Source organism: Amycolatopsis ponsaeliensis, assembly GCF_030182635.1.
In the GTDB taxonomy this organism is placed as follows: Bacteria; Actinomycetota; Actinomycetes; order Mycobacteriales; family Pseudonocardiaceae; genus Amycolatopsis; species Amycolatopsis ponsaeliensis.
Genome location: NZ_JAPZLD010000054.1, coordinates 1 through 81,047, shown reverse-complemented (window position 1 = coordinate 81,047; position 81,047 = coordinate 1). Strand labels below are relative to the sequence as shown.

Here is an 81,047-nt window from a genome sequence, read left to right as displayed (position 1 = left end):
AGAAACAGGGTTCTAACCCTGTTTCTCACTCACGACCGGCCGTGCGCTCCAGCAGGGGGCGGACCCGCGGCGGCACCGGCGTCGACAAAGCGATCGACGTCGACGTCCGCTGGACGTCCGGGACCCCCACCACCTCGTCGATCACCCGCTGCAGGTCGTCGTTGCCCCGCGCCACCATGCGGACGAACAGGTCGCCCTGGCCGGTCGTCGCGTGGACCTCGCACACCTCGTCGATCGCGGCCAGGGCCTCCGCCACCTCTGCTCGACGACCCTGAGCGATCTCCAGCACCGCGAACGCCGTCAGGCCGTAGCCCATCGCCGCCAGGTCGAGCTCCGGCGGGAAGCCGCCGAGGATGCCGCGTTCGGTCAGGCGGTCCAGCCGCGCCTGGACCGTCCCGCGCGCGACGCCCAGCCGGCGGGCGCTCTCCAGCACCCCCAGCCGCGGGGAGTCCGTCAGCAACAACAGGAGCCGTGCGTCCAATGCGTCGAGGTTCTCCGACATTGCTCTCTCCCCTGCACAAGTTGTCCACGATGACAGCCGATGTCCGGCAGTCGCTGATCATATTGTCCAGCAAAAACTGAGTCCATTGCGCATCTTGCCTCACGGGGCGGATCCTTCGGGGTATGACCCAGACTGCCGAACCTCAGGGCGCGCTCGACGACGTCAGCTATGACCAGCTGCGTCAGCTCGTCGGGCTCGTCGACCACGACGCCTCGACCGACCCGTTCCCGGTCAAGGCCATGGACGCGGTGGTGTTCATCGCCGGCAACGCCACCCAGACCGCCTGGTACTACCAGATCGCGTTCGGGATGCAGCTCGTCGCGTACTCGGGACCCGAGACCGGCGACTTCGAGCGCAAGTCCTACGTCCTCAAGTCCGGCTCGGCCCGGTTCGTCATCACCGGCGGCGTGCGGCCGGACTCCCCGCTGCTCGACCACCACCGCAAGCACGGCGACGGCGTCATCGACCTGGCGCTCGAGACCACCGACGTCGACAAGTGCGTCGAGCACGCCCGCGCGCAGGGCGCGACCATCCTCGAGGAGCCGCACGACGTCTCCGACGAGCACGGCACCGTGCGCGTGGCCGCGATCGCGACTTACGGCGAAACCCGCCACTCGCTGGTCGACCGGTCGCGCTACACCGGCGTCTACCTGCCCGGTTACGAGCCGCGCGAGAGCACGATCAAGCGGCCGGAAGGCGCGCCGAAGCGGCTGTTCCAGGCCGTCGACCACTGCGTCGGCAACGTCGAGCTCGGCAAGATGGACTACTGGGTCGACTGGTACCACCGCGTCATGGGCTTCGTGAACATGGCGGAGTTCGTCGGCGACGACATCGCGACCGAGTACTCGGCGCTGATGAGCAAGGTCGTCTCGAACGGCAACCACCGGGTGAAGTTCCCGCTGAACGAGCCCGCCGTCGCGAAGAAGAAGTCGCAGATCGACGAGTACCTCGAGTTCTACGGCGGCGCCGGCTGCCAGCACATCGCGCTGGCCACCAACGACATCATCGCCACGGTCACCGCGATGCGCGCCGCCGGCGTCGAGTTCCTCGACACCCCGGACTCCTACTACGACGACCCCGAGCTGCGCGCCCGCATCGGCAACGTCCGCGTGTCGATCGAGACGCTCAAGGAGCACAGCATCCTGGTCGACCGCGACGAGGACGGCTACCTGCTGCAGATCTTCACGAAGCCGATCGGCGACCGCCCGACCGTCTTCTACGAGCTGATCGAGCGGCACGGCTCGCTGGGCTTCGGCAAGGGCAACTTCAAGGCCCTGTTCGAAGCGATCGAGCGTGAGCAGGAGCGCCGCGGCAACCTGTAGTTTCACGAAACGGCGAAGGCCACCATCGGGCACCTCCGGGTCCCCTATGGTGGCCTTTGGCGTGTTCCGGGAACCGACGGCTCCCCGGATCCGTCAGTGTGGAGAAGCAGAGAGAAGGGGCCGGGATGCCGGACAGCATCGACGCCAGCGACGCGATGATCGACAACTGGACCAAGCGGCTCGAGGAGAACGCCGCCCGGTACCAGGCGCTGGCCGATCGCATGCAGGGCCAGTCGGTCACCGAGCGGTCGAAGGACGGCACGGTCCAGGTGACCGTCGATTCGCGCGGCCTGCTGAAGAACCTCGTCATCGCCGAGACGGCGGCGGGCAAGCGGATGGCCGAGGTGTCGGCGCAGGTGATGCAGCTGGTTCAGCGCGCGCAGGCCCGGATCCCGGAGCTGCTGCAGCAGGCCATGACCGAGACCACCGGCACCGGCGACCAGGCCGCGGTGGAGATCGTCCGCGAGGCGCAGAGCACCTTCCCGGAACCGCCGCCGGAGCCCGAGCCCGCGTTCCCGGAGCCCGACCGCGTCCGCCGGTTCCTGCCGGAGGACAACGAGGAGCAGCCGCCACGGACTCCGCCGCCCGCGCCGCCGCAGCAGCCGCAACCGCCGCGGCGTCGTCGCCCGGTCGACGACGATGACGACGACTTCGGCGGGCCGATTCTTTCCTGAGGGGGAAACCGATGACGGATGTGGAACTCAGCACCGACCTGACGGCGCACGCGAAGCAGCTCGACGCCATCGGTGACGGGCTGCAGCAGGCCGTCGACGCGGCGAACCAGGTCAGCATGCCGACCGACGCGTACGGCATCCTCTGCCAGCCGTTCCGGATGCTGCTCGACCCGGTCGAGCAGTACGGGATCGACGCGCTCAAGGACGCCGTGCAGGCGATGACCGCCGTCTCCGGCAAGGTCCGCGAAGCCGCGGCGGCGTACCACAAGTACGAGGCCGGGGTGGCCGACGACCTGAACAAGTCCGCGGGCGGTGCGTGATGCCCGAGGGCAACCCGCTCGTCGTCGACGCCAAGCAGGACCCGGACGGGCCGGGCGCGTTCACCGCGGGCAACGGTGACTACGGCTGGGCCGGCGGCATCGGCCTCGCCGAGTCGTCGATGGACGCGTTCAACGGGATCAAGGACGGCGACTGGGTTTCCGGCGGGCTGGGCGTGCTCAGCCTGGCCGGGGAGATCGCGGGCGCCGCGATCGACCCGTTCGGCTACCTGATGTCGTCGGTGGCGTCGTTCCTGATGGAGCACATCCAGCCGCTGAAGGACATGCTCGACTCCGTCGCGGGCAACCCGCCGGTGATCCAGTCCTACGCCGACACCTGGGGCAACGTCTCGAAGACGCTGGGCGAGCGCAAGACCGACTTCGACAACGCGGTCAAGAACGGCACGGCCGGCTGGACCGGCCAGGGCGCCGACGCGTACCGCAAGTTCGCCGCCGAGCACAGCGACGCGCTGTCCGGCGCGGCGACGGTGGCCGGCGCGATCAGCACGGTCACGATGATCATGGGCCAGGTCGTCTCGTTCGTGCGCGAGACCGTGCGGCAGCTGATCGCGGATCTCGTCGGCAAGCTGATCGCCTGGGTGATGGAGGAGGTCTTCTCCCTCGGCTTCGGCACGCCGGTCGTGGTGGCGCAGGCGTCGGCCGCGATCGCCAAGTGGGGCAAGAAGATCGGCGAGCTGCTCAAGAAGCTCACCGACACGATCCGCAGGGTGTCGCCGCTGCTGTCGAAGCTGGTCGACATCTTCGAGAAGATCGCCAAGGTCTTCGGCAAGGTGCTGGGCAAGGTCAGCGGCCTGGACGGGTTGAAGGTCAAGGAAGGCGGCTTCGTCCACAAGGTCCCCAAGGGGGAGGGTGGCGGGGTCCACGCGCGCGGCCACGGTGGCGACGGCGAGGGTTCTTCCGGTGGCGACGGCGAAAGCTCGCACTCCGGCGACGGCGACAGTTCCCCGGACGGCGAGACGTCGTCGACCGACTCGGGCGATCCCGGTCACGCGGACGGGGATTCGCCGAGTTCCGACCCGATGAACACCGACTCGTCGGCGGATCCGGCCTCGCGGCGAAGTTCGAGCGGGGACGGTTCCCGTTCGCCGGACGGCTCACCGTCGCACGCCGGGGACGATTCCCCGTCGGCGAGTGGTGACGGCTCGCCGGACGGCAGCCCGTCTTCGGTGCGTTCGGACGGTTCGCCCTCGCACGCCGGGGACTCGAGCCCGTCGCACGCCGGCGACAGCACGCCTTCGCACGCGGGTGACGGCAGCCCCTCGTCGACTCGATCTCCTTCGCACGCAAGCGATTCGAGCCCGTCGCCGACTCGCGCCGGGGACAGCTCGCCGTCGCACGCGGGCGACAGCAGCCCCTCGCCCACCCGCGGCGCCGACAGCACTCCGTGCCATGCGGGCGACAGCAGCCCGTCGCCGACGCGTGGCGCGGACAGCACTCCGTCCCACGCCGGCGACGGCAGCCCGTCACCCACCCGCGCAGGCGACAACGCGCCTTCGCACGCAGGCGACAGCTCTCCGTCGCCCACTCGCGGCAGCGACAGCACGCCGTCCCACGCCGGCGACAGCAACCCCTCGCCGACCCGTGCGGGCGACAGCAGTCCCGCACCCACGCACTCCGGCTCGCCGAGCCATGCCGACGGGGGCAGCCCGGCGCACTCCGGCTCCTCGCCCGCCGCGCGGTCCGACGCGCCCGGCTCGCACGCCGGCACCGACACCCCGAGCAGCGCCGCACCTCCCCGAGCCGACGGCACCACCTCCGCCAGCGGCACCGCGCCGACCGCTCCGCGCACCGGCGACCCGGGCACGGTCCCGACGCCGCGCGGTGGGGACGGCGCCGCGTCCGGTGCCCCGGCTCAGGGTGGCGCGCCGATGATGGGCGGCGGCGGGATGCCGCCCGGTGGCGCACCCGGGGGCGGCGGTCTCGGCGGCGGCTCCCCGCGCACCGGTGGTGGCCCCGGCTGGACCGGCACCCCGGGCAGCCCGGGCGCGCACATCCCGCACGTCGACGCACCCGGGCGGCCACGCACCGGCGGCGACCTCCCCGAAGGGCGGCCGCGCCCCGGTGGCGACACCCCGCGCCCGCGCACGCCGGATGCGCCCGCACCCGCGGCTCGCGGCTACGGGCCCGGCACGCACGGCCCGGACACCCGTCCCGGCGGAACCGCCCCCGGCACCCGGCCCGGCGGTCCCGGGCACACCGGCCCCGGCGGCACGCACGGTCCCGACGGCCACGGCCCGCACGAGAACGCACCCCACGAAAACGGCCCGCACGACCCGGACGGCGGCGCCCCGCACCACGGCGACTCCGAGCCGCTGACCCCGGACGAGGTCAACGCGCGGCACTCGGAAAGCACGCCGTCGGGCAGCTCGTACCACGCCGGCGACCCCGACATGGGCGACCTGCCGCACCGCGTGCAACCCGACCCGGACGGCCGCTACACCGTCGACGTGCACGTCACGCCGGACGGCCACGCCCGCATCGGCGACCGGCTCTACACCCCCGAAGAGTTCGCGGACGTCCTGCGCCGCAACGCCGACTACGACGGCCGCCCGGTCCGCCTGATCGGCTGCGACGCGAGCTCGAACGACTTCGCGCACCGGCTTTCGCGCGAGCTCGACACCGAGGTCATGGCCCCGACGAAGCCGGCGTGGACCGACTCGCACGGCCGCGTCTTCTCGTCCGACTACGAAATCGGCCCGGACGGCCGGATGCGCCCGCGCATCCCGCCGGACGGCGAGTGGAACACCCACCACCCCGACGGCTCGACGCACGCGGCCGGCGACGACGGGTTCGCGCCGGACACCCGGCACCACGATCCGCACGACGTCGACGCGGACAGCGCGCGCCACCGCGGTGACGACGACAACCCCCGGCAGCGTGACGCCGCCGGGGCCGACGCCGACCCGGACAACCCCCGGCAACGCCAAGCGCCGCCGCCCGGCACCGACCCGGACGTCCCCGCCGACCGCAATCCCCTTTCGCGGCAACAGGAACACGACCTCACCGATCCGCACCGGCAGGCCGAGGTCCGGGCGAACCCGCAGCACGGCGCGGAATTCGACCCACCCGGGGGCGAGCACGTGCCGGTCGGGCCGGGCAGCACCCACCCGGACGCGCCCCGCGCGCCGCACGCCGGCGAGCGGTTCCCGAGCGACCAGCGGCTCGAGCCCCACCGCTCGTACCAGGTCGTCGACGCCGACGGGACGCCCCGCGGCACGTACCACACCGACGGCTCGGGCCGGGTCACGCACATCGAGACGTCGCACCCGAACGTGCCGCCGCGGCTGGCCGACGGCACCCCGAACCCGGCGTACCACCCGAACCCCGACGTCACCCACCCGCACCCGAACACCACCTACAAGGTCGACATCGACGGGCAGCACCAGACGTTCCACACCGACGCCGACGGCGTGCCGCACCCGTCGGTGCAGTTCCACCGCCCGGACTTCGAGGGCGATCCGGTCCGGATCGGCCCGGGTGACCCGCACTCGCCCGGCGCGCGGCAGTCGTTCGCGCAAGGCGGGCCGTACGAGCCGCACACCCGGTACGAGGTCGTCGACCAGAAGGGCGTCCCGCGCGGCACGTTCTACACCGACGCCGACGGCCACGTCCGCTGGGCGGAGGTCGAGTCCGGCCGGATCGCGCGGTCGAACCCGGACCTGAGGGGCATCGACAACCCGCGGCTCGTCCCGCCGGACGCCGAGGTCCACTTCCGGCAGCGGGTCGACCCGAACGCCGAGGTGCCGGAAGGCGTCGCGAACCCGGAACGGTTCCGCGGGGCGCAGCAGCACGACGTCCACGACCTGCCGAACAACCGGTCGTTCCTGGACTCGCAGCCGAAGAACCCGGACGGGTCCCCGAAGCTGGAGCCGAACTCCAAGTACGTCGTGCACGGCGAGTACAAGGTGGGCGAGGCGAAGATCGACCAGCCGCGGTCGGTGTACTGGACCGACGAGCACGGCCGGGTCGCGGTGGCCGAGACCTTCCGGCCGCACAGCCCGGACATGAACAACCCCGGGCCCAACATGGTCTACGACGTCGACAACGGCCGGTTCACCTACCAGACCGGCGCCGACGTCAACGGCAGGCCCGACACGGTGCACGGCAACTCGGACGTCCCGAAGACGGCCGACGAGTACGAGCTCCAGCGCCGCGACGGCACCGCGCAGGGCGTGTCGGGGCAGCAGGGCCCGGGCGGCGTCTACGACGGCGGGCACATCGCGGGCAACCAGTTCCGCGGGCCGGGCGAGCTGCTGAACATGATGTCCCAGTGGCGGCCGCAGAACCAGGGCTGGCCGGGCCAGGCCGGGCCCGATCACTGGTACGCGTTCGAGACCGACCTGGCCAACCACCTCAAGGCGGGCGGCAAGATCGACAGCATCGACGTGTTCCCCCTGCGCAACGCCGGTGATCATGTGCCGCACACGATCCAAGTACGGTGGGTCGAAGTGGGCCCGGACGGCGGGCCGATCGTCCACATGCGCAGTTTCCCCAACACGCCGGCCGCTCCGGGAGCGTCCTGATGCGCCCGGCCGCTGCACCAGAAAGGACCCGCGCTCATGCCTCGTGACGCCTCGCAGTGGCGGGAGCAGTCGCACGAAGTGGGCAACGCTCTCATCGACGTCGTGCCCCCGGGATGGCGGCGGATCGAACTGGTGAGCCGCCTCAACGTCGACGTCGAGGATTTCGTCCTGACGGTCCTGATGGAAGACGGCAGCCGGCCCGCGATCGCGGTGCCGGACGGGGTCGCGCCCGCGATCCGCGGCATGCGGAAGGCGTTCCACCAGCCGGAGGACGGCACCTGGTTCTCGATGCGGTACCTGCTGGACGCGCCGGGGCGCGTCCAGACACTGTTCAACCTCGACTGGGACCCGCGCTGGTCGCCCGCGATCGACCCGGCGGGCTGGGTGCGCGACCTCGACGCCTTCCCGCGGGAACCCGAGAACATCCAGCCGTGGCTGCGCACGCTGCTCGCCGGCGCCGGCCGCCCGGTGCCCGAGGACATCCCGGTCGCGCGGCCGGACGCGCCGCTGGATCCCGAGGGCCAGAACTGGTACTGGCAGCAGATCGGGAACATCGTCGCGATGTCCGTGCCGCCGGACTGGGCGCAGGTGATGCTGACCTACCGGGCGATCGGCGACCACGTCGAGCTGCCGGTGATGGTCCGGCGCGTCACCGACGGCGGGCTGTACCTCTGGGAGCCGCCGGCCGAAGTCGGCGAGCTGCTCGCCGAGCTGCGCGCCGGGATGTTCCGCGAAGGCCGCGGGACGTGGTTCCAGGTCGTCGCGCACATCGCGCTCAACTCGAGCGCCGAGTACACCTACACGTGGGACGACGAACCCTCCTGGGACGAGCCGCGCCCGGTCGACGAGTTCCCCCGTGAGCTCGCGCGGTTCCCGCGGACCGGCGAGGCGCTGCCGGGCTGGCTCGCCGAGGCAGTCGGCACGGCGGGCGCGGCGACGCTCGCCGGCGCGGCGGACCCCGAGGCCGCGGCCAAGGACGCCCTGCGCGCGGCCGAAGACGCCGCCGCCGAGCTCGAGATCGCCCCGGCCCGCTACCGCATCGGCGAGATCGCCGACGGCGCCTGGTGCCTGGTCCCCGAAGGCGACGGCTGGGCGGTGTTCTGGGCCCAGGGCGAAGACCGGCTGGAGCTCGCCACCTTCCCGAGCGCGGTGGCGGCCGTCCGCTACTTCACCGGGCACCTGTACCTGAACCGCGCCGCCTTCCGCGACGAGCTCCCACCGGACGCCAAGCGCGCCACGGCGGAGTGGCCCATCCAGCCCCTCGGCGGCGACGTCGGGTTGCAGATGTACGGCGGGAAGCGGCTGGTGACGCTGCCGCCGGGCACCGAGCTGGACCGCTACGGCGAACCGGCGGGCAACACGCTGTACGCGGCGCGGACCGAGTGGGAGAACCGGTCCGAACCCGCGGAGATCCGGGACTGGGCCTTCCACGTCTACCGCCTGCGGCGGCCGGTGCGGGCGCTGACCGGCACCGTCATCGCCTGGTACGACCAGCCCGGCGGCGGAACGGCCTACGTGCTCGAACGGTCCGTGGCCGACCTGCTGGCCGACGGCGCCCTCGAGGAGATCCCGCAGGCGACCACCCGGCCGCCCGAGCCGGGGCAGGGACGATGAGCACGCCACCGGGGCCGGACCAGCAGCACCAGCTCGTCGCGCAGATCGGCCAGGGACTGGCGTCGATGGCGCCGCCGGGCACGTGGCGGCAGGTCCGGACCGAGTACCGGGCGGTCGGCAGGCATATCGAGGCCGACGTCGTCGTCACCGGGCACGACGGCACGCCCCGCGCGGTGCAGCCCCCTCCCGACCTCCTCCAGCTGCTGGGCACGCTCCGCACGGGCATGTACCGGCCGGGCCTCGGGACCTGGGTGAGCGCGGTGGTGCTCGTCGACGCAGTCCAGGGCGTCAGCGCGGACTTCGTCGCCGACCGGGAGCCGCAGTGGCGGCGCACCCCGCCGCCGATCGGCTTCCAGGACGAGCTGCGGTTCTTCCCGCGCGCCGACGAGCACGTCCCGCCGTGGCTGCGTGAGCGTGCCGGGCTGACCCCGCCGGTTCCCGACGGCGAGGTCCGGACGCCGCGGATCCACGACGGCCTCGACGAGGCGGGCCGCCCGCTCATCCGCCGTCAGCAGCTCGCCCCGGCCGAAGCCGAACGCGTGCTCGCGTACCTCGACGCGGCGCCGGTCATCCTGGCTTCGCGCAGCAACGGCCCGGACGCGTTCGCGCCGGACCGCACGGACGCGGTGCCGATGAACTTCCGCACCGACGGCGCCTGGGCCTGGCCCGGCGCGGTGGCGTACTACCTGCGCGAGCACGGGGTGCCGCCGGACCCGGACCTGGTCGCCCACATCCGGGCCCGCCGCTTCACGGCACCACCGGAGGTCCCCGAGCCGGCGAAGGACCTGGCCCTCGCGGCGATCACCGGAGAAGCGCCTCAGACCACGGTGTAACCCGCGTTCGTCAGCGCGATCTCGAGGTCTTTGCAGTGCTCGGGACCGCGGGTTTCGAGCGCCAGGACGACGTCGGCCTCGCCGAGGTCGAGGCTGCCGGAGATCCGGGAGTGCTCGACGTCGAGGACGTTCGCGCCCAGTTCGCTCACACACGACAGCACGCCCACCAGCGACCCCGGGCGGTCCGGGACCCGCAGGTGCAGGCGCAGGTAGCGGCCACCCGCCGTCATGCCGTGCTGGATGATCTGCAGGAGCAGCACCGGGTCGACGTTGCCGCCCGAGAGGATCGCGACCACCGGCGGCTCGAAGATCCCCGGGTGCTGCAGCAGCGCCGCGACCGTCGCCGCGCCCGCCGGCTCCACCACCAGCTTGCGGCGTTCCAGGCAGAGCAGCACCGCGCGGGAAAGGGACTCCTCGGAGACCGTCACGACGTCGTCCACCAGCGACGCGACGTGCGCGAAGCTGACCGGGCCCGGCTCGCCGACCGCGATCCCGTCGGCCATCGTCGACGTCGAGCTCAGCCGGACCGGCGCGCCCTTGGCCAGCGACGGCGGGTACGCGGCCGCCTCTTCGGCCTGCACGCCGACGACGCGCACGTCCGGGCGCACCGCCTTCACCGCCGACGCGACCCCGCCGGCCAGCCCGCCGCCGCCGGTCGCGACCAGGATCGTCTTCACGCCCGGCACCTGCTCGAGGATCTCGAGGCCGACGGTGCCCTGGCCGGCGATGACGTCCGCGTGGTCGAAGGGGTGGATGAACACCGCGCCGGTCCGCTCACCGAACTCGATCGCCGCGGCGAGGGTCTCCTCCAGCAGCGCGCCGTGGAGGTGGACCTCGGCGCCGTACCCGCGGGTGGCGGCGAGCTTCGGCAGCGGCGCCCGCAGCGGCATGAAGACGGTGGACTTGGCCCCGAGCAGCGACGACGCGAGCGCGACGCCCTGCGCGTGGTTGCCGGCACTGGCCGCGACGACGCCGCGGTCGCGTTCGGCCTGGCTGAGGCCGTGGATGCGGGTGTAGGCGCCGCGGATCTTGAACGACCCCGTGCGCTGCAGGTTTTCGCACTTCAGGTGCACCGGACCGCCGTGGAGCCGGCGCAGGTCGCGCGCGTGCTCCATCGGCGTCACCCGGGTCACTCCGCGTAGGAGGTCCCGGGCGGCCTGGATCCGCTCGATGGTCACGAGTTCCATGGCCGGAGGTTATGCCACTCAGGAACTCCACAGGTTGACCGGACCGGGAGCCGGGTACCCTGGGCGTGTCAACACACGGTAAACAGGGAGCAACACATGGCACGGGGGAACGACTCGCACCGGGCGCGCGCCACCCGGTCCGCCGGGCTGGTTCCGCTCGTGATCGGGCTGGCCTCGGCCGCGGCGCTGACCGGAGCCGCGTACTTCACGGTGGACAGTGCTTCGTGCGGGTCCCCGGCCCAGTACATCCGCCACGACAGTCACGTCGAGCTGGTGGGCGGCTGCGTGGACGGCGCGAACCTACCGGTGACGGGCACCCCGAAGTCGGGTGGCGTCGTGCACGGCAACTACAACCCCTGATCTTCGGCACACGAAAACGGCGCCGGAGCTGCTCCGGCGCCGTTTTGCTGTGTCCGGGGGTCAGCCCAGGGCGGTCAGCAGGTCCGCGACCAGGTCACGGCCGTCCTCGATGCCGACCGACAGGCGCAGCAGGTCGGCCGGGACCTGCAGGGTCGAGCCCGCGGTGCTCGCGTGGGTCATCTTGCCCGGGTGCTCGATCAGCGACTCGATGCCGCCGAGCGACTCCGCCAGGATGAACAGCTTCGTGCGGGACGCGACCTCCAGCGCCGCCTGCTCGCCGTCCGCGTGGCTGAACGAGACCATCCCGCCGAAGCGGCGCATCTGCTTCGCCGCCGTCTCGTGGCCGGGGTGCTCCGGCAGGCCCGGGTAGTAGACCTTCGCGACCTTCGGGTGCTTGACCAGCGCCTGCACGACCAGCTCGGCGTTGTCGCTGTGGCGCTCCATGCGCAGGGCCAGCGTCTTGATGCCGCGCAGGGTCAGCCACGCGTCGAACGGCCCGGGCACCGCGCCCGCGGCGTTGCGCAGGTAGAACAGCTGCTCGCGCAGCTCGTCCTCGTTCGTGATCACCGCGCCGCCGACGACGTCGGAGTGGCCGCCGAGGTACTTCGTCGTCGAGTGCAGGACGATGTCCGCGCCCAGCGAGAGCGGGTTCTGCAGGTACGGCGTCGCGAAGGTGTTGTCGACCACCAGGCGGGCGCCGGCGTCGTGCGCGACCCCGGCCAGCGCCGCGATGTCGGCGATGCCGAGCATCGGGTTGGTCGGCGACTCGCACCAGATCAGCTTCGTCTCGGGCCGGATCGCGGCGCGGACCTCGTCGAGGTTCGCCAGGTCGGCGACGGTGTGCTCGACGCCCCACAGGCTGAGCACCTTGTCGATCAGGCGGAACGTGCCGCCGTACGCGTCGTTGCCGAGCACCAGGTGGTCACCGGGGCGCAGGGTACTGCGCAGCACCACGTCGGAGGCCGCCATGCCGGACGCGTAGGCCAGCGCGTGCCGGCCGCCTTCCAGCGAGGCCAGCGCCTCCTCCAGCGCCGAGCGGGTCGGGTTCGCGGTGCGCGAGTACTCGTAGTCGCCCTCGCGGGTCCCGCCCACGCCGTCCTGCGCGTAGGTCGAAGTCTGGTAGATCGGCACGATCACCGCGCCGGTGCGGGGGTCTGGCTTCTGACCGGCGTGGATCGCGCGAGTCTCGAATCCCAGTACGGAGTAGTCGTCCACCATGGGCTAAGCGTACGGCGAGGCCCTGACATTCCCGTCAGGTGGGACAGATCTCAATGCCGCACCACCGGGCGGCGGGCGCGGACACCGCGAGCAGCAGCGTGGCCAGGGCCGGCGGCGCCACCAGGGCCAGCGCGGTCAGCCCGCCCATCGCCAGGTCGCCGGGACCGCCGAAGTCGGCGAAGGTGAGCCCCGCGGCCGCGAGGATGGCCGACGTCAGCGTCGCGAGCAACGCCGCCGAACTCCCGGCGATGCAGCCGATCCGGCCGATCGGCTGCCGGCGCAGCAGCAGGACGCCGCCGGGCAGCAGCGTCGAGGCGAGCACGACGTCGACCGCGGCGTGGACGCCGACACGGCCGGCATCATCGGGGAACCGCGCGAGCGCGACGACGTCCAGGACGAGCCCGGCCAGGTAGAGCAGCCCGCCGAGCAGAGCGAGCACCGCGGCGGCGAGCGCCGTCCGGCCTTCGGTTCGGGTCACGGCTGCCGAGGATACGGTCGATCACCGCCGGTGACCGGCGCGGGTCACCAGCCCCGGGACGAGTAGGCCTCCTGGCCGGCCCACATCGGCACGGACGGGGTGCGGTAGCGCAGGTAGCGGAAGGTCGGCGGCAGCAGCGCCAGGATCAGCACCAGCACCGCCAGGCCGGCCAGGCCCACCCGGTCCACCATCGCGAACCCGCCGTGGGTGAACATCGCGTCCGCGAACCGGGCCAGCGGCACGCCCACCGACAGCGGCTCCATCAGCAGCGCGCCGATGGCCAGCAGGGCACCCAGGCCGAGCAGGATCGCGCCCGCCGTCGCGCGGAACAGCGTCGTCAGCGCGCCCAGCAGGAGCACGAGCCCGGCACCGAGGTAGGCGGCGAGGTCCACGAGCACCCAGCCCGGCAGGGCACCGAGGCTGAATTCGGCGGGCATGTCGAGAAAGATCCGGACCGGCACATATCCCGCGGCGACGGCGGCGGCCAGTCCGAGCAAGCCGGCGAGGATAGCCGTTACTCCGGACGGCCGAGTCGATGAATACGAATGCGAACGCGACACCGGATATCCGCGTGGACCGGTCACAACTCCCCCATCAGCAGAGCACGGGACTACGGCGTTCACCCTAGTCGGGAAAGGGGGAAGTGACTCCGAAAGAGAACGGAATTCGGCCGGACGGCGGAACCCAAGATCATTTTCCTGCGGTAGCGGCAGAAATGCTGTCACGAGATCCGGATGACCTACGATACCGCGCATTTGTCCATTTGAGACAATTGCTGATCAGGTCGTAAATGCACCGTGCCCCGGAGCCGAATGGGCTCCGGGGCACGATTTGGTGTACTAGTTCACCACTGCTGTTGCTGCGGCGGCTGGCCGGGCTGGCCGAACCCGCCGCTCGGCGGGCCCTGCTGGCCCGGGGGCTGGCCCCAGCCCTGCGGCGGCTGGCCCGGCTGCTGCGGGTAGCCCTGCGGCTGGCCGTACCCGCCCTGCTGCGGCGGCTGGCCCGGCTGCGGGAAGCCCCCGCTCGACGGCTGCGGGAACCCGCCACTGGACGGGTTGGGTCCGCCCGGCTGGCCGTAGCCCGGAGGCTGGCCGTAACCCTGGCCCGGCTGCCCCGGCTGGCCGAAGCCACCCTGCTGCTGGCCGAACCCGCCCGGCTGACCGGGCTGCCCCGGCTGACCGAACCCGCCCGGCTGCTGCGGGCCACCGAAACCGCCCTGCGGCGGTCCGCCGAAGCCCTGCGGCCCGCCCGGCGCGGCACTGCCGGCACCGAGGCCGACGAACTGCTGCGTCGCCGGGATGAACCCGAGCACACCCACGATCAGGATCAGCACGCCGAGGATCAGCGGCGGGAGCCCGAGGCCGAAGGTGCTCCGCTCGGAAGCGGAGGCCTGCGCGAGCGTCGCGGCGTTCGGCGTCATCCCGATCTTGAGCAGCAACGCGAAGACCGTGAGCAGCGCGCCGCCCGCGACGATCGCGATCGGGACGAACTTCTTGAGCCCGCCCAGCTTGCCCGCGAGCGCCAGCCCGACGCCACCGGCGAGGGAGACCAGCGCGCCCACCAGGATCATGACCACGTAGAACCAGACCAGGCCCGGGCCGATGATCCCGGCCTCGTCGAGCACCTTGTCGATCGCCGCCTGGTCCGGCGCGAGGTCGAAGATCTTCGAGTAGTCGCTCGCGTCGCCCATGTAGTTGAAGGCGATGATCAGCGCGACCAGGCCCAGGAGGGCGACGACGCCGCCGGCGATGTAGCCGAACAGGCCGCCGTTGCCCCCGGCCGACGGTCCGCCGAACTGCGGCGGCTGACCGCCGAAGCCGGGCTGCTGGGGGCCGCCGAACCCGGGACCGCCGAAGCCCTGCGGCGGCTGGCCGGGCTGCCCCGGCTGGCCGAAGCCCGGCTGCTGGCCGTACCCGCCCGACTGACCGGGCTGACCCGGCTGGCCGAAGCCACCCTGCTGGCCGTAACCGCCCGGCTGCTGGCCGAACGCCGCGGCCGGGTTGTCGGCCGCGCTCGGCGGCGGGGTGTACGGGATCGCCGGCGGCTGGGAACCCGGCGGGACCAGCTGCGTGGAGTCCGCGATCGGGGCGTCGCCGCCGCCGACCGGGTTCACCATCTGCGTCGCGTTCGCGTCGACCGGCGGCATCGCCTGGGTCGCGCCCGCCCCGCCGTCACCCGGGTAGCCCGGCTGGACGACCTGCGTCGGTTCGGGCGTCTCCCCGAACGGGGAACCGCCCTGGGGCTGGGCGGGCTGCACGACCTGGGTCGGTTCCGGGCTGCCGAACGGGTTGTCCTGCTGCGGCTGGGGGCCACTCGGCGGGCCCTGAGGTGGCTGGCCGCCACCCCACGGCTGGTTCGGTGGCTGCGGTGCACTCATGTGGGTCTTGAACCCCCTTGACGAGGACGCGAAAGTGTTCTATTTGCCGCTCACGCTATCGGATCACCCGGCAGGGCGCTCGTAACGCCCCGGCCGGGTGCGCCGATTAGGTATTTTCACAGCTCCTGTTCAGCGGCCGGCGAGGAAGCCCAGGAGGTCGTGGCGGGTGACGACCCCGGCCGGCTTGCCGTCGACCAGCACGAGCGCACCGTCGGCGCCCTCGAGCGCCGTCATCGCGGCACTCACCTGCTCACCACCGCCGATGGTCGGCAGCGGCGGGGACATGTGCCGGTCGAGCCGGTCGGCCAGCTGGGCCTTGCCGGTGAACAGCGCCTCGAGCAGGTCACGCTCGTTGACCGCGCCGACGACCTCGGCGGCCATCACCGGCGGCTCCGCGCTGACCACGGGCATCTGGCTGACGCCGAACTCGGCCAGGATCGCGATGGCCTCGGCGACCGTCTCGTTGGGGTGCGAGTGCACGAGGTTGGGCAGCGAGCCGCTCTTCTTCGTGAGCACGTCGGCGACCGTCGCGCCCGAGGAGTCGGGCGGCAGGAAGCCGTAGGAGGACATCCAGGTGTCGTTGAACACCTTCGTCAGGTAGCCGCGGCCACCGTCGGGCAGCAGCACGACCACGACGTCGTCCTCGGTGAGCCGCTCGGCGAGCTTCAGCGCGGCGGCGACGGCCATCCCGCAGGAGCCGCCGACCAGCAGGCCCTCCTCCAGCGCGAGCCGGCGGGTGACCTGGAAGGAGTCGGCGTCGGAGACCGGGATGATCTCGTCGGCGATGTTCCGGTCGTAGGTCTCCGGCCAGAAGTCCTCGCCGACGCCCTCGACCAGGTACGGGCGGCCGCTGCCGCCGGAGTAGACCGAGCCCTCCGGGTCGGCGCCGACCACGAGCACGCGGCCGTCGCTGACCTCCTTGAGGTACTTGCCGGTGCCGGAGATCGTGCCGCCGGTGCCGACGCCCGCGACGAAGTGGGTGATCTTCCCGTCGGTCTGCTTCCACAGCTCGGGGCCGGTGGAGAGGTAGTGGCTCTCCGGGTTCTGCGCGTTGGCGTACTGGTTGGGCTTCCAGGCGCCGTCGATCTCGCGGACCAGGCGGTCGGAGACGTTGTAGTAGGAGTCCGGGTGCTCGGGCGCCACCGCGGTCGGGCACACCACGACGCGGGCGCCGTAGGCCTTCAGGACGTTGCGCTTGTCTTCGCTGACCTTGTCCGGGCAGACGAAGACGCACTGGTAGCCCTTGCGCTGCGCGACCATGGCCAGCCCGACACCGGTGTTGCCGGACGTCGGTTCCACGATCGTGCCGCCGGGGCGCAGCTCGCCGGAGCGTTCGGCCGCCTCGATCATGCGCAGCGCGATCCGGTCCTTGACCGAGCCACCCGGGTTCAGGTACTCGACCTTGGCCAGCACGAGCGGCTTGAGCCCCTTGGTCAACGAGTTCAGCTTGACCAGCGGGGTGTTGCCCACGAGGTCTGCGATGTGCTCTGCGTACTCCACGACCGCCAGCCTAAACGGCCGACCGGTGGCGTTGTCCACTCGTGGCGGACCAGGCCCCGGGGGCCTCCGGGTGCGCGTCGGTGATCACGGGCCGCGAGCGCGAGGTCGGACCGCCCGGGGGAGACCGCCGGCAGCCACCAAGCTGCTCGTCTACCCCGGTACCGGCCCGAGGGCCGCCGCACGCTGAGCCGTCATCCCGTCCCGGAGGTTCGGCCCGGCGCCGATCGCGGTAGGGCACCCCATCCGAAGAGCCAAGGAAGCGGCCCACCCAAGTACCATCGCCAGTTCACCTCCTGCGTCAGGAATGGCGACCTTGTATTGCTGCGACGATCCTATCGGCCTTCCGGTTGCCCCGGATCGGCCTTTCGTGTCAATTGTGATCGCCCCGTCCGGTCGGCGATCGGGCGTTCTTCCCAGTCTTGTGGCCAGGTCCGCCGGAAGCCGCCCTGCGCCTCGGCGCCGGCGAGCCGGGCGGCGGACTTCGTGCCGAAATCGGCCGGACCTGCGAAAACGGCGCCGTTGAAGCTGTCGCGATCGCCACCGAAGACGGTTCCGCGAAAATCGACGCGGCCGGCGAAGTGCGCTTGGTTGAAATCCGCTTTGGTGCGGAATTCGGTGCCGCGGAAGGAAGCGAGTTCGAGAAACCGGGTTTCGAAGCACACGATCGACCGGATCGAACAGTGGGTGAGGTTCAGCCCGACGAGCGTCGCCCCGGAGAAGTCGAGGTCGACGTCCGGCCAGAAGTCCCCGCTCGGCTGTTCCCCGGAGCCGGGGCGCAGGTGCAGCATCAGGATGCGCTGCGCGGTCTTGCGGACCTGCAGCTCCTCGGCGTTCTTCGCGGAGTGCTTGAAGGGCATCCGCAGGTAGGCGCAGAGGACGTTGACGATGGTCTGCCGGTGCTCGGCGTACCCGCCGGCCAGCCGCTCCAGGGAGTACAGCCCGGCGAGGCGGACCGGGGCCTTGTCGCTGCCGAGCTGGTCGGCGGCCTTGCCGTAGATCTCGGTGATCCGGCGCTCGGTGGCGTCGTGGTCCTTCTGCGCGAGGTCCAGCTCGGCCGACCGCTGCCGGCGCGCGGCGAGCAGCAGCGCGGCGGCGCCCCCGGTGCCGACGACGATGGTGGCGGCCGTCCGCAGCGCGTCGAGCCGGGCGACGTCCTGCGGCCGTCCGCCGCCCAGGAGCGTCAGCAGCAGCGCGGCGGCGACCCCGGCCACGACCAGCAGCCCGGCGCCCCACAGCAGGATGGTCCTGGTCCGCAGCACTCGCTCCAGCCGGTTCACCACCGGAGTGATCCTGCCAGTCCCCGGAGAAGCTCACACCGTCTTCGGCTTTCTCCCCGGCGCGGTACACGGCACTATGGTGAGCAACCGCTTAGCCGCTTAGCTCGCGATACGAGGATGTGTCACGTCATGCCTGAAGCCGTCATCGTCTCCACCGCTCGCTCGCCGATCGGCCGCGCCGGGAAGGGCTCGCTGGTCAGCATGCGGCCCGACGACCTGACCGTGCAGATGATCCAGGCGGCACTGGCCAAGGTGCCGCAGCTCGACCCCGCCGACATCGACGACCTGATGCTGGGCTGCGGCCTGCCGGGCGGCGAGTCCGGGTTCAACATGGGCCGTGCGGTCGCCGTCGAGCTCGGCTACGACCACCTGCCCGGCTGCACCATCACCCGCTACTGCTCGTCCAGCTTGCAGACCACCCGGATGGCGTTCCACGCGATCAAGGCCGGCGAGGGCGACGTCTTCATCTCGGCCGGCGTCGAGACCGTCTCGCGGTTCGCCAAGGGCAGCTCGGACTCGTGGCCGGACACGCACAACCCGCTGTTCGCCGACGCCGAGAAGCGGACGGCGGCGACCGCCGAGTCCGGCACCGACAGCTGGAGCGACCCGCGGTCCGCCGGGGACGTCCCGGACGTCTACATCGCGATGGGCCAGACGGCCGAGAACCTGGCGCGGCTGAAGGGCGTCACGCGCGAGGACATGGACGAGTTCGGCGTCCGCTCGCAGAACCTGGCCGAGAAGGCCATCGCCGACGGTTTCTGGGCCAAGGACATCACCCCGGTGACCCTCCCGGACGGCACGGTCGTCTCGAAGGACGACGGCCCCCGCGCCGGAGTGACGGTCGAGGGCGTCGCGGGGCTCAAGCCGGTGTTCCGCCCGGACGGCCGCGTGACAGCGGGCAACTGCTGCGCGCTCAACGACGGCGCGGCGGCGCTGGTCATCATGTCCGACGTGAAGGCGCGTGAGCTGGGCCTGACGCCGCTGGCCCGGATCGTGTCGACGGGCGTGACGGGTCTTTCGCCGGAGATCATGGGCTACGGGCCGGTGGAGGCGTCCAAGCAGGCGCTGTCCCGCGCGGGCCTGTCGATCGGCGACATCGACCTGGTCGAGATCAACGAGGCGTTCGCGGCGCAGGTGATCCCGTCGTACCGCGACCTGGGCATCGACCTGGACCGCCTGAACGTCAACGGCGGCGCGATCGCGGTGGGCCACCCGTTCGGCATGACGGGCGCGCGCATCACGTCGACGCTGATCAACTCGCTGCAGCACCACGACAAGCAGTTCGGCCTGGAGACGATGTGCGTCGGCGGCGGCCAGGGCATGGCGCTGATCATCGAGCGCCTTTCCTGATCGCCTGACGACGAGGGCCGCCACCGGCATCCGGTGGCGGCCTTCGCTGTGTTCAGAGAGTCGACACGCGTGATTCGGAGGTCGACACGCGTGATTGAAGGGTCGACACGGCGAATCCCGGCCGGCCGAGCCGTGTCGACTCCCTGATCACGCGTGTCGACCCTCCAGTCACGCGTGTCGACCCTTCGATCACACCGCGGAGGGTCGGCTCGCGTGCCTGGAGGGTCGGCTTGCGTGCCTGGGCGGTCGGTTAGTGGACCATCACCGGGGGTGTGATCTCGTCGCCGTCTTCCGAGACCGCCGGGGTTGCCGGGCGGGACTTCGGCAGGAACAACGCCGGGATCACGCACAGCACCACCAGGACCAGCGACCACACGAACGTCGTCGAGAACGCGTCGGCCGCCAAGCCTGTCGCGGCGGAATGCGTAGCCGGGTTCAGGATCGCCGCCGTCGCCGCCAGCTGGCCCTGGGCCGTCGGGACGCCGAACTTGCCCGCCAGCAGGGCCGCCAGGATCGTCGCCATCACCGCCGAGCCGATCGCGCCCGCCGTCTGCTGGACGATGTTCGTCGCCGTCGATGCGCGAGCCATGTCCTTCGGCTGCAGCGTCTGCAACGCCGACGTCGTGATCGGCATCATCGTGCAGCCCATGCCCAGGCCCATCACGAACAGCGCAGACAGCAGGACCCAGTACGGCGTGGTCGCGGTGACCTGGGTCAGCATCGCCATCGAACCGACCAGCAGCACCATGCCCGGCAGCACGATCTTGCGCGCGCCCACCTTGTCGGCAAGGCGGCCGGTGATCGGCATCATGATCATCGCGCCGAAGCCCTGCGGGGCCAGCAGCAGCCCCGCGTGCAGCGTCGTTTCGCCGCGCACCAGCAGGAAGTACGTCGGCAGCAGCATCATCCCGCCGAGGAACGCGACGAAGAACAACGACATCGTCACCATCGCGATCGTGAACGACCGGTTCTTGAACAGCCGCAGGTCCACCAGCGGGTTCGGCACGCGCAGCGCGCGCACCACGAACGCGACCAGCAGCACCACGCCGGCCAGCACCGGCAGCCACACCTCGACCGCGCCGAACCCGCCCGCCGACGGGACCTTCGAGACGCCGAAGATCAGCGCCGCCAGCCCCGGCGACACCATCAGCATGCCCACGAAGTCGAAGCGCCCGGTGGCTTCCGGCTCGTCCTTCGGCAGCAGCCGCCACGACAGCAGCAGCGTGACGACGCCGATCGGCACGTTGATGAAGAAGATCCAGCGCCAGCTCACCGCGTCGACCAGCCAGCCGCCCAGGATCGGGCCGCCGATCGGGCCGAGCAGCATCGGCACGCCCAGCACCGCCATCACGCGCCCGATCCGCTGCGGGCCGGCCGCGCGGGTCAGGATCGTCATGCCGCACGGCATCAGCATGCCGCCGCCGAAGCCCTGCAGGACGCGGAAGACGATCAGCGTTTCGATGTTCCAGGCCGCCCCCGCGAGCATCGAGCCCGCCAGGAACAACACGATCGCGAGCATGTAGAGCCGCTTGGTGCCGAAGCGGTCGGACGCCCAGCCGGTGACCGGGATCACGGTCGCCAGCGCCAGCAGGTAGCCCGTGGCGACCCACTGGATGACGTCGAACGACGTCGAGAACTCGATCGTCAGCTTCTGCAGCGCGACGTTGACGACCGTGGTGTCCAGGATCGCCATGATGGCGCCCAGGACGACCACGGAGGCCACCTTCAGGACACCGGCGTCGAGCGCGTCACCGTTCGGCGCCGAGCCGGTTCTTTGCGTAGTCATAAGGAAGAGGTCCCCCAGGTTCGTGGATTCGTCCGCGAGAGTACCGGGGGACCCCGACAAAAAGCTCAGCAGATGCTGTCCGTCGGCACCGGGTTGGCCAGCCCGAACAGCGGCCGCAGCTTCAGCCCGATCCACGTGCCGCCGAGCGCGAACACGCCCCACAGCCAGCCGTGCAGGCTGCCGGTGGAGATGCCGCCGAGGTACGCGCCGATGTTGCAGCCACCCGCCATGCGCGCGCCGACGCCCATCATGATCCCGCCGAGGATCGCGGCGACGGCCGTGCGCCACGGGATCGAGCTGTGGATCTTCCACGCGCCCGCGGCCGCGGCGGCCACCGCCGCGCCGATCATGATCCCGATGTCGGTGAGGCTGTTCTTGTCCTTCCAGATCGGGTTGGCCAGCGACGTCGCGTTGGACTTCTGCTGCCAGAACTCCCACGACTCCGGGTGCAGCCCGAACACCTGCAGGATCTTGGCTCCCCACAAGGAGAACGCGCTCGTGACGCCCCAGATCCCGCCGGACACCAGGAACACCGCGCCGGCCAGCACACCCAGTACGACGGCGCCGGCGAGCACCGGCCACGAACCGCGGAAGATCCGCGCGAAGCCGTGCGCGGTCGGGACGGCGTCCACCGGCGGCGGCGTGCGGCGGCGCTGCACCACGCGGGTGACCAGCACGATCCCGGCGAGCACGGCGATCGTGATCGCCCACGAGCCGAACCAGCCGACGTGGTCGGCCAGCAGCACGCCCTTGAGCTCGGGCCAGCCGCTCAGCGCCGGGTACGCCCACGTGTAGAGCACGGACCCGGTGATGAACCCGCCCAGCGTCAGGACGATCGTCGACTGGCCCGACCCGACCGCGAACAGCGTGCCGGACGCGCACGCGCCGCCGAGCTGCATGCCGATCGCGAAGAGCGTCGCGCCGACGAAGAGGGCGAGCCCGAGCGGGCTGGCCGTCGGCGCCGGCTTGCTCCCGAAGAGCCCGACACCGGTGCCGGCGATGAGCGCGATCAGCGTCGCGGCCGTGCCGAGCAGGAGGGTGTGGGCGCGCAGGCCCTGGCCGTTGCCGACGGCGATCAGCTGCCGCCACGCCGACGTGAAGCCGAACCGCGAGTGGAACAGTGCCAGCCCGAGGCCCAGGCCGAGCAGCAGCAGGACGCCGAACTTGACGCCGTAGCTCGCCCAGACGTACCAGGTCAGGCCGGCCGCGAGGACGCCCGCGACGGCCAGCGGGACCGCGCGGACGGGTTCCTCCGGCTGCGGGACGGGCGCGGCGCAGGAGGTGGGGAAGTCGAGGAACTTCTTTTCACCGGCAGGGGATTCGGTCGTCGCCACCAGTACTCCAGGCTCGGGCGGGAAGGACGACCCAAGTTAGGTCCGATGATCGCTTTTCCGCAGCTCGTCGCACAGTGTGGGACGAACGGAGCAATCCGGGTGCCCCTGAACGCGCCGAAGGCCTCCTCGCGAGACTCACGAGAAGGCCTTCGACGGGCTGGGTGCCGCTAGTTCGTCTTGACGCACATCGTCGTCGGCGGCTGCGGGTAGATCGCGACGCGCGTGGCGTCGGTGCCCTCGCAGACGCTGTCGCTCGCCTGGCCCTCGACGACCTTCACGAGCTCGGCGTCCTTCGTCGGGTCGCTGCAGGGAACCTTCTGGTAGCCCTTGGTCTGCGACGAGAAGTTCGCCAGGCAGTCGCCCTGCTTCGCGTTGATCATCAGGCACAGCTTGTACGAGCTGCGGCCGCTGACCGAGTAGGTGTCGTAGCCGGAGTCGGAACCACCGGGGCAGTCGTCGCTCGAGCTGTCGAGCTTGGCGGCGATCTTGACGTTGGCCTTCGGGTCGTTGCAGTCGGCCTTCGCCGGGTCGTCCCCGCCCCGGGTGAACTCGGTGATCGAGAGGCAGTCACCGACGTTGGAGCTGGCCGGCGAGTTGCCGAAGGCCACGATCCCGGCGATCACGACGCCGATGAGCACGACGAGGCCGATGCCGAGGCCGATGAACCGGCCGGCCTTCGACTTCTTCGGCGGGGCCGGCGGCGCGGGCGGGAAGCCGGGCTGGCCGGGCGGCGGCGGGTACTGGCCCGGCGGCGGGCCGTACTGGCCGGGCTGGCCCTGCGGCGGAGTGCCGGGAGGCGGGCCGTACTGACCCGGCTGGCCGTACTGCTGCTGGCCGCCCGGAGGCGGCCCGTAGGGATCGGGCTGACCCACCGGCTGCTGGCCCCCGGGGGCCGGAGGGGGAACGCTCACTGTGAACCTCACACATGTGAAATTGAGAACCGACCCGGACATCAAACACGCAGGGTGAGCACGATCGACACCGGGGTCCCCGTATGCACGAATTACCCACAGAAAAGGCGCCCCGTTGATTACGGAGCGCCTTCACTGGGAAACTGTGAGCCAGGTTACTCGCGGAGGTAGGACAGCAGCCGCAGGATCTCCAGGTACAGCCAGACGAGCGTCGTCATCAGGCCGAACGCGGTGTACCAGGCCCACTTCGACGGCATGCCCTCGCGGATCATCCGGTCGGCCTGGTCGAAGTCGAGCAGGAAGCTGAAGGCCGCGATGCCGATGCAGAGGATGCTGAAGGCGATGGCGAGCGGGCCGCCGTCGCGCAGCGGGTTGAAGCCGAAGGCGAACGTGCTGATCAGGTTGAACAGCATCAGGATCGCGACGCCGACGACGGCCCCGACGATCCACTTGGTCAGCTTCGGCGTCACCTTGACCGCGCCGGTCTTGTAGACGACCAGCATGCCGATGAAGACACCGACGGTGCCGATGATCGCCTGCAGCGCGATGCCCGGGTAGATCACCTCGAACACGCCGCTCACCGCGCCGAGGAAGAGACCTTCGGCGGCCGAATAGACGAGCGTCAGCGGACCGCTCGGCTTCCGGCGGAAGATGATCACCAGCGAGATGACGAGCCCGACGATCAGGCCGCCGAGCATCGCGCCGATCAGGGCCGGCGAGAGCCGGCCGGTCCCCTCCAGCTCGCTCTGGGCCCAGATCGCGGTCACGATCCCGACGAGCAGCGCGACGCCGAGGCTCATGCCGGTCTTGACGACGACGTCGTCGACGGTCATCGGCCGGTCGTCGTCGCCGGAGGTGACCTGCCCGGGTCCGTACCCGGGCACGCCGCCCTGGGTCTGGTTGAAGCCCACCGGGGGCCCGTACTGCCCGTGAGTCTGGGTTCCGCCGCGGGGCAGGTTGCGGAACGCCGGGTTGCTACTGGAACGCACCTGATCCTCCTGGATCTGCTGCTTCGTGGATCGACGCTGCATCGGGTTCAACGACCGCCGGGTACGTGCGGTTCCCGTCGAGTAAAGGCGACTTTACTCGACGGCAGGCCCGTGGCCACGGCAGACACGGTATGCGACCGAGATCACGACCGTTCGGCGACCGCCACCCGAAGGGCGGTAGACAGTCCAGCCCCTCCGGCGCGACGCTCACCTGGCGTGCCCGGTCGTTCACCGTACGCGCGTCGGGGAGTTGATCAATCGTGTGACCTGCGGCGACGCCGTTGTCGTCGCCGCGCGTCCGACGAAGGAGCCTACACACCATGAGGTGGTCGACACGCCCGCGCGCGGGCGTCCGCGCGCTCACCGGCCTGGTCGCCGCGGCCTTGCTCGGCGCGCTTTCCGTGACCGTCGGCGCCCCCGCCGCGTCCGCCGCGAGCCAGGAAGGCATCGGCCACGCGGTCGAGCCCGGCCAGGCGGGCACCGGCGGCCGCAACTGGCTGGGGTCCTACGTCGTCGGCGGGCAGCAGGTCTTCTGCGTGAGCTTCCAGCTGAAGGCGCCGGACACCGACGAGGTGTACAAGCCGGGCGACGAACTGCTGACGAAGTGGGGCACGAAGCTCCCCGCCGACCAGGCGGCGAACATCTCGTACCTGCTGCTGCGCTACGGCGACACGAAGAAGCCGGACGAGGCCGCGGCGCTGGCGCACCTGCTGCACTCCTGGACGTCGGCGCCGCGCACCCCCGCGGACCTCGACGCGTCGCTGCCCGCCGCGAAGCTCGGCTACGACGCGCCGTTCCACCTGAAGGGCCTGCCCGCGGGCGCCCAGGCCGCCGTCGAAAAGCTGAAGACCGAGGCCGAGGCCAACCGCGGACCGTGGACGGCGTCGGTGACCACCCCCGAAGGCGACCAGCACCTCGGCGAGCCCGCCGAGTGGACGGTCACCGTGAAGAACGCCAAGGGCAAGGGCGTCCCGGACGTCCCGGTGAAGCTGACGGCGACCGCCGCGACGGTCGGCGAGGACGCCGCCGCCACCGCGGGGAACGCGAGCCCGCAGGCCGCCGCGAAGGACGTCACGCTCAAGACGGCCGCCGACGGCACGGTGCGGGTGAAGCTGACCCCGGCCGGCGAGCAGCCGAAACTGCTGGCGTCGCTGGCCGCGCCGGCCGACCGCCCGTACGTGCGGGCGCCGGTCGACACCGCGAAGCAGCGCGTCGTCTCCACCGGCGGCGAGAAGGAGCTGACGGCACAGGGCGTCGTCGCGCTCACCAAGCCGGGGCAGGTGAAGGTGACGAAGACCGACGCGAACACGGGCAAGGGCGTCGGCGGCGCGGTCCTGCGGATCACGGGCAAGGACAAGACGTCGGCGGCGCTGGGCCAGGACGGCAAGCCGCTCACCGGCGCCGACGGGAAGCCCACGGTCGTCACCACCGACGGCGCGACCGGCGGCGTGACGGTCGAGAACCTCCGCGCGCCACAGGAGATCTGCGTCGTGGAGGCCGGCCCGCCGCCGGGGTACACGAACGCGTACGACCCGAGGAACCCGCCGTCGGCGTGCGGCACGGTGAAGCCGGGCGAGACGCTCGCGTTGACGGTGGTGAACAAGCCGAACGAGGTCCCGCGCGCGATCCCGGCGGGCGACGCACCGGTCGTCCAGGCGCGGGGCACGGTCGAGACGAGCTATTCGGTGCCGGGGCTGGCCGGGCTCGGCCTGCTGGTGCTGCTGGGCTCCGGTCTGGTCGGCTTCGCCGCGCGGCGGGCCACGCGCAGGTAGTCCGGGATGGCAGGCAACGACTGGCAGGACGACAGCTGGTTCGTCGACGAGTGGCGAGGCGGCGACCGGCAGAGCGGTGACGACGGGCAGCTGGGCGCCACCCGGCGGGCCGGCGATCACCGGTGGGCCGGCGACGACGCGCAGCCCGGCGGCAACCGGCGGGGCACCGACTGGCAGCGCGGCACTGACTGGCAAGCCGCCGAAGCCTGGCCGAGCGGCGACGACCGGCAACCCGGTGATCACCGGCAGCCCGGCACCGACTGGCAAACCGCCGACCCCTGGCAGAGCAGCCGCCGAAACCGAACTGCGTCGAAGGCGGGCCGCACCCGCTTGATCGCCGGCTTCGCGCTCGGTGCGGCCACGGTGCTCGCGGTCCAGTTCGGCAGCACCGTGGTCACCTCACCGCCGGTCGCCGTCGTGGCCGGCACCGCGCTGCCCGCCGCGGGTGCCGCCGCTCCGGCGGCCCGGCCGTCCACTCCCGCGCCACCACCGCCGGTCACGACGAGCGCCGCGCCGGCCGCGCGGACCTCGACCGCGCCGCCGCCACCTCCGCCACCGCAGAAACCCGGGACCGTCCGGCTGCCCGCCGGCGGCACCGCCGCACTGGTGCGCAAGGACCTCGGCCCCGGCGGCGAGCTGCCGATCCCGAACGACCTCGGCCAGGCGACGTGGTGGGGCGCCGGGCTCGACGCCGCCGGCGGGGCGAGCGTCTTCGCCGGGCACGTGAACTGGCGGGGCGCCACCGGGCCGTTCGCCGAGCTCTGGAACGCCGAGATCGGCGCTGCCGTGACCATTGTGGACAGTGCGGGCAAGACCTGGCGCTACCGGATCTCCCAGCTGGTCACGGTGCACAAGGACGACCTGCCCGCGCGGGCCGACGACCTCTTCGGCCAGTCCGGCCCGCACCGCGTCGTCCTGGTCACCTGCGGGGGCCGCTGGGTCGGCGGTTCGGACGGCTACGAGGAGAACCGCGTCGTCGTCGCGGACCCCGCATAAGTTACCCGTGAGTAACTTCACTTCGCCGCAAGGTGGTCACTGACGGCCCTATGCAGCAGAATGCCCAGGGTCAGGGATGCGGGCGAGAGGTGTGAAGACGATGGCGACGTTCTTGGTGACCGGGGCGACCGGACTGATCGGGCGCCAGTTCACCCGCTTGCTGCTCTCCCGCCCCGACGACGACCGCGTCGCGCTCATCGTGCGCGCGTCGAGCAAGGCGAAGCTGGCCGCGCTGGTCGACCAGTGGCCGCACTCCGACCGCGTCACGCTGGTCACCGGCGATCTCGGCGAGCCGCTGCTCGGCGTGTCCGAAGCGGACCGCGACGAGCTGCGCGGCAGCGTCGACCACGTCGTGCACCTGGCCGCGCTCTACGACCTCACCGCCGACGACGAAGAAAGCATCAAGGCCAATGTGGACGGCACGCGCGCGGTCGTCGGCCTCGCCGCCGACCTGCGCGCCGGGTGCCTGCACCACGTGTCTTCGGTGGCCGTCGCGGGCGACCACGAAGGCGTTTTCACGGAGGAGATGTTCGACGCCGGGCAGCGGCTGGTCACGCCGTACCACCGGACCAAGTTCGAGGCCGAGAAGATCGTCCGCGAGCAGGACGAGGTGCCGTGGCGGGTGTACCGCCCCGCGGTCGTCGTCGGGCACTCCGAGACCGGCGAGATGGACAAGATCGACGGCCCGTACTACCTCTTCCCCGCGATCAACCGGCTCGCCGGCCTGCCGGACGTCCTGCCGATCGTCGGCCCCGACCTCGGCGACACCAACATCGTGCCGGTCGACTACGTCGCCAAGGCGCTGCTGGAGCTGGTCGTCAAGCCCGGCCTCGACGGCCACGCCTTCCACCTGGTCAACCCCGAGCCGCAGCCGGTCGTGTCCGTGTACAACGCCTTCGCGAAGGCCGCGGGCGCGCCGACGATCAGCGTGCAGCTCGGCGAAGGCCTCTCCAAGCGGATCGTCGGGCTGGTCAAGCTGACCGAGCACATCCCCGGCGTCACCATCGCCCGCGACGCAGTCATGGAGCGGTTCGGCATCCCGCCGGTGCTACTGGAGACCATGGCGTTCCCGTCGGTGTTCTCCTCGGCCGAGACGCGCAAGGCGCTGGCCGGCAACGTCGAGGTCCCCCGGCTGGAGGAGTACGCGCCGACGCTGTGGCGCTACTGGCGCGAGCACCTCGACCCGTTCCGCGCGCGCAAGCACGGCCCGCGCGGCGAGCTGGACGGCCGCCGCGTGATCATCACCGGCGCGTCTTCCGGCATCGGGCGGGCGACGGCTTTGAAGGTGGCGGCCGCGGGCGGCGTCCCGCTGCTCGTCGCGCGCCGGCAGCACGAGCTGGAAGAGGTCCGCGACGAGATCGTCGCCGCCGGCGGCACGGCGTCGGTGTACCCGGCCGACCTGACCGACGAGGACTCGGTGCACAAGGCCGTCGACGCGATGCTGGCCGAGCACGGCCGGATCGACATGCTGGTCAACAACGCCGGCCGGTCGATCCGCCGGTCGATCAAGCTGTCGTACGACCGGATGCACGACTACGAGCGCGCGATGGCGATCAACTACTTCGGCGCGGTCCGGCTGATCCTCGCGGTGCTGCCGCACATGTCGGAGCGGAAGTTCGGGCACATCGTGAACGTGTCGTCGATCGGCGTCCAGGGCATCGCGCCGCGCTTCTCGGCGTACGCGGCGTCGAAGGCGGCGCTGGACTACTTCTCGCGGATCGCGGCGACCGAGACGCACGGCGACGGGATCACGTTCACCACCATCCACATGCCGCTCGTGCGCACGCCGATGATCCGCCCGACGAAGATCTACGACGCCTTCCCGACGAAGTCGCCGGAACAGGCCGCCGACATGGTGCTCAAGGCTTTGGTCGAACGGCCGAAGCACATCGGCACCCCGGCCGGGCAGGCGATCGGGCTGGCGTACACGCTCACGCCGGGCCTCACCGACGCCGTCGCGTACCAGGGTTTCCGGATCTTCCCGGATTCGACCGCGGCGGGCGGTTCGGGCGAGCTCAAGATCGGGCGTGGCGAGAAACACCTCTCACGTGCGGCGATGGCGCTCGCCCGGCTTTCGCGTGGCTTTCACTGGTGACGCTGCGTTTCCGGGGTGCGTCCATTCCGGCGACGCGCCGCCAGGACGGCGACACGTGTTGGTGATTTGTTAAGCCGACCGGCGTAAGCGCACTGTGCCCGGGTACGGTCGGGCGCATGGTTCCTGAGCGCGACCCCGCCGCAACCGCCCTCAACGGCCTTCTCCCCCTTCGTCGTGAATACACGCAGGCCTGGCACGGCTTCGACCGCAACGAAGTCCGGCAGTACCTCGACCACGTCGAGGCCCAGCTGCGCCGCGTGCTCAGCGACCGCGACGCCGCCGTGGCGCAGGCCACCGCCGCGACCCGCGAGGCCGAGTCGATCAGGTCGCAGGTGGCTTCGCTGGAAGCGCGCATCGAGGAGCTGAAGAAACCGCCGGAGCGGCTCGAGGACCTCGACGAGCGGATGCAGCGGACGGTCACGCTCGCGCAGGCCCGCGCGGACGAGATCATCAAGCGCGCCGAGGCCGCCGCGGAGAAGACGTGGGCGGGCTCGACCGAGGCGTCGACGAAGCTGCGCGAGCGGTACACGAAGCTCGTCGCGGAGCTGGACAAGCAGGCCGACCTGCTGCACTCGGAGCACGAAAACGCGCTTTCCGAGACGCGCGCGGAGGTGCAGCGGCTGACCGTCGAGGCGGGCCAGCGGCGCGAGCTGCTGGACAACGAGGCCGAGCGGAAGCGCCGGAAGCTCGAGCGCGAGTTCGAGTCGTCCCAGGCGGCCCAGAAGGCGGCGCTGGAGAAGCACGTCGCCGACCAGCGCACGGCGAGCAAGAACCAGGCCGAGCGCCGGCTCGCGGAGGCGACGGCGGAGGCCAAGCGCCGGCTCGACGAGGCCACGGCGGAGGCCCGGCGCCGGCTCGACGAGGCGACGACCCAGGCGGCCCAGCGCACGACGGCGGCCAACCGCAAGGTCGAGCGGCTGGCGGAGATCCGCGAGCAGGCCCGCAAGAGCCTGGCGGCGGCGGAGGACATCCTCAACCGCAGCGAGACGCAGCTGGCGACGCTGCCGGAGGAAGCTGTGATCCCCCAGGCGTCCAAGCTGGTGGGCGGCGACTCGGCGGTGGACTCCCCGACGACGCCGTCGGCCCCGGTGGTGCCGGTGGTCCAGCCGTCGATCCCGGCTTCGGCGAAGCAGGCGGTGAAGGCCGCGGCGCCCAAGCCCGTCCAGGCCGCGAAGCCGGCCAACGCCCCCAAGCAGAACGGCCCGGCGACCAAGCCGGCGAACGGGAACGGAAACGGCGTGAAGCCGCTCTCGCCGACGGCGAGCAAGCCGGGTTCCTGAGCCAACAACTCCAATGCCGTTAAGGCCACCTTACGGGCGTCTGACGCCCGTAAGGTGGCCTTAACGGCATTTCGGGGGTCAGCCGCGGGCGGTGCGAGGCCAGGGGTTCGCCGCCTCCAGCTGGGCCGCCAAGCCCAGTAGCAACGACTCCCCACCCGGCTTCGCCACGAGCTGGACCGACGTCGGCAGCCCCGACCGGGCCGACCGGCCGATCGGGACCGTGATCGCCGGGTAGCCCGCGAAGTTCCACTGGCCCGTGAAGCCCGCCAGACGCGTCGACGGCAGGACGTTCGTCAGCCACCGGCGCTCGTGCCAGCGGCCCGCCTTCACCGGCCAATGCGACAGCGTCGGCGTCATCAAGACGTCGTGGGACTCGAAGAACTCCGCGGCCCGCGAGACCCACCGGTCACGCGTGCCCGACCGGATCAGGCCCGCTCGCTCGATGAACCGGCCCACCCGGACGTGCGTGCGCGTTCGCCGCTGGAACCGCCCGAAGTCGAAGTCCGCGGCCTGCCGCGCCGGGCCCGCGCACCAGCGGGCCGTCATGCCCAGGACCATCGTCGCCGGGTAGCGCGGGGCGGCCGGTGAGACCGCGTGACCGGCCGACGAAAGCAGCCCCGCCGCCTGCGAAACCGCCGCGACCAGCTCGCGGGGCACCGGCGTGCGCAGCAGCGGGACCGTCGTCGACATCCCGATGCGCGACGCCGGCGGCGGGGAAACGACGGCCAAAGCGGGAGAAGCGGCCAGCACCGAGACCAGCAAAGCCGCGTCGGCGACCGTCGTGGCCAGCGGGCCGTGCACCGACATGCCGAACCAGCCCCCTTCGGCGAGCAGGTCCGACCCCGGCTTCAGCCCGACCAGCCCGCACATCGCCGCCGGCAGCCGGACCGAGCCCATGCCGTCCGTGCCGTGGGCCAGCGGGACCAGCCCGGCCGCCACCGCCGCCGCGCTGCCGCCGGACGAACCGCCCGAGGCGTACGTCGGGTCCCAGGGGTTGCGGGCGATGCCGTCCGGGGTGTCGCTCATCGGCCAGATGCACAACTCGGGCACCCGCGTCAGCCCGACGAGCACCGCGCCGGCCGCCCGCAGCCGCGCCGCGATCACGCCGTCCTCCCCGGCAACCGCGGACGGCCCCGCCAGCGAACCGTGGGACGCGTACTCGCCCGCGATCTCCGTGACGTCCTTGACCGCGACGGGCACCCCGGCCAGCGGCAGCGAAGCGAGGTCGGGCCGTGCGGCCACCGCCGCGGCCTCCGCGAGTGCCTCTTCCGCCCGCACCCGGCGGAACGCGCCGACGACGCCGTCCGCCGCGGCGATCCGGTCGAGGGCTTCCTTGGTCACCTGCACCGGATCGAGGGTCCCGGCCCGCACCGAAGCCGCGATCTCTGCTGCCGTCGACACCATGATCGAGACCCTAGCCCACCAAAAGGTGACAGTGGCAAGGAAAACGTCTCAGATTGCGCCCGCCCGCAGCGCGTAGGCGACGGCGTGGGCGCGGTTGTTGAGGCCGCAGCGCGTCATCAGGCCGTAGAGGACGTTCTTCACCGTCCGCTCCGAGTAGCACAGCTTCGCGGCGATCTCCTCGGTCCCGAAGCCCTCGGCGACCAGCCGCAGCACGTCGCACTCGCGGGCGGCGAGCCCCGACAGCGTCAGCCCGTTCGGCTCCAGGACGTCCTTGCGCATCCGCTGGACCTGCGAAAGGAGCGCCCCCTGCAGCCGCGGCGGCAGGTTCGCCGTGCCGTCGCCCGCGGCGAGCACCGCCGTCACCAGCTCGGCGCCGCCCGTCTCGCGGCGCGGCAGGATCGCCACGACGCCGCTCTCCAGCACCGACATCAGGTCGCTCTCGCGGAAGTGCTCGACCACCAGCACGACGTGCGACGCCTTCGCCGCGCGCACCTCGCCCAGCACCGCCTCGGTGACGTGCTCCTCCATCACCAGCAGCACGTCGGGCACCAGATCGGTGATCCGGAGGTCCGGATGGGCCTCCAGCAGGGTCACCGCGCCGGCGTGCGTGATCGGGTCCGAGGCGAGGACGGTCACTTCGACGGGCTTCATGGCAGCAGTGTGGACGGCCGGTCTTCACGCCTTCCCTATTCCGTCTTCACGCGCGTGAAGAAATCACCGGCCCCCGCGAGTGAGCTCGCCGAACGCCTCCCGCGTCCGCTCCAGGCACGCCGGCATCCGCTCGGCCGCCCGCCCCCAGTCGCGCTTCGCGCGCAGGTACTCGTCCCGCGCCTCGGCGGTCCAGCCGGCCAGCTCCGGCTCCACAGTGGACTCCAGCTCGGCGAGCAGGTCGCCCAGCTCGCCGGTGATCGCCCCCATCCGGTCCAGCACCAGATCGGCGAAGCGGAAGTCGAGGTCGCGGCGCGTCATGACCGCCGCTGCCTCGGCACGCCGCCGCCGGTCAGCTCGTACAGCCGGACCAGCCGCGAGAGGATCACGTCGAACTCCTGCTCCCAGTCGCTCATCGCCTGGCCGAACCGCACCGACGCCTCGCCGCGCCACGACGCCTGCACCATCGCCATCTCGCTGTTGACGTCACGGAAGTGCGCACCGGCCGCCTCGATGGCGTACGCGAAACGGGCGGCGGCACGCTTCATGTCCTCCGTCGGCTCGGCTGCGGCCATTTTTCGGGCTCCTCGAGGTCTCGGCCGACCGAGGGTCGCGCACGCCGCCGCCCCGGCGGAACCCCGCTCGTCCGCCGTTGCCCGAATGTCCGCCATCCTTGCCTGGCGGTTCACGGTGGCCGCGTATGCTCACGTCAGGCATCCGGCGCGTGACGGTTCGTCAGCGCACGAAGGGAGACCGATGTCGGCTGCGGACGGCTCCGCACCGAGACTCCAGCTCCTCGGCCCGGTCAAGGCCTGGCACGGGGAAACGGAGCTCGACCTCGGCTCCGCGCACCGGCGGACGGTCCTCGCCGTACTGGCGATGAACCCGAACCGCACGGTTTCGCGGGAGGAGCTGATCGACGCCGTCTGGGGCGAGGCCCCACCGCAGAGCGCCCAGGGCTCCATCTACACCTACGTCTCCGGCCTGCGCCGCGCGCTCGAACCCGGCCGCGCCAAGGGCGAGGGCCCGCAGCTGCTCGCGTCGATCGGGTCCGGCTACTCGCTGCGCCTGGACGCCGGTGCGGTCGACGTCCACCGGTTCGAAACCCTGCGCGAACTGGCCCAGCGCAAGCAGTCCGCCGGCGACTCGCGCGGCGCACGCGAAGTCCTCGACGAAGCCCTCGACCTCTGGCACGGCGTCCCGCTGTCGGGGCTGCCCGGGCCGTTCGCCGCCGCCCAGCGCGCGCGGCTGGCCGAGGTGCGGCTGGCGACGATCGAGCGGCGCGCCGAGATCGTGCTGGAGTCGGGCGGGCACGCCGAGCTCATCGCCGAGCTGACCGCGCTGACCCGCGAACACCCCTTCCGCGAGACGCTGCGCGGCCTGCTCATGCGCGCGCTGGCCCGCTCCGACCGGCGGACCGAGGCGATCGCGGTCTACGCCGACGTCCGCGACCGGCTCGTCGAGTCCTCGGGCACCGAGCCGGGCCCCGCGCTGCGACGGCTGCACGACGAGCTGCGGGAGAAGCCGGCGCCGAAACCGCCGCCGACCGTGCGCGTGCCGCGCTCGCCCGTCACGTCGATGCCGGACCGCGCCGACGTCTTCGTCGGCCGGGAAGCGGAGCTGGCCCGGCTGCGCGAAGCCGTCGACGAGCTCGGCGCGGGCACCGGGCATTCGCTGTGGCTCGAAGGAGAACCGGGCAGCGGCCGGACGGCGCTGCTGGCCGAGCTGCTCGCGATGACCCAGGACTTCCGGTCCGCCTTCGCCGCGGCCGACGCGCTGGACCAGCGGTTCGCGCTGCGGCCGCTGCTCGACGCGCTGGGCGTGCACCCGCGGGCCACCGACGAGCGCCGCGCGAACCTGGCCGCCCGGCTCGCCGAGCGGTCCGGCGAGGACCCGGTCGACGGCCTGCTGGGGCTGGTCCGCGAGCTGTGCGCGGAGGCGCCGCTGGTGCTCGTGGTCGACGACCTGCACTGGGCCGACGACACCACGTTGCGCGTCTGGCGGTACCTGAGCCGGGAGACGCGGGAGCTGCCGCTGCTGCTGGTCGGCGCGAGCCGGCCGGTGCCACGACCGGCCGCGCTCGAGGAACTGCGAGCCGAACTCGACAACGATGTCACAACCGTGTTCGCGCTGCCGCCGCTGGCCGAGGCGGAGACGCACGAGCTGGCCGCCGGGCTGGCGGGCGCGCCACCCGGGCCGGGGCTGCGGACGCTGGTGTCCTACGGATCCGGAAACCCGCGCTACGTCAAGGAAATCGTCGAGACGCTGCTGACGCACTCGATGATCGTGCTCGACGGCGTCCACGCGCACCTCGACGGCAACTCGTGCCAGACCATCCCGGCGCCGCTGGGGTCGCGGATCACGCTGTACCTGAGCTTCCTCTCCAGCGGCACCCGCGACACGCTGCGCTGGGCGGCGCTGCTGGGCCGCGAGTTCTCGCTGTCGGACATCGCCGTCGCGACCGAGCGGCCGCCGACCGCGCTGGTCGGCGCGGTGGACGAGGCGATCACGTCGGGCGTGCTCGTCGAATCGGGCGACCGGCTGGCGTTCCGGCACTTGTTGCTGCGCCGCGTGCTCTACGAAAAGACCCCGGCGGCGATGCGGGTGGCGCTGCACCGGCAGCTGGCCGAGGCGTTCGCCGCCGCGCGCGCCCCCGCCGACCGCGTCGCCGAGCAGCTCGCGGCCGCGCCCGCGCAGGTCGACCCGTGGGTGACGACGTGGCTGCTGGACAACATCGGCGCGGTCGCCACCGAGACCCCGCGCGTCGCGGTCGACTTGCTGCGCCACGCCGTCACGCAGGGCGCGCTGCCGCCGGACGCGCGGGAGACGCTGACCGCGACGCTCGCGCGGCTGCTGTTCTGGCTCGGCCGCGAGCCCGAGGCGGAGGCGCGCTCGGTCGTCGCGCGGACGTCCGACAGCAGGCGGGCCGCCGAGATGCGCTGGATCCTGGCCTACGTCTACTACCGCCGCGGCGACTTCGCCGAGGCGACGGCCGAGCTGAAGCGGACGCTCGACGACGCCGACGTCCCGGAGATGTGGCGCGGGCGCCACGAGGCGCTGCTGGCCACGCTGGAGCGGCTCGGCGAGGAGACGGCCCTGGCGCCGGCCGGGCTGCACCCGCTGGACGACGCGGCGCTGTCCGTGCCGACCCTCGACAGCCTCGACGAGGCCGCCGAACCCCTCGAAGCCGCCCGGCGCATCGCCGCGACGCGCGCGGTGCCGGGCGAGATGCACCTGGCCGGCGCGGTGCACTACTACTGGCTGGGCCGCTGGCCCGAGGCCCTGTCCGAGCTGGACGCGGTGATCCGCGACGGCGCGGAAACGGCGTCGTACGTATTGCGCAGCCCGGGTTCGGCGTTGCTGGTGCACGGCGTCGGCGCGCTGATCGCCGGGCACCGCGGCCGGCCGGTACTGGCCCGCACGCACGTCGACGCGGCGGGCCGGCAGCAGTGGCCCCCGGGACTCGAGCCCGACGGCGGCGACTTCCTGCTCGCGGCCCGCGCCCTGCTGGCCGAGCAGGACGGCCGGCCCGAGGCGGCGCTGGCCGCGTTGCTGCCGCTGCTGGAGGAGCACTACCCGCCCGCGGCCCGCCACCAGTGGCTGCCCGACCTGGTCCGGCTCAGCCTGCAGCTCGGCAAGTCCGACCTCGCCCAGCAGGCGGTGCGCTTGCTGACCCCGGAGGGCGAGGTCCCACCGGCCCACGCGGCGTCGGCCGCGCACTGCCGCGGGCTGGTGACCGGGGACCCGGAACCGGTGCTGACGGCGGTTTCGCACTACCGGATCGCGGGCCGGGTGCTGAAGCAGGCCAAGGCGACCGAGGACGCGGCGATCCTGCTGGCGGAGTCGGGCCGCCTGGACGACGCGCGGATCGCGTTCCGGGCGGCGTTGACGAAGTACACGGCGATGGGCGCGGTGTGGGACGTGCGGAGGGCCGAGAGCCGGATGCAGCCGTTCGGGATCCGGCGGGCGGGTTCGGCGCGGTCGCGGGCAGTCGCCGGCGAGTGACGCCGGGCGGCCCGCCCCCACTGTCTTGAATGAGTCATTCAGGTCTTCGGAGGTCCTGAATGACTCATTCAAGACGTCCGGCGCCGGGCCATACCGATCGGACGATCGATACCACCGCGACCCCACCCCTCCCAAAGTCGTAACCCGTCCCGTGACCGGGCAACCCGATCCGGGCTTGCCACGTCAGTAAGCTCGCCGGAGTAATCGGCACCGAAGATGTCCGCCGGGGTCCTGGGGGCCCGCCCCCGGTGGGTTCGTCCCCCGAGGGAACGGCAGGGACATGCAAGGGGAAGCGGACACCGGTCTGCGAGTGGGCTTGCTGGGTCCCCTACGGGCCTGGCGCGGGACGGCCGAGATCGGCCTGGGTCCCGCTCGTCAGCGCGCGATCTTCGCCGTGCTCGCGGTCAACGCCGGGCGCCCGGTCCCGCGCGCCGAACTGATCGCCGGGGTCTGGGGCGACTCCGCGCCCGCGAGCGTCGAAGGCAGCGTCCACACCTACGTCTCCGGGCTGCGGCGGGCGCTCGAACCGGACCGGTCGCGCTGGTCGGCCGCCAGTGTCCTCGTATCGGATCCCGCCGGGTACTCGCTGCTGCTCGACGAGGACGCGCTCGACGCCGCCGTCTTCGAGCGCCACCGCGAACGCGCGCAGCAGCACCTCGACCGCGGTGATCCGCGGGCGGCCGTCACCGAGCTCGACGCCGCCCTCGCGCTCTGGCAGGGGGAAGCGCTCTCCGGCGTGCCCGGCGGGTTCGCCGAGCGGCACCGCGAATACCTCGCCGAGCTGCGGCTGAACACCCTCGACCGGCGCGCCCAGGCGCTGCTCGCCCTCGGCGGGCACCTCGACCTCGCGCCGGAGCTGGCCGTGCTGGCCGGCGAGCACCCGCTGCGGGAGTCGCTGCGCGAGTCGCTCATGCTCGCCCTCTACCGCAGCGGCCGGCACGCCGACGCCCTCGACGTCTTCCGCGACGCCCGCGCCACCCTCGTCGCCGAGCTCGGCGTCGAGCCCGGCCCCGCACTGCAACGCCTCCACCAGCAGATCCTCGCCCAGGACCCGGGCCTCGACGCGCCCGTCGCACCGGTCGAGACCACCGGGCACCGGCTCTTCGGCCGGGAAGCCGAGACCACCCGGCTCGCCGAGCTCGTCGCCGACGTCCGGGCCGGGCGCGGCCGGGCCGTGTGGATCGAGGGCGAAGCCGGCATCGGCAAGTCCGAGCTGCTCACCAGCACCCTGCCGGACGGCCCGGGCTTCCAGCGGCTCTGGGCCGCCGCCGACGAGCTGAGCACCCGCTTCCCGCTGCAGGTGATGCTCGAGTGCCTGGCGATCGACGCGCATTCGGCCGACCCGCGGCGCGCGAAGGTCGCCAACGAGCTCGCCGGTGAAGGCCCGGTGCGCCGCGGCCTCGGGCCCGCCGACCCGGTGCTGGGCGCGGTCGACCGGCTCCTGGCCCTGGTCGACGAGCTGTGCGCGCGCTCGCCGCAGGTGCTGGTGGTCGACGACCTGCAGTGGGCGGACGAGGCGTCCGTGCTGGTCTGGCACCGCCTCTGCGCGGCGACCCGGCAGCTGCCGCTGCTGCTGGTGGCCGCGACCCGGCCCGCGCCGGACCGCACCGAGCTCGCCCAGCTGCGCCGCGGCGTGCAGGCGCGCGACGGCGTGGTGCTCGACCTCGCGCCGTTGACCGGCGAGGACGTCGGACGGCTGATCGAGGACCAGATCGGCGCCGCCCCCGGCCCCGGGCTGCGCGAGCTGGCCGCCCGTGGTGCCGGGAACCCGTTGTACGTCAAGGAAATGGTCGACGTCCTGCTGCGGGCCGGTGCGGTCGAGGTGAGCGGCGGACTGGCCGACGTCGACGACCCGGCGGAGTTCGAAGCGCCGCGTTCGCTGGTCGCCGCGGTCGACCGGCGGCTCGACTTCCTCCCCGCCCGGACGCAGGAGGTGCTGCGCTGGGGTGCGCTGCTGGGCATGGAGTTCGCCGTCGGGGACATCGCCGCGGTGCTCGGCACGCGGCCGTCGGACCTGCTGGAACCGCTGGAAGAAGCCGTCGCCGCGAACGTCCTGATCGACACCGGGACGCAGCTCGCGTTCCGGCATCCCCTGCTGCGCCAGGCGCTTTACGACCGGCTGCTCGCGGGGACGCGGGCGGCGCTGCACCGGCAGGCCGCGGAAGCGCTTGCCGGGATCGGCGCCCCCGTCAAGCGCGTCGCCGAACAGCTGGTGGCCGCACCGGCCACTGTGGACGAATGGGTGCTGGACTGGCTCGCCGCGCACCACGCGGCCGTGTCCAACCGGGCGCCGCTGATCGCCGTGGAACTGCTGGAACGCGCGCTCGCCGCCGGTGCCGGGCCGCGTCGCGAAGTGCTGCTCGTGGCCCTGGTCAAGGTGCTGTTCCGGCTGGAGCGAAACCCGGAATCCCTGGCGCAGCAAGCCTTCGACGTCGCCAGCGACCCGGACGCCGCCGAGGAGATGCGGCACGTCCTCGCGGCGCTGAAGCACCGCCGGGGCGACACCGAAGGCGCGGTCGCGATCCTCGCCACGTCGGCCGACGACCCGGCCGTGCCGGAGCTCTGGCGGGTCAAGCACCGGCAGCTGCTGGCGAACTTCCGCCGCGGCGATCTGTCCGATTTGGACGCCGCGGAGAAGGCCGCCTACGAGACCAAGGCGTTCGCCGGCGGCGACCGGTACCTGACGGCGCACGCGCTGCAGTCGTTGTGGCTGGTGGATTCCGTCCGCCGCGAGCACGACTCCGCGCTCACGCACATCGACGCGGCGATCGAGGCCGTCGGCGACGAGCACGAGCTGGCCGACCTGCACCTCGACCTGCTCGACAACCGCGTGTTCACGCTCCAGAACCTCGACCGGCTCGCCGAGGCGAACGCGGCGTTGCGCGCGGCAGGCGACGTCGCGGCCCGGCACTCGATGCCGGTGGGGCTGCAGGTGTCCGTCGCGGTGCACCGGTACTGGGAAGGCCGCTGGGACGAGGCGCTGGTCGAGCTGGACACGGTCACCGAAGACGGCCCGGCGATCACGTTCTACGGCCTGCGCGAACCCGGCCCTGCGGCCCTGCTGCTGCACGGCGTCGCGGCGCTGATCGCCGGCCGCCGCGACGACCGCGCGCAGGCGGCGGCCCACCTCGACGCGGCGGAGGAGTACGCCCCGGCGACCGGCGCCGAACGCGAGAGCTTCGACTTCCTGCTGGTCGCGGACGCCCTCGCGGCCGAGCAGCGCGGCGACCGGGCTCGCGCGATGGCTGTCCTCGAGCCGATCCTGAACCCGACGTACGCGCAGATGATGCTGCGCCACCAGTGGCTCCCGACGTTCGTGCGGCTGGCGATGGAGCAGGACGACGTCGTCCGCGCCCGCCGGGCCCTGGAGGTCTGCGAGGAGGAGGCGGCGAAGGAACGACGGCCGGCGCGGGCGCACGCGGCGGTGTCGTGGTGCCGGGGCCTGATCGAGGGCGACCCGGCGGCGGTGCTCGCGACGGCGGAGCACTTCCGCGCGGTCGGCCGCCGTCCGGAGCTGGCGTCCGTGCTCGAAGACGCGGCGGAGCTGCTGGCCCGCGCGGGCCGCCTCGACGCGGCGCACGCGGCGTTCGAGGAGGCGGCCGAGATCTACACGGCGCTGGGGGCGCGCTGGGACCTGCGCCGGGCGGAGACGCGGCTGCGGCGGCTGGGCGTCCGGCGCGGGGCGTTGTTCTCCGCGGTCCGGCCGGGCCACGGCTGGGAGTCGCTGACGCCGATCGAGGTCCGGATCGCGAGCCTGGTCGCGGACGGCCGGTCGAACCCGGACATCGCGGCGGAGCTGTCGCTGCCGCGGCGGACCGTGCAAGCCCACGTCACGAGGTTGCTGGGCAAGCTGGAGACGCCGTCACGCTCGGGCGTCGCCGACGCCTTCCGGCAGCGGCCCTGACGCGTTGGCCTTCGCGACCCGGCCGAGGAACCGGCCCGAGTCCTTGACCGTCCGCACCTGCGTGTCGAAGTCGACGTGGACCAGGCCGAAGCGTTGCGAATACCCCATCGCCCACTCGAAGTTGTCCAGCAGCGACCACGCGATGTACCCGCGCACGTCGGCACCCAGCCGGATCGCGTCGTGCACCGCGCGGACGTGCTCCATGAAGTAGTTCACCCGGGCCGCGTCGTGCACCCGGCCGGACGTCACCTTGTCCACGAAGGACGCGCCGTTCTCCGCCACCACCATGGGCAACCCGCCCGACCGCTCGGAAAGCCAGCCGAGCAGCGAAGTGAGCACGGAAGGCGCCTGCTCCCAGCCGAACGCCGTCAGCGGCGGCGGAGCCGGCAGCACGTCCAGCCCCCGCAACCCCGGCAGCGGGCAGTTGCCGTGCACCAGCGGATCCGCCGAAGGCGTCACCCGCGCGGGCGCGTAGTAGTTCACGCCCAGCCAGTCGATCGCCGCCGCGATGGTGTCCGTGTCGCCGTCGCGAATCGACGCCGCGAACCGGCCGCCGTGATGAGCCACGTCGGACAGCACGTCCGCCGGGTATCCCTTGCCCAGCACCGGGTCGAGGAAGAACCGGTTGTGGATCCCGTCGAACTTCCGCGCCGCCTCGAGGTGTTCCGGCGTCGAACCGTCCGGGATGGCGGGCGCGAAGTTCAACGCCAGTGAGAACTCGTGCCCCGGCCGCGCCTGCTCGGTCAGCGCCCGCGTCGCCAGCCCGTGTCCCAGCAGCAGGTGGTGCGCCGCGACCAGCGCCGTGTCGTAGTCCTGGACGCCCGGCGCGTGCACCCCGCTGCCGTACCCCAAGAACGCCGCGCAGAACGGCTCGTTGACCGTCGTCCACTGGTTGACACGATCGCCCAACGCGTCGTGGACCACCGCGGCGTACTCGGCGAACCGGTAGGCCGTGTCGCGCGACGGCCAGCCACCCGCGTCCTCCAGGGCCTGCGGCAGGTCCCAGTGGTAGAGCGTCACCACCGGCACGACGTCGCGGCGCAGCAGCTCGTCCACCAGCCGGTCGTAGAAAGCCAGGCCCGGAGCCGACGGCGTCCGCCCGTCCGGCATGACCCGCGGCCACGCCACCGAGAACCGGTAGGCACCGAGGCCCAGATCCGCCAGCAGCCCGATGTCCTCGGCGAACCGGTGGTAGTGGTCGCACGCGACCTCGCCGGACGCGCCGCCGAGGACGGCACCCGGGCGGGCCGCGAACGTGTCCCAGATGGACGGTCCGCGGCCGCCCTCGGAAACCCCGCCTTCGACCTGGTAGGACGCGGTGGCCGCGCCCCACAGGAACCCCGGTGGGAAGGAAAGACCGGTCATACTGGCGCCCCTTTCAGGATCCCCCGGACGATGTGGCGGCCCAGCAGCAGGAACAGCGCGATCACGGGCAGGACGCCCACGGTCGCGCCGGTGAGCATGAGCGCGTAGTCGGTGTAGTAGCCGCTGGCCAGCTGCGACAGGGCGACCTGCACGGTCGGCGTTTCGTTCGGGTCGAGTACCACCAGCGGCCAGAAGTAGTCGTTCCACGCGGCCATGAACGTCAGCATCGCCAGCACCGCGGCCGCCGGGCGCAGCGCGGGCACCGCCACGTGCCAGTAGGTGCGCAGGATCGAACAGCCGTCGACGGTCGCCGCGTCGACGAGTTCGGCGCTGATCGCGTTCTCGCACGCCTGGCGCATCCAGAACACGCTGAACGCGCTGAGCAGCCCCGGCACGATCACCGCCTCGAGCCGCCCGTACCAGCCGAGTTCGCCGACCACCAGGTAAAGCGGGATTACACCGAGCTGCGCCGGCACCATCGCCGAGCCGACGACCAGCAGGAACAGCGTGTTGCGGCCGCGGAACCGCAGCCGGGCGAAGGCGAACCCGGCCAGGCTCGCCAGCACGACGTTGGACACCATGACGGTGCTCGCGACGATCAGCGAGTTGCCCAGCGCCAGCCAGAAGTCGACGGTGTCGAAGACGCGCCGGACGTTCTCGACGAGGTGCCCGCCCGGCAGCAGCAGCGGAGACGTCTCCCCGATCGCCGAGTTGTCGCGAGTGGACACGACGAACGACCAGTACAGCGGGAAGATCGACGCGCCGAGCACGCCGGTCAGCACCGCGTAGACCCAGCCGGCGGGGCGTCTCACGCCGACCTCACGAACCGGCGCACGAGCCGGTAGTTGACCAGCGCGAACACCGCGCAGACCACGAACATCACCCAGGTCAGCGCGGCCGCGTAACCGGCGTCGAAGTGCGTGAACCCCTTCTCGTACAGGTACATCACGAGCGTCTGGAACTGGCGGTCGTTGCCCCCGGTCCCGCCCGACCCGCCGGCGTCGAACAGCTGCGGTTCGGCGAACAGCTGCAGGCCGTTGACCGTGCCGGCGATGGCGGTGAAGGCCAGCGCGGGCCGGATGCCCGGCACGGTGATCGACCAGAACGTCCGCCAGCGCGAGGCGCCGTCGATCGCGGCGGCTTCGTAGAGGTCGCCGGGGACGGCCTGCATCGCGGCCAGGTAGATGAGCGCGTTGTAGCCGGTCCACCGCCAGAGCACCATCGACGCCACCGCGAAGTGCGACGTCCAGCTCGACGCCTGCCAGTTCACCGGCGCGACGCCGAACCAGCCGAGGACCTCGTTGACCACGCCGTAGTCCCGGCTGAACAGCTGCCCGAACACGAGCCCGATCGCGACGACGGACACGACGTTCGGCAGCAGGATCCCGGTGCGCCACCAGGTCGCGCCGCGCAGCGGGCGGTCGAGCAGCGCCGCGATGCCCAGCGCCAGCAGGAACTCCGGGACCGCGGCGAGCACGAAGATGCCGACGGTGTTGGCCAGCGCGTTGTAGAAGTTCGGGTCCGCGAGCAGCTCGCCGTAGTTCGCCAGGCCGAGGTAGCCCCGGTCGCCTTCCAGCAGGTTCCAGTCGTGCAGCGACACCCACGCCGTGTAGAGCAGCGGGAAGGCGCCGAAGACGACGAACAGGCCGAAGAAGGGCGCGACGAACAGCAGCGGCGTGGCCTTGCGGTCGAAACGGGCGAGCCGGTGGTGCACGCGCGCTACTTCAGGGCGGCTTGCGCCTGCTGGACGGCTTCCGCCCAGGCCTGGTCGACGCCGTCGGTCTTGTCCTCGATCCGGCCGAGCGCGCGGCCGAACTCGGGCCGGACGTCGGCGTCGTGCAGGCCGCGGTAGTTGGGCCGCAGCTGGTCGGCGGACGCGGCGAAGATCCGCCCGATCGGCGCGTCCCCGAAGTACGGGTCGGTGTGGGCGACGACCTGCGGGTCCGCGTAGACCGACGGCTCGCTGGGCAGGATGCCGTCGGAGAGGAAGAGCTTCTTCTGCTGCTCCGGCGCGGTCAGCCACTTGGCGAGCTCGTACGCCTCCTTCGGGTGCTCGCTCTGCTTCGGCACGGTCAGGAACGAACCGCCCTGGTTGCCGCTCTTGCCGGGCACGGTCGTGACGTCCCACTTGCCCTTGCCCGCGTCGCCGCCGGCTTCCTTGATCTGGCTGAGCATCCACGCCGGGCAGGCGACGGTCGCGAAGGAACCCTGCTTGATCGCCACGTTCCAGGCCTGCGTGAACGTCGTCGCGGCCGCTGTCTCCCCCTTCGCCGCGATGCCGCCGGCGAGGGTGAAGGCGTTGTGGACGCTGGGGTTGCGGTCGCCGATGAAGGAGTCGTCCTTGGCCGAGAAGTAGTTCTCGGGCGACTGGTTGAGCATCGCCGTGTAGACGGTCCCGGCCGAGTCCGCGAACTTCACGTTCGGCGTCTTCTCGGTGAACCGCTCGGCGGCCGCGGCGTAGGCGTCCCAGTCGGGCATCAGCTTCGCGACCTCGTCACGGTCGGTCGGCAGGCCCGCGGCCTGGAACAGGTCGCGGCGGTAGCAGAGGGCGAGGCTGCCCATGTCGGTACCGAGGCCGAGGACGAACGCGCCGTCGGTGCCCTGCGCCCACTTCCAGGGCGCCCACTGCTTTTCGAGCTCTCCCGCGCCGTAGGAGGCGAGGTCGACGAACTTGTCCTTCGCCTTCCGGTACTGCGGGATGTACTGCTCTTCGATCGCGACGACGTCGGCGGCACCGTGGCCGGTGGCGAGCTGCGTCGCGAGGCCCTTGTGGTGGGTGTCGAAGTCGGTGACGCGGTTCTGCACCGTGATGTCCGGGTGCAGCTTCTGGTACTCGGCGATCAGCGGCGCGTAGCCGAATTCGCCGAAGGTGGCGATGGTGAGCTTCGTCGGGCCACCGGAGTCAGCGGGACTGCAGGCGGCGAGCGGGATCAACGCGGCGACCGCGACGGCGGTCCGGCGGACGATCGTGCGCAACGGGCTTCCTCAGATCACACCGGCCCGCACGGCGTAGGCGACCGCGTGCGGCCGGTTGCGCAGGTTGAGCCGGTTGGTCATGGCGTAGATGACGTTCTTCACGGTCCGCTCCGAGTAGCAGAGCTTGCCCGCGATCTCCGCAGTGTCCCAGCCTTCGGCCATCAGGCGAAGCACATCCACCTCGCGCGGCGTCAGTGCCGCCGGCGAACCCTCGTGGGCCAGGGCCTCGACCTGGTCGCGCAGCGACGTCGTGCGCCCCCGTGCGGCGGCCAGCACGCTGTCGGTGAGCCGGTCGAGCGCGGTCCGCGGCAGGACGACGGAGACGTGGCAGTCCGCGAGCAGGCTCAGGTGCCCGGGGTCGACGTGCCCGGCGACCAGCACGATCGCGGCGGGCGACTCGGCGGAGGCGGCCCGCAGCGCGGCGATCACCTCGCGGTCGACCTGCCCGACGGCGAACACGAGCACCGCCGCCTCGCCCCGCCGGGCGCGCGGCACGACCAGCAGCTCCGGCCGGGACTTGAGGTGGTTGATCAAGCCCGTGAGCGCAATCGGGTCCGACGCCCACGCCGCCACTCGCACCTGGTCCATCGAGGCCCCTCCCCACTGTCCGTGTTCTGGTGGTGCCAGTCTGCTGAGGTCGCCTTCACGAATTCTCTAACCGAGGTGCAGCCCTTCTTCACATCGTGAAGCGGGCCGTCGACTACCGTCGTGGGGCACACCGACGAGTGAAGGGACCGATGAACCACCGACGTCCGGCCGCCTTGGGGGTGGCGCTCTGCATCGCTGTCGTGAGTTCCCTGGTCACGGGCTGTCAATCGGACACCGTGTCCGGGCTGGCGATCCCGCGGTCGCCGGTTCCTCCACCCTCTTCTTCACGGACGGCCGCGCCGACCTCTCCGGCCTCTCCGCCTCCGACGTCGAGCTTGACGCGGCCCGGTGACTGCGCGTCGCTGGTCAACGGCCTGGACGTCCGCGGCCAGGTCGCGCAGCTGGTCGTCGTGGGGGTGTCCGGCGACAACCCGGGCGCCACGGTGTCCATGGTGCGTGACAACCAGGTCGGCGGGATCTTCATCGGCGGTAACGCAACAGCGTTGTTGAAAGATCGTTCCCTGGACGCCGTCCAGGCCGCGGCCAAGCTGCCGGTGGCCGTGTCGGTCGACGAAGAGGGCGGTCGCGTCCAGCGCATCGACGATCTCGACGGCGAAATCCCGTCGGCCCGCGTGATGGCCGCGACGAAGTCGCCGGCCCAGGTCCGGACGCTGGCCGCCGACCGCGGCCGCCAGCTGCGTGCCCGCGGCGTGACGGTCGACTTCGCGCCGGACATCGACGTCACCGACGCCCCGGACGACGACGTCATCGGCGACCGCTCCTTCAGCCCCGACCCGAACCGCGTGAAGACCTACGCCGCGGCGTTCGCGGCGGGCCTGCGCGACGGCGGTGTCCAGCCGGTGCTGAAGCACTTCCCCGGCCACGGCCACGGCTCGGGCGATTCGCACAAGGGCACGGTCGTGACGCCGCCGCTCGCGCAGCTGCGAGCGGTGGACCTGGTGCCGTACCGGAACCTCGCGGACTACGGCCCGGTTTCGGTGATGGTCGGCCACCTCGACGTGCCCGACCTGACCGGCGGCGTCCCGGCGTCGATCTCGCCGGCCGCGTACAAGCTGCTGCGCACCGAATTCGGGTTCACCGGGCCGGTCCTCACCGACGACCTCGGCGCGATGAAGGCGATCACCGCGCAGTACTCGCTGCCGGACGCCGTGCTGAAGGCGTTGCAGGCCGGCGCGGACGAGGCGTTGTGGTCGTCCGGCGGGCGCGTCGACGAGGTGCTGAACCGGCTGGTGCAGGCCGTCCAGTCCGGCGAACTGCCGAAGACGCGGGTGCAGGAGTCGGTGACGCGGGTGCTGCGCGGCAAGGGCGCGTGCGGCTGATCCTCCCTAGACTCCTCGGCGGAACGCCACCTAACTGAGGAGCGGAATGGCAAACCTGGGCGGCACTTTCAGCCTCGGCGGGGAAGTCCCCGTGACCCGGATGGGGTACGGGGCCATGCAGCTGGCCGGCCCCGGTGTCTGGGGACCGCCGCGTGACCACGACACCGCGGTCGCCGTGCTGCGCGAAGCCGTCGAAAGCGGCGTCACCCACATCGACACCAGCGACTACTACGGGCCGCACACCGTGAACGCGGTGATCAAGGAGGCCCTCCACCCGTACCCGGAGTCGCTGACGATCGTGACGAAGGTCGGCGCGCGCCGGACGCCCGACAAGGCGTGGCCGCCCGCGTTGTCCGCCGGCGAGCTGACCGAGGCCGTGCACGACAACCTCCGGAACCTCGGCGTCGACGCCATCGACGTGGTGAACTTGCGCCTGGGCAACGCCGCCGGCGACTACCCGGTGCGGATGTCGCTCGCCGAGCCGTTCGGCGTGCTCGCCGAGCTGCGGCAGCAGGGCCTGATCAAGCACCTCGGCGTCAGCCACGTCACCGCGGAGCAGCTCGACGAGGCCAAGGCGATCGCGCCCGTCGTCTGCGTGCAGAACCAGTACAACCTGGCACACCGCGAAAACGACGACCTCGTCGACAAGTGCGCCGCCGACGGCATCGCCTTCGTGCCGTACTTCCCGCTCGGCGGCTTCAGCCCGCTGCAATCGGGCATCCTCGACGACTGCGCCGCCCGCGTCGGCGCGACGCCGCTGCAGGTCGCGCTGGCCTGGCTGCTGCACCGGTCGCCGTCGATGCTGCTCATCCCCGGGACGTCGTCGCTCGAGCACCTGCGCGAGAACCTCGCCGCGGCTTCGCTCGAACTACCGGCCGATGTCCTGGCCGACCTCGACCGGATCGGGGCCGCCTGATGGCCGAGTGGGGCGATCTGGTCGCTTACATCAGGCAGGAATACCGGGTGGTGCGTGACGACCCCGACGAGATCCGCATCCGGCTGATCTTCGGCGACGAGCCCGACACCGAGCAGCGGGCCCAGATCATGGTGATCGCGCGCGAGGTCCTCGACCAGCGTGAGGACTGGGTCCAGATCGCGACGCCGTTCGCCCGCCACGACGAGGTCGACCTCCTCGAGGTGCTGACCGAGGTCGGCAACTCGACCGTCGTGGGCGGGCTCGCGGTGATGGGCGACCACCTCGTGCTGCGCCACTCGCTGCCGCTGATCAACCTGGACATCAACGAGTTCATCGACCCCCTCGAGCTGGTGGCGGGTGCGGCCGAGCTGCTGGAGCAGCAGTTCACCGGCCGCGACGACTACTGAGTGGGATGACAGCGACGGCGGCGGCCACGGTCAGCCCGGCGGCGACGCCGAGCGCCGTGGTCGCCGTCCCGGTGCTCAAGTAGAGCCCACCGAGGAGGGCGACACCGAGGGTGCCGCCGAGCTGCTGAACCGCGTTGAGCAGCCCGGCGGCCGAGCCCGTCTCGTGCGGCCGGACCTGGTGCAGGGCGGCGGTGAAGAACGGGACCGTGAACGTTCCCATCCCGAGTCCGCACACCGCGAGCGCCGGCGTCACCCCGGCGGCCACGCCGAGGATCCCGGCCAGCAGCAAGCCCAGTCCGGCGAACATCACGCGCGCGCCGAACTTCGGCACCAGCCAGGCCCCGGCGAACCACGACGACACCGCGAGCCCCGCCGAGAGCGGCAGCAGCGTCAGGCTCGCGGTGCGGACATCGACGCCCTCGCCGAGCTGCAGCCGCATCGGGACGAGCAGCATCAGCCCGGTCATCACCGCGAAGTACAGCAGCGAACCGGCGAGCGCGGCCGGGAACCCGCGGTGGGCGAACAGGCTCGGCTCGACCAGCGGCGCGGCCGTGCGGCGCTGCTGGAACCCGAACGCGACGAGCAATGCGGCACCGGCCGCGAGCAGCGGCCACGACGTCCCGCCCGGGCTGATCAGCGGGTAGACGAGCAGGCCGGCCCCGGCGACGGCGAGCACGGTGCCCACGAGGTCGAGCTTCGGGCGCGTGGCTGCTTTGTCCTCGCGCGGGAACCGCGCGGCGAGCAGGACCGCCAGGCCGAGCGGGACGTTCACCAGGAACACCGCCCGCCACGACAGCGCCTGCGTCAGCAGGCCGCCGAGCAGCGGCCCGGTGACCGCGGACAGGCCCATCACCGGGCCGATGCTGCCGAGTGCCTTCGCGAGTTCGCCGCCGTCGAAGAGCGCGCGGATGAGGCCGATCGTCTGCGGGATGATCAGCGCCGCCGCCGCGCCCTGCACCGCGCGGGCGCCGATCAGCAGGCCCGCGTCCGGCGCGGCCGCGCAGGCCAGCGATGCGAGCACGAAGGCCGTGACGCCGATCTTGAACGCCCTTGCCCGGCCGAAGATGTCGCCGAGCCGGCCACCCGTGATCAGGAAGGCCGCGAACGGCAGCGTGTAGGCCGCGCTGAACCACGGGATGTCGGCGGCCGGTCCGGGCAGGCCGTCGTGGATGACCGGGCCGGCGACCTGGACGATCGTGGCGTCGAGCAGGTTCATCGCTTCGGCGATGAGCAGCACGGCCAGTGCGGCCCAGCGGTGCCGGTGGCGGGTCGTGGTCGGCAAGAGGTGCCCCCTTTCGTTCGGCACCGACCTTGGCCCGAGTGCGGCAGCGGCTTCCACTTCTCGCGGTCGTCTTGCTGATTTCTTCCACGCCGTGCGCTTTGATGAGGGATATGACCATCCTGGACGACGTCGACCGCGCGCTGATCCACGCGCTGCATCTCGACGGCCGGGCGCCGTTCACGAAGATCGGGGAGGTCCTCGGCGTCTCGACGCAGACCGTGGCGCGGCGCTACCGCCGGCTACGCGCCGAAGCGTCGCTTCGCGTCGTCGGCTTGCCGGACCCGCAACGCACCGGGCAGGCGGAGTGGATGGTCCGGCTGACGGCGACCCCGAACACCGCGCGCGACGTCGCGCTCGCCCTCGCGCGGCGCGCCGACACCGCGTGGGTCAAGCTCGTGTCGGGCGGCACCGAGATCTGCGTGAACGTGTCGACGCCGGCCGCGAGCGACCATTCGCTGCTGCTGCGGGACATCCCGCGCTCGGCGAGCATCACGGCGGTGTCCGCGCACCAGCTGCTGCACCGCTACTTCGGCGGCCCGACGGCGTGGCTCGGCCGGGCCCAGGCTCTCGACGCGGCGCAGGTCGCGGCGCTGACGCCGGTGTTCTCCGGCGAAGGCAAGCCGCTGACCGGCGACGACGCCGCGCTGATGGCCGCATTGCAGCGCGACGGCCGGGCGAGCCTGGCCGAGCTGGCGACGGCCACCGGCTGGTCCGCGGCGACCGTCGCGCGCCGGCTGGCCGACCTCCAGGCCGGCGGCACGGTGTTCTTCGACCTGGAGGTCGACCCGGCCCCGCTCGGCGCGACGACGCACGCGCTGCTCTGGATGTCGGTCGCCCCCGCGCACCTCGACGAGGTCGCCCACGAGCTGGCCACCCACCCGGAGTTGGCGCTGGTGGCGGCGACGACCGGGCCGGCCAACCTGGTCGCGCACGCGCTCTGCCCGGACGCGGCGGCACTCCACCACTACCTGACTCGACGACTCGGAGCGCTCGAGGCCGTCTACACGCTTGAGACGGCACCGGTCCTCCGGACGATCAAAGCGGCCGCGTCCCGCTGAAGCGCCGTTTCCCGGGAAAGCACGGTCCGCGCTTTCCCGGGAAAGTGATCACCGCGCCTGCGGGATCCGCACCTTCGCGAGCGGGGACAGCTGCACGATCCGTTGCAGCCGCGCCCGGCTCAGCCGGTGGAGCATCTCCCCGAGCTCCTCCACCGCGATGCTGCTTTCGAGGTCGAGCCGCGTCACCTTGACGACGCGGTCGATCTCCGCGGCGGGGAGCCGCCCCACGAACTCCCCCGCCAGCCACACACCGACTTCTTCGACGACGTGGTCCGCCCGGTGGCTTCGTACGGTCATCGCTCTCTCGCTCTCCTCGTTCCGGATCGCCTTCGCCCTGGTCGAGGCCGGAAAATTCCAGTCCGACGCAGGTCCGACGAGCCCGCCCGCGACCCATGACGCCGAATCGCCGAAATTCGGGGCAGAAAAGCTTTCCGTGTCCGGACCGGTGAGTACCGTGACGATCCCGGTTCACTCACATGGGCTGTTCGCCGCCTCAAGTTGTCGGCCGATCGGGTGGAAAACCGGAGAACAGTGCCGGGAGCGCGTGTGTGTCAGGACTCTGGAGACGTCCGGTAGTGCGGGCGTTCCCGTGCGGGACGCGGAAACGGAGACGCGATCCATGGCCCGGTACGACCGGACCGACCTCGGGGCGTACAGCCTGGGGTTGCTCGACCCCGCCGACTCGGCCCGGGTGGAGCGGCACCTTTCGGCGTGCCCGGACTGCCGCCAGGAGGTCCGGGAGTTCGAGGCCGTCCGCTCGATGCTGGACCACCTCGGCCGCCTTGAGTCCACATAGGACTGATCACGGAAACTGTCGGTGCCCGCCGGTAGCCTCCGCGCCGTGACCGACTTCCTGACCACGACCCGCCACTCCTACTCGATCGTCGCCGAGACCTACGCCCGGCGCTCGGCCCCCATCGCCGAGGACGTCCAGGACCGCGCGCTGCTCACGGCGTTCGCCGACCTCGTCCGCGCGGACGGCGGCGGCCCGGTCGCCGACCTCGGCTGCGGAACGGGCCGGGTGACGGCGTACCTGGCCTCGGCGGGGCTCGACGTCACGGGCATCGACCTGACGCCGGAAATGCTCGCCGTCGCCCGCCGCGACCACCCGGAGCTGCGGTTTTCCGAGGGGTCGCTGCTCGGGCTGGACCTGCCGGACAGTGGTCTCGCGGGCGCGGTGGCGTGGTACTCGATCATCCACACGCCGCCGGCCCGGCTGCCGGAGGTGTGCGCGGAGCTGTTCCGGGTGCTGCGCCCGGGAGGCCACCTGCAGCTGGCGTTCCAGGTCGGCGACGAGCGGCAGCACCTGACCGAATGGCATGGCCACGACGGGCTTTCGCTGGACGCCTACCGGCAGCCGGTGGAGCGGGTGTGCGAGCTGGTGGTGGGCGCGGGGTTCGAAGTTTTGACGCAGGTGCTGCGAGACCCGGCGGCGCGAGTGCCACAGGGGCGGGTACTGGCGCGGAAGCCCGCCGAAGAGTCCGTGGCCGGCTGAGCCCGGCGCCGGACGATCAAGCGAGATCAACGCCCGAACCCGGCTTTCGGCGGCCGTTCCGCCGGACGCCGGGCCGGAGTCGCGCAGAACCGTTGCCCGAGGCGGGCAAGCTCGCCCCAGCGCGAGCCCCGCCGCCGGCCGGTTCAACTCGGGAGTCGTTCGCGCAGACCCTGTGCCCGGAACACCGGGATCCTTGACTGGACTAGACCAATCTGCTCTAGTGACCGGTGTCACCCTCGTTCCGGCCGGTCGAGCACACCCCCTCCGACACCGGGCGCCCCCGCGTCCGGACTCCGTCGTGGCCGAAGGAGTGAGCAAGTCTTGAGAAGACGTCTTGTCGCGGTCCTGTCAGCATTCGCCGCCGCCGCCGCACTCGTGCTCGGCGTGCCCGCCGCCACCGGTCAGGCCCCGCAGGCCGCGGCTGCCGCCTGCAGCGGGCCGAACTGGGTCGCCGGTCAGTGGTACGACGTGGGCGCGGTCGTCAAGTACACCAACGGCAGCTATTACCGCGCCAAGAACGCCAACCCGGGCTACGACCCCATCATCAGCACCTGGTACTGGGAGCCCTACAGCTGCGACGGCGGAGGCGGCGGCACCACCTGCAACGCGCCCAACTGGGTCGCGGGCCAGTGGTACGACGTCGGCGCCATCGTCAAGTACACCAACGGCGGCTACTACCGCGCCAAGAACGCGAATCCGGGCTACGACCCCATCATCAGCACCTGGTACTGGGAGCCCTACGACTGCGGCGGCGGCACGAACCCCGGCAACCCGGGCGCGTTCGTCGTCAGCGAAGCCCAGTTCAACCAGATCTTCCCCGGCCGCAACAGCTTCTACAGCTACAGCGGCCTGACCGCGGCCCTGTCGGCCTACCCCGGCTTCGCGAACACCGGCAGTGACACGGTGAAGAAGCAGGAAGCGGCCGCGTTCCTCGCGAACGTCAACCACGAAACCGGCGGCCTCGTCTACATCGTCGAGCAGAACACGGCCAACTACCCGCACTACTGCGACTGGAGCCAGTCCTACGGCTGCCCGGCAGGCCAGGCGGCGTACTACGGCCGCGGCCCGATCCAGCTCAGCTGGAACTTCAACTACAAGGCCGCGGGTGACGCCCTCGGCATCGACCTGCTCGGCAACCCGTGGCAGGTCGAGCAGAACTCGGCCGTCGCCTGGAAGACCGGCCTCTGGTACTGGAACACCCAGAGCGGCCCCGGCACGATGACCCCGCACAACGCGATGGTCAACAGCCGCGGCTTCGGCGAGACCATCCGCAGCATCAACGGCTCGATCGAGTGCAACGGCGGCAACCCGGCCCAGGTCCAGAGCCGCGTCGACAAGTACCGCCAGATCACGTCCATCCTCGGCGTCGACCCCGGCGCCAACCTCTACTGCTGATCTGACGCGAGCGGCTCACCCGTCCACTGGGTGAGCCGCTCGCCGATCAGCCCGCCCACCTCCTCGAGGTTGTCGTTCAGGTAGAAGTGACCGCCCGGGAACGCCTTCAGCTCGAAGGGCCCGGACGTGTGCTCCGCCCACCGCCGCGCCTCGGCCTCGGTGACCCTCGGGTCGCTGTCGCCGAACAGCGCGAAGACCGGGCAGCCGACGTCGGGCCCCGGCCGGTAGTGGTAGGTCTCCGCGGCCTTGAAGTCGTTGCGCAGCACCGGCAGCACCAGGCGCAGGAGCTCGGGATGTGCCAGCACCCGGGGGTCGGTACCGCCGATCCGCCGGACGTCGGCGAGCAGTTCGTCATCACTCCGCTCGGGGACCGGCCCACCGGCGAACGACGCCGGTGCCCGGCGCCCCGACGCGAACAAGCCGATCGGCCCGGCCCCGAGCCGCCGCGCGACCTCGAAGGCCAGGCTCGCGCCCATGCTGTGCCCGAAGAACGCCGTCGGCCCGGTGACTTCGGCGGCGACCACCTCCGCCAGCCGGTCGGCGAGCAGGAACAGGTCGTCCACCAGCGGTTCGGCGTGCCGGTCCTGCCGGCCCGGGTACTGCACGGCCAGCACGTCGACCGCGGGGGCCAGTGCGGCCGAGAGCGAGTGGAAGTAGCTCGCCGTCCCCCCGGCGTGCGGGAAGCACAAGAGCCGCGGCGCGCCGGGTGCGGCCGGGTGGAAACGCCGGAACCACGCTTTCGAATCCGTCATACCGGCGAATGTCCCAGGCCGGCCCGGGCCGGGTCGACGCCGATCGTGCGGAAGTCGGCCCGCCTCAGGACGTCACTCCGCCCGCCACAGCGCGGGGACGGCCGGCGGTTCCCAGCCCGGCTGGGCGGTGTGGCCCTGCAGGCACACGTAGCCCCGGCCGCCGTAGGTGACCCGGGCACCCGCCGCGTAGGCGGTGCCCGCCGCCCAGGTGGCGCCCCCGGGCGGGGTGGAGGTGGGCGGCGATGTCGGCGTCGTGGACGTCGGGGTCTGCGGGACGTTCAGCACGAAGTCGAACGCGGCTTCCTTCGCGGTGCCGTTGTCCCGCACGGTCATCAGGAGCCGCGCGTCGAAGATCGTGTCGGTGTTGTTCCGCGGCTCGTTCGGGAAGTAGAGCTGGGTGGTGAGGATCGGCCGGCCGGGCGCCTGGACCTTCACGTGGATGTGCCGGGTGCGGCCGGGGTAGAGGCCGGGCACGATCGTCGAGAGCCGGAACGCGCCCTGCGCGTCGGTGTACTGGTGGCCGCGGAAGGTGTAGCCGGTGTTGTCGTAGGCGCCGTTGACGTCCGCCTGCCAGAAGTCCAGCAGCGCGCGGTTCACCGGCAGGCAGGCGCGCCCGAAGACGTAGCCGGACACCGTCAGGCGCGTGCCCTGGGTGCCGGGCGTGACCAGGTCGGTCCGCTCCGGTGAGTTCGGCTTGAAGTAGGGACCTTCGGTCTGCTCGATCGTCGGCTCGTCGCCGTCGTGGCACGCGGGCGTCAGTTCCGGGGCCTGGCCGCCGGCGACGGTCGTGCGGGCGAGCGCCGGCCCGCCGATCAGGGCGACCGGCGCGGCGACGCCCGCGGCCAGCGCGGCCCGCAGCACCGTCTTGCGGCTGAGCTTGGTGTCCTCGTCCATGCCTGCTCCTCGTGGGGGCGTCGGGAATCCCCTCGAACGTAGGCAGCGCACCGGGTCCGCGACGATGGACTGGCTCGGTCAGTCGTGGTGATTCTCCCCGCCGCGGCGGAAGTCGCCGGGGCTCAGCCCGGTTTCGCGGCGGAAGAACCGGCAGAAGTAGGCCGGGTCGGCGAACCCGACGCGGGTCGCGACTTGGCGCACGGTGAGGTCCGTCCGCAGCAGGAACCGCTGGGCCTCCCGGGTGCGCGCCTCGCGCAGCAGCTGCGCGGCGGTGCGGCCGGTCGCGGCCTTCACGGCCTCGGTGAGGTGCCCCGGCGTGACGCCGATGCGCCGGGCGTGCGCGGACACCGACCACAGCCCGAGGTCCGGGCGGCCGGCGAGCCGGGCGAACTCCGCCGCCACCGCTCCGGCGGGCGCGGGCGGCGGCGTCCCCAGCAGCCGCCCGGCGCGCGCGACCAGGACGTGCACCAGGGCCCGCAGCACGGACTCTTCGCCGTGGCGGTGTTCCTCTTCGAGGTCGGCGATCACCCGCGTGACGGCCGCGTCGGCGCGCGCGTCCAGCCGGAGCCACGGCTGTTCGCTCAGCCGCCGCAGCAGCTCGCGGTCGGCCGGGTGGTCGAGGAGGAAGTCGTCGGTGAACAGGACGACGTGGCCGGTCAGGCCGCGCACGCCGGCCCACTGGTGCACCTGCCCCGGCGCGATGACGGCGAGCTGCGGCGGCCGCAGCGGCCGGCGCGTCAGGTCGAGGACGTGCGCACCTGTGCCGCCGGTGACGTGGACGAGCTCGTGGAAGGTGTGCCGGTGCGGGAACTCCGCGCGCGAGAGCGGCCCGATCTCGTCGAACGTGCCGACCGCGAACGGCGGCGCGTGCGGGGCCGGCACCTCCAGCCGGTGCATCGGCAGCTCCCCCGCCCGCGGCCGTTCGCAGGGCGTCCCGGGCGGAACGGTCGTACCGCGCATGGTCTCGTCCCTTCGCCGTCCGGGCGAAAAGTCTAGACCAATGCACGTGCGGTTCGCCGGGTTTGCCCCGATGGTCGCAATCCGATGGTCGGATGCGAAACGGGGCCGGTCCATAGTGGACCGACCCCGTTCACGGGTACTGACTAGTGCTTACGCGCGGCTGCGACGCCGGTTCACCAGCAGCATCAGCGCGCCGCCGCCGAGCAGCAGGCCGCCGACGGTGAACGGGACCGCGGCGTCGACACCGGTGTTGGCCAGGTCGCCGCCCCCGCCGTTCGAGCCGGCCGGGGTGCTCGGCGCGGTGGTCGGGGCACCGGCCTCGGTCCAGCTGGCGGCCGCGTTCGCGGTCACCTCGGTCTTCTCCGAGTCGGCGACGATCAGCGACTGCGCCGGCTTCTTCGCGTAGTTGTCGGCGACGAACAGGCGGCCGGTGTCCAGCTCGCCGGTGGCCTTGAGGGTGAAGGCGCCCTTGCCCGGCGTGGTGCCCGCCGGGACGTCGACGAACAGCTTGCTGCCGTCCTTGACGTCCGAGCCCTTCAGCTCCTTGCCGTCGGCGTCGGTGATCTTGACGCCCGCGGGCAGCTGGCTGGTCAGCGAGGTGACATCCCCGCTGGTGGCGACGCTGTACGGGCCGATCTTGCCACCGGCCGCGCCCTCGGTCTTGTCCGCGGCGATGTTCAGCGTCGGCTTCGGCTGCTCGCCGATGCCCTTGTTCTGGTCACCGGTGAAGTAGGCGTAGAGCGCGGCGACGTCGGCGTTGGCGTCGGCCGAGTTCTCCTCGGCCAGCGGCTTGGTGGCGTCCAGGTTCACACCGTCGCTGAAGTGCCACACGGCGGCCTGCGTCGCGGCGATGGCCTCGCGCTCGGAGACGCCGTCGTGGACCTCGACGCCGGCCTTCTTCAGCGCCTTGCCCAGCGCGTCGAGGCCGGTGCCCGGGTAGCCGTTGTGCAGCACCCAGTTGATCTTCGCGCTGTTCGACTTGAACGGGCCTTCGGCGGGGTACTTGTTCCACGGCCGCTCGACCATGTCGACATCGGTGCGCAGGCCGACGGTGATCTGCACGCAGTACAGCTTCAGCGTGCTGCCGTTGGAGAGCTTCATCTCGAAGAGCTCGGCGATGTAGTCGCCGCCCTGGCCGAGGTTGAGCCGGTAGCCGACCGTGCCGGCGTGCTCGTCGACGCGGCCGCGAGCGGCACCGTCGTCGGCAAGAGCGGCCGGCGAGCTGATCATCACGGCGGCGGCCGCGGCGAGAGCCGCGATCCCGCCACGCACGAGAGTGGACCTGACCTGCATAAATCTCCTATCCGAGCCCGAACCACGACAGGGCGGCCACACACCCCCGCAGGCGGCCACCGATTCGGGTGAGCGATCACCCGGTCAAGCGAGACCGGAGCTTACACGGACCCAACAAGCGCTACGCGCGGTGTCCCCATTAACTCGAATGGGCTGCGGAACCGCATAAAACGGTCGGAAAGAAAGGTGCAAGTTGCGATTTATCCGGTGCGCTCGGCACCCACTTGGCCTACTGCCGGGCGCAACCCCGACGCCATCTTCCCGATGACGGCGGCGTACTCCGCCTTGAGCCGGGGCTTGTCCACATCGGACGCCTCGGCCAGCGCCATCCCGGCCGTGCCGAGCATGCCGAACACCAGGCGCGTCGTGGTTTCCAGCGGCTGGTCGTCGATGTCGCCGCCCTCGATCAGGGCCTTGATCAGCTGCTCGACGAGCCCGTAGGCGTACTGCTCCTCGGCGGCCTGCCAGCGCAGCCAGCCGAGGGCCAGCGGCGCCTCCTGCCAGACGAGCTTGCCGTACACCGGGTCGCAGCAGCGCTCGAGGAACACGTCGAGAGCCGCGAAAGCCGCCGACCAGGGGTCCGCCGCCCGCGCCGCCGCGGTCGCCGACAGTTCCATCGCCTCGGTCTCGAGCTGCGCGAAAACCGCCTCGAACAATGCCGTCTTGTTCGCGAAGTGGTGGTAGATCGCGCCGCGCGTGGCCTGGATGTCGCCGGCGATGTCCTCCAGCGCCGCGCCGGTGAACCCGTGGTCGGCGAACCGGCGGGTGGCCGCCGCCAGCAGGGCGGCCCGGGTGGCCTCGGAGTACTGCTCCCGCCGGCTCTTGGTCGACATGCGCAAAGCATAGGACATACACTGTGCATGTCACCGACACAGTGCATGTGGGGGTTGCCATGACCGACGTCAACGAGCTTCTGTTCAACCCGTTCGCGCCCGGCTTCTTCGAGAACCCGTACGAGCAGTACAAGATGCTGCGTGACGAGGACCCGGTGCAGGAGCACCCGCTGGGGTTCTGGTTCGTCTCGCGCTACGAAGACGTCTCGACGCTGCTGAAGGCCGGGCTCTCGGTGGAAGTCGGGAACCTGGCGCCCGGGCCGCTGCTCGACCAGGCCGCCGCGCTCACCCCGGACGGCGATCCGGGCGCGCTGAACCTCTCGATGCTCGACCGCGACCCGCCCGACCACACGCGGCTGCGTTCGCTGGTCACGAAGGTCTTCACCCGCCGCGCGGTCGCGGCGCTGGAGCCGAAGATCGTGGGCCTCGTGGACGCCGCGCTGGACCGCATGGCCGAGAAAGGCGAAGCGGACCTGGTCGAGGAGCTGGCGTTCCCGCTCCCGTTCGCGGTGATTTCCGAGATGCTGGGCATGCCGCCGACCGACCACTCGCGGATCCGCGAGCTGAGCGGAACCCTGGTGCGCTCGCTGGAGGTCGTCGCCGACGAGGAGACGGCCCGCGCGATCATGGCGGCCGACGCCGAGCTGAGCGCGATCACCCGCGAGGTGATCGCGTGGAAGCGCGACCACCCGGCGGACGACCTGCTCACGGCCCTGATCCAGGCCGAGCACGACGGCCAGGTCCTCGACGGCGACGAGCTGGTCGCCCAGGTGGTCCTGCTGTACGTGGCCGGCCACGAGACGACGGTCAACCTGATCGCGAACGGCGTCAACGCGCTGCTGCGCACCCCCTCACAACTGGCTTTGCTGCGAGACCAGCCGGATCTCGCGGCGAACGCGGTGGAGGAGTTCCTGCGCTACGACTCCCCGGTCCAGCAGACCCGTCGCGTCACGACGTCCCCGTACGCGGTGGCGGGCAAGGAGATCCCGGCGGGCACGTTCGTGCTGGCGTGCTTGGGATCGGCGAACCGCGACGAGCGCTTCTTCGGCCCGGACGCTTCCGAGCTGCGCCTGGACCGGCCGAACGCTCGCCACCAGGTGTCGTTCGGCGCGGGCCCGCACCACTGCCTCGGGGCGGCGCTGGCCCGCCTCGAGGGCCAGGTCGCCGTCAGCCGGCTGGTGCAGCGGTTCCCCGAGCTGGGCTTCGCGGGCGAACTGGAGTGGAACGGCCGGATCAACCTGCGCGGACCGGCGAAGTTCCCGGTCACCGTGCACGCGTGACGCCCGCGGCGGCCGGGCCCTCGGGCTCGGCCGCCGCTTCCGCGTCAACCCCGGTCGAGCAGCGCGGCGACGTTCTTCCGGTCCGCGCCGAGGCGGACGTAGAGGTCGACCCACTGCCGGTCGACGTCGGTGAGGTCGTCGCCGGCGCAGTACTTCTTGCCGCCGTTCGCCGTGTAGTAGCGGAGCAGCGCGAGGGTTTCGTCGGTGCGCCGCAAGGCGGCGTCGGTGTAGCGGGGTCCGGGCGCCTGCGGCTGGTGCTTCATGCAGCTCAGCTCCTGGACGACGCCGCCGGTGGTTTCGTCGTCGAAGCGGGGGCCCTGGTCGGGCGCCGTCGCGGTGCACGCGGTGGCGATAGCGGCGAAGACCAGGACGGCGCCCGCTCTTCCGGTCAGGCCGGCGCGGCTCATCGGGCACCTCCCAGGTTCGCCAGGGCGGACCGCGCGGCCGGCGCGCCGACGACGGAGAAGTGCGGGTTGATCCGCAAGGCCTCGGTGAGCGCCGTGACGGCTTCGGCGTTCCGGCCGAGCCCGGCGAGGATCATGCCGCGGTGGTACGCGGCCGCGGCGCTGCGCCAGCCCGTGCTCGCGGCGTGTTCGGCGTAGGGCAGCGCGGCGGCGTCCCGGCCGTTCAGGTGCAGTGCCCAGGCCACCGCGTCCGCGACGAACACGGGCTGCCGGCGCGCCCACTCCGCCTGAGCCAGCTCGAGTGCCTGCCGGACGTTCCCACGGTCGACGGCGACCAGAGACGCTTCCAGGTCGATGTTCGCTCCCGAGGCCGCGTCGATGTGTTGCTGTTCCTCGATGACCGCGTACTGGCGGGCCGCGGGTTCCGGCATGCCCGCCGCCGTCAGCAGCAGCGCGTACTCCTGCAGGCTGTCCAGGGTCGGCTGCCGGGAGACGACGTCCTGCAGGCCGGCCAGCGCCGCGTCGGTCTGCCCGCGGGCCGCCGCGACCGTCGCCCTCCCCTGCAGCAGCGGGCCCGCGTCCGGGACCGCGAGCAGGCCCGCGTCGAAGTGGCGCTGCGCGGTGTCGAGGTCCCCGTTGTCGAAGGCGAGCTTTCCCAGGAGGTGGCGGCAGAACACGACGTCGCCGGGGTCGACGGCGTCCGCGAGCGCCCGGTCGAGCGCGTGCCGGGCGTCGTCGACGCGGCCGTGCAGCTCGAACTCGTAGGCGGCGCGGGTGAACGCGGAGACACCCGGCTTGAGGTCCAGCATGCGCTGCAACGCGGCGGTGGCCGCCGTGGTGTCGCCGAGCTGGGTGTAAGCGTCGGTGAGCACGCCGTACACCGCCGCGTTGTCCGGGAGCACCGCCTTGGCCCGCTCGCCCCAGTCGCGGGCGGCGGCGAAGTCGTGCCGCGCGTTGGCGAGGGCCCCCAGGCCGGCCAGCGCGGTCCCGTTGCCGTCGGGCTGCTGCGCCATCGACTTGCGCAACGCGTCCTCGGCCTTCGGGTAGTAGGTGGGATCGGCCTTGGCCCGCGCCGCTTCGACGTAGGCGGCGCCGAGCTCGGCCCAGGTCCGCGGGTCGTGCTCCCGTTTCGCCAGCTTGTCCTGCGCCGTGGCGATCGCGCGGTCGAGTGCGCTCGAAGCCCCGGCCGATCCGCCCGCGACGGTGGCCGGGCCCCGGGCGAGGGGCGGGACGAGCACGGCGAGGCCGGCCGTGATCAGGGCGACGCCGAGGACGAGCAGGACGGCGCCGAGACGCGGTCGCCGGGAACCGGTGGGCAGGGCTGGCATCGGACATCCCTTCCAGGAGTGGGAGTGGGTGGCCGCCGGCGGACACCGGCGGCCACCCGGGCGAGACAGGCTCAGCGGGACGAGTTGACCGCCTTGGTGTTCGGCAGCGCGACGTACGGGAACGTCGCCCCGAACGGCACGTTGTTCGCGTCGACGCGGTCACCCGCGGCGAGCGGCTGGACGATGCCGCTGACCGCGGCGCCCTCCAGCACCTGCAGGCTGATGTCGAGCGCGTCGTCGGCCAGCCGGCGGCCGTTCGGGAACCCCTGGCGGTCGCCGCCGAGCAGCCCGAGCCGGTTGGGCTGCGCGGCCGGCGGGATCGACGTGTTCAGCCGCAGCTGCTCCGACGGCGCGAACTTCGCCGGGTCGACGTCGGCGTTGTTCAGCTGCGAGTTGAGATCCAGGTTGCCGAGCTGGTTCCCGAACTTCGTGGTGATCCCGTACAGGAAGATCTCCACCAGGTCGTTGCGTGGCGTGGCGGGCGCGGGGATGCCGTAGATCCGCTGGACGAGCGCGGGCACCTCCGGGACGTTCACCCGGTTCACGAGCGCGGGGACGGTCCGGTCCTGCTCCGGCAGGAGCGAGTTGAACTTGTCCTTCAGCCCGGCGGGCACCACCACCTCGTTCACCAGCGGGTTGCCCAGGCGCGAAACCTGGACCTCGGAGCCGCTCGACTGCTGTGTACCGGGGGAACGCAGCGTGATCGAATAGCGCTCGGTGTCGCTCCAGACCCCGATGTTCGGGTTCCGGGACGGGTTGCCCCCGAGCGTCAGCGCGCTCTTGGGCACCTGCAACGCGAGGGTGTTCACGTTGTAGCCGGCGACCGTGTCCTGCCCGACCTCGGACAGGTTGCCGCCGTAGAGCAGGTCGAAGACCCGCAGGTCCAGGAAGAACGGGTCGTCGGCCTGCCCGGCGAAGCTCCGCCCGCCGCCCGGGATGGCGATGTTGGCCTGGTCGCGCAGAACCTGGTAGTTCGGCATCGAGGCCGGCCCGACGTTCGACGGCGCGACCTTGCCGGAGCTGGTGAGGGTGGTGACCTTCCCGTTCGGCCGGTCGATCAGCGTGAGCGTGTAGGACTGGCGAAACAACAGATCCGGGTCGTCGAGCGAGGTGACCGGGTCGTCGTTGTAGAGGAAGGTGTCGGTCCCCCGCCGGTCGTCGGTGCGGAAGTCCCACCGGTAGGTGAGATCCGCCTTCGCGTCGCCGTCGTTGTCGATGTTGAGGTCGTAGTGGGCATCGGTGGCCCACGGGTAGAAGGTCGGCCCGCCGTTGGGTTCCTCGAACGGGAACCAGTTCGCGACGAGCGTGACGGTATCCGGCTTGTCGGGGCTGACGAAAGCGTAGACATCGGTGTTGTCGACGGGCGGATCGCTGGAGATGAGCGGAGCTTCCCGATGACTCGAGGCAAGCGAGGGCCCGGCGGGCAACCCGACGAGCACAGCGCTCCCGACCGCGAGCAAGACGGCCGCTCTACGCCGCGTGACGGCGCCACGGCGAGCGGAATGGCGTGGTGACATTTCCTCCCCTTCCCAGGAAGAGCCGCCCGCAGGAGGCGGGCGGCGTCCGGGACGCGTGGGAGTGCCTTACCCGCCCCGAGGCGGAGGCCGGGTAACCGCCCTCCGCCGTACGCGGATGGTGGGCGGCGAGGTCTGTGGCGAAGTTGTGGAAATGTTGTGGCCGGGAGCGTTGATCCACTGTGGACTGTCAGTCACCGCGGAACGCCGCCAGCAGCGTGGCGGCCACCAGCAGGTATCCCACCGACGTCACGGCCGCCACGGGGGCCGGGCCGAGGGCTGCGCTCAGCGTGCCCGCCGCCGCGCTGCCCGCCGGGAACCCGAAGGCGGAGATCGCCGTCCGGGCGCCCATGACGCTGCCGCGGACCGCGTCCGGGGTCAGGCGCTGCACCAGGGTGCGCTCGACCGCGAAGTACGGTCCCCAGCACGCGCCCGCCACCGCGACCAGCGCGACCGCGGGGACCAGCGCACCGGTGATCGTCAGCACCGCGAACGGCACCGCGCCGGCCAAGACCACGGCCGGAACGCGCCAGTTCGGCCGCAGCCGGGTCACCAGCGGCGTGCCGACGACAACGCCGGCCAGGCCACCGGCGCCCGCCGCGCCCACCAGCAGCCCATAGCCGGCCGGGCCGGTGTGCAGGACCTCCTTGCTCAGCACCGGGTAGAGGACCTCGGTCATCCCGCCGAGGAAGAGGAACCCGCACGTCGCCACCGACGTCCACAGCACGGCCGGCAGCCGCAGCAGGGCACCGAACCCGGGCCTCGTGCGGCCGGCCGGCACCGGTTCGATCCGAGGCAGGGTGAAACACAGCGCGCTCATGACGAAGAAGCTCGCCGCATCGACGACCAGGGCGACCGGTGCCGTCGTCACCGCGACGAGCGCCCCGGCCAGTGGCGGGCCGAGTACCGCGGCCGCTTCCCAGTTCGTGGCGAGTGCCGTGTTGGCGGCAGCCAGTTCGGGCTCGGGAACCAGCCGGGGAACGACGGCGCTCTCCGCGACCTCCGTCAAGGCCGACACCGAGGCGGCACCCGCCGAAAGGACGCAAAGGACGGCGACGCCGAGCCAGCCGAGCAGCCACAGCACCGGAACCAGTCCGATGAGGACACCACGGACCGCGTTGTCCCACCCGAGCAGCAGCCGCGGCTGCACCCGGTCCAGCAGGCGCCCGGCGACCGGCCCCGCGACGACACGCGGAAGCCCCTGGCACAGCACGACCAGGCCCAGCGCCGCCGAACCCGCCAGAGTCAGCACCAGCCACGAAATCGCCACCACCGTCACGACGTCGCCCGTGCGCGAGATCAGCATGCCGAGCCAGAATCGCCGGAACGACGGGTTCCCCTTCACCACAGCGAAAGCGCGCATGGGCAAAGCCCCCCGAGTGATTGCCCGATGACCCCTGTGAGGAACCATAGCAATCCGAACCCGGTTGATTAAAGCGCCGATTTCGAGAATAGTCCGATCGATTTAAATTGACCGCGACAGCCTCCCGGGAACCAGCCCGCCGCCGTCATTTCGCGGCGGCGACATAGGCCAGGAATCCCAGCCGCCCTTGACCGGTCACGGTGAACCCGGCACCGACGGCCAGCCCGGCGAGCCGCGCGTGCGGGTCGTCGAGCATCCGCGGTCCGCTCACCGTCCCGACGAGGTGCCGCATGACGCGAGACTCCGGCGGCCGGAAGTCCGCGAGCAGCAGCCGGCCGGCGGGCCGGAGCACCCGGTGCATCTCGGTCAGCGCGGCGGGCTGATCGGCGTCCGGCAGGTGGTGCAGCACCAGGCTGGTCAGGACGACGTCGAACTCGCCGTCGTCGGCCGGAAGGGCCTGCGCGGTGCCGACCTCGAACCGGCACGTCGCGGAACCCCGTGTCCGGCCGGCGAATTCGATCATCGGTTCCGAGGCGTCCACGCCGAGCACGGAACCGCCCGCCTCCGCCGCCAGCGCGGCGAGGTAGCCGCTCCCGCAACCGACGTCCAGCACTCGTTCCCCCGGCCGCACGCCGGCCAGCCGGACGAGTTCGCGATACCGCCGCTCCCGCCCGGCGAGCGCGACCCGGCTCGCCAGCTCGTACAACCGCGGACGGGTGATCAACGCTCCGTCCGCCCGTTCACCGCCGTGCATCAACATCCGTCCCAGGCTCATCGCACCCTCCACTACTTAGTGACGACTAAGTTATGACGCCAACTTAGCCGCGACTAAGCAAGCCTGGCAAGAGGCACTACGATGAGCGGGTGACCGGCCGCACCCGCCTGACCGCCGAACAACGCCGTGAAACGATCTTGACGGCAGCCACGGCGGTATTCGCCGAATGCGGCTACCAGCGCGCGAAGGCGTCCGAGATCGCCGCGCGAGTGGGTGTCAGCGAGCCGGTCGTCTTCCAGAACTTCGGCTCGAAGGCGGGCCTGTTCGCCGCGGTGATCGAGCGCGCGTCCGACACCGCCGAGAACCTCTTGGCCTCGTTCGCCGGCCGGCCGGTCGCGGAAGTCTTGCGCGCACTGCTGTCACCGGAGCACCTTGACGCGCTTCACGCCCCCGGATCGCTGGGCGTGCTCTTTTCAGAGGGCACGGCATCCGACGCGGACCCCCGCGTCCACCAAGCCGCCACGGCGGCCGTCCGGCGCCTCGCCCGGAGCTTCACGGCCATGCTGCAACGCGGCAAGGATGCCGGCGAGCTGGATGCGGATCTCGACGTGGAAGCGTTCGCGTGGTCGTTGATGTCCTTCGTGGCCGCCAGGGGGTTCCGCCGCGGGGTCGTCGATGATCCAGCCCTCGAGAAACGCCTGATCGAACAGCTCCTGCACACGCTCGGGTAACCCGAAAGGTGCGCGAGCGCCAACGGTGCCCCCGACGGGGTTCGAACCCGCACTTTGTCGATTTTAAGTCGACTGCCTCTGCCAGTTGGGCTACGGGGGCACCGCACACTCTAGGCGATCGGCACCCACCGAAACCCGGCAGACCGGCGCACGACAGCTCGCGCCACCCCTGACAGGCCCCTGACAGGCGCGAGGCCGGGCCGCAAGAGAGCGGCCCGGCCTTGTGTCTACTGTGGACTCAGTGCAGCGTCCACGTCTGGTTCGCCGCTCCCGTGCACGTCCAGATCTGCAAAGGCGTCCCGTCCGCCGAACTCGGGCCCGTCGCGTCCAGGCACTTGCCCGAGGCCGGGTTCACCAGCTGACTACCGGACGCCGTCCACTGCTGGGCGCCCGTTCCGTTGCAGTCGTACAACTGCACCTTTGACCCGTTCGCCGTTCCCGCCGCGTTGACGTCCAGGCACTTGCCGAGTGCTCGCAAAGTTCCCGAAGTAGCAGTCCACTGCTGGGCGTTCGTCCCGTTGCACGTGTACAGGTCCACCGTTGTGCCGTTGGCGGTCGCCGCACCCGCCACGTCCACGCACTTGCCTCCGTACCCCGTGATCGTGCCCCCCGAAGAAGGCGGCGGGGTTGTCGTGCCGCCCGTGATCGCGTTGAAGATCCGCGAGTACGCGTAACCCGTCGCGCGGTCGTAGTCCTGGAGCTCCCAGAACGACAGCTCCGCGACGCCGTTCTGGGCCGCGAACGTCTCCAGTTGCTGGGCGTCCGACTGGCTGAACTGCGCGCCGTCGTCGTTGCGGCCCGCGATCGGCGTCAGGCCCATCATCGCGTACGCCGCCGACGTCGAGATCCCGTACAGGCTCGCCAGCTGGGACGCCGATGCCCGGGCCGCCGAGAGGGCGTCGCCCAGGACCGGCTGGCCGTCGTAGAAGTCCATCACCATCAGGTTGACCACGCTGACCTTGACGCCCTTGCTCTTCGCGTCGCGCAGGAGGTCGAGCTCGTTGCCCGGGATGCCCGTCGGGTCGACCGCCAGCGTGTAGTCGACCTGGACGGCGGAGTTCTGCTGCTGCAGCGCCGCCAGCGCCGAGTTGCGGCGCTGGTTCGACGCCGTGTCGTTCAGGACGCCGCCCTCGATGTCGAAGTCCAGGCGCGGCGTGCCGTACGTGTTCACGACGTTCGCGTACGCCGACGTCAGGCTCGCGGTGTTCGTGCAGGTCTGGGCCAGCTCACCGCCTTCCGCGCCGCCGAACGACGGGATCACGTTGCCGCCCGCCGCCTGCAGGGCGGTGATCTGCGACTTGAACGAGCCGACGCCGGTGCCGTTCGCCTCCCACACCGGCGTGCAGCCCGACTGCGGGGTCAGGAACGCCAGCGTGAAGAACTTCGTGCCGGTGGCGTTCATGTCGGCGGCCATCTGACCGGCGTCGCCGTCACTGATCTGCAGGTATGGCGCCGCGTAGTGGGCGGGGAAGGCCGGGCCCGCCGCCTCGGCGGTGGACGGTGTCAGAGCGAGAGCGGCGACGACGGGCAACGCCGCCACGAGTGCCGCTCTGGTACGGGAAAAGGACATGAAGAGCTCCAAGGGGGACCGTGGGGAGAGGAGCCGGAGCGGACTTATTCCGCGTTGTGAAGAAAGGGTTTACCCGCTCAGCAGCCCAGTTGTCCAGACCATGTCACTCACCGGCACACAGCCGGATTTTTCCCCGCAATAGCCCCAAAAAGCCCTTATCCGCCGCTTTTGCCGGACGTCTCGTCGGCGCGGCGGTACGCCAGCCAGCGCTGCCCGACCAGATCCCAGACGCGCTGGTAGTCGTCGAACTTCGCGCGGATCACCTCGACGTCGAGCTCGTCCGCCGGCGTCGACGCGATGTAGAACCCCAGGTCGTCGCGCAGCCGGTAGAACCGCGACTGCACCTCCTCCATCAGCACCCACAGCGACCGCCAGGCGAAGAACGGCTCCAGCGCGCTCACCACGGTTACGACCGCGACGAGCGCGAACGCCGTGCCGGTCCAGCCGTCGAGGTTCTGCAGCCCGAGGATGATCGTCGACGTCGCCGAAAGCGCCAGCGCCACCAGCCGGATCGACACCGCCCGCCGCCGGAAGCGGAACTTCCGGTTGCGCGCGTACTCGTTGGCCTTCTCGATCCGGGCCAGCACGTCCTGGGCGAGCTCGAGCGGCGACAGTCCCGGCGTCGGCGGGTCGGACTGGATCGGCGGTTTCACCCGCCGAGAATACCGGCCGGGCACGCGAAAGAGCCCCGGTCACCAGGACCGGGGCTCTCCGCGAAAGAACGTCAGGACTTCGAAACCCGCGCGAACTCGTCCTTCGGGTTGTTGATCTGCCCGAGCGAGATCACCTCACGCCGGAACAGCCCGCCGAGGATCCAGTCGAACAGGATGCGGATCTTGCGGTTCCACGTCGGCATCGCCTTGAGGTGGTAGGCGCGGTGGAACAGCCACGCCGGGAAGCCCTTGATCTTCAGGTTCAGCGCGTCGGCCACGCCCTTGTGCAGGCCGAGGCTCGCCACCGCGCCGAGGTTCTTGTGGAAGTAGTCCTTCGGCTTGCCGCCGCGGATCACCTTGATGATGTTCTTCGCCAGCAGCGTCGCCTGGCGGACCGCGTGCTGCGCGTTCGGCGGGCACGTCGCCGTCGGGTCCTCTTCCGTGCGCGAGAGGTCCGGGATCGCCGCGTTGTCGCCCGCGGTCCACACGTCCGGGTGGCCGACGACCTGCATGGCGGCCGTCGCCTCGAGGCGGCCGCGCTTGTCGAGCGGCAGGTCCGAGTTCGCCAGCACCGGGTTGGCCTTCACGCCGGCCGTCCAGATGAGCGTGTCGGTGTCGAACTCCGTGCCGTCCGAGAGCACGACGTGGCCGTTCTCGAACGACTTCGCCGCCGTCGAGAGGTACACCTCGATGCCGCGCTTCTCCAGCTGCTCGACCGTGTACACACCCAGGGTCTCGCGGACCTCGGGCAGGATCCGCCCGGCGGCCTCGACGAGCACCCAGCGGACGTCGGCCGGCTGGATGTTCGGGTAGTAGTTCTCGACCGCGAACCGGGTCATGTCCTCGAGCTCGGCCAGCGCCTCGATGCCGGCGAACCCGCCACCGACGACGGTGAACGTCAGCAGGCGCTTGCGCAGCTCGGGGTCCAGCGTGCTGGCGGCCTCGTCGAGCTTGGTCATGATGTGGTTGCGGAGGTAGATCGCCTCGCCGATGGTCTTGAAGGCGATGCCCTGCTCGACCAGGCCCGGGATCGGCAGGATCCGGGCGACGGCGCCGAGCGCGACGACCAGGATGTCGTAGCCGAGCTGCTCGATGTGGCCGTCGGCCGCCTCGACCGTGACCGACTTCTTCTCGTTCTCGATCTTGGTGACGCGCGCGGTCAGCACGTGGCAGCGCTTGAGCACGCGGCGCAGCGGCACGACCACGTGCCGGGGCTCGATCGCGCCGGCCGCGGCCTCCGGGAGGAACGGCGCGTAGGTCATGTGGGGCTGCGGGTCAACGACGGTCACGGAGGCCTCGTTGGCCCGGAGCATCTTCTGGAGGCCGTACGCCGTGTAGAGCCCGACGTACCCACCACCGAGGACGAGGATCCGAGTCGGTTCCGACTTCGACTTCGCAGCAGCCATGTCCTCATGGTGACACCTTCCCGGGCGCCTCGCTCGGGGACCCCATCTCGCTGTGACCAGCGTCGCTGCGGTTTCCGTAACGATTCAGTTCGGCCCCGTCACCGAGGCCGCGGCCCGGAAGACATCAGCCACCATGGCGTGGGTCACGAGCCGGGTCTGGACATTCCGCGGCGACACGTGATAACAGCCGAAAAGGCGCAGGTCGTCCAGCTCGACGACCGATCCGTGCGCGAAGGCCGGACGCGGCCGCGGCACCGGCCAGCCGGCGTCGGCGAGCACGGGCAGTAACGCCTGCCAGCCGAACGCGCCGAGCACGACGATCGCGCGCAGTGTCGGACGTAACAGCGCCAGTTCCTCCGCGAGCCACGGACGGCACGTGTCGCGCTCGGCCGGCGTCGGCTTGTTGTCCGGCGGGGCACAGCGCACCGGCGAGACCAGCCGCGTCCGGTACAGCTCCAGGCCGTCGCCCAGCCGCTCGGACGTCGGCTGCGACGCGAGCCCCACTTCGTGCAGCACCCGGAAGAGGAAATCACCCGAAGGGTCACCGGTGAACATCCGGCCGGTGCGGTTCGCGCCGTGCGCCGAGGGCGCGAGCCCCACCACGGCGATCGACGCGTCCGGCGGCCCGAAGCCCGGCACGGGCCGCGCCCAGTACTCCTCGCCGCGGAATGCCGCCTTCGTGCCCGCGACGCCTTCTCGCCAGGTCACCAGCCTCGGACAGGCGCGGCACCCGGCCACGGCGGCGTCCAGCTCGGCCAGTGACCTCATCCCAGCGCCACCCGGGACAGCCGGTCGGCCCGCCGCGTCGTCTCGGGCAGCCGGTAGCGCGGGCTCAGCGCCAGGGTCAGCCGGCAGGCGTGGGCCAGGTCGATCCGGTGCCCGGCCGAGACGTACACCGGCTTGACGCCGTCCTGGGTCCGCAGCACCGCGCCGACCTCCTCCCCGGCGTCGACCAGCGGCTCCGACGAGCCCCGCGACGGCCCCGGCTCGGCGTGCGAGCCGACGAACCGCGTCTTGCCGACGCCGAAGGCGGGCAGCCCGGTCAGCACGCCGAGGTGGCACGCGAGGCCGAAGCGCCGCGGGTGGGCGAGGCCGTGGCCATCGCAGACCAGGACGTCCGGCTCGTGGTCGAGGCGCTCGAGCGCGGCCAGCAGCGGCGGCAACTCGCGGAAGGCGAACAGGCCCGGTTCGTACGGGAAGACGGCCCGCGCGCGGTGCGTCCGCTCTTCCACGACGGTCAGCCCGGCCGTCTCCAGCGTGACGACGGCCGCGGCGATCGCGCCGGCGTCGTCGTAGGCGACGTCGAGACCGGTCACCGTGGGCGGCAGCTCCGCGAGGTCGTCGGTGCGGTCGACCCGGCCGCGCAGCCGTTCCTGCACGGCGAGCGCGTCCTCGACCGTCGTCGGCCAGTCCCCGGTGTGCACCAAGTCACCCTGCCACAACTAGGTTGGGTCCATGGCGGACACGACCCCCGAAGAGGCCCCCGAGAAGAAGGCTCCGGAAGCGACGGAGATCCCGGCGGAGCCGACCGACGACATCGTCACGACCCAGCACACGATCACCGTGAAGCGGAAGAAGCTTTCGTACACGGCGAAGGCAGGCCGGATCGTGCTCCGCAAGGAGATCGTCAAGGACGGCAAATCGGAGGGCCACAAGGCGAAGGCGGAGGTGTTCATCACCTCCTACACCCTCGACGACGCCGATCCGGGCACGCGGCCGGTGACGTTCGCCTTCAACGGCGGCCCCGGCTCGTCGAGCATCTGGCTGCACATGGGCCTGCTGGGCCCGCGCCGGGTGCTCTCGGGCGACGTCGACGACCTCGTGCCGCCGCCGTACGGGCTGGCCGACAACCCCGAGACGCTGCTGGCGCAGAGCGACCTCGTGTTCATCGACCCGGTGTCGACCGGCTACTCGCGCGCGTCCGAGGGCGGCGAGACCAAGGACTTCCACGGCTTCAAGGGCGACATCGAGTCGGTCGGCGAGATCATCCGGCTGTGGGTGTCGCGCCACCAGCGCTGGCTGTCGCCGAAGTTCCTGGCCGGCGAGTCGTACGGCACGCTGCGCGCCGCCGGGCTGGCCGCGCACCTGCAGGAGCGGCACGGGCTCTACCTCAACGGCCTGCTGCTGATCTCGTCGGTGCTCGACCTCGGCACGCTGCGGTTCACCGAGGGCAATGACCTGCCGTACTCGCTGTACGTGCCGACGTACGCGGCGATCGCGCACTACCACGGCCTGCACGGCGACCGGCCGCTCGACGACGTCCTGGCCGACGCCGAGGACTTCGCGGCGAAGGACCTGCCGTACGTGCTTTCGCGCGGCGCGCGGCTGTCCACGCAGGACCGCGCGGAGGCGGTCGCCACGCTGGCGTCGCTGACCGGGCTCACCGAGTCCTATGTGGACCGGGTGAACCTGCGGATCGAGCACGTCCGGTTCTTCACCGAGCTGCTGCGCGACCGCGGCCTGACGGTCGGCCGGATGGACGGCCGCTTCACGACGTGGGAGCCCGACGGCGGCCGCGAGCACATGAGCGACGACCCGTCGATCTCCCGCGTGATCGGCGCGTACGCGGCGGCGTTCAACCACTACGTGCGGGCCGACCTCGGGTACGAGAACGACCTGCCGTACGAGCTCATCCACGAGGACACGTTCAAGGCGTGGTCGTACGCGGACTTCGAGGGCCGCTCGGTGTCGGTGGCCGACTCGGTGAGCGCGGCGATGCGCGCGAACCCGCACCTGCAGGTCCACGTGGCGTTCGGGCACTACGACGGCGCGACGGCCTACTTCGCGGCCGAGCACGTGCTGGCCCACCTGCAGATCCCGGAGGAGCTGCGCGACAACATCGACACGGCGTACTACCCGGCCGGGCACATGATGTACGTCCACGAGCCGACGCGGGTGCAGCAGGCGAAGGACCTCGCCAAGTTCGTCAAGAAGGCCTCGAACCGCTGAGCTTCACCGGTCCCTGGAGAGGTCTTGCTCCAGGGACCGGCGGAGCTCGTCAGCGGGCTTCCGGGGGCGACCAGTCGACTTCGGTCCGCGCCGGCAGCGAGTCGCCGTAGTGGCCCGGCGGCAGCGGACGGCGGCCCCGGACGTAGGCGGTCAGCTCGGCGGCCGCGACGAGCCCGGCGTACGCGAACAGCAGCGGCGCGTACCCGGGCGGCAGCCGGTGGCCGGTGACGGTGTCCAGGATCGGCGGAACCGCCGCCAGGGCGGGCGACGCCGCGTGGAGGTTCTCCGCCAGCAGCTGCCGGTACACCGCGAACGAAGCCTCGTCCTCGGCGAGTACCGGGCTTCGCAGGAAGCTGGTCAGGATCACGGCCGAGCAGAGCGCGCTGACGCCGAGCAGGGTCAGCCAGCCGGCGGCGTAGGCCGGTGCCGCCGAGAGCATCGAGAGCGCGAGTGCCACGCCGCCGCCGTAGGCCAGCGCGCCGGCCGCGACGAACCAGCCGCCGGGCCGCCCGCCCTTCGCGCCGGGCCACGGGCGGGTCCGCGTCGCCAGTTGACGCTGCCGAGACCGGATAGTCCGCCACGAAGTCAGCTGGACGACGAAGCAGACGAAGTACGCGGGCGTGCTCATGGCCTCACCGAAGAGCAGCAGGTGGCCGAGCGCGCCGGCGAACGCGAGCACGGCGAACAGCAGGAGCCAGGGCAGGCTGCGGGCGATGGCGGCGTTGCGCGTGGCCAGCAGTTCGTCGATGTACGGCGTGGGTGTCAACACCGGCCGGCCGCGGCTCGCCAGCCAGCGCAGACCCGACTCGTGCTCGGACTTCGTGCTCACGCCGCCTCCCCGTAGTAGCCGTCCGCGGGCAGCGCCGGCGTCCGGCGCCGCTGGGTGAACGCCGCGACGACGTGCGCGCCCACCGCGAGCACGACGTAGCCGGTCAGCCACGGCCAGGCCGGCGCGTCGCCGAACGCGAGGTCCGGGACCACCAGCACCGCGAAGAACGACGGCATGACGACCTGGACGTCCTGCAGCCGCGCCACGGCGTCGACGGCCAGTGAACCTTCGTCCTCCGCGAGGACGGGCCGCCGGAGCACACTGGTCAGGATCACCGCGTCGACGACTGCGCCCAGCGCGAGTACGCCGAGCCAGATGAGCGCCCAGACCGAGCCGGACGCCGCCAGGACGATCCCGAGCACGCCGCCCCCGCCGAAGGTGATCAGCAGTGTCGCCAGGTACCAGCCGTTCACGACCTCCCGCCACGGCGGCCGCGGCCGGTCCAGGCGGCGGTCCCCCAGCCGCGCCGCCGCCCGCCGATCGGCGGCGCGGGCGTGGAGCCACGTCCGCAGCGATACCCAAGCGGCGAACAAGGACCAGAACCCGCCGGCCGGCAGGTCGCTGCTGCGGTCCACTCCGGGCAGGAGCCGCAACATCTGGTAACCGAACATCCCGGTGAACGTCACCGCGCCCAAGACGAAGACGGCCGTGAAAGCCTCCGGCGCCGGCCTGCCGCGGCGGACGCTCAGCCGCGTGGTCAGCAACGTGGTCGGCTCGGTCACCCGGACGCCGTGGCCGGCGAGCCACTTCACCGCCGCCTGCTCGTCCTTCGACAACACGATCATCGCTACTCCCCCTGTCCGTCGTACACGCGCGAAGCGGCGCGACGGTTTACCGGCCGTAGAAACCCGGTGGCAGCTTCCGGCGGCGCGTCACCAGCAGGCCGGTCACCTCGGTCCCGATCGCGACGACCAGATAGGCGAGCGCGAGCCAGCTCAGCCAACCGGGCGTGAACTCGTCGAGCACCGTCACGGGCATCGCCACGAAGGCGAACCTCGCCGACGACGCGTAGCGGTAGGCGTCCTGGGCCCGGAGCAGGCCGTCGACCGCCAGCGACGTGAGGTCCTCCGCGACGACCGGGGCGCGCAGGATCCGGCCGAGGACCGCCGCGGTGGATCCGGCGCCCGCCGCCAGCGCGAACGTCTGCGCGAAGACGTCGAAGGACGGCGCGACCACGATCGTGATCGCGCACAACGCCGCTCCCCCGCCGAACGTGATCGCGGTGGTGGCCAGGTACCACCAGCCCACCTGCCGCGCGGCTTCCAGCAGGGCGGGCGGGGGGCCGGTGCCCGCCCAGCGCTCGGCGACCTCGTCCCGGCGGCGGATCTCCCGCGAGCGGACCACCACCCAGACGGCGAACACGACGAAGATCAGCCCGAACCTGCCGGGCACCTGCCGGAACGCGTTGCTCGCCGCGGTCGCCACGCCGAAGCCGACGTACCAGGGCAGCGTCCGGGCCGCCCACTCCCGGGAGCCGACTCTCAGTGAGAGCAGCCGGGTCGGCAGCCACACCCGAACGCCCCGCCGGGCCAGCCACCCCCTGGCGGCCGCCACCTCCGCGAGCGTCGGCTCGCCCGGCAACCACGGATCGACCGGCAACGCCGGCTCACGCACATCCACCCGAATCCTCCCCCTTGTCCCGATGTACACGCGAGACATTGGCGTGAGGTTGGCTCGCCGGGACGGTTACTTCTGCCGCCCGAAGTACCGCTCGGGCAGGGGAAGGGCTTCGAGCGCCCCGATGGCGCCGATCTCCGCGATCCGCTCGTGACGCCGCAGCTCCGCGTGCCGGTCCTCGGCGATCTCCCACCAGATCTCGAGGTCGTCGGGGTGGTCGCGGTCCGCTTTCTTCTCGGCGATCCGCTCCGGCGGCAAGTGGACGCTCAGGTCCTGGATCCGTTCGCGCAGCCGGTCCAGGTGCGGGGACGGCGGCCTCGTCGTGAACCCCATCGACAAGAACTGCTTGAGCAGCCACAGTTCCTGGCTCTCCGACAGCACTTCGCGGACGACCCTGGCCGGCATCGGCCAGTCGGACCGCGTGAGGAACTCGTCGCTCGCCTCGCCGTCCCGGTACTCCAGGGCGGGACAGATCCACACCGGCCGCTCGACGCCGCCCGCGAAGTCCGCGCGGTCCGCGGCCGCGAGCGACGTCAAAGTCTTCTCTTCGACGTCGACACCGTGCTCCAGCGCCAGAACCATGCGGAGGTCGTCGGCCATCATCGGCCCGTAGACGCGATTCAGGCCGGAGAGCACCGTCTCGCGTAGGTCGCCCGAGTCCATGTCCCTGCCCCCTCACACGAAAACGGCCCACCTCCGGCGGAGGTGGGCCGTTCCGCGAACCCTACTTCAGGTACTGCGACCCGTGGGTCACCGCCGAGTAGGCGTCGACGGCGCCGTGGCCGTAGAAGCCGTTGAACGACGGGTCACCCGTGCACGTCGCCGTGAACTCGGGCCCGCGGCCCTCGTTCACGTAGTCCACCGTCCGCGGGACCGGGCAGGCGATCTTCGACGCCGTGCCCTCGAGGACGCGCTGGACCTTGTCCGGGTCCAGCCCGAAGCCGGCACCCGACTTCTTGCCGTACTGCGACACGATCAGCGCCGAGACGCCCGCCGCGTGCGGCGTCGCCATCGACGTGCCCTGCAGCCACTGGTAGTAGCCGACCCGGCCGTCGGCCGCCGTCGCCTTCTGGACGCCCAAGCCGACGCCGGCCGGGGTCACGTTGCCCGCCGCGTCGATGTTGCCCTCGGCCACACCCACGTTCTTCGGGTACGTCGAGAGGATCTCGTTCTCGACCGTGCGGAACCACGGCGTGCCGAAACCGTCGCGGTAGTACCCGCCCGGCGCGGAAACCGAGATCTGCTCGGTGCCGTAGTTCGAGTAGTCCGCCTTCGCCTGCGACGGCCCGAACGCGCTCACGCCGATGGTGTGGTTGCCCTCGACCGGCAGGCTGAGGCACGAGCTGTTGTCGACCTGACGCGGGTGCGTCGCGTTGGCCGGGTAGTCCGGGCTCGTCGTGTCCGGCTGCGGCGCGCCGAGGTCGGTGTGCTGGTTGCCCAGCGCGACCACCATCGTGACGCCCTTGCGGTGCGCGTAGTTCAGCGCGCGCTGGGTCGCCTCGATGATCGTGCGCTGCTCGGCCTGCTCCGCGGCCGAGTCGGCCGGGTTCGCGGCACAGTTGTACAGCCACGGGTCGGTGTAGAACGACATGTTGACCACGTCGATGCCCGCGTCGCCGGCGTAGGTCAGCGCGTCGACGGTCGGCTGCAGGAAGAAGTAGCCCGAGTCCTGGCCGGCGCGGATGTTCACCAGCGTCACGTTCGGCGCGACGCCGGAGACGCCGAAGCCGTTGGCCGCGGCGGCGATGGTGCCGGCGACGTGCGTGCCGTGGCCGCCGTCGTCGTGGTTGGCCGGGTCGACGCAGCCGCGGAACTCACACGGCCCGTCGACCTCGACGCCGTTGACGTCGAACGGGATGTCCTTGGTGAAGTTGCGCGAGTCGGCCGCGTCGAAGTTCGGCGCGATGTCCGGGTGCGTGCCGTCGATGCCGGTGTCGATGACGCCGACCTTGACCTGCTTGCTGCCCGCCTGCTTGGTGCGCGAGAGGTCCGAGCGGACGGACTTGAGGCCCCAGAGCTGGTCGTCCAGCGGGTCCATCCCGACGGCCTTGTTCGCGGCTGCCTTCTTGGAAGCGGCGCCGCGGCCTTCCTTCTCGGCGTTGTCGTTCTTGGCCTTCTTGCCGTTCTTCGGCAGCGAGCCGATGACCTGGGCCTTGGCCGCGCCGTACACGGCCCGGTTCGCCGAGACGCGCTCGGTGAACCCGGTGGCCGGGGCGCTGGCCTTGATGAGGCCGACGGCGGTGTTGGTCTCCAGCACGGTGCCGCCGGCGGCGCGGATGGCCTGCTGGGCGGTGCCGATGCTCTGCGTGTCCTTGGCGAGCACGGTGAACTCGGTCGCCGGGCCGGCCAGCGCGGGCTGCGCCGACGCGACCGGGACCGCGACGGCCGAGATCGCCCCGAACAGCGGGACGGCCATGGCCGCGGCGAGAAGCCTGGGTCTTTTCACTTTTCTCCTCCTCGGGAAAGCGGTTCCTGCACCGTATAGACCGGACAATGCGCGTACAACGGCCAAACGTACGTTATGGAACAACCGACTTCTGCTCCGCGAAGTGACAAGCTGACAAGTGGCCGTCCGTCCTCGGCACGAGCTCCGGGACTTCGGAAGCGCACTTGTCCTGCGCCTTCCAGCAGCGCGTGCGGAACCGGCACCCGGACGGGGGATCCAGGGGACTCGGGACATCGCCCTCGAGCCGGATGATCTGCCGCTGCCCGCGCACGGCCGGGTCCGCCACCGGCACCGCCGACAGCAGCGCCTGGGTGTACGGGTGGGACGGTCGCTCGTAGATCTCCTCGTCCGTCCCGATTTCGACGATCTTGCCGAGGTACATCACCGCGACCCGGTTGGACAGGTGCCGCACCACGGAAAGGTCGTGGGCGATGAAGACGTACGACAGGCCGAACTCGTCCTGCAGGTCGCCGAGCAGGTTCATCACCTGCGCCTGGATCGAGACGTCCAGGGCGGACACCGGCTCGTCGCAGATGATCACCTTCGGCCGCAGCGCGAGCGCCCGCGCGATGCCGATGCGCTGGCGCTGCCCACCGGAGAACTGGTGCGGGTAGCGGTTGAGGTGCTCGGGGTTGAGCCCGACGACCTCCAGCAGCTCCTGCACCTTCTTCGCGCGCGAGCCCTTGGGCGCGACGTCGGAGTGGATCTCGAACGGCTCGCCGACGATGTCGCCGACGGTCATCCGCGGGTTGAGCGAGGTGTACGGGTCCTGCAGCACGATCTGGATCTCGCGCCGCAGCTTGCGCAGTTCGTTGCCGCGCAGCGAGAAGATGTCGCGGCCTTCGAACTTCGCGCCGCCGCCGGTCGGCTCTTCGAGGCGCATCAGGACCTGCGCCAAAGTGGACTTGCCGCAGCCGGACTCGCCGACGACGCCGAGCGTCTCGCCGGGCATCAGGTCGAACGAGACGCCGTCGACGGCCTTGACCTGGCCGATCGTCCGCTTGAACAGGACGCCGGTGCGGACCGGGAAGTACTTCTTCAGGTCGGTGACCGAGAGGATGGGGTCAGGCACGGGTGTTCACCACCACATCTTCGGCGAAGTGGCACGCGCTGGTCCGGCCGAAGCCGATCCCGTGCTGAACCGGGACTTCTTCGGCACACCGGTCCACGGCCCGCTTGCAGCGCGGGTGGAACGGGCAGCCCGGCGGGATGTCGAGCAGGCTCGGCGGCAGGCCCTTGATGGTTTCCAGCGTCTGTCCTTTGAGGTCGAGCCGGGGCAGGGAGTCCATCAGCGCGGCGGTGTACGGGTGAGCCGGCGCGCGGAACAGCTCGACGACGTCGGCCTGCTCGACGATCCGGCCCGCGTACATCACCGCGATCCGGTCGGCGACCTCCGCGACGACGCCCAAGTCGTGCGTGATCAGCACCAGGCCCATCTTGCGTTCGGCCTGTATTTCACCCAGGAGGTCCATGATCTGGGCCTGGACGGTGACGTCGAGCGCGGTGGTCGGCTCGTCGGCGATGAGCAGGTCCGGGTCGAGCGCCAGGGACATCGCGATCATCGCGCGCTGGCGCATGCCGCCGGAGAACTGGTGCGGGTAGTCCTTGATCCGCCGGTCGGCGGCCGGGATGCGGACGGTGTCGAGCAGCTCGACCGCGCGCTTGCGGGCGTCCTTCTTGGACATCCCGAGCCGGACCGTCAGCTGTTCCTCGATCTGGAAGCCCACGGTGAACACCGGGTTCAACGCGGAGAGCGCGTCCTGGAAGATCATCGCGATCTCGCTGCCGCGCACCTCGCGGCGGCGGTCCTCGGACGCGGTCAGCAGGTCTTCGCCGCGCCAGCGCACCGCGCCGCCGGTGATCACGCCGGGTGGCATGTCGAGGATGCCCATCACCGTCTGCGCGGTGACGCTCTTGCCGGAGCCGGACTCGCCCAGCACCGCCAGGGTCTCCCCGGCGTGCACCGCGTAGCCGACGCCGTTGAGCACGTTGGCCACGCCGTCGGAGGTCCGGAACTCGACGTGCAGATCCTCTACTTCGAGCAGGAGTTCGTTGTCGGACAAGGGGATCTACCTCGACTTCGGATCGAGCGCGTCGCGGATGCCGTCACCGAGCATCACGAAGGCCAGCACGGTCAGGGTGACGAAGGCGCCGGGGAACAGCAGCATGTGCGGGTCCACCCGGAAGTAGTCCCGCGAGTCGCTGATCATCACGCCCCACGAGATCACCGGCGGGCGCACGCCGATGCCGAGGTAGGCCAGCGTCGCCTCGGCGCCGATGAACGCGCCGAGCGCGATGGTGGCGTACACCAGCACCGGCGCGAGCGTGTTCGGCAACAGGTGCCGGAAGATGATCCGCGGGGTGCTCGCGCCGAGGCCGCGCGCGGCCTTGACGTAGTCGAGCTGCTTGGCCACCAGCGTCGCCGAGCGCATGATGCGCATCGCCACCGGCCAGCTCAGCACGGCGATGGAGCAGACCACCTGGACGATGATCGTGACCGCGCCGGGGTTCGAGCCGGGCGCGTTGAACGTCGTGAGGATGACGATGGCGCCGAGCACGAACGGCAGGCCCGCGAAGATGTCGCCGAAGCGCGACAGGATGCTGTCGATGAACCGCCCGTAGTAGCCGGCGAAGATGCCGACGAGCGATCCGAAGAGGACGGTCAGCAGGGTCGAGAACACCCCGACCAGCAGGGACGCGCGGGCGCCGTAGATGGTGCGGGCGTAGACGTCGTAGCCCTGGTTGTCGTAGCCGAACCAGGCGTCCGCGGACGGGCCTTCGTTGGCGTGCGTGAGATCGCTGAAGCCCGCTTCCCGCGAGCTGAACAGGCCGGGCGCGATGGCGATCAGCACGATCAGCAGGATGATCACGGCCGAGATGACGAACGCCGGCTTGCGCCGCAGCTGGCGCCACGCGTCGCTCCACAGGCTGCGGGGCTTCTGCGGGCCGGTGCCGGAGTCGTCGATGCGGGACAGCTCGGCCGCGTCGGCACCGCCGCCGCCCACCAGGTTCGGGTCAGTCATAGCGGATCCTCGGGTCGAGAACGGCGTACAGCAGGTCGACGATGAGGCTCATCAGCAGGTAGACCAGCACCAGCAGGACGACCACGCCGACGACGGTCGCGCTCTCCCGGTTCTGGATGCCGCGGAAGATGAGCCCGCCCAGGCCGTTGATGTTGAACACGCCTTCGGTGACGATCGCGCCGCCCATCAGCGCGCCCAGGTCGGTGCCGAGGAAGGTGAGCACCGGGATCACCGAGTTGCGCAGCAGGTGGACGCCGACGACGCGGCTGTTCGGCTGGCCCTTCGCGATCGCCGTCCGCACGTAGTCCGCGCGGCGGTTTTCGGCGATGCTCGTTCTCGCCAGCCGGGCCACGTAGGCCATGGACAGGCTGCCGAGCGCGATGCCGGGCACGATCAGTTCGCCGACGCTGGGGTTGTCGGACACGCTGGCCTCGATCAGGCCGAGGCCGTTGCTGCCCAGCGCCAGCTGCAGCACGATCGCCGTGACGAACACCGGTAGCGAGATCAGGAACGTCGTCGAGACCAGGACGAGGTTGTCGAGGAAACCCTTGCCGCGCAGGCCGGTCAGCACGCCGGCGGTGAGCCCGATGAGAGCCTCGATGACCACGGCGATCACGGCCAGGCGCAGCGTGATCGGGTACGACGTGGCGATCAGCTCGCCGACCGAGGTGCCGTTGAAGGTCTCGCCCCAGTCGCCGGTGAACAGGCTCCCGAGGTACTTGAAGTACTGCACGAAGAGGTTGTCGTCCAGGTGGAACTTCTCGGTCATCTGGGCGATGTAGGCCTGCGGGCAGGCGGCCTGGCCGCACTTGCCGGAGAACGGGTCGCCGGGCACGGCCCAGACCAGGACGTAGATGAGGAAGGTGGTGCCGAAGAACACCGGGATCAGCTGGAGCAGCCGTCGCAGGACATAACGGGTCATGACGTTCCTAGTGCGCGCCGGCCGTCGTGAGTGAGAAACAGTGTTCTAACCCTGTTTCTCACTCAC

The 81,047-nt window shown here is 71.6% G+C and carries 71 protein-coding genes and 1 tRNA gene; 24 read left to right on the top strand and 48 right to left on the bottom strand.

The window, feature by feature from the left end; translation table 11 throughout:
* Positions 1-25: 25 nt before the first annotated feature.
* A complete protein-coding gene (locus QQ657_RS47845) occupies positions 26-502 on the bottom strand; it encodes an Lrp/AsnC family transcriptional regulator (RefSeq protein ID WP_284749084.1) in 477 nt (158 codons plus the stop codon).
* Between the two features lie 122 nt (positions 503-624).
* Here QQ657_RS47845 and hppD point away from each other — a divergent pair, with 122 nt between their 5' ends.
* From hppD to QQ657_RS47815, 6 genes are all read left to right on the top strand, one after another.
* The gene (gene hppD / locus QQ657_RS47840) at positions 625-1,824 is read left to right on the top strand and encodes a 4-hydroxyphenylpyruvate dioxygenase (protein ID WP_284749083.1); all 1,200 of its coding nucleotides are present in this window, start codon (positions 625-627) and stop codon (positions 1,822-1,824) included.
* Between the two features lie 125 nt (positions 1,825-1,949).
* Positions 1,950-2,498 (top strand): YbaB/EbfC family nucleoid-associated protein, encoded by a 549-nt coding sequence (locus QQ657_RS47835; RefSeq protein WP_284749082.1) that lies wholly within the window; start codon positions 1,950-1,952, stop codon positions 2,496-2,498.
* A gap of 11 nt (positions 2,499-2,509) precedes the next feature.
* Complete coding sequence (locus QQ657_RS47830; protein WP_284749081.1) at positions 2,510-2,818, top strand: type VII secretion target; 309 nt, start codon at positions 2,510-2,512, stop codon at positions 2,816-2,818.
* Entirely contained in the window at positions 2,818-7,359 is a 4,542-nt protein-coding gene (locus tag QQ657_RS47825; protein ID WP_284749080.1) for a DUF8616 domain-containing protein, read from the top strand. Before QQ657_RS47830 ends, QQ657_RS47825 begins: the two co-directional genes overlap by 1 nt.
* Before the next feature lie 36 nt (positions 7,360-7,395).
* On the top strand, positions 7,396-8,973 hold the full coding sequence (locus QQ657_RS47820) for a TNT domain-containing protein (protein WP_284749079.1): 1,578 nt from the start codon (positions 7,396-7,398) through the stop codon (positions 8,971-8,973).
* On the top strand, positions 8,970-9,806 hold the full coding sequence (locus QQ657_RS47815; RefSeq protein WP_284749078.1) for a ferredoxin: 837 nt from the start codon (positions 8,970-8,972) through the stop codon (positions 9,804-9,806). Before QQ657_RS47820 ends, QQ657_RS47815 begins: the two co-directional genes overlap by 4 nt.
* Here the strand turns inward: QQ657_RS47815 and ilvA are convergent.
* Positions 9,791-10,993, bottom strand: coding sequence for a threonine ammonia-lyase (gene ilvA, locus QQ657_RS47810; protein ID WP_284749077.1), 1,203 nt, complete (start codon positions 10,991-10,993; stop codon positions 9,791-9,793). The genes QQ657_RS47815 and ilvA overlap by 16 nt on opposite strands.
* A gap of 96 nt (positions 10,994-11,089) precedes the next feature.
* Between ilvA and QQ657_RS47805 the strand changes: the two genes are divergently transcribed.
* Positions 11,090-11,353, top strand: coding sequence for a hypothetical protein (locus QQ657_RS47805; RefSeq protein WP_284749076.1), 264 nt, complete (start codon positions 11,090-11,092; stop codon positions 11,351-11,353).
* Positions 11,354-11,413: 60 nt separating this feature from the next.
* On the opposite strand, the gene QQ657_RS47800 is transcribed toward QQ657_RS47805, so the two are convergent.
* The 6 genes from QQ657_RS47800 to QQ657_RS47775 form a co-directional block, all read right to left on the bottom strand.
* On the bottom strand, positions 11,414-12,571 hold the full coding sequence (locus tag QQ657_RS47800; RefSeq protein WP_284749075.1) for a cystathionine gamma-synthase: 1,158 nt from the start codon (positions 12,569-12,571) through the stop codon (positions 11,414-11,416).
* Between the two features lie 34 nt (positions 12,572-12,605).
* A complete protein-coding gene (locus QQ657_RS47795) occupies positions 12,606-13,049 on the bottom strand; it encodes a hypothetical protein (RefSeq protein ID WP_284749074.1) in 444 nt (147 codons plus the stop codon).
* Between the two features lie 44 nt (positions 13,050-13,093).
* The gene (locus tag QQ657_RS47790) at positions 13,094-13,546 is read right to left on the bottom strand and encodes a hypothetical protein (protein WP_284749073.1); all 453 of its coding nucleotides are present in this window, start codon (positions 13,544-13,546) and stop codon (positions 13,094-13,096) included.
* A gap of 347 nt (positions 13,547-13,893) precedes the next feature.
* Entirely contained in the window at positions 13,894-15,426 is a 1,533-nt protein-coding gene (locus tag QQ657_RS47785) for a hypothetical protein (RefSeq protein ID WP_284749072.1), read from the bottom strand.
* 129 nt (positions 15,427-15,555) lie between these two features.
* A complete protein-coding gene (locus QQ657_RS47780) occupies positions 15,556-16,926 on the bottom strand; it encodes a cystathionine beta-synthase (RefSeq protein ID WP_284749071.1) in 1,371 nt (456 codons plus the stop codon).
* A gap of 332 nt (positions 16,927-17,258) precedes the next feature.
* Entirely contained in the window at positions 17,259-18,206 is a 948-nt protein-coding gene (locus QQ657_RS47775; protein WP_284749070.1) for a pentapeptide repeat-containing protein, read from the bottom strand.
* A 126-nt stretch (positions 18,207-18,332) separates the two neighbouring features.
* On the opposite strand from QQ657_RS47775, the gene QQ657_RS47770 reads away from it, so the two are divergent.
* Complete coding sequence (locus QQ657_RS47770) at positions 18,333-19,553, top strand: acetyl-CoA C-acetyltransferase (protein ID WP_284749069.1); 1,221 nt, start codon at positions 18,333-18,335, stop codon at positions 19,551-19,553.
* A 250-nt stretch (positions 19,554-19,803) separates the two neighbouring features.
* Here the strand turns inward: QQ657_RS47770 and QQ657_RS47765 are convergent, their stop codons facing one another.
* From QQ657_RS47765 to QQ657_RS47750, 4 genes are all read right to left on the bottom strand, one after another.
* The gene (locus tag QQ657_RS47765; RefSeq protein ID WP_284749068.1) at positions 19,804-21,339 is read right to left on the bottom strand and encodes a DHA2 family efflux MFS transporter permease subunit; all 1,536 of its coding nucleotides are present in this window, start codon (positions 21,337-21,339) and stop codon (positions 19,804-19,806) included.
* Positions 21,340-21,404: 65 nt separating this feature from the next.
* A complete protein-coding gene (locus tag QQ657_RS47760; protein WP_284749067.1) occupies positions 21,405-22,673 on the bottom strand; it encodes a YeeE/YedE family protein in 1,269 nt (422 codons plus the stop codon).
* A gap of 167 nt (positions 22,674-22,840) precedes the next feature.
* Entirely contained in the window at positions 22,841-23,545 is a 705-nt protein-coding gene (locus QQ657_RS47755; RefSeq protein WP_434056856.1) for an LppU/SCO3897 family protein, read from the bottom strand.
* Positions 23,546-23,739: 194 nt separating this feature from the next.
* Complete coding sequence (locus QQ657_RS47750; protein ID WP_284749065.1) at positions 23,740-24,573, bottom strand: Bax inhibitor-1/YccA family protein; 834 nt, start codon at positions 24,571-24,573, stop codon at positions 23,740-23,742.
* Between the two features lie 320 nt (positions 24,574-24,893).
* On the opposite strand from QQ657_RS47750, the gene QQ657_RS47745 reads away from it, so the two are divergent.
* From QQ657_RS47745 to QQ657_RS47730, 4 genes are all read left to right on the top strand, one after another.
* Positions 24,894-26,345 (top strand): collagen binding domain-containing protein, encoded by a 1,452-nt coding sequence (locus tag QQ657_RS47745; RefSeq protein WP_284749064.1) that lies wholly within the window; start codon positions 24,894-24,896, stop codon positions 26,343-26,345.
* Between the two features lie 330 nt (positions 26,346-26,675).
* Entirely contained in the window at positions 26,676-27,341 is a 666-nt protein-coding gene (locus QQ657_RS47740) for a class F sortase (RefSeq protein WP_284749087.1), read from the top strand.
* A gap of 100 nt (positions 27,342-27,441) precedes the next feature.
* On the top strand, positions 27,442-29,436 hold the full coding sequence (locus QQ657_RS47735; RefSeq protein WP_284749063.1) for an SDR family oxidoreductase: 1,995 nt from the start codon (positions 27,442-27,444) through the stop codon (positions 29,434-29,436).
* A 116-nt stretch (positions 29,437-29,552) separates the two neighbouring features.
* Positions 29,553-30,716 (top strand): coiled-coil domain-containing protein, encoded by a 1,164-nt coding sequence (locus tag QQ657_RS47730; RefSeq protein ID WP_284749062.1) that lies wholly within the window; start codon positions 29,553-29,555, stop codon positions 30,714-30,716.
* 78 nt (positions 30,717-30,794) lie between these two features.
* Here QQ657_RS47730 and QQ657_RS47725 read toward each other — a convergent pair whose 3' ends face one another.
* The 4 genes from QQ657_RS47725 to QQ657_RS47710 form a co-directional block, all read right to left on the bottom strand.
* Positions 30,795-32,120: an amidase gene (locus tag QQ657_RS47725; protein ID WP_284749061.1), complete on the bottom strand. Its 1,326-nt coding sequence runs from the start codon at positions 32,118-32,120 to the stop codon at positions 30,795-30,797.
* A 48-nt stretch (positions 32,121-32,168) separates the two neighbouring features.
* A complete protein-coding gene (locus QQ657_RS47720; RefSeq protein ID WP_284749060.1) occupies positions 32,169-32,771 on the bottom strand; it encodes a helix-turn-helix transcriptional regulator in 603 nt (200 codons plus the stop codon).
* A gap of 63 nt (positions 32,772-32,834) precedes the next feature.
* A complete protein-coding gene (locus QQ657_RS47715) occupies positions 32,835-33,089 on the bottom strand; it encodes a WXG100 family type VII secretion target (RefSeq protein ID WP_284749059.1) in 255 nt (84 codons plus the stop codon).
* Complete coding sequence (locus QQ657_RS47710) at positions 33,086-33,343, bottom strand: WXG100 family type VII secretion target (RefSeq protein ID WP_284749058.1); 258 nt, start codon at positions 33,341-33,343, stop codon at positions 33,086-33,088. Before QQ657_RS47710 ends, QQ657_RS47715 begins: the two co-directional genes overlap by 4 nt.
* A gap of 181 nt (positions 33,344-33,524) precedes the next feature.
* On the opposite strand from QQ657_RS47710, the gene QQ657_RS47705 reads away from it, so the two are divergent.
* Both QQ657_RS47705 and QQ657_RS47700 read left to right on the top strand, forming a co-directional pair.
* Complete coding sequence (locus QQ657_RS47705) at positions 33,525-36,773, top strand: ATP-binding protein (protein WP_284749057.1); 3,249 nt, start codon at positions 33,525-33,527, stop codon at positions 36,771-36,773.
* Positions 36,774-37,053: 280 nt separating this feature from the next.
* Complete coding sequence (locus tag QQ657_RS47700; protein ID WP_284749056.1) at positions 37,054-40,677, top strand: ATP-binding protein; 3,624 nt, start codon at positions 37,054-37,056, stop codon at positions 40,675-40,677.
* On the opposite strand, the gene QQ657_RS47695 is transcribed toward QQ657_RS47700, so the two are convergent.
* The 5 genes from QQ657_RS47695 to QQ657_RS47675 are packed head-to-tail and all read right to left on the bottom strand — an operon-like array spanning position 40,636 to position 45,606.
* Positions 40,636-42,042 carry a GH1 family beta-glucosidase gene (locus tag QQ657_RS47695; RefSeq protein WP_284749055.1) on the bottom strand — a complete coding sequence of 469 codons (1,407 nt, stop codon included), beginning with the start codon at positions 42,040-42,042 and terminating at the stop codon, positions 40,636-40,638. The two genes, QQ657_RS47700 and QQ657_RS47695, sit on opposite strands and share 42 nt — an antisense overlap.
* On the bottom strand, positions 42,039-42,854 hold the full coding sequence (locus QQ657_RS47690; RefSeq protein WP_284749054.1) for a carbohydrate ABC transporter permease: 816 nt from the start codon (positions 42,852-42,854) through the stop codon (positions 42,039-42,041). The genes QQ657_RS47695 and QQ657_RS47690 overlap by 4 nt, the downstream gene beginning before the upstream one ends.
* Positions 42,851-43,756 carry a carbohydrate ABC transporter permease gene (locus QQ657_RS47685; protein WP_284749053.1) on the bottom strand — a complete coding sequence of 302 codons (906 nt, stop codon included), beginning with the start codon at positions 43,754-43,756 and terminating at the stop codon, positions 42,851-42,853. Before QQ657_RS47685 ends, QQ657_RS47690 begins: the two co-directional genes overlap by 4 nt.
* A gap of 5 nt (positions 43,757-43,761) precedes the next feature.
* A complete protein-coding gene (locus QQ657_RS47680) occupies positions 43,762-45,018 on the bottom strand; it encodes an ABC transporter substrate-binding protein (RefSeq protein WP_284749052.1) in 1,257 nt (418 codons plus the stop codon).
* A 9-nt stretch (positions 45,019-45,027) separates the two neighbouring features.
* On the bottom strand, positions 45,028-45,606 hold the full coding sequence (locus QQ657_RS47675) for a helix-turn-helix transcriptional regulator (RefSeq protein ID WP_284749051.1): 579 nt from the start codon (positions 45,604-45,606) through the stop codon (positions 45,028-45,030).
* Positions 45,607-45,755: 149 nt separating this feature from the next.
* On the opposite strand from QQ657_RS47675, the gene QQ657_RS47670 reads away from it, so the two are divergent.
* From QQ657_RS47670 to QQ657_RS47660, 3 genes are read left to right on the top strand one after another with little or no spacing between them, the layout of a single operon-like run.
* Positions 45,756-46,946, top strand: a complete 1,191-nt coding sequence (locus tag QQ657_RS47670) for a glycoside hydrolase family 3 N-terminal domain-containing protein (RefSeq protein WP_284749050.1) — start codon at positions 45,756-45,758, stop codon at positions 46,944-46,946.
* 46 nt (positions 46,947-46,992) lie between these two features.
* A complete protein-coding gene (locus QQ657_RS47665) occupies positions 46,993-47,862 on the top strand; it encodes an oxidoreductase (protein WP_284749049.1) in 870 nt (289 codons plus the stop codon).
* Entirely contained in the window at positions 47,862-48,269 is a 408-nt protein-coding gene (locus QQ657_RS47660) for a hypothetical protein (RefSeq protein ID WP_284749048.1), read from the top strand. Before QQ657_RS47665 ends, QQ657_RS47660 begins: the two co-directional genes overlap by 1 nt.
* Here the strand turns inward: QQ657_RS47660 and QQ657_RS47655 are convergent.
* A complete protein-coding gene (locus tag QQ657_RS47655) occupies positions 48,247-49,551 on the bottom strand; it encodes an MFS transporter (protein ID WP_284749047.1) in 1,305 nt (434 codons plus the stop codon). The two genes, QQ657_RS47660 and QQ657_RS47655, sit on opposite strands and share 23 nt — an antisense overlap.
* Positions 49,552-49,661: 110 nt before the next feature.
* Between QQ657_RS47655 and QQ657_RS47650 the strand changes: the two genes are divergently transcribed.
* Entirely contained in the window at positions 49,662-50,609 is a 948-nt protein-coding gene (locus tag QQ657_RS47650; protein ID WP_284749046.1) for an Lrp/AsnC family transcriptional regulator, read from the top strand.
* A gap of 48 nt (positions 50,610-50,657) precedes the next feature.
* Here QQ657_RS47650 and QQ657_RS47645 read toward each other — a convergent pair whose 3' ends face one another.
* Positions 50,658-50,906: a hypothetical protein gene (locus QQ657_RS47645; RefSeq protein WP_284749045.1), complete on the bottom strand. Its 249-nt coding sequence runs from the start codon at positions 50,904-50,906 to the stop codon at positions 50,658-50,660.
* 322 nt (positions 50,907-51,228) lie between these two features.
* Between QQ657_RS47645 and QQ657_RS47640 the strand changes: the two genes are divergently transcribed.
* From QQ657_RS47640 to QQ657_RS47630, 3 genes are all read left to right on the top strand, one after another.
* Entirely contained in the window at positions 51,229-51,405 is a 177-nt protein-coding gene (locus QQ657_RS47640) for a zf-HC2 domain-containing protein (protein ID WP_284749044.1), read from the top strand.
* Between the two features lie 45 nt (positions 51,406-51,450).
* Positions 51,451-52,104: a class I SAM-dependent methyltransferase gene (locus QQ657_RS47635; RefSeq protein ID WP_284749043.1), complete on the top strand. Its 654-nt coding sequence runs from the start codon at positions 51,451-51,453 to the stop codon at positions 52,102-52,104.
* A gap of 375 nt (positions 52,105-52,479) precedes the next feature.
* Positions 52,480-53,499 (top strand): chitinase, encoded by a 1,020-nt coding sequence (locus QQ657_RS47630; protein WP_284749086.1) that lies wholly within the window; start codon positions 52,480-52,482, stop codon positions 53,497-53,499.
* Here the strand turns inward: QQ657_RS47630 and QQ657_RS47625 are convergent.
* The 5 genes from QQ657_RS47625 to QQ657_RS47605 all read right to left on the bottom strand — a co-directional run bounded on the left by QQ657_RS47625 (position 53,490) and on the right by QQ657_RS47605 (position 58,231).
* A complete protein-coding gene (locus tag QQ657_RS47625; protein ID WP_284749042.1) occupies positions 53,490-54,251 on the bottom strand; it encodes a thioesterase II family protein in 762 nt (253 codons plus the stop codon). The two genes, QQ657_RS47630 and QQ657_RS47625, sit on opposite strands and share 10 nt — an antisense overlap.
* 72 nt (positions 54,252-54,323) lie before the next feature.
* Positions 54,324-55,145: a dioxygenase family protein gene (locus QQ657_RS47620; protein WP_284749041.1), complete on the bottom strand. Its 822-nt coding sequence runs from the start codon at positions 55,143-55,145 to the stop codon at positions 54,324-54,326.
* A 78-nt stretch (positions 55,146-55,223) separates the two neighbouring features.
* Positions 55,224-56,105 (bottom strand): helix-turn-helix transcriptional regulator, encoded by an 882-nt coding sequence (locus QQ657_RS47615; RefSeq protein ID WP_284749040.1) that lies wholly within the window; start codon positions 56,103-56,105, stop codon positions 55,224-55,226.
* Positions 56,106-56,255: 150 nt separating this feature from the next.
* Positions 56,256-57,398: a thioester domain-containing protein gene (locus QQ657_RS47610; protein WP_284749039.1), complete on the bottom strand. Its 1,143-nt coding sequence runs from the start codon at positions 57,396-57,398 to the stop codon at positions 56,256-56,258.
* Between the two features lie 200 nt (positions 57,399-57,598).
* Complete coding sequence (locus QQ657_RS47605; RefSeq protein WP_284749038.1) at positions 57,599-58,231, bottom strand: TetR/AcrR family transcriptional regulator; 633 nt, start codon at positions 58,229-58,231, stop codon at positions 57,599-57,601.
* 59 nt (positions 58,232-58,290) lie between these two features.
* On the opposite strand from QQ657_RS47605, the gene QQ657_RS47600 reads away from it, so the two are divergent.
* Complete coding sequence (locus QQ657_RS47600; RefSeq protein WP_284749037.1) at positions 58,291-59,511, top strand: cytochrome P450; 1,221 nt, start codon at positions 58,291-58,293, stop codon at positions 59,509-59,511.
* 44 nt (positions 59,512-59,555) lie between these two features.
* Here the strand turns inward: QQ657_RS47600 and QQ657_RS47595 are convergent, their stop codons facing one another.
* From QQ657_RS47595 to QQ657_RS47575, 5 genes are all read right to left on the bottom strand, one after another.
* Positions 59,556-59,918: a hypothetical protein gene (locus QQ657_RS47595; protein WP_284749036.1), complete on the bottom strand. Its 363-nt coding sequence runs from the start codon at positions 59,916-59,918 to the stop codon at positions 59,556-59,558.
* Positions 59,915-61,243, bottom strand: coding sequence for a tetratricopeptide repeat protein (locus QQ657_RS47590; RefSeq protein WP_284749035.1), 1,329 nt, complete (start codon positions 61,241-61,243; stop codon positions 59,915-59,917). The genes QQ657_RS47595 and QQ657_RS47590 overlap by 4 nt, the downstream gene beginning before the upstream one ends.
* A 71-nt stretch (positions 61,244-61,314) precedes the next feature.
* On the bottom strand, positions 61,315-62,703 hold the full coding sequence (locus QQ657_RS47585; RefSeq protein WP_284749034.1) for a DUF4331 domain-containing protein: 1,389 nt from the start codon (positions 62,701-62,703) through the stop codon (positions 61,315-61,317).
* 244 nt (positions 62,704-62,947) lie between these two features.
* Positions 62,948-64,120 (bottom strand): MFS transporter, encoded by a 1,173-nt coding sequence (locus QQ657_RS47580; protein WP_284749033.1) that lies wholly within the window; start codon positions 64,118-64,120, stop codon positions 62,948-62,950.
* Positions 64,121-64,265: 145 nt separating this feature from the next.
* On the bottom strand, positions 64,266-64,895 hold the full coding sequence (locus QQ657_RS47575; RefSeq protein WP_284749032.1) for a class I SAM-dependent methyltransferase: 630 nt from the start codon (positions 64,893-64,895) through the stop codon (positions 64,266-64,268).
* Between the two features lie 89 nt (positions 64,896-64,984).
* Between QQ657_RS47575 and QQ657_RS47570 the strand changes: the two genes are divergently transcribed.
* The gene (locus QQ657_RS47570; RefSeq protein ID WP_284749031.1) at positions 64,985-65,566 is read left to right on the top strand and encodes a TetR/AcrR family transcriptional regulator; all 582 of its coding nucleotides are present in this window, start codon (positions 64,985-64,987) and stop codon (positions 65,564-65,566) included.
* Between the two features lie 26 nt (positions 65,567-65,592).
* On the opposite strand, the gene QQ657_RS47565 is transcribed toward QQ657_RS47570, so the two are convergent.
* The 6 genes from QQ657_RS47565 to nfi all read right to left on the bottom strand — a co-directional run bounded on the left by QQ657_RS47565 (position 65,593) and on the right by nfi (position 70,619).
* A tRNA-Leu gene (locus tag QQ657_RS47565) sits at positions 65,593-65,666 on the bottom strand.
* Between the two features lie 138 nt (positions 65,667-65,804).
* Positions 65,805-67,136, bottom strand: coding sequence for an RICIN domain-containing protein (locus QQ657_RS47560; protein WP_284749030.1), 1,332 nt, complete (start codon positions 67,134-67,136; stop codon positions 65,805-65,807).
* A gap of 155 nt (positions 67,137-67,291) precedes the next feature.
* Complete coding sequence (locus QQ657_RS47555; RefSeq protein ID WP_284749029.1) at positions 67,292-67,789, bottom strand: SLATT domain-containing protein; 498 nt, start codon at positions 67,787-67,789, stop codon at positions 67,292-67,294.
* A gap of 71 nt (positions 67,790-67,860) precedes the next feature.
* Positions 67,861-69,195: an NAD(P)/FAD-dependent oxidoreductase gene (locus tag QQ657_RS47550; RefSeq protein WP_284749028.1), complete on the bottom strand. Its 1,335-nt coding sequence runs from the start codon at positions 69,193-69,195 to the stop codon at positions 67,861-67,863.
* A gap of 84 nt (positions 69,196-69,279) precedes the next feature.
* Positions 69,280-69,963, bottom strand: coding sequence for a uracil-DNA glycosylase (locus tag QQ657_RS47545; RefSeq protein WP_284749027.1), 684 nt, complete (start codon positions 69,961-69,963; stop codon positions 69,280-69,282).
* Positions 69,960-70,619 (bottom strand): deoxyribonuclease V, encoded by a 660-nt coding sequence (gene nfi / locus QQ657_RS47540; protein ID WP_284749026.1) that lies wholly within the window; start codon positions 70,617-70,619, stop codon positions 69,960-69,962. Before nfi ends, QQ657_RS47545 begins: the two co-directional genes overlap by 4 nt.
* Before the next feature lie 31 nt (positions 70,620-70,650).
* On the opposite strand from nfi, the gene QQ657_RS47535 reads away from it, so the two are divergent.
* Positions 70,651-72,144, top strand: coding sequence for a S10 family peptidase (locus QQ657_RS47535; RefSeq protein ID WP_284749025.1), 1,494 nt, complete (start codon positions 70,651-70,653; stop codon positions 72,142-72,144).
* Positions 72,145-72,193: 49 nt separating this feature from the next.
* On the opposite strand, the gene QQ657_RS47530 is transcribed toward QQ657_RS47535, so the two are convergent.
* The 9 genes from QQ657_RS47530 to QQ657_RS47490 form a co-directional block, all read right to left on the bottom strand.
* Positions 72,194-72,973 (bottom strand): hypothetical protein, encoded by a 780-nt coding sequence (locus tag QQ657_RS47530; RefSeq protein WP_284749024.1) that lies wholly within the window; start codon positions 72,971-72,973, stop codon positions 72,194-72,196.
* Positions 72,970-73,758, bottom strand: coding sequence for a hypothetical protein (locus QQ657_RS47525; protein WP_284749023.1), 789 nt, complete (start codon positions 73,756-73,758; stop codon positions 72,970-72,972). The genes QQ657_RS47530 and QQ657_RS47525 overlap by 4 nt, the downstream gene beginning before the upstream one ends.
* A gap of 46 nt (positions 73,759-73,804) precedes the next feature.
* The gene (locus tag QQ657_RS47520; RefSeq protein WP_284749022.1) at positions 73,805-74,593 is read right to left on the bottom strand and encodes a hypothetical protein; all 789 of its coding nucleotides are present in this window, start codon (positions 74,591-74,593) and stop codon (positions 73,805-73,807) included.
* Between the two features lie 66 nt (positions 74,594-74,659).
* Positions 74,660-75,253 (bottom strand): hypothetical protein, encoded by a 594-nt coding sequence (locus QQ657_RS47515; protein WP_284749021.1) that lies wholly within the window; start codon positions 75,251-75,253, stop codon positions 74,660-74,662.
* 61 nt (positions 75,254-75,314) lie between these two features.
* Positions 75,315-77,006: a S8 family serine peptidase gene (locus tag QQ657_RS47510; RefSeq protein WP_284749085.1), complete on the bottom strand. Its 1,692-nt coding sequence runs from the start codon at positions 77,004-77,006 to the stop codon at positions 75,315-75,317.
* Positions 77,007-77,109: 103 nt separating this feature from the next.
* Positions 77,110-78,108: an ABC transporter ATP-binding protein gene (locus tag QQ657_RS47505; RefSeq protein WP_284749020.1), complete on the bottom strand. Its 999-nt coding sequence runs from the start codon at positions 78,106-78,108 to the stop codon at positions 77,110-77,112.
* The gene (locus tag QQ657_RS47500; RefSeq protein ID WP_284749019.1) at positions 78,101-79,099 is read right to left on the bottom strand and encodes an ABC transporter ATP-binding protein; all 999 of its coding nucleotides are present in this window, start codon (positions 79,097-79,099) and stop codon (positions 78,101-78,103) included. Before QQ657_RS47500 ends, QQ657_RS47505 begins: the two co-directional genes overlap by 8 nt.
* A gap of 6 nt (positions 79,100-79,105) precedes the next feature.
* The gene (locus tag QQ657_RS47495) at positions 79,106-80,059 is read right to left on the bottom strand and encodes an ABC transporter permease (RefSeq protein WP_284749018.1); all 954 of its coding nucleotides are present in this window, start codon (positions 80,057-80,059) and stop codon (positions 79,106-79,108) included.
* A complete protein-coding gene (locus QQ657_RS47490) occupies positions 80,052-80,981 on the bottom strand; it encodes an ABC transporter permease (protein ID WP_284749017.1) in 930 nt (309 codons plus the stop codon). Before QQ657_RS47490 ends, QQ657_RS47495 begins: the two co-directional genes overlap by 8 nt.
* Between the last annotated feature and the right edge of the window lie 66 nt (positions 80,982-81,047).

Bases quoted from the DNA above. Each gene is read 5' to 3' on its own strand.
- QQ657_RS47765 (WP_284749068.1), bottom strand. From the start codon at position 21,339: ATGACTACGCAAAGAACCGGCTCGGCGCCGAACGGTGACGCGCTCGAC.
- QQ657_RS47670 (WP_284749050.1), top strand. From the start codon at position 45,756: ATGAACCACCGACGTCCGGCCGCCTTGGGGGTGGCGCTCTGCATCGCT.
- QQ657_RS47580 (WP_284749033.1), bottom strand. From the start codon at position 64,120: ATGCGCGCTTTCGCTGTGGTGAAGGGGAACCCGTCGTTCCGGCGATTC.
- QQ657_RS47665 (WP_284749049.1), top strand. From the start codon at position 46,993: ATGGCAAACCTGGGCGGCACTTTCAGCCTCGGCGGGGAAGTCCCCGTG.
- QQ657_RS47600 (WP_284749037.1), top strand. From the start codon at position 58,291: ATGACCGACGTCAACGAGCTTCTGTTCAACCCGTTCGCGCCCGGCTTC.
- QQ657_RS47825 (WP_284749080.1), top strand. From the start codon at position 2,818: ATGCCCGAGGGCAACCCGCTCGTCGTCGACGCCAAGCAGGACCCGGAC.
- QQ657_RS47715 (WP_284749059.1), bottom strand. From the start codon at position 33,089: ATGACGCGCCGCGACCTCGACTTCCGCTTCGCCGATCTGGTGCTGGAC.
- QQ657_RS47650 (WP_284749046.1), top strand. From the start codon at position 49,662: ATGACCATCCTGGACGACGTCGACCGCGCGCTGATCCACGCGCTGCAT.
- QQ657_RS47835 (WP_284749082.1), top strand. From the start codon at position 1,950: ATGCCGGACAGCATCGACGCCAGCGACGCGATGATCGACAACTGGACC.
- QQ657_RS47820 (WP_284749079.1), top strand. From the start codon at position 7,396: ATGCCTCGTGACGCCTCGCAGTGGCGGGAGCAGTCGCACGAAGTGGGC.
- QQ657_RS47785 (WP_284749072.1), bottom strand. From the start codon at position 15,426: ATGAGTGCACCGCAGCCACCGAACCAGCCGTGGGGTGGCGGCCAGCCA.
- QQ657_RS47550 (WP_284749028.1), bottom strand. From the start codon at position 69,195: ATGGCTGCTGCGAAGTCGAAGTCGGAACCGACTCGGATCCTCGTCCTC.
- QQ657_RS47625 (WP_284749042.1), bottom strand. From the start codon at position 54,251: ATGACGGATTCGAAAGCGTGGTTCCGGCGTTTCCACCCGGCCGCACCC.
- QQ657_RS47830 (WP_284749081.1), top strand. From the start codon at position 2,510: ATGACGGATGTGGAACTCAGCACCGACCTGACGGCGCACGCGAAGCAG.
- QQ657_RS47515 (WP_284749021.1), bottom strand. From the start codon at position 75,253: ATGGACTCGGGCGACCTACGCGAGACGGTGCTCTCCGGCCTGAATCGC.
- QQ657_RS47640 (WP_284749044.1), top strand. From the start codon at position 51,229: ATGGCCCGGTACGACCGGACCGACCTCGGGGCGTACAGCCTGGGGTTG.
- QQ657_RS47725 (WP_284749061.1), bottom strand. From the start codon at position 32,120: ATGGTGTCGACGGCAGCAGAGATCGCGGCTTCGGTGCGGGCCGGGACC.
- QQ657_RS47660 (WP_284749048.1), top strand. From the start codon at position 47,862: ATGGCCGAGTGGGGCGATCTGGTCGCTTACATCAGGCAGGAATACCGG.
- QQ657_RS47720 (WP_284749060.1), bottom strand. From the start codon at position 32,771: ATGAAGCCCGTCGAAGTGACCGTCCTCGCCTCGGACCCGATCACGCAC.
- QQ657_RS47705 (WP_284749057.1), top strand. From the start codon at position 33,525: ATGTCGGCTGCGGACGGCTCCGCACCGAGACTCCAGCTCCTCGGCCCG.
- QQ657_RS47495 (WP_284749018.1), bottom strand. From the start codon at position 80,059: ATGACTGACCCGAACCTGGTGGGCGGCGGCGGTGCCGACGCGGCCGAG.
- QQ657_RS47700 (WP_284749056.1), top strand. From the start codon at position 37,054: ATGCAAGGGGAAGCGGACACCGGTCTGCGAGTGGGCTTGCTGGGTCCC.
- QQ657_RS47560 (WP_284749030.1), bottom strand. From the start codon at position 67,136: ATGTCCTTTTCCCGTACCAGAGCGGCACTCGTGGCGGCGTTGCCCGTC.
- QQ657_RS47620 (WP_284749041.1), bottom strand. From the start codon at position 55,145: ATGGACGAGGACACCAAGCTCAGCCGCAAGACGGTGCTGCGGGCCGCG.
- QQ657_RS47845 (WP_284749084.1), bottom strand. From the start codon at position 502: ATGTCGGAGAACCTCGACGCATTGGACGCACGGCTCCTGTTGTTGCTG.
- QQ657_RS47745 (WP_284749064.1), top strand. From the start codon at position 24,894: ATGAGGTGGTCGACACGCCCGCGCGCGGGCGTCCGCGCGCTCACCGGC.
- QQ657_RS47490 (WP_284749017.1), bottom strand. From the start codon at position 80,981: ATGACCCGTTATGTCCTGCGACGGCTGCTCCAGCTGATCCCGGTGTTC.
- QQ657_RS47735 (WP_284749063.1), top strand. From the start codon at position 27,442: ATGGCGACGTTCTTGGTGACCGGGGCGACCGGACTGATCGGGCGCCAG.
- QQ657_RS47645 (WP_284749045.1), bottom strand. From the start codon at position 50,906: ATGACCGTACGAAGCCACCGGGCGGACCACGTCGTCGAAGAAGTCGGT.
- QQ657_RS47815 (WP_284749078.1), top strand. From the start codon at position 8,970: ATGAGCACGCCACCGGGGCCGGACCAGCAGCACCAGCTCGTCGCGCAG.
- QQ657_RS47525 (WP_284749023.1), bottom strand. From the start codon at position 73,758: ATGATCGTGTTGTCGAAGGACGAGCAGGCGGCGGTGAAGTGGCTCGCC.
- QQ657_RS47615 (WP_284749040.1), bottom strand. From the start codon at position 56,105: ATGCGCGGTACGACCGTTCCGCCCGGGACGCCCTGCGAACGGCCGCGG.
- QQ657_RS47610 (WP_284749039.1), bottom strand. From the start codon at position 57,398: ATGCAGGTCAGGTCCACTCTCGTGCGTGGCGGGATCGCGGCTCTCGCC.
- QQ657_RS47590 (WP_284749035.1), bottom strand. From the start codon at position 61,243: ATGCCAGCCCTGCCCACCGGTTCCCGGCGACCGCGTCTCGGCGCCGTC.
- QQ657_RS47800 (WP_284749075.1), bottom strand. From the start codon at position 12,571: ATGGTGGACGACTACTCCGTACTGGGATTCGAGACTCGCGCGATCCAC.
- QQ657_RS47730 (WP_284749062.1), top strand. From the start codon at position 29,553: ATGGTTCCTGAGCGCGACCCCGCCGCAACCGCCCTCAACGGCCTTCTC.
- QQ657_RS47710 (WP_284749058.1), bottom strand. From the start codon at position 33,343: ATGGCCGCAGCCGAGCCGACGGAGGACATGAAGCGTGCCGCCGCCCGT.
- QQ657_RS47695 (WP_284749055.1), bottom strand. From the start codon at position 42,042: ATGACCGGTCTTTCCTTCCCACCGGGGTTCCTGTGGGGCGCGGCCACC.
- QQ657_RS47595 (WP_284749036.1), bottom strand. From the start codon at position 59,918: ATGAGCCGCGCCGGCCTGACCGGAAGAGCGGGCGCCGTCCTGGTCTTC.
- QQ657_RS47605 (WP_284749038.1), bottom strand. From the start codon at position 58,231: ATGTCGACCAAGAGCCGGCGGGAGCAGTACTCCGAGGCCACCCGGGCC.
- QQ657_RS47770 (WP_284749069.1), top strand. From the start codon at position 18,333: ATGCCTGAAGCCGTCATCGTCTCCACCGCTCGCTCGCCGATCGGCCGC.
- QQ657_RS47510 (WP_284749085.1), bottom strand. From the start codon at position 77,006: ATGGCCGTCCCGCTGTTCGGGGCGATCTCGGCCGTCGCGGTCCCGGTC.
- QQ657_RS47535 (WP_284749025.1), top strand. From the start codon at position 70,651: ATGGCGGACACGACCCCCGAAGAGGCCCCCGAGAAGAAGGCTCCGGAA.
- ilvA (WP_284749077.1), bottom strand. From the start codon at position 10,993: ATGGAACTCGTGACCATCGAGCGGATCCAGGCCGCCCGGGACCTCCTA.
- QQ657_RS47545 (WP_284749027.1), bottom strand. From the start codon at position 69,963: ATGAGGTCACTGGCCGAGCTGGACGCCGCCGTGGCCGGGTGCCGCGCC.
- hppD (WP_284749083.1), top strand. From the start codon at position 625: ATGACCCAGACTGCCGAACCTCAGGGCGCGCTCGACGACGTCAGCTAT.
- QQ657_RS47575 (WP_284749032.1), bottom strand. From the start codon at position 64,895: ATGAGCCTGGGACGGATGTTGATGCACGGCGGTGAACGGGCGGACGGA.
- QQ657_RS47805 (WP_284749076.1), top strand. From the start codon at position 11,090: ATGGCACGGGGGAACGACTCGCACCGGGCGCGCGCCACCCGGTCCGCC.
- QQ657_RS47675 (WP_284749051.1), bottom strand. From the start codon at position 45,606: ATGGACCAGGTGCGAGTGGCGGCGTGGGCGTCGGACCCGATTGCGCTC.